Origin of the sequence: Ignatzschineria sp. RMDPL8A (assembly GCF_029815055.1) — a bacterium.
GTDB lineage: Bacteria > Pseudomonadota > Gammaproteobacteria > Cardiobacteriales > Wohlfahrtiimonadaceae > CALZBJ01.
In genome coordinates this window covers 519043-634385 of record NZ_JAPPWA010000002.1, presented here as the reverse complement: position 1 = coordinate 634385, position 115343 = coordinate 519043, and the positions used below count along the sequence as shown (strand labels likewise).

Here is a 115343-nt window from a genome sequence, read left to right as displayed (position 1 = left end):
CAACCTCACTCAGGTTCACAAGCAAACGGCGCGGTCTATTTAGCGCTTTTAAACGCTGGTGATACGGTTTTAGGCATGAGCCTTGATCACGGTGGTCACTTAACGCACGGCGCAAAAGTAAACTTCTCAGGCCGTACCTACAATGCAGTATCATACGGCATTAACGATGAAGGGTTAATCGATTACGATGAGCTTGAAGCCCTCGCACTTGAGCACAAACCTAAAATGATCGTGGCAGGCTTCTCTGCATACTCTCAAAAACTTGATTTCGCACGCTTCCGCGAGATCGCTGATAAAGTTGGCGCATACCTTTTTGTGGATATGGCACACGTTGCCGGTTTAATCGCCGCAGGCCTCTATCCAAACCCTGTTCCCTTTGCAGACGTTGTGACAACCACCACGCACAAAACCCTTCGCGGTCCACGTGGCGGTCTGATTCTTGCGAAAGCCAATCCTGAGATTGAGAAAAAACTTAACTCAGCGGTATTCCCTGGCATTCAAGGCGGTCCTTTAATGCATGTGATCGCAGCCAAAGCGGTAGCATTCTTAGAAGCGCTTCAGCCTGAATTTAAAACCTATCAAGAACAAGTGATCAAAAACGCTAAAACGATGGCCACCGTATTCCAATCACGCGGTTATAAAATCGTTTCAAGCGGCACTGAAAATCACCTCATGCTCGTTGATCTCATCGATCGCGGTTTAACCGGTAAAGAAGCGGACGCAGCCCTTGGTCGCGCGCACATTACTGTGAACAAAAACAGCGTACCTAACGATCCACAATCTCCATTTGTGACCTCAGGCATTCGCGTTGGAACGCCAGCTATCACTACTCGCGGATTTAAAGAGCAAGAAACCGAACTCTTAACCAACTGGATCTGTGACGTATTAGACAATGTGAACGACGACGAAGTGATCGAACACATCGCGAAAAATGTACAGGGTCTTTGCCGTAAATTCCCCGTATACGAAAACTAATTAATCATTAGCATTTTTCTTAATACGAAAAGCAAAAACCTCGGTCATAACGATCGAGGTTTTTTAATGCCCGTAATTAATATTTAATGAAACTCTCCCGAACGCTACGTTCGATATGCTTCAATAATATCGGGGATCTGCATTAAGCGCTCCAAGAGTCGGCTTAGCTGATCTAAATGACTAATCTCAAGGGTAAAATCAAGTAATAGACTATCATTTTGGTCGCTCTTCATCGTCATGCCGGTAATTTTAAGCCCCTCGTTTGACGCAAGCACACTCACCTCTTTTAATACATCCGATGAGGGCGCAGCAGTCACGTGGAGATTCGCGAGCACGGTTTGCTCACTCTCAAGTCCCCAATCAACATCAATGCGGCGCTCTGGATTTTGCTCAAGCATATTTTGATAGTTCGAACAGTTAATTCGGTGAATACTCACCCCGCGGTTGAGCGTGATATAGCCCCCGATCAAATCCGGCGGCGCAGGACGGCAACAGGTCGCCATATTGATGAGCAGACTCCCCACGCCTCGCACTTGAACACCCTTTTGGGTATCCATATCTTTCGATTTCGGACGAACAATGGAATCCGGTGTCACTTCCTCTTTTTTCTGTTTATCAAAGGAAGGAAGACGCGTTAACACCTGATTGAGTGTCACATCGCCAGAGCCAATATTGGAATAGAGTTCATTCACTCCACCAAAATGAAGTCGGCTCGCAAGGCGCTGCAACTCTTCAGGCGCGAGATGAATATTGAGTTTCGTGAGCTCTTTTTCAAGCATCTGTTTTCCGGCTTGAAGATTATTCTCTTGGTGCTGTGCTTTAAACCACGCGCGTACTTTTGCCCGCGTACGATTGGAAAAGGTATAGCCCAAATAAGGCGACATCCAATCGCGACTTGGCTGAAGCTGTTTCCCCGCTAAAATCTCCACCTTGTCTTGATTATTGAGCACATAGGTAAGCGGCACAATCTTGCCATTGACCTTCGCCCCACGGCAACGATGCCCAAGATCGGTATGGATTTTATAAGCAAAATCAAGTGGCGTTGACCCGCGCATCAATTCGATCGGTTCACCCGCTGGCGTCATCACATAGACATAATCGTCAAATACACCCTCTTCAAGCTCATCTTCATTAATCTCCTCGTGCTCTTCGAGCTCTTTATGGAGAAAATCGCGGAACCAATTGAGATGTTTTTGATCGATCGACGCACCACTACCCTCTTTATAGCGCCAATGAGCCGCCACCCCTAATTCAGCATTTTCATGCATTTGATAGGTCCGAATCTGGATCTCAAGGGTTTTATTTTCAGGCCCCAAAACGGCCGTATGCAGAGATTGATATCCATTGGGTTTAGGGTTAGCGATATAGTCATCAAACTCTTTGGGAATCGGCGTCCACAATTCATGCACAAGCCCCAAAACAGCGTAACAGGTGGCCACATCGTCCACCATAATTCTCACCGCACGCACATCAAACAGCTCATCAAAATCGATGTTCTTTTTCGTCATCTTTTTCCAGATGCTGTAGATATGTTTTACCCGCCCGGATACCGAGCCTTCGATGCCATTTTCACCTAGGAGCGATTTAAGTCGTTCGATAATTTTCTCGATATAGGCTTCCCGATCTTTCCGCTTACCGTCGAGTTTTGACGCAAGTTGCTTATAGGTATCGGGCTCTAAAAAACGCAGGCTAAAATCCTCAAGCTCCCACTTTAAGCGAGCAAGGCCCAGACGATTAGCAAGCGGCGCAAAAATTGCGGCGGTATTTTTTGCAATGAGGCGCTGGGTTTCAGGATCAAAATCCCGCGCATTTCGCATTAAGATCACCTGATAGGCGATCATCACCACAATGGCCCGAACATCATCGGCCAGCGCGAGCAACATCTTACGCAACGTCTCTTGAGATTTTGAGCGCTCTTGAAGCGTTGAAAATGAACTCAATTTATTTAACGTAAAGAGATTATCAATAAATTTGCGCAGATCCTCCGGCTGTTCCTCTTGAGGAATCCCTAAAACGAAAAAAATCGCAGAGGCCTGCGGAACCGTGGTGACATGCATTCGATCAAGCAAATACGCCGTCTCCAGCGCGCGCTTATAGAGCGGGTGCTCAGCGTAGGTGATAATCGAATCGTAATGTTCTGGTTTCCACTCTGTTTTCTGCTCTGCCAACCAGCTTTGTAGGTCAGCTAGTGTAATCGTTTTAGACACGGCAAATTCCTAAATATCCTCAAAATAGATCTCGTTATTTACGCCATAACGATCCGGCGTAATCGGCTTTACATGGCAGTATAGCAAGGTTCAACACGCAACTTCACCTAATTTCCTGATTATTTTCAGAAGAACGGCGCTAAATTGATCTATTTCAGATTGCGCTCAATGGAAAGGACTAAAAATCCGTCCATCTCATCTAAAGGATCGCGCTTAAAGCGAATATTAAACTCATAAAGTAACACGCCATAAATCCGCTCCGGATCTTTATGGAATTTAGGCGTTGGGTCTTGCGCAACCACCCCTTCAATTAAAGGTTTTAACTGAGGATAGCGCCCCGCTAAAATCGTGAGCGTTTTTTCCGCCTCATCGCTAAAGCGCACATTAAATTTAGGCGGCGCCTCTTCAGCAAAATCGCTCGTGGCATCTAAAATTGAATCGCTATAGGGAATATAGGGTTTAATGCAGTAGATCGGCGTACCATTGACAAGATCATGGCCTGAAATAACAATCTCCACGCGCTCATAATCAACCCGTTTAATCTTTACCGCTGATAGCCCTAATCCATTCGGGCGAAAGGAGCTGCGCGTTGCAAAGACCCCCATCTTTTTATTCCCGCCAAGCCGCTGTGGGCGCACCATCGCCTGCCCTTCATGCCAAGTGTTTTTATGAAAACCAAAGGTGAGCCACAGATGGGAATGCGCCTCAATGCCGCGGATAAAATTTTCATGACGATACGGCTTTTCAAAAATAATGGTCGCTTCCGCCTCCGGCACTAAACTTGGCTGACGAGGAATGCCAAACTTTTCCGGATAACAACCTTTAATGTGGGCAATGGGATCAATCTCCACCTGATTACTCCTTCTCGTTTTCCGGCTCTTCCAATTCTGGCTGTTCTGCTTCGGACTCTTCCGCTTCCCTCTCTGGCGCTTTTGGTGCATTGAGATTCACCGAGAGATATTCAAAGGGGTTCCAACCTTGCACGCCTTTCACCTCTTTTAAGTAATAGCTGTAATTGGCCATCGCTGAGAAGAAAAAGGGCACCAAAATCAGGAGCCAATAACCGTTAATGCCAAACATGCGTAACGGCATATCAAAGACTAAAACCGTGATAATCGTCGCAACAAGGAGCGTTAACGCTTTTTTCCACAGCCCCAGCATTAAAAAGTGAATCACCGGCAAGAAAAACGACCCCAAATTAAAGAGAATTAGAAAACGCTCTTTTTCAGGACGCTCCATAATTGCTTGCTTCGCTTCACTTCGCATCGGCCCGCCATGCTGATCAAAAAACTGAAAACGTGTCTGCCAGCGCTCACTTACGTTGTTTGTGGATTTCGTTACTTTCATCGTCTCTCTCCTCTTTTCAATTTGATTCGAATCGATTCGACTCAATTTAATCAGCGTCCTATCGCTTCCCATGAGTTTTTAATAACTCAATAAATTCCGCTTCCGATTTCACCGGTACGCCCAGTTTCTCCGCTTGCGTGAGTTTACTGCCGGCCTTTTCACCGGCGAGCAGAAAACTCGTATTACTCGACACACTGCCCGTCACTTTTGCGCCCAGCTCAAGAAGTAATTCTTTCGCATCGCTTCGCCCAAATTCTGCAAGCGTTCCGGTAATGACCCAAGTTTCACCTTCAAGGGGCGCTTCGCTTACTTCACCGGCCTCTTTTTTCTCTTCATATTGAATCGTAACGCCGTAACTTAAGAGGCGCTCAATCATCTCACGATGATCACTAAGGGCAAAAAAGGTGACGATATGTTTGGCCACAATGGGGCCGATATCATCCAAGGTTTGGAGCTCCTCAAGGCTTGCCAACATTAGCTCATCGAGGGTTTTGTAATGATCGGATAGCGTTCTTGAGGTTGCTTCCCCAACCTCGCGAATCCCGAGCGCATAGATAAAATTGGCAAACTTAGGCGTTTTACTTTTTTCAATGCTCGCTAAAATATTGCTCGCCGATTTTTCACCCATGCGAGGGAGCTCGAGCAAGCGCTCTTTACTCATCACAAAGAGATCTTCAATACGTTCGATCACTTTTTCTTGGAGGAAAATCTCAAGCCAGCGTTCGCCAAGTCCATCAATGTCCATCGCTTTTCGGGAGACAAAATGTTTTAAACCCTCTAACTTTTGCGCTTCACAGATAAAACCGCCGCTACAACGGGCAATCGCTTCCCCTTCAATACGCACAATCGGCGAGTGGCAGATCGGGCACTCTGTGGGAAATTTGATCGCTCGAACAGCGTCCGGATCACGATTTTCCACGACCGCACGCACCACTTTCGGAATCACATCACCGGCACGGTGAACAATGACCTCATCTCCAATCATCACCCCTAAACGCTCAATTTCATCGGCGTTATGAAGCGTTGCATTTGAAACCGTTACCCCGCCTACTTCCACCGGTTCTAATTTTGCTACTGGTGTAATCGCACCCGTGCGCCCGACTTGGAATTCCACATCGCGCAGAATGGTGCGCTCTTCCATCGCCGGATATTTATGGGCAATGGCAAAGCGTGGTGAGCGGGCAATATAGCCAAGCGTCTCTTGTTGCGATAGTGCATCGACTTTATAGACAACGCCATCGATCTCAAAGGCTAGACCATCACGTTTTTCACCCATATCACGATAATAATCGAGAAGCCCTTTCACATTAGTGACCTTTTTATTTAAGGTACAGACCGGAACGCCCCAAGATTTCACCGCTTCGAGCCACTCTGAATGGGCCTGAATCTCCCGCTGATTACCCTCATTAACCCCAACGCTATAGCAATAAAAACTTAAATTACGTTTTGCTGCGATGCGCGAGTCGAGCTGTCTTAAACTCCCAGCAGCGGCATTTCGTGGATTGGCAAAGGGTTTTAACCCCTGCTTTAATTGGCTTTGATTGAGTTTTTCGAGCACCGCTTTACGCATAAAGACCTCGCCCCGCACCTCTAAACGCGCCGGATAATCTCCTTGCAATTGATGAGGCAGGCTCTTAATGGTTTTAATGTTTTCGGTAATGTCTTCGCCGGTAATTCCATCCCCGCGAGTTGCGGCAAATTGAAGGCGACCCGCTTCATACATAATGCTCACCGCTAATCCGTCGAGCTTTGGTTCGGCGTAATAGATGATATTTGATGTTCCAAGACGCTCCGCAATGCGCTCATCAAATTTACGCACATCCTCATTATTAAAGGCGTTACTTAACGAGAGCATCGGCTTTTCATGAGTGATCTCATTAAAACCCTCAAGCACGCGCCCGCCGACTTTACGCGAAGGAGAATTCTCTAAAATAAGATCGGGATACGCCGCTTCAAGGGTTTGGAGCTCATGGAAAAGCGCATCAAACTCATGGTCGGGAATTAAACTCTCATCGAGCACATGATAATGATAGTTGAGCTTGTTTAAGTACTCGGTCAGCTCCGCAATTTTGCGCGCTGCTTGATCCTGTGATAATTGCATATCCGTCATCTTCTTATCTCGTTTTACTCTCAATCTCTAGGAATAAAAAAAGTGCTTTGTGAGTAAAAGCACTTTCTTTAATGTCTACTGGAATCGCTCTAATCCGCCGATTAATAGTGGTTGAGTGCGCGATCCCATTCGCGTTTATCAAGTTCTGCGATCTCTTCACGAATGGCCGCTAACCCTTCACGATCGACAGGACGTTGCGTCTCATCATAAAGTGTCCCGCCCAGCGCGTTACCAAAATGAGCCGCCGCACGAATCAGACTATCGATCGTTGAAATTTCAGGATCGGGCCCTGGAATTTGTGAAAAGAGCAAAATGCCCGGCACTTCAAGCTCAAGGTCACGAATAATCTCGCCCCCTTCACGGAAACTGCCTGGCTCTAATAGGTGGGCAACGCTATACATCGGCTCATCGCCATAGAGCGTTGTGGTTAAATAATCGAGATAACCCTCTTCGCCCACAAGAAGCTGCTGCTCGGCACCGACTTCTAAAATCTCGCGGATGGTGTAGGGCTGATCTTCCGGCGCTTTGAGTAAAAAAGCCACCGTACGAACGGCCGCTGGGCGAACGAGCGCTTCTAAATGCTCATCGGGGTGAGTAGTATACTCTTCATCTTTGTTTCGCTTAAAGAGGCTCTTAATTTTAGAAAACATATTCGAAGGCTCCTCTTCGGTAAGGCGTCTTAATGGGGTTGGCGTAGTATCAATGGCATTTCCTGCAGTGGTATCATCGGCCTCATTCTCTTCGGCAAACGGATCGGGCACGGGGCCTGTATACGAGCGCTCTTCATACTCAACGTCTATCTCAGCAGTCGGAGGATTGTCTGATCGATCTACTTTAAGATCCACCTCCGTTTTTTGAACGGTGATCTCTTCAAACATATCTTGCAGATCCGGTTCAACCCGCTCCACAAACTCTTCTTCTTTAAACTTGCGCTCAAGGAAAATCCACAATCCAATGGTTCCTGCCACTAAAAGCAGTGCAAGCACTAAAATAGCCGTTGTCATAATTACTCTGTTACCTTAAAAATATTCAAATCATTATAAACAAACTCTGTGAAAAAATCTTAAGCATTCAACAAGCTCATGATTTTAATTGACTTACATCGTCCGCAACCCGTTTTAGCATCAATTCATCGAGTACCGGATCATAACTATCGAGCCACGCCTCGTGCGCATCGCTCATAACAAAGTTCTGAGGATTAAAGATTGCCTCAAATTGAGACGCCGCATCAATCCCCTCTTTATGCTCGACAAATTGCGCCATCAGTCCGCAGACTCTGTGCGCCGCTTGAAAGCCCGTCTCTAAAGATTCCGTCCGTGTAAAAATCTCATCTAAAAAGGTTTGATAACGCTCATGATCGGTAATAAATTGGCTGCGATCGGCAAAGTCCGCCATCGACAATTCCGTTTTCCCCGACGCATGGCGCGCAAATCCCCAACTCCATTTTGAGATAAAGAGGATCTCTTCCAGCGCATCAAGCTCCGATTCTTCGACAATTGTGGCATACATCCGCGCATATTCAAGCACAATCGCGGAAAATATTTCCGTGCCTTTTTGTTCCAAAAGATCAGCTAAACAGCGAAGGGCGAGCACATGATAAGGATCTTGGCGGAGCGCTTCATAAATAAGTTTCGCCCCGAGTGCATGCCGACCTTGATATAAAAAGAGATTAAAGGCGTGTTCTGCAAGTGCATCAGCGCCAAGTTCGCGATAAACAAGCACTTTTCCAGATCCTAAATTGACAATGTCGGTCATCGATTAACGCTCTCCCACGCAAGTTCCGGCAATCCGGTCGTAAAATGTTTGGCTCAAACCGCTCTTATCAAAGCGCGCCATCCCTAAACTCGCTAGAAAAAGGAGCGAGCCGAGCATAGGAATCATAGAATCCAACAATCCTTGAAGCACCATCATCACTACCGCAAGCGTTACCGTGCGTAGCGTAATTTGATAGAGCGTTGGTACCGGCGATGCTACCGAATAGATTCGGATATTTAAAAATTGTTTTCCAAGACTATTATTGCCGCGCATCACCCCTTCTAAAATGATGAAGTAACCGCAATAAACCGCCATCATCAGCGGAATCACCGTGTAATAGATCGCGCCGAGCGCCTCTTGAATCTCCTCATCAGAGGGGCGCGCCTCTTCAAAATAGATATTGGTGATGAGCTGAATGGTCTCTTCGCTCATAAATCCCAGTGGAATAAAGACATAGGAGAGCAAAAACGAGAAGATAATACCCACCATAAACATGTCGATCACATAAGCAAAAAAACGTTTATGCAGTGGTGCGGGGCGGAAAATCATCGCATTGGGATTCTTTTCGATCGCCTCTTTTAACGCATTTAAGGAATCAGCAAGTGCCTCTTCTGCCGATTGAAGATCACGCTTAAAATCAGCAGCTTCAGGGGGAAGATTCTCATCACTCTCTCTATTTTCATTACGTGGGCGTGTCCAGATCGATTCTTCCTCGGGCTCATCTTCCTCGGGTTTTTCATCAGCCGCATCATCCACGGTTTCGTCTGCTGCTTTATCTGTCGCGCCATCGAGTTCGATCACTTCCAATACCAGACCAAAATAGCTTAAAAACTCAACGATCTCCTCTTTTTCCGCCTCGTTTGCCTCTTCACGAAGAGTGATTGCTTCGCCGGTAAACCATTTTTCGATCTCGGCCTCATCGACCTCGTACGCCGCCGCAACACGACGAATCGCTTCCGCTTCTGAAATGCCGTCGGAGAGTTTTCCGCTAAATTGAACCTGATATTTCTTTGACATGTTCCCTCTATTTCGTTGCGGGGTCTTTTTCGCCCCACTTCATCATTAAATTGTGCTCAATATCGAGCTGATCTAAAATTCGTGCCACCATAAAATCGATGATCGCATCCACCGATGTCGGTTTATGATAAAACCCTGGATTGGCCGGCATAATGAGCGCGCCCATTTGGCTTAGTTTTACCATATTTTCAAGATGAATGGTGTGAAATGGCGTCTCGCGCACCACTAAAATTAAGTTGCGCCGTTCTTTTAAAATAACGTCCGCGGCTCGCTCAATGAGATTATTCGATTGCCCGGTTGCGATCGCCGCCAAACTCCCCATACTGCACGGGCAAACCACCATATGCCGAGGGGTATTTGAGCCAGAGGCTAAGGGCGATGTCCACTCTTTTTCGCCGTAAACATTTAAAAGCGCACTCGCTTCCTCACCAAGGCCAAACAGCTCTAAAAGACGCGCCTTTTGTAACGCGGTAGTTTTCCCTAATCCAAGATCCATCTCAAGGGCCAACACCACCAGCGCCGCTTGCGAAAAGAGCACGTTCACTGCGAGCCCTTTTTTAAGCAAAACCTCAATGAGGCGTAGTCCATACTGCGCCCCAGATGCGCCGGTTAAGGCGATGGTAATGCGATCTTTCATCTTAATCATTAATCTGATGCACCGCTCTCTGATTCTTCCGATTTAAAGAGTGAGAAATCAAGGTCCGACTCTTTAAAGAGATAGCGTTTACCGCAAAATTCACAATCGACAAAAAGGGCATCTTCTTGCTCCGCTAGAATCGATTTCACCTCATCTAAATTGAGCTGATAGATCATGCTAAGGGTCCGCTCTTTTGAACAGGTACACTCAAAATGATAGGAGTCGGGCTCAAATACGCGAATATCATCTTCCGAATAGAGGCGATACAGCAGCTCTTTTGTGGGAAGCTGTAATAGTTCCTCATCTTGCATCGTCGCCGCTAAATGATTCACCCGATTAAAGGCATCTTCATCAGGCATTTCACCGGGAAGACGTTGTAACAACATCCCTGCCGCCGCTTGATCGCTTGTAGCTAAATAGAGCGTTGTTTCGAGCTGCTCGGAGGTGGCAAAATAGCGCTCAATCGCCTCTTTAATGCTGTTATCAATAAGCGGAATAATGCCTTGATAGGGCTCTTTAAAGGTCGGCGCATCGATCGTAATCACGATATGCCCTTCCCCGCAAAGTTCTTTTAAACCCTCTAGACCGGCGACGCCTTCTTTATCAAAACGCGCTACCGCTCGCACCCCTTTAAGATGGCTAATTTGCACCACTAATAGATCGAGCGCGCCTTTGGCTTGCACTTGCACGGTGAGCTTTCCTTCAATTTTGATGGTGGCACTTAAAAGTGCCGTCGTTGCCATCAATTCACCGAGCAGTTTTTTCACATTGTCAGGATAGGAACGGCGAAGCAACAATTCTTGCCAGCTATGCTCTAAAATCACGCGCTCACCGCGAATCGGGAGTTCGTCAAAAATAAATCGATCTAAATAATCGGTTTTTGGGCTTGTGCCGTTAATCATCTACAACCTCTACTTCGTCGTCACTCTCAGGAATCGGAGTGACATTGACCATTAAAATACGTTTATCGTCCACATCGGTAACGGTAAATCGATACCCTTTAGAATCTAAATAATCACCTGCGTGTGGCAGCTCATCGAGCCGATCAATGAGGAGTCCGCCGAGCGAGCTATAATCATCGTCATCATCGACAAGCCCGCGAATCCCAAGGGTTTGCTCCACAATAAGTAAGTCACATCCCGCATCGATATTCCACTCGGTATCGGAGACTTTTTCCACCGATAAGGTTTCGTCCTCATCAGGGAATTCGCCTGCGATCGCCTCAAAGACATCAAGAAGAGTAATTACCCCTTGAATCCCACCAAAATCATCGGTCACAATCACCATATGCACTTTCGATTCACGGAAAATATCCATCATCTTAAGCACACTTGTTGAGCGGTGAGAAAAGAGCGCTGGGCGCACCGAATGCTCAAGATCGATATACCCTTTTTCTAGCAAATCGGTAGCGATATCTTTCGCGCGCGCGACCCCTTTCACATCATCGAGCGTTCCATCACAGATCGGAAATTGATTATGGGGATTGGCATCGAGGCTTTCAAGAATCTGCTCTTTTGAATCGTTAATATTGATCCAAGAGATCTCATTTCGTGGTGTCATAATGGAACGAATTGTCCGATCACTTAGCGTTAAAACGCCACTCACCATGTTGCGTTCCTCTTCACCAAAAAGCTCGATCGGATCGTGCTCCTCGGGGTGCTCTTCCTCTTCATCATGTTCATGATCGTCGTAGAGTTTAGTTCCTAAAAGACGCAAAATCATGTCAGCAGTACGTTCACGGCGCGACATCTGATTTTGGAGAATCTCTTGGCGGCGATGAATCCACTGGTTCATAATCTCAATAAAGACCGAGAATCCGATCGCAGCGTAGATATAGCCCTTCGGCACTTCAAAGCCAAACCCTTCCACCACAAGGCTAAGCCCGATCATCAGAAGGAAACTTAAACAGAGCACCACGACGGTCGGATGACGATTAACAAACTCCGTCAGCGCACGCGCTGCAAAGAGCATCATCGACATCGAGATCGTTACCGCTAAGATCATCACCCAGAGGTGTTTAGCGATACTGGTTGCAGTGATCACCGCATCAAAGGAGAAGACCGCATCTAAAATGACGATCTGCAATACCACCGGCCAAAATTTAGCGTAATTCTTCGATTTTCCTTCTAAATGAGTGCTACCCTCGATTCGTTCATGGAGTTCACGCGTGGCTTTCTGGATTAAGAAAAAGCCCCCGAACACCAAGATCAAATCCCGTAACGAAAACGGATGATGGAAGATCGGATCGATAAAAACAGGATCGGTGAGCGTAATGAGCCAGCTCATCATCGCGAGCAACCCAATCCGCATTAAAAGTGCTAAAGATAGCCCCGCAAACCGCGCATGACTGCGTTGGTGAGGCGGGAGTTTATTTGATAAAATGGCGATAAATATGAGATTATCTATGCCCAAAACCACTTCTAATAGAAGTAAAATAACTAGGGAAACCCATACCGACGGCGAAAATAGGCCAATCGAGGGATCCATCAACCATTCCATAGCGCTCCTTTTGATAGCTCTTGGTCGAACACAACATCAAATGTAAACAAATTTCCCCCTATTTTATTCTGATAGTCGATAAATTACCAATAAATGACACAAACGATGACAATCAATCCTGAACACACCCCGATGATGCAGCAATATTGGAGCATCAAACAGCGTTATCCTTCGATGATTCTCTTCTACCGAATGGGTGATTTTTACGAGCTTTTCTACGATGATGCCAAAAAAGGCGCACGCCTCCTTGATATCACGCTCACAAAGCGCGGAAAATCCGCTGGCGAGCCGGTGCCGATGGCAGGGATTCCCTATCATGCCGCCGAAGGGTATTTAGCGAAACTGGTTAAAATGGGGGAATCGGTTGCGATCTGTGAACAGGTGGGCGAGGTTTCCAATAAGGGCCCCGTTGAGCGGGATGTGGTGCGCATTATTACTCCGGGAACGCTCACCGATGATTATCTCCTCGATGCGCGCTCTGAGAGCATTACCGCCGCCATTTTTAAAGCGCCTTTAGAGGATGGCAACGCGCCCTCAAATAACCCGAAAGAGGGAAAATGGGCGCTCGCGTGGCTCAATCTATCCAGCGCTGCATTTTCGCTCATGCCGCTTCTCTCGTTTGATGAGCTTCTCTCGGAACTCCTTCGCATTAAACCCTCGGAAATTATCCATCCTGAAGAGGAGGTAATTCATCCGGCGATCCGCAATATGTCAACGATTACTGCCTTTCCTGAGTGGCATTTTGATATCAATCGTAATTACGATCTGCTTTGCGATCATTTCCGCGTTCAAAGTCTGCAAGGGTTTTCCCTTCACCCCGGCGATACAATGCTAAGCGTCGCCGGCGCGCTCTTAACCTACGTTAAAGAGACCCAAAAAGATACGCTCAGCTACATCGATACGCTTACGCTAGAATCATTGAATGATGCGGTGATTTTAGATGTGACGACGCGCCGAAATTTAGAGATTGAAAAGACGCTCACCGGTGAGAAAAAGCATAGCGTTCGCGATCTTCTCGATCATACCATCACGCCGATGGGGTCACGGCTGCTGTCGCGCTGGCTCAATCGCCCGCTTCGCGATCATCGTCTCTTAAATGAGCGCCTTGATCTTGTGGAAGCCTTTCAAGGGGATCAAACATCGATTAAATCGCTGTTAAAACCGATTGGTGATCTTGAGCGATTAGTGACCCGCGTTGTGCTTAAAAGTGCCCGCCCCCGCGATCTCACCCAAATTCGCACCACCTTACAACAGATTCCGGATCTAAAAACGCTTCTATCTCAAAATGAAGCACTCGTTAAAATTAATCCGCTCTGGCTCTCATTTTTGGAAGAACTTCCCGAGCTTCGCACCCTGCTTGAAACGGCGATTATTGAAGAGCCCCCGGTGCTGATCCGAGATGGCGGCGTGCTCGCACTTGGCTATTCCGACGCACTTGATGAGCTGATTACCATGAGCACGAAAGGCGATCAATTTCTGCTCGACCTTGAAGTCCGCGAACGGGAGCGCCTCCATATCCCCACCCTTAAAGTCGGTTACAATCGCGTCCACGGCTATTATGTGGAGATTTCGAAACAATATTCGGACAAGATGCCCGCGGAATATGTGCGCCGTCAAACGCTAAAAGATGTGGAGCGTTATATCTATCCCGAGCTCAAAGAGTTTGAAAATAAGATTTTAAGCGCGAAAGAACGTGCTCTTGCCCTTGAAAAAGAGCTTTGGGATGAGCTGATTGAAAAAATTATTCCCTATCAAGCCCAATTGCGCCTCTTAAGTGATGCCCTGGCAACGCTCGATCTTTACATCAACCTTGCCGAAATCACTACGCGCCTTCGCTGGAATCGCCCGGTGTTTAAGGCCTCTATCGGGATCAATATTAAAGCCGGTCGCCACCCCATTGTGGAAAGCTCGCTTAAAACGCCCTTTATCCCCAATGATCTTACTTTAGAGCCCAGCACGAATCTTCTCGTTGTCACCGGGCCGAACATGGGCGGGAAATCCACCTACATGCGCCAAACGGCTCTCATTGTATTACTCGCGCATATCGGCTCCTTTGTGCCGGCTGAAATCGCTGAGATTGGCCCGATCGACCGGATTTTTACCCGTATCGGCGCGCAAGATGATTTAAGCTCAGGGCAATCAACCTTTATGGTGGAGATGACCGAAACCGCCACAATCCTCAATTACGCCACAAAAGAGAGCCTGGTGTTGATGGATGAAGTCGGTCGCGGAACATCAACCCTCGATGGGCTGTCCCTTGCGTGGAGTGCTGCGGTCTATCTCTCTCAAAAGGCGCGAGCGATGACAATCTTTGCCACGCACTATTTTGAGATGACCGAGCTTGAAACCCTCTACCCTGAGATTAAAAATGTGCATCTTGACGCCGTTGAACACAAAGATGAGATTATCTTTATGCATCAAGTCCGCCCGGGGGCTGCGTCAAAAAGTTATGGCCTCCAAGTTGCGGCGCTCGCCGGTGTCCCAAAAGGGGTAATCGAGATGGCGAAAACGAAACTCTCCGAGCTTGAAAAGAGTTTTGAGCATCTTTCGGTACTGCCAGAATCTACGCAAACAAGCTCTCACCAAAAAACACCCGATATTCAAACGTTTCATGAGCCGGCGGAACAATTATCGCTTTTTTCAAATGATCCCTCAGAAATTGAAGAAGCCATTAAAGAGTTAGATATCAATCAATTAACCCCCATCGAAGCGCTCAATTTAATTGCAACGTGGAAAGAAAAGATATAAAAGTCTGGATCCGCTAAAATAGTGGTTGCAGGGCATTCTAAAAACGCCTAGAATGCCCTTCTCTTTTTATCCCATTGGATTAATTTTACGCACTAATCGCCCGATTAGTTTTTAAATTCCCAAAAGCGAGTTCCTAACGACTACTCAATTTTAAATCACATTATTTGCATGCAATAGGAGGTCTCTATGCACCCTAGCCAATTACATAAACATGAACCTTGGCGTGACCCCAATTCGGTTCCCCACGTGGAACTTATCGATGTTGTAAAGGTTTTTGACGACCATATTGCGGTGAATAATATCTCGCTAGACATTTATAAAGGTGAATTTTTCTCTCTGCTTGGCCCATCGGGATGCGGTAAAACAACGCTTCTGCGGATGCTTGCCGGCTTTGAAACGCCTACCTCAGGGAAAATTCTTCTCGAAGGGGAAGATATGTCCAAAATCCCGCCCTACGAGCGCCCGGTCAATATGATGTTCCAGAGCTATGCGCTTTTTCCGCATATGACCGTTGAGGACAATATCGCCTTTGGTCTAAAACAGGATAAAATTGCGAAAGCTGAGATTCGTAAACGCGTCGATCAGATGCTTGAACTGGTGCAAATGGGTAAATACGCCAAACGTAAACCTCATCAACTTTCAGGTGGTCAGCGCCAGCGGGTTGCTCTTGCACGCAGTATCGTGAAAAAGCCAAAACTGCTCCTTCTTGATGAGCCTTTAGGGGCGCTTGATAAACGTCTCCGTGAGCAGACGCAATTTGAGCTGATGAACATTCAAGAAGAGCTCGGCATCACCTTTGTGATCGTCACTCACGACCAAGAGGAGGCGATGACCGTTTCGAGTCGAATTGCCGTAATGGATACCGGTGAGCTTGTTCAAGTGGCAACTCCGACCGAGATTTATGAGTATCCCAACTCACGCTATGTAGCCGAATTTGTTGGGGACGTGAATATCTTTGAAGGGGTTATCTCCGATATCTCACCAAAACAAACCACGATCGAAAGCTATGAAACGGAAACGCCACTCGTCTGTAATCAAGGGGTCGGTGCGGTAGTTGGCGCGCAAGCGTGGGTCGCGGTTCGTCCTGAAAAGCTCGATATTTCGCTCACCCCGCCAGAGGATATAACCATCAACTGCGTTGAGGGGGAAGTGTGGGATATTGGCTATCTTGGCGATATGTCGATCTATCACGTGAAACTCGATAACGGCAAGATGGTGACCGCATCACAGGTCAATCATAAACGCTTAACCGAACATAAGATCAACTACGAAGATCGCGTCTATATTAGCTTCGATAAAGATTCTGGCATCGCTCTAATCTCATAATTTCAAGGGGAAGAGAATGGCACACCACAAACACGAGATCGGCTTCTTAACGGGAGCCGCTGCGGAGTTGATCTCCCGCCTTAATTTTACGCATCGCAAATGTTTACGCTTCTGGCCCTATCGCTTTATTGTGAGTCTTTTTAGCAGCCGTAAACTGGTGATTGGGGTTCCTTTTATTTGGTTAACCCTCTTCTTTTTAATTCCATTTTTAATCATTTTACGCATCAGTTTTACCGAAGCGGAGATCGCATCTCCCCCCTTTACCAATCTATTAGAATGGGTGGAAACGGGGATTTTACAGATCACAGTGAACTTCCAAAACTATATGGATATTTGGGAGGATTCGATCTATGTGAACGCCTATTTAAACAGTGTGAAAGTGGCCTTTTTTGCCACCTTTTTTACGCTCTTAATTGGCTATCCAATCGCTTTGGCAATGGCGCGCGCGCCTAAACAGTGGCACCTATTTTTAGTGATGCTGATTATCCTACCGTTTTGGACCTCTTTTTTAATCCGAATTTATGCGTGGGTCACGATTCTATCGCCCTCTGGCATCTTAAATAACGTGATTAATGCCGTCGGCGGATTTTTAGGCCTGATCGATCCGGCGCATCCCGTTGATCTTGGGATTTTGCACACCGATCTTGCGGTCTATATCGGTATTATTTATGGCTATCTGCCCTTTATGATTTTACCGCTCTACGCAACGCTCAATAAGATCGATGAAACCCTTATTGAAGCCGCGCAAGATTTAGGGTGTCCGCCAATTAAAACGTTTTGGACGATGACCTTTAGACTCTCGCTTCCAGGCGTTTTAGCGGGGTCGTTCTTAGTCTTTATTCCCGCGCTTGGTGAGTTTGTCATTCCCGATCTGTTAGGCGGATCGAATGTCACCATGATTGGTAAAGTGCTCTACGATACCTATCTTAAAGGCATGGATTTACCGCTTGTATCGGCGATTTCAGTGATTTTATTGTTGCTGGTGATTATCCCGATCTATATCTTTAACCGTGTTCAAGAGAAGCAATTTACCTAAGGAGCCATCATGACGAAAAAAATGACTGTAATGAATTGGATCGCCTTAATCGGGGGCCTTCTCTTTCTCTATATTCCCATCTTTTTGGTAATCGTGTATAGTTTCAACGAATCGAAACTGGTCACCGTATGGGGCGGATTTTCCACCAAATGGTATCCCGATCTCTTTAAACAGGCGGGCATTTGGGAGGCGGCGAAAACGAGTCTACTATTGGGCTTTTTCAGTTCCACCTTTGCGGTAATCTTAGGGACCATGGCGGCATTTGCACTGGTTAAATTCCGCCGATTCCGCGGGAAAACCCTCTTTTCAGGAATTGCCTATGCGCCGATGGTAATGCCGGAAATTATTATGGGGAGCTCACTTGGACTCACCTTTGTAGCCCTCAATATTAATACTGGTTTTTTAACCATGATGATCGCACACATCACCTTTACCATGTGTTATGTGATTGTCGTCGTGCAATCGCGCTTAACCGGATTTGATCGCCACATTGAAGAGGCGGCGATGGATCTTGGCGCCGATGGGGTGCGCACCTTTTTCTACATTACGTTGCCGATGATTCTACCGGGCGTATTAGCGGCGTGGCTGCTCTCCTTTACGCTCTCGCTCGATGATCTGATTATCGCCACCTTCACCACCGGCCCTGGCGCGACAACGCTACCGATCTGGATCTATTCGAAAGCGCGTTTAGGGGTAAGCCCCAACATTAACGCCCTTTCAACCATTATGATCGGCATTATTGCCACAGGCGTTTTCTTGGTGACTATGATCAATCACCGCATTGAGAAGAATCGCTATCTCGATCGCCGTAATGCCGAGAAAGAGTAATCTACAAAAACCCTAAAATAGAAAAGCCACGTTGACCGATGATACAGGTCCGTGGCTTTTTTTGTACGCGTGTCTGATGACACTCTCGCTTATGACTTATGCGGATAGTAGAGCTTTTGTAGCCAAACCCGAGATTGAAGCGGCCGACCTTGCAACAGAGGCTCATAGAGATAGCGCATCATCGTTTTATACGCCCGCGCCTCTTCTCTGTTGAGATTAAAATTGGGCAGATCGGCTTCAATTTTCTGAATAAAGCCACCGGGAAGTAGCAACGCATCATGGCGAGGATATCGGCTAATGCCCTCATCACGGCGTAAAAAATAGGTGCGATGGGATTCAATCATTTGATCCTCATGATCGGAACTCAGATCCGGAAAAATCCCAAGATGCATCAATAATAATCGCTCAAAAAAACGCAACGCCGGCTCAATCCGATAGTTGGAATCAAGCGCTTTAAGCGCGAGCTCGTACGCTGCATATAAGCCCTCATCTTCCTGATATTCCGGGAAGAGACGAAGCAGTAATTCATTGAGATAATAGCCCGACCAAATCAATTTCCCGCCAAGACGAATGCTCTCTTCAAGATCAATCGCATCGGCAAAAAAGAAGGTACGCCCCGGTTTTAACGTCCACTCTGAACGCGAAAAGAGCTCTAAGTTCGCACTGTAGCGCTTTTGAGCTCTTCCCTGTTGTAAAAATAATTTCACCCGCCCGAGCTTTTCCGTTAGAAGATCAATCATAAAGCCGCGTTCTTTATAGGGCTGTTTACGAATGATATACCCGGGGGTGATAATGATCGAATCGACCATATTTATCCGATCTTAATCCGCCGCTGACCCGCCGGAGGTAAAGCTTGTGAGAAGCTGATTTACCAGACGCTCCATCACAAATGCCCCTTGCGAATGACGAATGCGATCGCCATCTTGCAGATCATCATACGATCCACCGGGATCAAGGGCCACGTATTGCTCGCCTACAAGTCCTGCAGTATAGATTACCGCGCTGGTATCATTGGGGATTTTATATTGTGCATCGATATCGAGCAGCACTTTCGCCTCAAAAATCTCCGTATCGAGCGCAATGCTTTTCACCTTGCCAACCCGAACGCCTGAGATCATCACCGGCGCATTAATTTTGAGCGATCCCACATTATCGAAACTCACCGAGACGGTGTATTTTTTATTAAATCGGCTACCGGTATCGCTCGCATTAAGGCCAAGCCATGCAAACGACAAAATGCCGGCAAGCACAAATAGACCGACCACAAAATCTAACCAACGTGGATTTTTCATAAACTTATTATCCCTTCATATCGTCTGTGAGAATCACACAATAGTTTACTATGATTTCTCAAAAAAGTCCTACTTCGCCAAAAGTTTGCGAATCGGCGCAAAGTCACGGCGGTGATACTCCGTTACCCCATATTTTTCTAAGGCTTCCATATGCGCTTTCGTGCCGTAACCCTTATGTTTTGCAAAGCCATATTCGGGCAAAATCTTATCAAGCGTAATCATCGCTAAATCACGCTCGGTTTTCGCTAAAATACTCGCAGCACTAATCTCCGCATGGAGCGAATCCCCTTTCACCACACATTCGGTTAGTAGAGGAATCTTAGGATTTTGATTGCCATCGACGAGCACTTTATCGGGCTGAATGGCAAGTCCTTCCACCGCACGGCGCATCGCAAGCAGCGTGGCTTGTAAAATATTGAGCGTTTCAATCTCTTCTAACGAACTCGAAGCGATGGAGTAAGCGAGCGCTTTTTCCATAATCTCTTCGCGAAGGGCAAACCGCTTCTTCTCGGTAAGTTTTTTAGAATCCATCAATCCTTCAATGGGATTATCGGGATCTAAGATCACCGCCGCCGCATAGACATCGCCGCATAACGGCCCACGCCCTGCTTCATCAACGCCGGCAATGCGCCAATCGGCAAACATTTCTGTATCAAACAGTGGGATTTCTAAATTCACTCAATAAGCTCCTTCACCGCTTGCGCAGCTTTTTGATCTGAGTTAAGACGAAGCGTGTTATGAAGCGCGTAAAACGTCTCAATTAGCGCGCTATTTTGCGAAGGGTCGAGCGCTTTTTCAGTGAGCTTAACGATTCTCTCAACCGTCACTGCCTTTTGGAAAAGCTCAGGCACAATCTCTCGGCCGGCTAAAATATTGGGTAGTGAAAAGAGGCGAATATTGACGATTTTAGGCGCAAGCCACGCAGTAAACCCACTAAATTTATAGGCCACCACCATCGGTTTTTTAAGCAGCATCGCTTCAAGCGAAGCCGTTCCTGACGCAAGTAACACCGCATCGGAGGCTTCCATCGCTTCCCGCGATTCCCTTTGACGCACCGATACCTTTAGTTGAGTGCTCGTTGGCAGACTCGATAACGCATCTTCAATCGCCGCATAGATAGGTTCATTGGCCGCCGGAATCACAAAATGAAGCTCGGGATGTTTCTCAGCTAACGCCCCAATGCTTTCAATAAAGGTTGGTAAAAGTCGAGTAATTTCACCCATTCGACTTCCCGGCAACACCGCTAAATAGGGCTTATCCGTTTTAAGATTTAATGCTTTTTTTGCCGCCGTAGGATCAGGATCAAGAGGAATTTCATCACCTAACCGATGACCCACGCAGATCGCATCTACGCGGTATTTTTGATAGAGATCCACTTCAAAAGGAAAGAGGCAGAGCACTCGATCAATATATTTTTTAATCGTTTTTGCGCGCCCTTCACGCCACACCCAAATTGAAGGGGAGACATATTGCACCGTTTTCGTAATGCGCTCTTTTGTTAGCGTTTTTGACACCCTAAGATTAAAATCTGGTGCATCGATTCCGATAAAGACGGCAGGCTTACGCGTTTTCGCTTCGGCAATGAGGCGCTTTTTAATGTTAAGGAACTTCGGGAGATGCTTAATCACCTCCACTAAGCCCATAATGGAGAGCGATTCAATGGGCTCGATCGTTTCCAAGCCCTCATCGATCATGAGCGGCCCGCCGATCCCAAAAAAGCTCGCGTTCGGATAATCCGCTTTAAGCGCTTTAATTAATCCTGCACCTAAAAGATCGCCGGATAACTCTCCGGCGACCAACATAAAAACAGGCTGTGAGGCCACCGAAGTGGCAATGGATTTAGCGGACGATTCCACGATCACTCTCTGCACGTAAAAACTCAATGAAATGATCTAAATGGGGATGCTCTTTGGCAATCGCTTCAATTTCCACAATGGCATCATCCAAACTTAAATCTTTACGATAAAGGGCGCGATAGGCATTTTTCGTGGCGCGAATCGCATCACTTGAAAAACCGCGACGACGCATTCCTTCGGCGTTAATGCCAGCAGGCGCTGCGCGATATCCGGCCGCTGTAATTAAAGGTGGCACATCGCGATGAATTCCTGATGAGAAGCCGGTAATCGCCCCTTGACCCACGCGACAACGCTGATACACCATGGTATATCCGCCTAAAATCACATCGTCTTCAATTACCGCGTGACCGGCAAGCGAAGCACCATTTGCGAAAATAGTGCGCGATCCGACGATGCAGTCGTGGGCAATGTGGCAAGTTGCCATGATCCAGTTATCATCGCCAAGCTTAGTATAGCCTTGGTCTTGGATAGTTCCACGGCTAATGCTCACATATTCACGAATCGTGTTGCGATCGCCAATCTCTAAGAAGACTTGATCGCCCTCTTTATATTTTTTATCCTGTGGCACATCACCAATGGAAGAGAATTGGAAAAAGACATTATCTTCCCCAATTGTCGTCGGTCCTTGGATTACAACGTGGGCTTTGAGCTCGGTACGCGCGCCAATTTTCACATTCGGCCCAACAATGCAGTAAGGCCCAACAATGACGCTCTCGTGGAGTTCAGCCGTTTCGTCGATAATCGCGGTGGGATGAATGTTTCCTTGTGTCATATTAATCAAACGCCTCACGTCGTGTACACATGATTTCTGCCTGGCAAACCACTTGTCCATCGACATACGCTTTGCCTTCAAAGGCCCAAATTCCGCGTTTTGCTTTGATAAATTTAACGCGAAGATCTAATTGATCGCCCGGCTCAACAGGACGGCGGAAACGCGCCTTATCAATGCCAACGAAATAGTAGATCGTGTCATCGGTTGCATCCGGATCTTCCATCGATTTAAAGCCTAAAATGCCCGTTGCTTGCGCAAGCGCTTCTAGGATTAATACCCCTGGCATAATCGGTTTAACTGGGAAGTGCCCTTGGAAAAATGGCTCGTTATACGTTACATTTTTAATCGCGTGTAACTCACCCATCGGTTCATAATCGATCACTCGGTCGATCATTAAAAACGGATAACGATGGGGAAGAAACTTCATGATTTCGTTAATATCAATCACTTTATTGTCGTTTGTAGCCATTTATTTACTTCTCTTTCTCTTTCAATTGTTTTTCTAATTGTTTTTCTAATTCTTTCACTCGATCAAATAGATCTCCAAGACGCTTAATGCGCGCCGAATTCACCAGCCAATCGCGCGTTTCCATAATGGGCGCAGGCGATGAATAGGAGTGCCCTTTTTTGAGCGAATGCGATACTTTTGTTCCACCGGTGACAATCACGCCATCTTCAATATTGATGTGGCCATTAATGCCTACACCTCCGGCGATAATTGCGTTATTACCAATCGTTGTTGATCCTGCAATGCCGGTATAGCCCGCCACAACGGTATGCTCGCCGATCACACAGTTATGCCCAATTTGAACATGGTTATCAAGTTTTGAGCCTTTACCAATCACCGTATCTTCAATCGCGCCACGATCCACAGAAGTGCCTGATCCGATATCCACATCATCATGAAGCACTACACGTCCAATTTGAGCCACTTTGATGTAGCCCTTACGCGTGCGCGCAAAACCGAAGCCTTCTGCGCCGATTACCGCATGAGGGTGAAGTACCACACGATCCCCTAACACACAGCCGTAACGAACGACCGCATGGGAAAATAGATAACAATCCTTTCCGATGGTGACATCTTGTTCAACCACGCAATGGGAATCGATATAGGTTCCCGCACCGATGGTTGTATTCGCCCCGATCACCGCATACGCGCCAATCACCGCCGTAGGATCGACCTTCGCCGTTTCATGGATGACCGCCGTTTCGTGCGTCTCTTTAAAAGATTGATAATCATGATCGAAAAGCTCAGCAATATGAGCCCACGCTTCGTGCGTTTCATCGCACACAATGGCGCTTCCTGATACCGCGTCAGCGTTTCGCTCATTGACTAAAATGGCGCTCGCATCACTCTCTTCTAAAAACTTGCGATAGCGTGGATTATTTAAAAAGGAGATGGTGCCTTTTTTACCGTGCTGAAGGGTCGAAAGACCGTTAATTTCGATGTCAGCCTCCCCTACTAATGTCGCGTCTAGGCCGGAATCAATAAGGTGCTGGAAAATTTCACTTAGTTTCATTCGTTTCTTCTTTGTTGATCAATTCTTCCAAGATTTGCCCGGTAATATTGAGCTCCTCTTTTGAATAGATTAAGCCATACTCAATGATCAAATCGTAGTTATTACGATTGGCATAATCGAGAATAGCGTTGTTAATGGTTTTCTGAATTTTGTAGAGCTCTTCATTTTTACGAAGGTTCGCTTCCTGACGGAAATCTTCACTCATCCGCTCAAGCTCACGCTGGAGATTGGTGATGGAACGCTCAAGATTGCGCTGTTCATTCTCTTCGCGATCAAAGCGGAGTTCTTCCCGCAAACGCAGTAATTCACTCTCTTTTTTGCGGAGCGATTCATAGAGCGGGAAGAGCTCTTTATCTAAAATATCGTTGACGTTTTTAATCTGTGCGTAACGCTCAAGCAGGAGATGCGTATCGACCACACCGACTTTGACAATGCCATTTTGTTCCGATCCTAGCGGATCTTTTGTAGCACTATTTCGCTTCGGAAGTGTTTTCGTCGGCTCAGGTTTTTCCGCCTTATCGCTTTTCTGGGCATTATCCGCATCATTTAAAGAGGGTACCGCCTCACCTTGATCACTCATCACCGCCTCTTCCGCGAGCGCATGGCTCCCGAGAAATAGGCTAAATAGCAATGTGATCGTGACAACTGTCAATCGATGCAAACGGTTCATACCCTCTCCTTGTGCCAAATGATAAACACCTTGATTAGAATGGGAATCCAATGGTGAATTGGAAGCGCTGTTTCTTGTCACGCTCTTTATCGTTTAGCGGCGTTGAGTAAGCAAAGTTAAGTGGCCCTAATGGTGATAACCATGAAAGGCTTAACCCTGCGGAATAGCGAAGATCGCCAAGATCATAATCGCCCGGTTTATTAAAGACCTGTCCCGCGTCAATAAAAGCGCTCCAGCGAAGATTGTTATTATCTTCTAGACCGGGCACTTTCATCACTAACTCAGCGGTTCCATTGATGCGCATTGCACCCCCGCGCGAGTCATTATTTGAAAAGCGAGGACCAAGCGAGCTGCTTCTAAATCCACGTACCGAGCCAATCCCGCCAGCGTAGAAGTTTTCATAAAATGGGAGACCATCGGTTCCGCCATATCCGTAACCGGCAGCAACGTCGGCGCTTAGCGCTAATACGAAGTTATCGTCATCGGTAAATGGGGTGAAATAGCTCTTATGGCTATACATTAATTTGTAGAATTTATCTTTCGATCCGGGAAGCGTTCCGTTGATGCCTGCGTAGTTGTAGGTCCCTGAGGTTGCAAAGACGGTACGGTCACGGGTGTCTCGGTCGATTCCAAAGCGGAAACGATAGAGATTCCGGCGATCTTTATAACGTGGCGTTAAATCACGATCACAAATCCCAGGATCTCTAGGATCACGAACACACGATTTACCACTTAGCATCTCGGTAATTTCCCACGGTGATTCAGGCGTTGTGCTTAAGCTTAAACGCTCATAACCAATCCCTCCGCTCAGTGAGGTGTATTCCGTTAATGGATAACCGAGTTTGAGCATCGCACTATATCCATCGGCGATATAGTTACCGGTATCGTCCCAGTCATGCTTACGTTTGCTGTATTGAAGCTCGATCCCAAGGCTTAGACCGTTATTGGTGAAGTATGGGTCGGTGTAGCCGATTGAGAAGGTTTGCCCACTCTTGTCGGTTTCCGCATTGACACTTAAATCGTGTCCGGTCCCCATGAAGTTTGGCTGATTAAAGCCCGCCATGATTCCGAATTTAGAATCCTGGCCATAGCTCACCCCAAATTGCACCGATCCCGCGCTACGCTCTTTCACTTTATAGGTTAAATCAACTTCATCGTTGCTCACCTGCTCGGTCTGAACGTCCACGGCTTCAATGTGTGGCAAACGCTGAATACGAACGCGCGAACGCTCGATATCATTGGTGGCAAAAGGAGAGCCTTCCATCTGGCGCATTTCACGGCGGAACACCGCATCTTGAGTACGGCTATTTCCCACAACGTTAATTCGGCGAACATAGGAGCGGTCCCCACCATCAACGGCAAAGGCAAAACTGACGGTTTTATTCTCTTCATCGATGGTTGGAATCGCGTTCACACGCGCAAGCGCATAGCCATCATTTCCAAGACGGTCGCTAATTGCTTTAACCGCATCATCCACATCAGATTTCTTATAGAGCTTACCGGACTCGATCTCAACGAGTTTCAGTAACTCTTCTTTATCGATAATGGTATTGCCCACCACATCAACGCCGGCAAAACGATAGCGCTCGCCTTCATCAACATGGATATCCACGTGCATATCTTCACGATCTTGGCTCACCGTCGCAAATGAATAACCGACGTTTACTTTTAAGAAGCCACGATTTTGATAAAACTCGTTAATTTTTTCTAAATCTTGATCGATAGTGACCGGATTATATTTATCACCACCGCTTAAAATGGTTTTGAAGCTCGAAACCTTGGTCCCCATCTGATTGCGCAGTTTGCGATCGCTAATGGAGTTATTGCCGATGAAGTTAATTTCACGGATTTTAGCGGTTTTCCCTTCCGAGATTTTGAAGATCACGCGCACACGATTACGGGGGAGTTTTTTCTCAACCACATCGACTTTGACGTGATATTTCCCGCGGGTTTCATACACTTTTAGAAGTTGGTTGCGCATCAGCTGAATTTTAGCAGGGCTATAACTGCGACCCGGCGCTAGATTCATGCTCGAAAGCACATCTTTAATCTGTTTATCTTTAAGGTCTTTATTGCCCTCAAGCACCACTTCATCGATGATCGGGAACTCTTTCACCGTCACAATGAGTTTATTGCCATTGCGGCCGATTTTGATATCTTCAAAAAGATCGGTGGCGTAGAGTCTTTGAATGAGCGCTTGCGTATTACCACGGTAGGTGCGATCAGCGGGATCTACCCCCATCGCAGCAAAAACGACGCCAGGCTCGAGTTGCTCAAGTCCATCGACGCGAACATCATTGACTTGATAATCTTGAGAGTAGCTCACTCCGGATAAGAGTAAGACCGACGAGAAGAGAATTGTATGTAATTTACGTGGAAACATGCTCGCTCAATCTGTTCAACGGGTTAAACATTAAGATCGCCCTATTTTTCGGGGATCTCAGACTATTTTTGCGTCTTCTCAATAAGAATCCTCTCCTATCGGAAGCGCTTCTTTTATTTACTTTAAACTGTTTAAGTATACTCTAAAGCGGATATTAAGGGCAAAAAGATTCCAAACTCACCGCCCTTCCCACTTAAACGCCGTCATGGCTGGCTCTTTCAATCAAGGCTTGCACGCCTATCAATCATTATAGTGCTACCTGAGATTCAAATCTTAGCAGGTGTCAGCTATTGCTCAACAATAGCTAAGGGATATATTGAAAAATATCATTTAAAATCACAAAGCCCATAAAAAAGAGAACTAGCATCGCCCCAAATTGAAGCGTCATCATCGAGAGTTTTTCTGGAATTTTACCGCGCCCGACCACCTTTTCGATCAGGAGACCAACTAAGCGTCCGCCATCTAAAACAGGAATCGGGAAGAGATTAATCACCCCTAAGTTAATGCTAAACATTGCCATCAAACTAATGAAATAGACGACGCCAATATTGAGCGTTTTCCCAGCAACTTCGGCAATCGTCACCGGCCCTGCCATATTATTGACATTGACACTCCCTTTAATCATCCGACCGATAAATTTAAAGATCATCAGTGAGTCATCTTTGGTTTTAATCGCCGCATATTTTAGTGCTTTAATGGGCCCATATTGAGGCGTCACTTCCATTCCCTTAATTTCCGCTTGCATCGATTCAGGCAGATCCTCAAGAGTAATGCCGCCAAGGCCAACCCCAAGTTTAAGCTCTTTTTGCGCGGCTTTCTGCTCTGCCGTTAAGTTCGCCGGAAGTGTGACAAATTGAGCACCACGTTTGACCACGATCTCAAATTGACTCACCGCCGGATTATTGCGAATGGCGTTGAGCCCCTTTTCAAGATCGCCCCAATGATTGACCGGAACAGTGCCAATTTGTGCAATCTCATCGCCCACTAAAATCCCACTATTGGCCGCTAAACTCTCATCGAGAATAAAGCCCACGCGCGCAGGAATATCAGCATCGGCAAGGTCTGGCTGATAGAGGCGAAGCCCAAGTACGTGATAGATGTTTTCAGAGCGATCAAGCTTAATCGGTTCAGCTAAATCAATCGAGAGCGTCTCATAACGGTTATCGCGCAGTACAGTCACATTCGCCTGCCCCGAGCCATTTAAATGATCGATCATTTTCATGGCAAAATCATCAAGTGTTACTACCTCTTTACCGTTGACGCTCGTTACAAGATCGCGGTTTTGAAAGCCCGCTTCAGCAAAGATCGAATTTTCCGTTGGCGTGCCAAGATAGGGTTTTGTCGCTGGAACGCCATACATAAAGAGCCCCCAAAGAAGCACAAATGCGAGCACAATATTGGCTGCTGGTCCTGCTGCAATCACACAAAAACGCTTCCAAATTGGCTTAGCATTAAAGGTGAGATGCATCTCATTTGCAGCCACCTCATGAGCGCGCTCATCGAGCATCTCCACATAGCCACCAAGCGGAATCAGCCCGAGCTGATAGTTTACCCCGTCCTTTCCATGACGATTCCAAACCGCTTTCCCAAAGCCAATTCTGAAGGTTAAAATTTTAAAGCCTAAGCGTTTTGCCACGTAAAAATGGCCAAATTCGTGGATGGTCACCAAGATGCCCATCAACACAATAAATCCGAAGATGGAGTTAAAAAATGATGCAATCCACTCAAACATAATTAGAGACTCTCTTTAATTAACTCGCGCGTTTTAACGCGAATATAGGAATCGTACGCCAACAGATCGTCCACACTGCCAAGCGCAGTGGATTCGACACTCTCAAGAAGCGTTTCCAAAAATTCAGGAATTTGATGATAGGCAATCATCTCATTTAAAAAAGCATTAACGATCATCTCATTCGCGCCATTTAATGCCACCAAATGGGGCGCGCCGGCACTTAATGCCTCTTTCGCTAATCTCAATGCTGGGAAACGAACAAGATCCGGCTTTTCAAAATGAAGTGTCGCAATCTCAGTTAAATCAAGACGTTTCGCTCCCGATAATACTCGCTCAGGATAGCCAAGCGCATGAGAGAGGGGAATCGCCATATCCGCTTCACCAAGTTGTGCTAAAAAGCTACCATCTTGGTATTCAACGAGCGAATGAATAATGCTCTCAGGATGCACAAGCACCTCAATTTTTTCGGCGGGCATATCAAAAAGAAAATGCGCTTCGATAAACTCGAGCCCTTTATTCATCAACGTCGAAGAATCGATCGTCACTTTCGGACCCATATCCCAGTTCGGGTGTTTTAAAGCATCTTGCAGGGTAACTTTTTTAAGATCGTCTTTAGAAAAAGTGCGAAATGGACCACCGGAGGCCGTTAAAATCAGCTGACGTACGCCCTCTAAATGAAACGCGCCCGACTCATCTTTTGGCAGACATTGAAAGAGCGCATTGTGCTCACTATCAATCGGAAGAAGCGTTGCCCCATGCTTTTTCACCGCATCCATAAAGAGCGTACCGCCGACGACGAGCGACTCTTTATTGGCAAGCAAAATACGCTTACCGGCAAGAACGGCCGCATGACTCGAAACAAGGCCTTTTGCGCCCACAATCGCCGCAACCACAAGATCAATCTCAGGCTCTTTCACAAGCGAAACAATCGCCGCTTCACCACCTAAAACTTCAGTCTTTAATCCATCGCGTGCAACGAGTTTACGCAGATCATCCGCCGCTTCTTCATCATTCATCACCGCATATTTCGGGGTAAATTCTTGGCAAATTAAAAACATCTTATCGACATTTTTATGTGCGACCACCGAATGCACAGCAAATATTTCAGGATTACTGCGAATCACTTTGAGCGTCGATCCGCCAATGGATCCTGTTGCTCCTAAAATCGAAACCTGTTTCATGAGCTCTCTTTTATTGGTTACTACTTAAAATTACTGCTTAAACGTAAAACGACTGCTAGCCTTGTTTTCTATCGATCGATTAAAGTCCCATTAAGAGCATACCACTGACGACAACGGGCGCCGCTGCGGTTAATGCATCGATTCGATCGAGGACTCCACCATGCCCAGGAAGGAGTTTACCGCTATCTTTAATCCCGCGATGACGCTTTACAACGCTCTCAAAGAGATCCCCTGAGATCGATACCGCCACCACAATGACGGTAAGGAGTAAGCCGTTCGCTAAATCCATGCCGCCGTATGACGCGCTCATCAATACGATCGTCGCATAAATAAGTGCCAGCACCATGCCGCCAAGCGCCCCTTCAACGGTTTTACCCGGACTAATCGAGGGGGCAAGTTTTGTACGGCCCAATTTACGCCCGACAAAATAGGCGCCACTATCGGCAATCGCCACAAGGAAAATCACTGCAATAAGATGCCCCGCACCGGACTCTTTCAGGTAGGTGAGCGAGAGCACAAATCCAAGAAGCGAAATCACGCTAAAGGGTATGAGAAATACCTTCGAGGTTAAAAACCCGATCGGGCGGCGCGAATGAAGCACCATTAAAAATGGCATCAGTAGCCAGATAAATGCTAGCGGCTGAAGTGCTACCCGGAGATCGTATAGATCAAAGAAAAAGAGCGACATCACGCCAATTAAGACAAGTGAGCTTACCGCTAAATAGAGCGAGCCTTGTGTGCCGGTGAGTCCGAGCATATTGCGCCATTCGCTAATGCCGATTAATCCCACAATGATCAACACGCCGCTAAAGGAGGTTAAGGGGAGATACAAAATGGCTAATAATGTCAGCGCCACTAAGATGGCACCGGTAATAATTCGTTCTTTCATTCTCTATCCTTATAGGCCCCCGTAGCGCCGTTCGCGGCAATAATATTCATCGAGAGCGGCTTTAAAATGTGTCTCTTCAAAATCAGGCCAATGCACATCGGTAAAATAAAATTCACTGTAAGCAAGTTGCCAGAGTAAAAAGTTACTCAGGCGCTGCTCGCCACTTGTGCGAATCAAAAGATCCACCTCGGGAAGCTCAGAAAGAGCGAGATGATCGTTCACCGCCGCTTCATCAATTGCATCAAGGGCCATATCACCATTTATCACCGATTGCGACAACGATTTTACCGCTTCGACAATCTCGCTTCGCCCGCCATAATTAACGGCAACCACGAGCGTTAAAGTCTCGTTATCCTGCGTTTTCTCTTTCGCTTCAAGAAGCTTTTCCCGCACGGCATTAGGTAATTTTGATAAGTCGCCAATAAACTCAAGTTTCACACCCGCATCGGCAAGCTCACTCAATTCACTATTGAGCGTTTTGATGAAAAGATCCATCAAAAATGTCACTTCATCTTTCGGGCGACGCCAATTTTCGGTTGAAAAAGCATAGACGGTGAGCACTTCGACGCCATATTTAATGGCCGCCTTCACCGTCCGTTTAACCGCCTTCGCCCCGGCTCTATGCCCGAGCGTGCGCGCTAGACTATTTTTCTTAGCCCAGCGCCCATTTCCATCCATAATAATCGCAACATGGCGACAGTGTTGCTCTGAGCTTGTCATCATCCGTTCGTTAGATTTCCATCAACTCTTCTTCTTTATTTGCAGCAACTTGATCGATCTCTGCAATGGTTTTGTCGGTGATTTTTTGAATTTCATCTTCAGAGCGGCGTAATACGTCTTCTGAGATATCACCCTCTTTTTCAAGATCTTTACAGGTGTTAATCGCATCACGGCGTACATTACGTACCGCAATTTTCGCATTTTCAACTTCACTACCAACCACGCGCACTAAATCACGGCGACGCTCTTCAGTTAATGGCGGAAGAGGAATACGAATTAAGGTACCGGTTGTCGCAGGATTTAAACCTAAATCACTCTCCATGATCGCTTTTTCAATTGGCCCAACCATGGTTTTTTCCCAAGGTGATACCCCTAAAGTGCGCGAGTCTTGAATGGTGACGTTGGCAACTTGTGAAAGAGGAGTCATTGAGCCGTAATATTCGACTTCAATGTGATCTAAAAGGCTTGTATGCGCACGTCCTGTACGGATTTTTCCAAGTGCAAGTTGAAGGCTCTCAACTGATTTACCCATGCGATCTTTAGCATCTTTAATAATATCGTTAACCATGCTTAATTAAACTCCAAAGTAAGTGATAAATAATCTTAAAATTATCTAAAAAAGTCTTAAAAATTGTCTATTTGACTGATAAAAGGATACCGGATGCATCTCTTTTTAGCTAAAAGCCGGAGCGATTCGATATCCTTTTCAAGTCGTTATATCTGTTTTTTATACCGAGAACAATGCAAATTATGCGTCAGCTGATTCCGATACAAGTGTCCCAACGGGCTCACCATTAACCACGCGAAGCAGATCCCCTTCATTAAAGATATTAAATACTTTAATCGGAAGATCGTTCTCACGGCACATCACAAGCGCAGTTGCATCCATCACGCCTAAATTTTCCGTTAATGCGCGCGTATAACTCACATGATCGTAACGGGTTGCGGTGGGATCTTTAAACGGATCGGCCGTATAAACACCATCCACTTTTGTCGCTTTTAACATCACATCGGCATTAATTTCAATGGCGCGAAGGGCCGCCGCTGAGTCCGTGGTGAAGAATGGATTACCGGTTCCGGCTGCGAAAATGGTCACACGTTTTTTCTCAAGGTGACGAATCGCACGGCGACGAAGATAATCTTCACACACTTCATTGATACGAATCGCACTCATCACGCGCACATAGACATCACGCTGTTCGAGCGCATCTTGAAGGGCCAGTGAGTTCATCACCGTTGCGAGCATACCCATATGGTCGCCCGTTACCCGGTCCATACCTTTCGATGCAAGCCCTGCTCCACGGAAAATATTTCCACCACCGATCACAACGCCTACCTCAACCCCAATGCGGTTGAGTGCTTTGATCTCATCTGCGATACGGCCAATCGTTGCCGGATCGATTCCGTAGTCGCCGTCGCCCATTAAAGCCTCACCGCTTAGCTTTAATAATATGCGTTTATATTGTGGATTATTGCTCATCGTTTCCCCTTAAAAGCTCAATATGGATAGTAACAAAAGTAAATTGCTACAATTTTAATATATTTCCCGCCGTTTTAATAGCGAGCAACACGCTTTGTGCGAAGTCGATGCAGTTATTCTTCCGTTTCGTTCTCGCTTTTCTCGTCACTTACAGTCTCAGGAAGGCGGGCTTCAAGTACCGCAACACGCTTTTCAAGCGCTTCAAGTTTTTCGCGGGTTTTCATCAAGATTTTTTGCTGCAGTTCGAAATCTTCAAGTTTGACCCATTTAAAATTAGCGAGTGCTTTTTCAATGCCCTCTTTGACGCGGTAATCGATCTCAGCACGAGCATTTTTAACGCCGTCAGGGAGATTGTCGGTTACGCTTTTTGCGAACTCGTGTAGAAAATTTTTAGGCATAGTATCGTTCCATCTAGCAAAATTGATATAATCAGGGATTTATTCAAGTATTGATTTTAACACAACACGTAGGTCTTTTATGAAAAATCCCTCCCCTTTAGATGCGGTTCGAATCGTCATGATGAACACCTCCCACTCAGGCAATATCGGATCAGCAGCGCGCGCGATGCGTGTGATGGGTATCTACAATTTAACCCTCGTGAATCCCAAAAAATTCCCCAGTCCAGAGGCTACCGCCCTTGCAAGTGGCGCTCTTGATGTTTTAGACAATGCCGTTGTCGTTGACACCATTGAAGAGGCGATCGCCGATTGCGATTATGTCTTTGGCACCTCCGCAAGAGCCCGCCATATTAGCGCCCCCCCGATTCCTCTTGATGAAGGCGCGATACGTGCAAAAGAGCGTTTAGCGCAAAACCCTGAGAGCAAAATTGCGATCGTCTTTGGGACGGAGCGCACAGGGCTTACCAACGAAGAGCTCGATCATTGCCACGATCTTATCTTTATCCCTACCGAAAATAATTACAATTCCCTCAACGTAGCCGCCGCCATTCAGTTGATATGTTATGAATTCCGCCAAAAACTGTCGATAACGGAAGCCGCGCCTCGCCCGGTAAAACCCGATAAAAAGCAAGAACTTGCCACCACTGAAACTTTGGAGGGATTTTACGAGCATCTTGAAGAGACTTTGGTTAAAATCGAGTTCTTAGATCCTGAGCATTCCACTCACTTGATGCGTAAACTGCGCCTTCTTTATAATCGCACGCATTTGACCGTGGAAGAGATCAACATTCTGCGCGGGATTTTAACGGAAACACAAAGGAAACTCTCATCATGATTAAAACGATTCGCGAAGATATTGCCAACATTAAACGGCTCGATCCTGCGGCACGCACCTCATTTGAGATTATTATGGCCTACCCCGGATTATGGGCGATCTGGATTCATCGCATTAACCATTGGCTTTGGAAAAAGAAGATTAAAACCATTGCACGCTGGCTCTCGACAGTGAACCGCTTTCTGACCGGCATTGAAATTCACCCCGGTGCGCAGATTGGTCGCCGCTTTTTTATCGATCACGGCATGGGCGTTGTGATTGGTGAAACGGCGGAAGTGGGCGATGATTGTACGCTTTACCATGGCGTCACTTTGGGCGGTACTAGCTTAGAGAAAGGCAAACGCCACCCCACCCTTGGCAATCATGTAGTCGTCGGCGCAGGCGCAAAAGTGCTTGGCCCCATCAAAATCGCAGATGGCGCAAGCATCGGTGCAAACTCAGTTGTGGTTAAACCGGTTCCGGAAAACTCAACTGCCGTCGGCATTCCTGCGCGCATCTCAAAACCGGATAAACCCAATCTTAAAAAAGAGATCGCTGCAAAACTCTTTAATGCCTACGGTATGAGCCACGACATTGAAGACCCCGAAGCGAACGCCATCAATTTTCTCCTCAATCATATTGAAAAGCTCGATGTTGCGCTTTGCCAAATGAAAGGGGAACTGAAACGCCAGGGCATCGAACTCAATCTTGAGTGGCCGACAATTCAAGAATGCACCTTCGATGAAGATGGTCTACACATTCATGATGACGCCGATGGTGACTATTCAAATGACCAATCGGACCAAACACAGGAACCTAAACGTCCCTGCGAAAAAGAGCAAAACGATTAACCTCATAAACGTCAGCCCATAAAAATCACGCCATAAAAAAATCCCTCGTTAGATAATTCATAATGACTCTAACGAGGGATTTTTATTATTAAGGCTTATTTCTAAGCTAGGACTAGAGCTGTTTAATCTCTAATCCGGTCTTTTCAAGGCTTGCGATCGGGCCGAGTACCGCCGTATGGGTATCACGATCACTAAAGTATTCGCGCGCAACGCGTTTTAAATCATCAATGGTGACATTGAGCACATTGGCACGATAGCTAAGTACTTCATCCGGCGTACGATCAAAATGCTTCATGAAATAGACATCGCCATATTCAGATGCCGGTGTTTTAGGCTTATCGATCGCACTGATCACTCCTAGAATCGCCTCTTCGAGCGCAAGCGCCTCATGCTCTGTCTCTAAAAGCCAATCGATCGATGCATCAAAATCCTTTAAGGTCTCTTCTAAACGAGGATCGCGATAGCTGAAGAAATTAAACGCACCTGAATTTGAGTTATAACTCGCACCGCCCCCATACGCACCGCCCTGCTCACGAATCGCACGATGGAGATATCCATTGCGTAAAAAGGCCGCGAGCACATTAAATACCGGCGCATCTTTATGGTCTTGGGTAACGGTTTTATAGCTTTTCGCGCAGTAATGCACCGGCGCATTGATCGCCCAACCGAGTTTCACTTTCTCACCGCTAAATTCAAACGGGATCTCGAAAGGGGTAAACTCAGCGACAATCTCATGCGCAAGCGTTTCACCAAATTGATCCGCGATCGATTTAACATTATCGGAATCATTGAGCGTCACCACTTCAAAGGGAGATTGTTGCAACTTAACTAAAAGCGCTGCCAACTTCTCACCAAAGGCAAGGCACGCCGCCTCATCTTTCACGCTCGCTTCTAAAGCGCGGAAATCTTTAATCGATTGCATACCCGATAAGCGCTGGCTTAATTGATTGATCGGCGCAATATTTTGGCTTGCAACCGCCATCGCATAGGCATGGCCATTTCCAACAATCGCTTGTTCGCGAGAGAGTTTAATCTGCGCGAGAATCTCTTGGATGCGTTTCGTTTCATCAAAACGCGCGGTGAAAAAGGTCTCTTTTAGAATCTCGGCAAGTGCTTTGTGATTATCGAGAAGCGCTTTTCCTGAGATCACCCAAAGGCCTTTCACACTATCGGAATTTTTGCGAGGTTGATACATGGTCCGCGCCCCGATTCCACCGGTGACACGCGCCGCTTTCGCTTGTTGGGTTAAGTAATCATTCTCACCGCAACCGACTTCGGTAATGAGCGCATCAAGATAAGGGAGTAACGTCATCTCCTCTTCGGTTAGCGCTGGAAGCTCCACCACTAAACTTTGATAGGTCATTCCGTTTGTGGTCGGTTTTGCATAGACCTTATTGCCCTCATAAGAGACCTCTGGGAATTCGAGCGTTTTCGGAATATCTTCACGTTCTACCATCGGTAAAATCGAGGCATCATCAACGCGCGCTTGACGCTCTTGAAGGGCTACTGCATCGTCAATAATTTTTTGTTTTTCATCGGTGGTTAAACTGGTTTCAAGCTCACGCAGACGGGCATTTTCCTTCTCAACGAGCTCATCGGCTAAGGTATGACTTGGGTTTAACGTTAAGGTCAGTTTATGCGGATTACTTAACAGCAGACGATCGATTAAATTTGGAATAAATTGCGGATCTTGGATCTCTTCGCGCATCTGTTTTAACGTATCATCAAACGACAACACATCGAGGGCTTCCCCGCCATGCAATACCGGCGTTAAGCAATCGACAATGAGGCGAAGTCCATAGGGATATCGGTCACCCGTAATTTCACGCGAACTCAATTCAAGCTGATGAAGTACCGCTTCAATATCTTCTTGTGGCACGCCATTTGCTTTCACATCTTCAAGAGTTTTTGTGATGAGCGCATCAATTGCGTCAACCTTATCGCTCGAAGCGCCTTCTAAACCGCAGGCAAAAAAGGCTTCACGGGTTCCATCTTCAAGCCCACAAAACATTGAGGGAGCTGCGCCTAAGTCAGTCGTCTCAAGGACTTTCTGCAGTGGCGAGCTTGAGTTATCGAGTAAAACCCCCTCTAAAATACGCGCGCGCATTAGCTCTTTTGCATCAGTAATCGGGTTTAATAACCACGCATTAATCACGTGCGATTGATTCTCTAAAGGCTCTTCTTTTGGAAGCGGATAGACCCCTTCATAACGAATCGGCGCTGTGAAACGCTTCTCATCTGGCACACTAAAATCAAAGTCTTGATGATCAAAACGATTTAAGGCTCGCTCCTCAAACACCGCTTGGTGGTCGGCCGGATCCATATTTCCGTAAGTGATGAAAACACTATTGGATGGATGGTAATGTTTCTTGTGGAACGCCACTAACGCCTCATGGGTGAGGTTCGGAATATCGCTCGGCTCACCGCCTGAATTGTTGTGATAGGTAATCGTTGGGAAGAGATGCTTGGTAATTTCGTGGTAAAGCACTGATCCAATCGAGCTCATCGCCCCTTTCATCTCATTAAAGACCACGCCTTTATAGGTCAGTGGACTTTCAGGATTGGTCATCTCTTCAAATTCTAAACGATGCCCTTCTTGACGAAAATCAAGATAATCTAATTTAGGGAAAAAGGCCGCATCTAGATAGATATTGAGCAAATTGTAGAAGTCTTTTTTGTTTTGACTTGCAAAGGGATACGCCGTCCAATCCGATGCAGTGAAAGCGTTCATAAAGGTGTTAAGAGAGCGTCTTATCATCATAAAGAAAGGATCGCGCACGGGGTATTTTTCAGACCCACAAAGCGCTGTATGCTCCAAAATATGAGCGACGCCCGTCGAATCTTCAGGCACCGTTAAGAATCCCACTAAAAAGACATTATTGGTATCGTCACAGGCAAGATGGATGTGCTTTGCTTTCGTTTTTTCATGCACAAACTCTTGAAGTGTAATATTAAGTGACGGAATATAGTTTTCTTTAATAAGTGAAAATGATTGAGTCATCTCTACCTTCGTATTTGGTTATCTAATTGGATTCAACAATGCCACAGTTATGTTTTATCGCCGTTAAAATGCTATACTTACCACAGCGATTTTGTACCGAGGCATAATAATAATCGATAGATTATCGTACCACACCCGACGTACAAATTTTAAGCTTATTGTGAACCATTCTTTACATGTCAGTTAATTTTAAAGGCATTCCGCGCGATGAAATATAGGGTTGTTTTTTTAGGCGATCTAACCGAAGACAAGCCACGACACGAAATCATCAAAGACCTCAGCTCACTGCTTGATTTGAGCACAAAAGAGGTGATCGATCAATTTATCCGTGGCGAAAAAAAAACGCTAATATCGGGCATAAGCAAAATTGATGCCAGCGAGTATTGTGATGCAATTCGTCGCGCTGGTGCAAACTGCTTAGTCGATCTTGATATTGATTACGAAGTCAACTATGAATCAAAATCATCTAACTTAAATGTCGTTGAAAAATCAAAAAATTCCACTCCCATCACTGATGCCACTAAATCGGCCAATACGTTACAAAAAATCAAAGACTCTGCAAAAAAAACAGGCAGTGATGGTAAAATCATCTCGGATTCCAAAGTGTCTACTACACTTCCGACGAAATCAACCGACAAACCCTCAACACAATTAGATAACGAGACCCAACGCATGGACCGCGACCCGAGTCATTCTAAGGCTTCTATGAAGCCAACCCAATCGTCACCAAAGGCGGAGATTCCTTCCCTTGAAGATCTTGAAAAACTGCTTGATGCATCGATCGAAAAAGATCACTCCCATCAAAAGCCTCCTGTAGAAACTAAAAGCCCTTCCGTGTCTCGCGCAGCCGTTGATCACAGTGCTGATCGAAATGCTCACGCCACAACGCCTGTCCCAAGCGCTCAAGAAGTGCTTGCTTCATTTAAAGAAAATGGCAGTGAAAGTAGTCGTAAAAAAAACGGCGACACTCAAATACCCGGCATCGATGACGATTTCCTCTCTATGGATTTAGAGACCCTAAAAGCCACGGTAGCCAAAGAAAAAGAAGCCAAAGAGGCGGAAAAAGCACCTGAAGAGGTAGAAAAAGAAACCCCCTCCAAAAAACAGGTGGGTGCCACCGTCTTGAAAACTTCTAACATTGATCTTTCTGATCTAGAACTCTTAGCGATGCCTGAAAGTAACGAATCAGAACCTACGAAAGAGAAGGTATCACTCCATTCACCAAAGATGGCAGCCGCATTCTCAGGTGTCTCTGATTTAGAATTAGTCAGTTACCCCTCCGAAGAGGCGCAGCGCCCGAAAACGCGCACCCGAAAAGCCGATAACGTTATCTATAAAGATGAAACCCGCTCTGGCTTTCCAGGATTTTACGCGTTTTTTAACTCATCAAAACGTGCCTCACGCCTCTCATTTTTTATCCGCATGATGTGCGTGCTGGTGATGGTCTTTTTTACCGACCGCGTCTTAAATGTTGTACTCAATAGTGCCGGGAAAAGCATTGGTCTTCCTACAGGATTAACCATTATTGTGTCCGCGCTCGTCCTCTTTTTCCTCTCAAGCGCCTTTGTTACCTTTGTAATCCAGCGCCTACGCGACCTTAACCGCTCACCATCACTTGCATTTTTACTGATAATTCCCCTATTAGTCTTTGGGGCGGCGGAATTTTCCCATCGTTATGATGATCTGCGCCAGAAAAACTTAAACTATATCGAAAAAGCAGCATACAGCATTCAGTTGATGCATCCAAAATTTGCACAACAAACCCGGTATACCCTCAATTCTCTCAATCAAAAAATGGCGGAAGCCCCCAATTTCCAAACCTTTTATAAAAATTATCGCATCGTCTTTTATTTAAGTTATTTAACCAATATTTTACTGCTTGGAGCGCTCCTTGCTCTTCCAGGAACGCCAGTGGAAAACCCATCAGGCACCCCGCCGAGGGATTCCGATAAGGACCTTGTCTATGGCGGTGGTTTTATCTTAGTAGTAATGCTTTTATCGCTCTTAACTCCGTCGATCATTCGCGATTACGATCTGAAATCGAAAGAATTTGATCTTGACCTTTTCCAGAGCATTTCACTCATTAAAAAGCTCGATCCTGCGGAGCGCGATCACGCCTTAAAAGCGATTACTGAGTAAGAAATAACGTCGCTCACTTTTAAAAACCGCTCCTTGAGTTTTCAAGCGTGCGGTTTTTTATCATCTGTTTCGATATAATGCTATAATTACCGATCGATTCTCGCCTATGCACGTTGTTAATATCGAGAGATTATTAATTTATTAACTTTTTTATTTCTATAGAATAATTACATGAAGAACATCCGAAATTTTTCAATTATTGCCCACATCGACCATGGAAAATCCTCCCTCGCCGATCAGTTCATCACGATCTGTGAAGGGCTTTCTGCACGGGAAATGGAGGATCGCGTCTTAGACTCAATGGATCTTGAAAAAGAGCGCGGCATTACCATTAAAGCGCAATGTGTCTCTCTTGACTACAAAGCAGATAATGGCGAAACCTATCACTTAAACTTTATCGATACCCCCGGCCACGTCGACTTCTCTTATGAAGTATCGCGCTCGCTCTACGCTTGTGAAGGGGCACTACTTGTTGTTGATGCTGCTCAAGGGGTGGAAGCGCAATCGGTTGCGAACTGCTATACCGCCATTGATTTGGGGCTCGAGGTGATTCCAGTTCTCAATAAAATTGACCTTCCCGCCGCTGATCCTGATCGCGTTGCAACAGAAATTGAAGATATTATCGCCATTGAAGCCCTTGACGCGGTACGCTGTTCAGCGAAATCAGGCCTTGGGGTACGTGATGTTCTTGAAGATATGATCAAAAAAATTCCGGCACCGAAAGGCGATCCGGATGCACCATTAAAAGCGCTTATTATCGACTCATGGTATGACCAATATGTTGGCGTTATTTCGCTTGTGCGAATTTTTGATGGGACGCTCAAAGCCGGCGACCGCATCCGCGTTATGAGCACGAAAGATACCCACGATGTGGATCACGTTGGTGTTTTTACCCCTGTGCGTAAAAATCTTCCGCAACTCTCCGCGGGTCAAGTAGGCTTTGTGATCGCGGGAATTAAAGATATCGATGGCGCGCCGGTTGGGGATACGTTAACCCTTGACCGAAATCCTGCCGATAAAGCCGTTCCCGGATTCCAAACTGTACAACCACGTGTTTTCTCAGGGCTCTTCCCTGTGGATTCTGAAGATTATGAAGATCTGCGTGAAGCGCTAAAACGCCTTCGCCTCAATGACGCATCGCTCCACTTTGAACCTGAAACCTCGCAAGCGTTAGGCTTTGGTTTCCGCTGCGGCTTCCTTGGAATGCTCCATATGGAGATCATCCAAGAGCGTCTCGAGCGTGAATACGATCTTGATCTCATTACCACAGCACCAACGGTGATTTATGAAGTGCTCCGTACCGACGGTGAAGTAGTCTATGTTGATAATCCGGATGGCCTGCCTGAGCAGACCCATATTGATGAAATTCGTGAGCCGATTATCCTCGCGAACATCTTAACCCCGCAAGAGTTTATCGGAAACATCATGAAACTCTGTATGGAAAAACGCGGCGTACAACTCGATATGGTCTATGCCGGAAATCAAGTTCAACTTAAATTTGAGCTCCCCATGAGCGAAGTGGTGCTAGACTTCTTCGATAGACTTAAATCAGTCTCGCGCGGATACGCTTCCTTTGATTATGAATTTATCCGTTATCAGGCGGCGAATCTTGTGAAGGTGGATGTCTTAATTAACGGCGAAAAAGTCGATGCCCTTGCGCTGATTACTCACCGTGATAATGCGGCGTATCAAGGCCGTAAATTGGTTGAAAAAATGCGTGAACTGATTCCAAGACAGCAGTTTGAAATTGCGGTACAAGCGGCAATCGGCTCGCAAATTATCGCCCGTACCAACGTTCGCGCGCTCCGTAAAGACGTGACCGCGAAATGTTACGGAGGGGACGTGAGCCGTAAACGCAAACTGCTTGAGAAACAGAAAGAGGGTAAAAAACGCATGAAGCAAGTGGGCAGCGTTGAGATCCCACAAGAGGCGTTCTTAGCGGTTCTCAAGGTGGACGAATAGTCCGCCCTTATTGGACACGACGTAAATAATCCAGAGGATTTAAGAGGAAAATACATTCATTATGGCCAATCTGACCTACTTTATTTCAATTGCGATCATTATCGCAACGCCGATTACCGGAATTATTCTGCTACTCGATCGCTTTTTTTGGCAGAAAAATCGTACCGATCAAGATAAACTTCCGGCGCTGGTGGATTGGTCGAAATTCCTCTTTCCTGTGGTCTTATTTGTGAGTGTGCTCCGCTCATTTATCGCCGAACCCTACATTATTCCGAGCGGATCGATGCAACCGACCCTCTATGAGGGCGATATGATTGTGGCGAACAAATGGTCCTTTGGCCTACGTTATCCCATCACCAACAAACGCATCTTTAGCGAGCGCGGTGAAGGGATTGAGCGTGGTGATGTGGCGATCTTTAAATACCCAAAAGATGAGCGCATCAACTACGTTAAGCGCATCGTCGGCGTACCGGGCGATAAGATCGATTACCGCAATAAGCGCCTTACCATTAATGGTATCCCGTTAGAGTATGAAAAACTTGGCCCTGCCCGCGACCCGGAGGAGGACCTTTTTATCCGTGAAACCATGCCATCGAAAGAAGGTACGATCGATTATACGATCCAAAATTCACGTTATCTCACCGATGCAGACTTTTTTGTAGCGGCTCAATTTCCCATTATCATTCCAGAAGGCAAATATTTAGCCATGGGCGACAATCGCGATAACAGCGCGGATAGCCGTTTCTGGGGCTTTGTCGATGATGATCAAATGCTCGCAAAAGCGAACTTCATCTGGATGAACTATAAATGTCTCTTTAAATTTAAAGATTGCGATCGAATCTTTACAACGATTAAATAAGTTATGGATTTATTACTTACAAAGTTAAATTACACCTTTCAAAATATAAAACTTTTAAAACAAGCGCTCATTCACCGGTCCTATTCAGAAACGAACAACGAGCGCCTTGAGTTTTTAGGTGATGGTTGTCTTAACTTTATCGTGGCTGAAGCGTTATTTAGACGCCTCCCCGACGCAAAAGAAGGCGAACTTTCTAACCTCCGCTCCCACCTTGTAAAAGAGGAAACATTGGCGGAAATTGCACTACAATTAGGGCTTAATCACTATATTATTCTAAGCCACGGCGAGAAGAAAAATGACGGTGCAATGCGCCCGAGCACCCTTGCCGACACCTTAGAAGCGATCTTGGGAGCCATCTTTTTAGACTCCTGCTTTGGCACCGTTCGCCGCGTTATTTTGGAGCTCTACGAGCCCTATTTCGCTCGCATCAAAAACCAAGGCATCAAAGATCTTAACGAACACTTTAAAGATCCGAAAAGCCGCCTGCAAGAGAAATTACAAGCGCTCAACAAAGAGATTCCTGTCTATGAAATTATCGAGATTTCAGGCAAAGATCACGAGCAGTTATTTAAAGTCGCTTGCCGCTTTGAAGGTCACATCTCCACCGCTGAAGGAACAAGTAAAAAACGCGCGGAACAGAAAGCCGCACGCTTAATGTTGGATAAATTATCATGAAAAAATCAGGTTTCGTCTCCATCGTCGGTCGCCCTAATGTTGGGAAATCGACCTTGATGAATCACATCATCAAACAGAAAATTAGTATCACCTCCAATAAGCCGCAAACAACGCGCCACGCCATTACCGGCATCTATACCGATGACTCAACGCAGATCGTCTTTTTAGATACCCCGGGCATTCACACCAATTTGCAATCCGCCCTTAACCGCCAATTAAACCGTACCGCGATGAGCTCGCTAACGATGGCAAACGCGGTGATTTTCATGGTGGAAGCGATGCGCTTTAATGACGATGACAATAAAGTTCTGCAAAAGCTCAAAGATCTTGAAATTCCTATTATTCTCCTTATTAACAAGGTGGATAATATCGAAAATAAAGAGGCGTTATTGCCGTTTCTTCAAGAGATGATGGCCAAACACGACTTTGCGGAGATCGTCCCCATTTCAGCGAATCAAGATCGCTCGTGTGATCTTGTGGTCTCAACCCTTGAAAAATATCTGCCTGAACAAGAATTTATGTATGGCGAAGATGAGATCACCACGGTCACAAGCTCATTTTTAGCCTCTGAAGTGCTGCGCGAAAAACTGACCCGTCGCCTCAATCAAGAGCTTCCCTATGCGATCACTGTTGAAGTGGAATCCTTTAAAATTGAGGGCAATCTCTACCGCATTCACGCCGTGATTTGGGTAGAAAAAGAGAGCCAAAAAGGAATTGTGATCGGCAAACAAGGTCGCGCCCTTCGCGATGCGAGCACTCAAGCCCGTGAAGCATTGGAAAAACTCTTTGATGCAAAAGTCTTCTTAAAAGCACATGTTAAAGTGCGTGAAGGCTGGTCAAATGATGCTGATGCGCTTCATTCGCTCGGCTATAAAGAGCTTCAATAAGATGGATACCGAGAGGGTTGCTTGCAATCCTCTTTTTCGTTGCAACGTTGCATGCCATGCATTCAACCCCGTTTAGATTGAGTTGAGGTTTTGTGAATCGTTCCTCTACGTTAAAAAATGTGACCTCCCTTCACCCCTTATCAGGCGCGATGTGGATGGTCATTGCCGGGATGGCTTTTGCGGCCATCAATGTGATGACGCCAGCGCTCAGTACGACATACCCCGATTTTAGCTCCGGCTGGATCGCTTTTTATCAATATCTCTTTGCGCTCATCTTAATTTTGCCCTACATCGCTCAGTTTGGACTGAAAAAAGTTCTCACAACGCGCCACTTTATGACGCATTTTTGGCGCATTATCGCCGCCGTGGTGGGCATACAATTTTGGATTAAGGCGCTTACACTCCAATTTCCCATTGGTGAAGGAGTCGCCCTTTTGATGACCTCGCCTCTTTTTGCAAGTTTAGGGGCTTTTCTACTCTTAAAAGAGCGATTTACCCCAGTACGCGCCCTAGCCACCATTACCGGTTTTATCGGCGCAATCATCATCTTAAATCCCAATACCAATAACTTTAATATCGCGGCCATTTTCCCGCTGCTTGCCGCATTTTTCTGGGCGCTCCATTCACTGATGATTAAATATCTGTCCGATAAAGATCATCCGCTGACGATGGTGACCTATATGTATCTTTTGATGATTCCGATCAATCTCATTGTGGCGATGACGATGAATTTTAGCACCACCGAGCTTCATATTGAGATCCCAGGAACATCCCTACTGTTTAGCTTAATTGCGCTCGGATTTTTCACCGCAATTGCCCAATATGCCATTGCTAAAGCTTACGCCGCGGCTGATGCGATCTTTATCCAGCCCTTTGATTATCTAAAACTGCCGCTTAATGTGTTGCTCGGTTACCTAATTTTTGATTGGGGTGTATCGCTTCAATTTTGGATCGGCGCGATTATTATGGTGGCGTCCTTGTTAACCATCAGTTATTTTGAGCGCGCTCGTCCTCTTGCAAAGTCATAATTTTCGGCCCTAATTTTAGATCAATTTTTACATTTTTTAACCACCCAAATGCCTCCGATGAAACGAGTTTCTGAACACGATACCATTCAAACCATGAACGAGCTCGGTGCCACTCGCACCCCATTTCTCTTTATTATTGCCTACGACAAATCGAGTAATTATGTGATTCCGCTCAAAGATGCCGATCCTGAAAAAATCCGCTATACTATTAACGGGTTAAGTAATGTAAACTCACCCAATCAAGAGAAGCAAAATCCCGCTGAAGCCCCGCTTCATTGGACGCGATATCCGCTCTCTTTTGAGCAATATGAAGCACAATTTAATCCGCTGATGCATGCACTCAAATCGGGCGAGATTCATCTGGCGAATTTAACCTTTCAAACGGAGGTGGCGTGTAATTTATCCCTAAAAACGATCTATGAGCGAACGCAGGCAAAATATCGGCTTTGGGTGAACGATCCGGATAATGATTTCGAGTGTGTTTGTTTTTCGCCGGAAACCTTCGTCAAAATTGATGGAAAAACCGGTTCAATCTCTAGCTTTCCGATGAAAGGAACGATTGATGCAACGCTTGAAAATGCGGAAAAACAGCTCCTTGATAACCCGAAAGAGCAAAAAGAGCATGAAACAATCGTCGCGGAAACCGAAAAAGATCTTGCCCTAGTCTCGAGCGATATTGATGTAGCGCGCTACCGATTTATCGATCGAGTGGAGACCCATAATGGACCGATTTTACAATCGAGCTCAGAAATTTCTGGGAAACTTCCTAAAAATTTCCACGCCGAGATTGGCACGCTCCTTTCTGCATTACTGCCCGCAGGCTCAATCACCGGCGCCCCGCGAGCACGCGCAACAGAGATCATCAACGCAATTGAGCGTTACGATCGCGGATTTTACTCCGGCATTGCCGGCCTCTTTGATGGAGAAAATATTGAGAGTTTTGTGCTCATTCGTTTTCTCGAAAAGATCAAAGATAAACTATACTTTAAGAGTGGCGGCGGCATAACCGCTGACAGCCAACCATTCACCGAATACGAAGAGATGAAACAGAAGATTTATGTTCCAATTTATTGAAACCATTAAAATAGATAAAGGCCAAATTTATCGAATTGCCTACCATCAAGCACGTTTCGAGGCGACGCGTGATGCCTTTTTTCAAAATGAAATTATGCCATCGATCGACCTTGAATCTCGCATCGTGCCACCGGATAACGAGAACTGTTATCGCTGCCGCATCACCTATGGTAAGTTTATCGATAAAATTGAATACTTCCCTTATGAGCCAAAACCGATCGAAACGCTTAAAGTAATAGAAGCGGACGAGCTCTTTTATTACTATAAATTTGCCGATCGCGCGAAGATTGATGCGTTAACGGAACAAAAAGGCACTGCGGACGATATCCTCATGGTGCGTAATGGCCTCTTTACCGACACCTCCATCGCAAACGTCGCATTTTTAAAGGATGATGTGTGGCACACGCCCCAATTCCCTCTTCTTGCGGGAACTCAGCGTGAAGAACTGCTCCATCTGCAAAAAGTGGTGATTAAAAAAGTCGCGCTCAAAGATCTCTTTGATTACTCTCATATCGCGATTTTTAACGCAATGATCGAATTTGGCGATCTTGTTCTGCCGATTAACAAAGAGACGATTATTCTTCCTGAAGAATAACTAGAGCCTCTCGTTTACAGCTTTAAATCAAAACAAACAAACGCAAAAATGCCCACGGATACAGAGAAATATCGGTGGGCATTTTTATGGATGCTTTAATACGGTTTTTAATAGGATTTTATTATTCTAGTCCTTAAAATACGACGGTGTGATTACCATGAACCAGCACTCGATCTTCAAGGTGATAACGTAAACCGCGCGCAAGTACCACCTTCTCAATATCGCGCCCTAAACGCACCATATCGGTCACGGTATCGGCGTGAGTAATGCGAGCGACGTCTTGCTCAATAATAGGGCCTGCATCGAGATCTTCGGTAACGTAGTGGCATGTCGCTCCAATCAATTTTACCCCACGTTTTGCTGCCTGATGATAGGGTTTTGCGCCCACAAACGAGGGTAGGAAACTGTGGTGAATGTTGATGATTTTATGTTTATATTTTTGGCAAAGCTCCGGCGGAATAATCTGCATATAGCGCGCGAGCACAATCGTATCGGAATCAGCCTCCTCAATGAGCTGATTGACCTTAGTAAAGCTCTCGGTCTTGTCATTTGGATCAACCGGAACGTGATGAAACGGCACGTTATACCACTCCACCATACTACGAAGATCGTCATGATTTGAGATCACTCCAACAATGTCACAATCGAGCTCACCACTGTGCCAGCGATAAAGGAGATCAATAAGACAATGCGCTTCTTTACTCGCCATCAGCATCACGCGTTTTTTCTTTGAAGTATCAAATACCTGCCATTTAATGGAGAATCTCTCCGCAACCGGTGCAAAACGCACCTTAAATTCCTCAATCCCAAAGGGAAGGCTCTCCGCCTTAATCACGTGGCGCATGAAGAAATACCCGCTCTCAAAATCCGAATGGTGATTTGCTTCCATAATCCAGCCCCCATGTTCGGCGAGAAAGCCACTCACACCCGCAACAATACCCACTCCATCAGGACAAGACATCACCAAACGATACGTTTTCATTTTTTCTCCATTTATCTGATTAAATTAGGCAGATCACACGGGGTTTGCCCGCGTTTTCCTCAATACGTTATCGATCATACTACCTAATTTTTAAATTATCAAAATAATTAATACTCGTTATCTCTATCTGAGATACCTGAGATTCCAGCGATCCTTTTTAACAATAACAGCAATGATACATCGCTCGAAAATCGATCGATTAACTACAAATCAGCACAATCATATCAGTAAGTTATAAAGGATTTACGTCAAACATCATAAAAAATGGACTTTTTAATCTATTTTTATTTCAGGTTGATCAATTATTAGCCAATTCAAAAATCCGTTTCTAAACCCTCAAATAAACTCACGCGCTAAAAAAAGGAAAAATGATATAATTGAGACCTTTGTTTTTTATCCCATTCACGGAGTCACTTCATGCGTTTAATCAATGATGCCATTTCCGGAATGCAGATCCTCTTTGTCGCCTTTGGCGCGATGGTTCTCGTTCCGCTATTAACTGGCTTAAATCCATCTATGGCGCTTCTCGGCGCAGGGATCGGTACCCTTCTTTTCCAACTCGTTACGAAAAGAAAAGTACCGATTTTTTTAGGCTCGTCGTTTGCGTTTATCGCACCGATCATCTTCTCATTACAAACCTGGGGCATGGGCGCAACCATGTTCGGCCTTTTTGCCGCTGGGTTTATGTATTTTGTCTTTGCGGTGATCATTCGCTGGCGCGGCATTTCGATGGTGAATCACCTCATTCCTCCCGTTGTAATCGGCCCTGTGATCATGGTGATCGGGCTCTCAGTTGCAGCAACAGCAACGCAAATGGCGATGGGAATTAGCGGCGGCGAGCACATCGTTGGCGACACGCTTTCGATTTTACTCTCTGTTTCAACCTTTGCGGTGACCGTTTTAATCACCATCTTCGGTAAAGGGCTCTTCCGTCTAATTCCTATTTTAGGCGGGATTTTAGCCGGCTATATTATTGCCCTAATCTTTGATATGACTGGCGTTTCAGCAGCGCTCAATAATGGTCAAGAAATCTTAAATTTCAGCAATCTCTCTTCTGCGGCGTGGTTTGCAACCCCTGAATTTCATAAACCTGAAGTGAACTGGATGGCCGCGCTCTTTATGCTTCCTGTGGCGATTGCACCGGCCATTGAGCATATCGGCGGGATTATGGCGATCGGAAAAGTGACTGGAAAAGATTACACCAAAGATCCCGGTCTTGATAAAACGCTCGCGGGCGACGGCCTTGGCGTCTGTGTCGCGGGCTTAATCGGCGGTCCTCCGGTAACCACTTACGGCGAGGTAACCGGCGCTGTGATGATCACAAAAAATGATAACCCCAAAATTATGACTTATGCCGCCATTTTTGCGATCGCGATGGCATTTTTCGGTAAATTTAACGCCTTTTTAAACTCGATTCCCCTTCCTGTGATGGGCGGTATCATGATTTTACTCTTCGGTACCATTGCGAGCATCGGACTTAAAACGCTGATCGATGCGAAAGTGGATATTATGATCCCAAGAAACCTTGTGATTATCAGTGCAACACTAATTGCGGGCGTTGGTGGATATACCGTTAATATCGGCAATTTCCCCTTCTCAGGCGTTGGATTAGCGGCAGTTTTAGCGATTGTGTTAAATCTCATTTTACCGCACCCAGCTCCTGAAACGCTGACCGGAAGTGACAAGGAAAGCCAATCATAATGCTGCATTTTGATACACTTGATCAGCATTTTCATGAAAAGATCTACCGCTCCTTTAAGGGGCGGTTGCGTCTTAATGTATTGGCGCGAGATTTTAATGCGCTCAATCTCAATGATCGTCCGAAAAAGGTGCTCGATATTGGCGGCGGAAGCGGGATTTTCTCCCTCTCTCTTGCCGAAAAAGGCCACGACATTACTCTAATCGAACCCTCAACCATGATTGAAAAGGCCGAGCTTAACTTTAGTAATGCAAAATATCCTGCTACCTTTTTTAAGGTTCGCGCTGAAGAGATTGATACGCTCAATCTTCCTAACACCTTTGATCTAATTCTCCTCCATGCGGTTCTTGAATGGACCGAATCGCCGAAAGTAATTTTAGAAAAAGTCCTGCCCTATCTTAAAAAAGGGGGCGTGCTCTCGCTGCTTTTTTATAATAAACAGGGGCTCATCTTTCACAATCTTATTCGTGGGAATTTCCGTGTGATTGAGCATGAAACGGAAGATGAAGGCACCTTTAAACGCCATCCAGGGAGCTTAACCCCGATCAATCCGCTCTCACCGGTAACAATGAAAAAAACGCTTTCAGAGCTTGGGCTTTCACCGCTTAAACAGAGTGGGGTTCGTGTCTTTCACGATTATATGACCAAGAAAAATCAAGAGAAAATCGAGGAGACAGAACGAATTGAGATGGAACTTCACTATGGTGAACTGCCTGAATATTGCCACACGGCGCGCTATCTACATTGGGTCTATCAAAAATGAGTGAGCACTTTTTAGCGCCCTTTCATAGTGATCATTACGCCATTTTTACGGAAAAACTCCTTACGTGGTTTGATGAAAATGGCCGCCATCATCTGCCGTGGAAACCCTCTGACGCGTTCGATCTTAAGACCAATCTCTATCGTGTTTGGGTATCGGAAATCATGTTGCAACAGACGCAAGTGGCCACCGTCATTCCCTATTTTGAGAATTTTATGGCGCAATTTCCAAGCGTTGAAGCGCTTGCCCTTGCCCCAATTGATGAGGTATTAAAAGCGTGGGAAGGGCTAGGTTATTACAGCCGCGCACGCAACCTCCATCACACCGCGATTGCCTTATGTGAAAATTATGGCGGACTTATTCCTGATCAATTTAACGCGCTAATTGAGCTCAAAGGGATTGGAAAGACCACTGCGGCCGCCATTTTGTCGCAAGGCTATAATCTCCCCTATGCCATTTTAGATGGTAATGTGCGCCGTGTGCTCGCCCGCATTTTAGGCTGTACCGCCCCGCGCAATCAGCTCGATAAAATCTTGCAACCTTTCGCTGACACCTTCGCCTCTAAAGAGCGCCCCGCTGATTATACTCAAGCGATTATGGATTTTGGCGCGACACTCTGCAGTAAAAAGCCAGCCTGTGAACGCTGTTTTTTCCAAGCTCACTGTTTGGGATATCAACACGATGAAGTGGCTCAATTACCGCGCCCAAATCCTAAAAAGGTGAAACCCACTCACACGCGCCATCTGCTTATCTTTGAAAGTCCTTCTGATTATGCAAATCACACCGAGCAAACGTCTGACGAACCCTGTTACTTTTTTGAAGAACGCCCCGATAAAGGCATTTGGGGTGGGCTCTACTCCTTTCCTGAACTGTTAGAACAGGACGACCCTATCAATTGGTGTAAAGAAAATAGAGTTACGCCCGAAAATCATTTCGAAATTGATGCCTTTCGTCATCAATTTTCGCATTATACCTTAATCGGAAAACCACTCCTTATTGTGCTCAAACCAGCGAAAAAACGCCTCTTAAACGAACTTTACCCAAGCGGAATTTGGGTAAAAAAATCAGAACTTTCCCGCTATCCAGTACCGAAACCAATCGCAGATCTGCTACAATTACTCAAGGTTTCCATTCCATTACAACAACCGATTAGGTAGATATGAGGCAGAGTAGTTATAGGCTTGAGAGGTCAATGTATCGCAATTGTCTTCGCATGCTCGCAATCGTCGGGCTTGCGCTCTTCTCAATTATCTATAATTATGCCACAGCCTCCCCTTTTAAAGCCGGCAAAGAGTCGGTAAAAGAGTGGATTAAACAGTATGGATTTCTCACCTTTGAGACCAAAACATTCCTCGATCAGCGCAATAAAAAAGGCGCAGTGGAAGCGATGCTCGGTTATATTAAGGAGCGTAAAGATCGTTCCGATGAGAGCAATTTAGCCTACGCCGATACCCTCTTTTTAATGGCTGAATTTAATGAAGACCGCTTTTTTGCACGCTATCTCTATCAAAAAGCCAAAGAAATCTACGCGGAATATCCCGATCAATCACTACGCGTTGCCGATAGCTATGAGGGGTTAATTTGGACCTATGATTATCTTGAGGCGGATCGTTTAAAAGTGATCGAGCTCCTTGAAAAGTCCGTTGAAATTCGCAAAAAAGCGCCCTATTCACCGCAATATAGCGCCTCTTTACGGATTTTAGCGTGGTTTAATGAGCTTGAAAGTAACATTGATGTCGCCGGCGAGCTCTACCATTTAGCCCTAGAGAAGGATCTTGCGAACTTAGGCTTTAACGACATTCGTACCATTTTAGCCTTTGAAAATTATGCACTTTTTTATATCGATTATGAGGATTTTTTACAGGCAGAAGCAGTCTTAAAAGAGAAGAAGAAATTGCATGAATCGATCACCAATCAAGACCTTTATAATTTAGGCCGCACCGAATCGATGCTCGGCTGGGTGACCATGCGCTTAGGCAAAGAGAGCGAGGCGGAAAATTACTATTTAGAGGCGCTTAAAAATACTAATATAAGCCTGACGGGCGATGCTAAAGAGACGCACTATTACTCCATTACCGCGCTTTTTGATCTCGTTTATTTTTATACCGAGACCAAGCGCCCTGAACGTGCCGTTCCCTACTATAATCGGGCAACCCAGCTCCTCTCGTATACCGGCGAAGAGGATATTTTTCAGTTTATTCAGGAAGTGGAACCTGAAAAAATCGATGAGGAATTTTCCGGTACATTCCCTTGGTCGAACCGCGCACACCTCAAAGGGGTTCGTACTCTACTCACCTATTTAGACAAAAGGAGATAACACCATGGCAACCTATGTGATTGGCGATATTCACGGGTGTTTCGATGAGTTTATTGATCTTCTCGAAACGATCGAATTTGATCCGCAACAGGATACGATTTATCTCGTCGGCGACCTTGTCAATCGAGGGCCAAAATCGCTGGAAACGATCGAATATATTATGCAAAATCGCGACTCGATCTTCCCTATTTTAGGCAATCATGATCTCTCTTATCTTGTCTATGCTGAAGGGCATATCGGGCTTCGTCCACGCGATACCTATGAAAGCCTTCTCAACGCGCCAAATCGCGATGAGATTATCGAATATCTGCGCCATTTACCGCTCATGATCTATCGTCAAGATCTTGATATTGCCATTGTCCACGCGGGGATTCCACCGATGTGGTCGATCGAGGAAGCGCTTGGGTATGCGAAAGAGGCTGAAGCGTATCTGCGTACCTTTAATAAAGAGGACTATCACGAATTTACCCGCACCATGTTTGGCAATACGCCAAGTGCGTGGTCGCCTGATCTAACCGGGATCGATCGCATTCGCTATATCATCAATGCCTTTACCCGCATGCGCCTTCTCCATGAAGATTTCGCCCTTGATTTTGAAACCAAAGAGCAGGCATTTGATGCCGAAGGATTAACCCCTTGGTTCTCGATCCTGCGGAAATCATCACCCACTCAGATCATTTTCGGGCACTGGGCAAGTCTTGGCTTTCATGAAGAAAATGCAACGCTCTGTATCGATAGCGGTTGCGTGTGGCAAGGGGAGATGACCGCCGTTGAGATCAGCAGTTATCCCTTTAAAGTCGCGCAGGTGAAAAGCAATGCCGGCATCGATATCACCCACAAAAAAGATACCCTTCTTTTTTAGGATTCTTCAATTAAATATTGACGTAAAAAAGCCGAGTTCTTATGGAAACTCGGCTTCTGTTTTGTGTGATGATTCATGATTAAATCACATTAAATCATCTTATTCTCGTACTTTAACCAGTTAACCATTGGGGTTACTGCCCACATCATAATCTGAATTCATCTCATAATGCTGGATAAAGTAGAGGTGGCTTGTGTACTGATCGACAATGTCATTGCTGATATTATCTTTGGTATAGCCCATAATATCGTAGCCTTTACTTCCATCATCGAGGTATACCTCGGCGCGGAAATATTTTTGATCATCGGCGAGATCATCGCCTCCTTCGGTGGTACTTGCCCCTTCATGCCCAAAGTCCGGTTTGAGATAGTGGCGCGCTTTAACGCGATACATAAAGTTCGCATTTTCACCATGCTCCACCTCAAAACGCACATCGCAATCATCGACCTGAGTAATAGTGGCTTTAATGCCCTGCTTTGCAAATTCGGCTTTTACCTCTTCAAAGGCGGGCAAAATCACGGCTTCAATAAATTTCACCACATGGCCACGACGAGGATAGACCACTAAATTACGCAAGCGCTTCTGCCAACCGCCCGAATCGATCGTGCTCGGCTGAACATACATCTGTGCTTTATTACGAATATCGATCTTACCGTAATCCATGCGGAGCGCTTTAAAGAGCCCGAAGATTGAGAGCAAGATGATAATGCTAAAGGGGAATGCTGACATAGTCGAAACCGTTTGCAGCGCTTCAAGCCCCCCGTTAATAAGGAGCACAACGGCGATTATACCAGTAATCGAGCCCCAGAAAATCCGTTGCCAAAGCGGGGTATCGGTTAGCCCTTGTTTAGATGCAAGCATATCCATCACAAGCGCACCAGAGTCGGCACTTGTCACAAAGAAAACTGCAACCATCACAACGGCTACAAAGGAGATAATGCCCCGGACGGTCTCCGCAGAGATAAAGGTTTGCACCCCTTCAGATACCGGGAAATGGCTAATAAAGGCAAAGAGCGCTTTGGAGCTACCATCTTGCCCGAGGAGTACCTCTTTAAGCTCCATAATGCCGTCGTTCGCGATCATATCGATGGCTGAGTTACCAAAAGTGGTCATCCAGAAGAAGGTAAAGCCCGCTGGAATTAAGAGCACTCCGCCAACAAAATTACGAATGGTACGGCCGCGAGAGATACGCGCAATGAACATCCCCACAAACGGAGACCAAGCAATCCACCAGCCCCAATATGCAATCGTCCAACCGCCGAGCCAGCCTTCAGTAATCTTTTTCACCTCAGGGGAAGCCGCGGCTTCATAACTATATAGGTTAAAAGTTTTGTTGATAATGTCGGAGAAATACGCCCCGATATTTTGCATCAACGCCTGCATTAAATAGACCACTTTACCGCCAAATAGGAAGATAAAGAGCACCAGCACAAACGCTAGCACAAGGTTCGCTTCTGAGAGGATTTTAATCCCGCGATCAAGCCCCATACTCACTGAAAGGGTGGCACATGCCGTCGTGACGATAATTAAAATCACCTGCACACCAGGGGTTACTTGAATGTGATCTGGGAAGATATAGCTCAATCCCGTATTGATCTGCATGACTCCAAATCCAAGCGTTGTAGCCACACCAAAAACCGTACCAACCACGGCAAAGGTATCGATCGTATCGCCCCAGCGGCCATAAATTCGATCGCCAATCATCGGGAAAAGCGCTGAACGAAGTGCAAGCGGCAAATTCATTCTAAAGCTAAAGTAAGCGAGCACAAGACCAACAATTCCATAAATCGCCCACGCGTGTAAGCCCCAATGGAAAAAGGTGATATTCATGGCTTCTTTCGCCGTTCTCACCGTTTCCGCATCCCCAACGGGCGGCATTAAATAGTGTAAAAGCGGTTCGGCAACCCCAAAGAACATGATCCCGATCCCCATTCCGGTTGAAAAAAGCATCGCGAACCAACTGCCGTCACTGTAAGCCGGTTCTGAATGGTCAGGCCCGAGTTTGATCGTACCGTAGCGACTGAGCGCCACAACGACAAATGAGATAAGAATCACCCCTACCGCAAGGAGATAGTACCAACTTAAATTTTCGGTGATCCATGCGAGGATATCGGCAAAAAATGACTTCGCATCAGGGTGAAAGAGCGCCAGTGCAATGATCGAGAAGATGATAAGATTTGCACTGATAAATACAGGGAGATGCAGCGCAGAATAGAATCGTTTTTGCGTCTCCTTTTCTGGCATTATTCCTTTTTGATCGGTTACCGCCATATTATTACTTTTCCTTCCTCCAAAATTAAGCTCTGGAGATAATTAACAAAGATCTGTTTTAATCGGTGAAAAATTGCTATAGAATTCATCAGCTAAGTTAAAACAAGTTTATAAGCCTACCATAGTGACATAACAATTTCATGTCGAAAACCGTTTTTATTGTCGACTTTTACCTAAGATTACCCTATTTTCCTCCCAAAGTGCTACATGTTTTATCTAATTTTACTCATCCCACTCTTCCTGATTTTGGGCTTTTACGCCATCGTGATTCTGTTTGGTCTCTTTGGGACGCTCGTTGCTCTACTGCGCCCTAAAAGGGTGAAACAGAATAATGACAACGAAGATCAAGCGGATGAATAATTATTCCCCCTAAGTGCTTAGCAAAAGTGGCTATTTTTGGTAAACTGTACCGTTTTAGTAGTCACCTATTTCGCTTGGCAAAGGGAGCTCTTTATGACCCGTCGCATTCTCGCAATCACCTTCATTTCACTTATGGGAAGTGCTCTTTCACACGCACAAATTTCCTTTAATGTGACCGAAAAAATGGCGCAAGATTACGATTTTATGACCCGCTCCATTATGCTTAAAATGCATACCCTGCAAGATTCCAAAATTAAAGAAGGCTTACTAACCGAATTTGAGTCGCGCTGCATTGCCATTAATACCGTCGATCTGATGGGTAACAGTGCCGCAAATGAGCTCAATCGCATCACCGAGCAATCGATGCAAGGCGTTAAACCAAGCTTAAAAGATGAGGCGTTTATTGACGAGGTTCAAAAGCGCTACCTACCCTTTATGCAGCTCATTGCTGCCGAGTGCAGTCTTGAGCAAGAACGACTCAACCAAACCGAGAAGGAGGCCAATCATGACCCTCTCAACTAAAGATGTACAAAAAATGCTGCAACGCACCGAATTTGCCACGAGTGCCAATGATTTAAAGCAGCTCCCTGAGAGCCGTTCTGAGATCGCGTTTGCCGGCCGCTCGAATGCGGGCAAATCGAGCGCGCTCAATCTCATTACTTCCAAACGCAACCTTGCGCGCACGAGTAAAACGCCCGGGCGTACGCAATTGATCAACTATTTCACCGTTAAAGATGATCTCTATTTAGTCGATCTTCCCGGATACGGCTATGCAAAAGTGCCAGAACGAATCCGTCTGCACTGGCAAAATATTTTACAAAACTACTTTGAGAGTCGCGAAACCCTCGACATGCTCATTATGCTCGTCGATTCGCGTCATCCGCTCACTGAGCTTGATCTTCAAATGCTTCACTGGTGTGAATTTCGTGAATTGCCGACGCACGTCCTCTTAACTAAAGCGGATAAATTAAGCCGTAATGAGGCCTTTAAAAACCTCCAACGCGCGAAAAAACAGCTTGCCGAATTTGAGATGCCGCTCACCGTGCAACTCTTTTCATCGACAAAACCAGACATTGGCCTCGATGAGCTCTACGGCTATTTAGGCGAATGGCTCGATTTTTACGGCAATCCTGATAATTTCATCGAGGATGACGGGGATGAGTTTGATGACGCAGCTGAGTTCGACGAGTTCGATACAGATGAATTTGACGCAGACGACTCTGACGACGTTTTAGAGGAGCCTTCTTCTAAATGATGCAGAACCTCTCCTTAATCGCAGATTTTGGCGCTACCTTTTCTCGGCTAGCGCTCTACGCAGATGGAGAGATTTTTTCTCAAATAACCCTCGAGTCACGACGCTTTCAGTCGCCGCTTGAGGTGATTGAGCATTATTTAGAATTAACAGCCCAAAACGCGCCTCATGCGCCGGATCATTACCTTATCGCGATCGCCTCTCCCCTTGTGGAAGACGCGGTACAGCTCACTAATAATCATTGGGAATTTTCCCAAAAAGCGCTCCGAGAAGCCCTTAAAAAACGGGGCGGAACACTGACGCTCATTAATGATTTCAAGGCGCTCGCTTATAGTCTATTAAAGCTCGAAAAGACCGATATTCGGGTTATTGGAACAAGCGAAGCCAATTTAGCGGAATCCGATTCGACTAAGGCTCAATCGTCTAATTCAAACCAAAACGCGCCGATCATCAAAGCACTGATTGGCCCCGGATCTGGCTTTGGAACGGCCACCTTAGTGGTGCCCGCTTCCTCGATTCCCACTCATTCTGAACCGATCATCATTGCGTCAGAAGGCGGGCATTCGGTCTTTGCACCCTTTGATCAAGAAGAGATTGCGCTGTTATCACTTTTAAGTAACACCCCCTCCCTTCTAAAGGGGAAACTCGCGCCCTATCCGATCATTTTGGAAGATCTACTTTCCGGCACCCATGGGGTTAAGCGATTAATTGATGCGATGGCGCTTTTATACGATAAAAATCCAACCTTTAATTCGCCGGAAACCTTACTCCATTCGGCGTTAACGGAAAAAGAGCCCTTTGCGAGAGCCGTCTTAACGCGTTACAGCTTACTGCTTGCGACGATAGCGAGCAATATCGCGCTCACAACGGGTGCACGGGACGGGATCTACATTGGAGGAGGTCTTGTTCCCCGCTTTGCTGACTTTTTGGCAAACAGCCCATTTCGGAAGCGGTTTGAGGAAAATCTTACCGTCAATAATTATCTAAAAACAATACCCACCTATCTAATTGAGCATGCCGATCCAACCTTAATTGGCTTGCAATATCTGGCTGATCGACTCAATCAGCCATCACAATAAGGAGATGATATATGTTATCCCATATTCAAAACCACTATAACGAATTACGTAAATCGGAAGCGAAAGTGGCCGATTGGGTGCTCGATCACCCCAATGAAACGATCGAGCTTTCCATCAGCGCCCTTGCGGAAAAAGCCGGCGTTTCTGAGCCGACGATTATGCGTTTTTGCCACGCGCTCGGATATGATGGATTTCACACCTTTAAGCGTCTTTTAACCGAGAGCTTAAACTCCGGCGTTCCCTTTGTGCACGGCAGCATCTCGCCCCACGATTCAACGGCCAATATCATCACGAAATTGATCGATCAATCAAGTGCCGCCCTATTAAAAACCAAACGCCATCTTGATCCGAAAGAGCTCGATAGCGCCATTGAGATTTTAGAGAAAGCCAATCAAGTGATGTGCATTGGGCACGGGGTATCGGGCGTTGTTGCGCAAGATATTCAGCAAAAACTGCTTCGCGTTGGGATTCCCGTTTCCGCCTATACCGACCATCACGTCCACAGTTTAGCGGCTAGTTTATTGACGCCAAAAGATGCCTTAATCGCCGTCTCGCACACCGGTAAAAGTGAAGATGTGGTGGATTCTGCCCAATTTGCGCTTAAAAATGGGGCAAAAGTGATTTCACTTACGCAGAAAGATTCCCCCTTAGGAGAAATCTCCAATGTCGTCTTAGAATCGGGCACCATTGAAGATACCTCAGAATATATGCCGATGATTTCGCGCCTTGCCGACCTTGCGATTGTGGATGTTCTCCTTGTGACGCTGGCGCTTAAAAAAGGGCCTGAATTTAGAATTGCGATGGAAAAATCGCTCAAAATCATCGATGCAAAACGCGTTAAAGGCGAATAAAACGGATGCAAAAGTATGCTTTGCTCATCGAATATGATGGCACTCATTTTAAAGGTTGGCAGAAACAAGCAACGCCGCCGGTGCGTTCCATTGAGGAAGAATTAACTCGCGCGGTCAGCTTTGTGGCAAACCATGAGGTGGAGATTGTGGGCGCAGGCCGTACTGATGCGGGCGTTCATGCGTTTAACCAAATTGCACACTTTGAAACGGATGCGAAACGCTCTGCCTTTGCGTGGAAAATGGGCATCAATTCCAATCTGCCGGAAGACATTGTGGTGAAAGGTATTTTTGAGGTGCCCGATGATTTTCACGCACGCTTTAAAGCGGTGGCGCGAACCTACAAATACTTTATCCGCGCCTCTGAACACCGAAGTGCGCTCACGCGATTTCATCATACTTGGATTCACTATCCGCTCTCGCCTGAAAAGATGCAGAAAGCGGCCAATTACCTCTTGGGCGAGCAAGATTTTTCCGCCTTTCGCTCAAGTGAGTGTCAATCAAAATCAACCCATCGCAACGTCCATTACATCAAGATCATTCCTCATTCAACCGAGGTGATTGAGATTGAGATTAAAGCGAACGCTTTTTTGCATCATATGGTGCGCAACATCGCCGGTAATTTGATTGAGATCGGCCGTGGGAAATTTCCGCCGATATTTATGAAAGAGGTGCTCGATAGCCGTGATCGCACTAAAGGCGCGATGACCGCTCCACCACAAGGACTCTATCTCTATGAGGTTGAGTATCCAAACCTTCAATTTATCGTATAATAGGAACGATTCACTGCAAAGGAGTGTCGATGGAATTTAATCTATTTAGCTTTTTACTCATGCTATTCCCGCTCATTATGGCGATCTGTTTTCACGAAGCGGCACACGCATGGAGCGCTCATAAACTCGGGGATAACACCGCCTACGCGCAAGGCCGCGTCACGCTCAATCCGCTCTCCCATATCGATCCTGTCGGCACCATTGCAGTGCCTGTTTTGCTCTGGTTTTTAACGGGCGGATCATTTTTATTTGGCTGGGCACGCCCCGTTCCAGTCAATCTGCGTAATTTTAAAAACATCAAGCGCGACGATACGATCGTCTCTGCCGCGGGGCCTCTTTCAAATCTATTGATGGCGCTCATCTGGGGGCTGATCTTTGTGATTGCTCTTAAAGTTTCAATGAATGATTCAGGGGAGTCCATCTCTACCGCATCAGCGCTCTCTCAGATGGCATTTTTCGGGATCTATATCAATGTGCTCCTGGCCGTCTTTAATCTTATTCCGCTTCCACCCCTTGATGGAAGCCACATTTTGCGTAACTGGCTCTCGTACGAGGCTGAACAAGTCTATCGGAAAATTGAGCCCTACGGCATCTATATTTTAATGGCACTGGTATTCTTTAATATCCTCCCGATCGGAATGATTTCAGCGGGAATCACCAACGTCATTATCTCTTTCTTTTCACTTCTTTTTTAAGGAACATTATGCAACATAAAACGGTTCTGACCGGAATTACAACCACTGGGATTCCTCATCTGGGTAACTACGCCGGAGCGATTCGTCCTGCAATCGAGATGAGCCAAACGCATGATCATTCTTATTTCTTCTTAGCGGATCTTCATGCCCTCATTAAATGCCAAGACCCTGAGCGCGTCTTTGAGTCCCGTAATGCGATCGCTGCAACGTGGCTTGCCCTTGGACTTGATACCGATAAAGCGGTGTTTTATCGCCAATCGGACATTCCGGAGATCCCTCAAATTATGTGGCTGCTCAATTGCGTCACCGCAAAAGGGTTGATGAATCGTGCGCACGCCTATAAAGCGTCGGTCGATGAAAATACCGAAAGCGGTCAAGACCCTGATAAAGGCGTCACCATGGGGCTTTTCTCCTATCCGGTTTTAATGGCGGCGGATATTATCACCTTTAATGCGCACTATGTTCCGGTTGGCCGTGACCAGATTCAACACGTTGAGATGGCGCGCGATATCGCCCAACGTTTTAATCATATCTATGGCAATGAATATTTTGTGCTGCCGGAAGCGAAAGTAGAAGAGAATACCGCGATTCTTCCCGGCCTTGATGGGCGTAAAATGAGTAAGAGTTACAACAATACCATTCCGCTCTTCCTCCCTGAGAAAAAGCTGCGTAAATCCATTATGCGTATCGTCACCAACTCCCTTGAGCCCGGTGAGCCGAAAGACCCGGATACATCGCATCTGTTTGAGATCTATAAAGCCTTTGCAACGCCGGAGCAAACCGCTGAGATTCGTCAAGCGTATGCTGATGGAATTGCTTGGGGCGAGATGAAACAAACCCTTTTTGAGCTCTTAAATAATGAATTAAAAGAGCCTCGTGAGCGTTATGAGGAACTTCTTGCAAATCCTGCAGAAGTAGAAAAAATCCTCCAAAATGGTGCCGAGCGCGCCCGCGAGCGAGCGTCTAAAGTATTAGCCGATCTGAAAGCGATGGTGGGGTTACGCAACTTTGTCTAATCTGACTCATAGCACCGATTCCAACGAGGCACTTGAGGATAATCAGGCCATATTTAAGGGCGAGCCGGTTGAAAAGCCGCTCGACCTTTTTATTCCGCCCGATGCCCTTGAAGTTTGGCTTGATGAATTTGCCGGCCCGTTAGATCTCCTCCTTCATCTGATTCGGAAAAATAATTTCGATATTCTCGATATTCCCATTGCAGAAATCACCACGCAATATATGGAGTATATCGAATATATTGAGAAAAATCGTTTCGAGCTTGCCACCGAATATTTGGTAATGGCGGCGTGGCTTGCGGAGATTAAATCCCGTATTTTACTGCCAAAACCGCCCTCCGCTGAAGACGATGAGATTGAAGAAGATCCCCGTTTAGAGCTGATTAAACGGCTGCAAATCTATGCGCGCTATAAACAGGTGGCCCATGAGCTTCACGAGATGCCCCGCCTTGATCGCGATATTCATCTCGTTGAGCCAGAGCTTCCGCCACTTAACCTCTCAACGCCGCCGCCGACAGTTGCGCTGCACGATCTTGTCTATGCACTCGAAAAGCTGCTTAAACGTGCCGAGCTTAAAAAAAGCCACACGGTAACCCGCGAGCGGATCTCCGTTCATGAACGCATGTCTGCCATTGTTGAGCGCATCACAAGCGCACGCGAATGCACCTTTGAGGCACTTTTTGATCCTGAAGAGGGGCGTTACGGCATTACCATTTCGTTTTTAGCGATTTTGGAACTGACGCGAAAACAGATCATCGCGCTCGAGCAAAATGATGCCTACGATACGATCCATATTCGTCCCTACGAGCGTAAAAAGAGCGCCGCAAATGAAGCGCCTCTCTTTGCCGCAGAGGTATCATAAAGCACAATTTAAGACATGATTAGATTAATAACTGTATGATTTTATTGATTTATTTAATTTTTGTGTTACGATGTTTTTCATATTGATTCGCTCGTATAGCATTCAATATAAATCCATCAAATAACAATCCAAACGCCCTCTCTTTTGATAGGGCGTTTTCTTTCATAGGATTTATTACAACACAGCAATTAAATTATTAAGGAGTCTATTATGGTTCGTCTTTTTGCCCGTCTTTCACTACTGATTGCGCTCTCTTTGCAAGTTATCTTTGCCCACCCCATCGATCTTAATCGAGCCACCAAAGCAGAATTAACCCTTCTCAAAGGCATTGGCGATACCCGTGCGGAAGCGATTATTGACTATCGCAATGAGTCGCCCTTTAAATCCGTTGATGAGCTTCTTAAGGTTAAAGGCATTGGCCCTGCTATTTTTGCAGATATCAAAGATGAGGTTGTCATTAAGTCAAATGAAACGGATACCCCGAAAGATACCAAAAAATCGGTTAAAAAAGAATCCTCTAAAACGAATCTTGACGCACAATCTGGTGCCTAATCTTCCCTTACGCAGATGATACCACTCCTCCCTCATAGCGAGCATCATCGGCGTTTTGAGCAATCTCACCCTTGTATGACTTCAAACATTCCTGTCGGCGCAACCTTGCTTGAAGTCACGGTGGGATTGCTCATCTTTTCCATTCTTCTCACCTTTTCAATCCCCTCCTATTATCAAGCGCTCGAACGTAATCGCTTTAAACGCACAGCACATACGCTCTTTGACGATCTCAATCACGCCAAGCAGCTTGCCAATCACCACAAGCGTTCGATCTCCATCTGCCCTACGATTAATCAAACCCACTGTAGCGATAATCCGCAGAGTTGGGCGTACGGCTGGCTCCTCTTTTTTGATGATGATGCCACATGGTCACCCGATGAGCCCTCAATTATTCGCGTAACTGAGCTGATTAAACCGCCCAAAAATCTCATCATTAACCCCAATCGCAATATCGCGCAGGGATTATCGATTGCTCCACTAAGACGCATGGGAAAAACGCAAGGAACGGGCCTTCCCAACGGGCGCTTTACCCTTTGCGCACACGCTCAAAAAAAGATGACGATCTATATTAATGTCTTTGGGATGGCACGCTTAGAAGCGAGTGATCAATCATGTCATCCATAAAATTCTACAACAATAAAAAACCGCCCTTTCGATTATTACAATCTTAAAAGAGCGGTTTCTAACTAAATTAAACCTTACTAAATTAACGCGTCAAACTTATGATGCTGTTGAGTCTGAAAACGTATAGCTTGGTGCTTTCGCATCATTGTTTTTCTTGATTTTAAACGGCGCAATGATCAAGATCGCGATTAAAAGTAGACCTAAATAACCAATTAATGGGTAGAAATAAGCAACTAACTTCGTGAATCCTGCAAAGCTTGCCACAAATCCTACCAGGCCTGTGATCGCAGCGAAGATGTAAGAACGCTTGGTCTGCATCTGCGTGAAACGCGCTACAAATGCGTAGTACATCGCAACGCCTGTGTTATAGATCATGCCGAAAAGTACCACAGTCATTAAAATGCCTAACACTGGTGACAAGTCTTGGATAATTTTAAGAAGCGGTAATCCCACATCTTTCACATCTTCGATTTTAAGGAAGATCGCGTAGTGCGCAACAATGATCAATACCCCGATAGCAAGACCACCTAACAGGCCGCCCCACGTGGCGATTTTTTCATTTTTCTCGCTACCCCCCATTACTAGTGCCATGCCAGCGCCTACTGCTGTATTAAACGAGACGTAGTTCACTGCTGAAATAAACCAGTTCGGAAGTGAGCTCTCCACAGAGGTTGCAATTGGCTCAAGCTCAGAAAGCGGTGCATGATTGCTAAATAAACTATACGCACTGATGATCGCTAATGCCAGGATTAAAAATGGCGTGATCGCACCAATTAATGTAATCACACGATTGATCGGAAGCAAAACTGTCGACACGACAAGAAGCGTCATAATTAAGCTGCCCACCCAACCTGGAACGCCATATTGCTGATTGAGCATACTGCCCGCGCCCGCCACCATGACAACGCCCACCCCAAAGAGGGTGAAGATAATAATGTAGTCCACGGCAACGCCCATAAACTTGCCGCTTAAACGGTAAATCGCATCATCGTGCGAGGTTGCGCGAAGACGGCTTCCCATCTTCATTAACATCATCCCAAGATAGGCAAATAGCCCGGTTGCGACAATTGCGCCCAAGGTTCCCATTGTGCCGAAACTGGTGAAATATTGTAAAATCTCTTGTCCCGAGGCAAAGCCTGCCCCAACGATTACGCCGACAAAGGCGAACGCCATTTGAATGATCTTAAACACAGAAATATCCCCCTATTTTTGTGATTATTATAAGTTTTTATAATTTTTATAATTCTGTTTTTGGTTTGAAACGTTGTATTTATTTTGTAGTTTATTTTTGTTACGCCTCTATATAAACCATATTCTATTTAATAAAACAAATTTTTTACCTCTCTTTGCATGATTTTCACTCAATTTTTTGAACGGTTTTCTACGGAAAATCCTATTTTTAAACCCTCTTTTCGTTAAACTACCTACATGCAACTCTATGAAGTGTCACAAAAAAGCACTCACGCTCGGAGTGCTTTATTAAGATTCACTATTATTCCACGTCCGGTTTGTGCTCTAAGCGTTTCCCAAGATAGAAATCACTTCGAGTATAACGCTGATAGAGTTTTCGAAGGGCCACCATTAAAACCGCGCACGCAGGCAGCGCTAACAAAATACCAAAAAAGCCAAAGAGCGATCCGCCAACCATCAGCGCAAAGACCACCGCAATCGGGTGCATGCCGAGCTTATCGCCAATTAAGACCGGCGTTAAAAAGAAGCTTTCAAGGGCTTGCCCAATCCCAAAAACAACCCCTACAAAGACTAAATTAAGCCACGCGCCATCGAACTGAAACCACGCCACTAAGAGCGCAATCACAATGCCGGTACTCGCCCCAAGATAGGGAATAAAGCTAATCAGCCCCGCCGTTACCCCGATTAACACGCCATATTCAAGTCCAACGATGGAGAGCCCAATACTATAAACTGCCGCGAGCGCCAGCATTACCGAGAATTGCCCCCGCAGAAAACTGCTGAGCATCTCGTTTGATTCCTCTAAAAAGTTAAGCACCATCGGCGAATAGCGACGCGGAATGAGCGATTCGAAGGATTTTGAGATCGGCTCCCAATCGCGCATAATGTAAAAGCTCAGCATCGGAATTAGCACGATGCTCGCAATAAACCCAACTACCGCTAGCGTTGATGAACCGAGCGTACTCATCAATTGAGTACTTAAATTTTTAAGAAAGGGGACGCTACTGCCAAAGGCCTCTTTGATCGACGCTTGATTTTCCATAAAAAGATCGGTGGCAAAGAGCGCCTCAATTTTCGGAAAGAGATTCTCCTGAAGCCACGCATAGTAGCGCGGAATGTCCTGAATGAGGCTCACTACCTGATTAATTAAGACCGGAATGGCGATCAATAAAATAATTAAGATCGCGAGCACAATGAGCGCAAATACGATCGATACCGCAAGCGTACGTGAAATCCGTTTTGATTGAATCTTATTAATTAGAGGATTTGCCAAATAGGCAAGTCCAAACGAGATCAGAAATGGAGTGAGCACGGAGGAGAGGCGATACACGAGGTATACCGCGACAATAATTCCAAGCCAAATCACGATTTGACGATTGAGCGCTTTAAAATCCATACAGGTCTCCAAAAGCATTTGATTAATATAAAAAAGTATTTCGATTATACCAAACTCACCCAGTAAAAAGCCTCTCTTTTCTTGATCTTAAAACACCTATATCCCCCAATAGGCAAGATTTTTTTTGCAAAATCGCTTAGAATAGACCCTCTATTTATTTTTCATTATCGACGGATCATTTCGCTATGCGTCATCTATTTATGATAAGTTTATTGCTGTTGGGACTCGAAACTTCTGCGCTCGCCGATGAGCTCGATCAGTTTTCCATTCCGCTACAGAAAAAAGAGCATGAATATGGGCGCTGGATTATGCTCGGCGCGCCGGTTAAAGAGTATCCCGTCTGCTATCAGGTCTGGAAGTGCGATAAATCGCATCTTGACAATCAAGCCATACAGCGCGATAAATTGCCGGTGGGAAAATGGGGCGTGTGTGAAAATTATCTCGACCCCAATCCGCAAAATCCGAACTTTTGTAGCCGGTGCGATGTCGCTCCGCCGAGCCAACCTTGTTACTAATTTAGTCCAACATTTATCAATAAAGATTTCATGGTGCAAAGAGAATTATCAGCCACTTCGCTGATTGAAAAAATCGATGCCGAATTGCCACAAACTCAATGTGAGCAGTGCGGATTTCAGGGCTGTTATGCCTATGCCACAGCGGTTGCAAGCGGTGAAGCAGAGTATAATCGCTGTCCTCCCGGAGGCGAGCCTGTATTAAAAGCGCTCGCAAAAGTGCTCGATCGTGAGCTGATTCCGCTTGATCTAACGTGTGGGGAATATAAAACGCCTCAAGTTGCGTACGTTGATGAGAGTCTTTGTATTGGGTGCGCGAAATGCCTGATCGCCTGCCCCGTTGATGCCATTGTCGGCACGCGCCGAATGATGCATCAAATTATCGAGTCTGAATGTACCGGGTGCGAGCTCTGCATTCCGCCCTGCCCGCTCGATTGCATTGAGATTAAAAAACTGCCCAATAAGATTGATCTATCTGAACAGATTGGGCTCACGGAAGCGCAGCGTAAACGCGCCGATTATTCTCGCGAACGCTTTAATGCGCGTAAAGCTCGAGAAGCAAAACGCGAAACCATTACCGAAACGACGCCCCCTGCGGAAGAGCTTGAGCTTGCCGATCCGGTTAGCAGTCACGAGATGCTTTCGCTGATCGATATGGCCCGCCAAAAATTTAACGATAAATAATTTTAAAACGCTATGACCACCCCGAAAAAAGAGTATCAACGTTTAATGAATAAAGAGGAGATCATCTCCTTTTTTACCCGTCTTCGCGACGAAAACCCCAAACCCACCACCGAGCTTAATTTCAATTCCACCTTTGAGCTTCTTGTTGCTGTTCTACTTTCGGCGCAAGCGACCGATGTCGGCGTTAATAAAGCAACCGGCCCTTTTTTTAAAGTCGCTAATACGCCAGAAGCGATGGTAGCGCTCGGTGAAGATGGGATTCGTGAATACATTAAAACGATCGGTCTTTTTAATACCAAAGCAAAAAATCTCTATAAAACCTGCCAAATTTTGGTAGAAAAACATAACAGCGTCGTCCCCGATACCCGTAAAGAGCTCGAAGCGCTTCCCGGCGTTGGACGTAAAACGGCCAATGTAGTATTAAATACCGCGTTTGGAAAACCGACCATGGCCGTGGATACCCATATTTTCCGTCTTTCCAATCGCACCGGACTTGCACCGGGGAAAAACGTCCGTGAAGTGGAAGATAAACTCGTCAAACGCATTCCAAAAGAATTTATTTTAGATGCGCACCATTGGCTCATTCTCCATGGGCGCTATACCTGCGTCGCGCGTAAACCCCGCTGTGCAAGTTGCGTCGTTTATAACGAGTGTCAGTTTAAAGAGAAAACCGACGAATAAACTGTTTTAAGATCATTAAAATCATTAAAATGGGATCAATAAAAAACCTTCGCTCTTATTAAGTCGAAGGTTTTTTTGTTGCCTATTATAAAACTCGTAAATCTCGATTTTTGGTTTACGAATACTCAACACCAAGGAGCTGCGTCATCAATTGACGAACCGGCAAACGCTCGGCAAAAGGGGCATTTACATTGGCCCAAAGTGCGCGAAATTGCGCGCGATCTTCCGGCGCTTTATCTTCCATCATCGGATGGGTTAAAAAGTATTGTGCTGGGAAACGAGCGGGCTCGCCCTCTAACGCTTGGAGCTGACGCAGTCCCCAATTGACCACAACGCGCGCGGGATACCCGCTCCATTCACGGGTGATCTTAATATCAAATTCATTGGCATACGAAAGCGCATTTTTATAGAGTTCATCGGCGCCGGATTCATGACTCATTAAAAAGGCTGTGGCAAGCCCAACTGCCGGCGCGCCAAGTGCAAACGCGGTATCAATATGCGTTTTATTCACCAATCCGCCCCCGATAATATAGGGTACAGTTAAATTATCATTGGCCTGTGCGATGAGCGTTAAGGCTGGTTGCGCGACGTCCATAGGATCGCCTAGAAACGTATCGCGTATACCACTGGCTTCCAATCCTTGAAGATAAATAATGTCTGCGCCCTTCTCTTCCCAGAAAAGCGCCTCAAGCATGTGCGTTGCGTGACCAATAATTGCAATGCCGCGCTCTTTGATGCGCGATAAAATCTCATCGCTCGGCACGCCCAATGAAAAACTCACTGCGCTGACGTTATATTCAAACAGCACATCAAGCATGGTATCGAGATCGGTTAAACGACCTTCGCGCGAAAGGAGCGTTGTGAGCGCAATATCACTCCCTTCAAATACCGGAGAGATGCGATTGAGCGCGCGGGTCATCCCTTCAGAATCTTCATCTTTTTGGACATTGGCAAAGAGATTCACGGCAAACGATCGATCGGTCAAAGCACTAATCTCATCGAGGCGATCGCGCAATTCTGCTGCTGATAAAAATCCTGCCGCAAGCGTGCCTAATCCGCCATGATTGGCCACTTCCGCAATCAATTCTGCTGAATCCGCATCGTGAAGCGGTAGCTGAATAATCGGATAGTCGATGGATAACTGATCTAAAAGCTTGGCTTGATTGTCGCTCGTCATAATCTCTCCAGTTGAAATAATTGTTGCGTCGTTTCGGTCGTTTCCGCCGCGACTTTTTCTAAACTACTCTCACGTATTGTAGCGATCTCTTGCGCAATCGTATAGAGATCTTTTGGCGTATGGATCGCCCCTTTGGGTAAAAATGCATTGGGCATCGAGGGTGCATCGGTCTCAAGAAGGTAACTATCCTTTGGAAGTGCTTTTAAAATAGCGCGCAATCGCATTGCCCGCGGATAGGTAACCGCGCCGCCAAACCCTAGTTTAAAGCCTAATTCAATGCACTGCTCCGCTTGTTGTAAACTGCCGGAAAATGCATGAATCACACCGCGTAAACCACGCTCCTTACGGAGCTCTCTTAAAATAAGATCCAAGGATTTTCGGCTATGAATAATCAGCGGTAGATCAAATTCTCGCGCAAGACGCACATGGGCTTTAAAAAGCTGCTCTTGCCGCTCAAATTGAGGATTTTCAATCATCAGATCAAGCCCGCACTCCCCGATCGCTACCAATTTTCCCGCATGCATTTTAAGCGCAGTTTCTAACTGTTTTAAATCGTGATCGGTGTGAGTCTCCATAAAATAGGGATGAAGCCCAAGCGCCGGATAGACTGAAGTGTCCGCCGCTGCAATCGCAAGTACATCGCTAAAGGAGGCCGCGGTTGTGCTCGGCAGTACCCACGCTGTAATCCCAAAAGCCCGCGCCTCTTTAAGATGCTCGGGATAATCGGGTATTAAGCGCGGATCATCAAGATGAATGTGGGAGTCAATAAGTGAAATCGCTCTGCTCATATCGGGCTCTTTATTATTCATTTTCTCTCCCCCTTTAACATTACCCTCAATATTAACCGATATTTAATGCACCGTTTCCGCTTCTCGGAAATGATAAAAAATCAATAACGAGCTCATGCGGACAAATTCCACTAGCTCTTCGAGCGCTAAGCCCTCATCTTCACTCTCAATCTCTTCACGCAGACTCTCAGGATCAAGGTTCGCAAACGCTGCTAAATGCTCTAAAAACGCCGCGCCATCTTCGTCCAAATCCGCCATTCCGATCCCGCTAATGCCAAGCCCGTAGAGGAATCCTTGGCACCAATCCACAAAGCCTTCTAGACGCTTAAAGGCATCATCTTCGTCGGGAATTAAGAGCGAGAGCGCAAAATCTTTGGACAGCAGCTCATCCATGGTCTTATCAAATAAGATCTTTAAAATCTCGGTGTTGAGTTCTTGGGAGTGATCGGCAAGCGCCTCAACCTCCGCTAACCAATCTTGATAGACATCCATACGATTCACGCACGCTAACGCCACTAAAATGCCGTGTGCTTCAGCGATTTCAAACCCGGTAAATTGCGATTGAATTAGCTGATAGGTGATCGATGGAGTGTTCTGCTCATTTGCCATAGTGTTTCCTTTTATTGCGCAATTTCGCGCGTGTTAAAGCCGCTCATACCATGCAGTATAGTAACAAATCGCTCTAAAAAGAAAAACCCCAATGCGTCTGCATTGAGGCCTCTAGATCTCATCTTTAACTGAAGCCGAAGCTCCACTTAAAAATAATTATTTTTTAGCTGTGTTAACCGCTTCTCTTAAGCCTTTACCAGCTTTGAATGCAGGTACTTTTGAAGCAGGAATTGGAATCTCTTTCTTAGGATCGCGAGGATCACGGCCCATACGAGCAGCACGTTCTCTCACAGTGAAAGTACCAAAACCGATTAACGTCACATTATCACCTTTCGCAAGAGTTTCTGTGATTGTATCCATAACTGCTTCAACTACTTTTGCAGAAGCAACTTTGGTCATATCAGTTTTTTCGGCAACCGCAGCGACAAGTTCAGTTTTATTCATAATTATATTTCCTACTGTCTGTAAAAAGTTAAAATAAGAACCACGTTGACTAAAGTCGTTAAAGCTAAAAGTAACAGACTTTAATAACACTGTATAGTTTTATACGTTTGTAATAGACCTAAGTCAAGTGTTTCAGTGGGTTTTCTGCGGTTTTTTCTTCTCCGAAGAGGTGACCGGAAGCTCATAAAAACCACTAAATCGCTCAAATTCCCCTGTAGATTCGGGCATTTGAGCAAAAGCCGCCTCAAAAACTTCGTCTATCGTTGATACAGGCACGATTTCGAGCGAATCCTTGATAACATCGGGGATCTCCTCAAGATCTTTGGCGTTCTCTTTCGGGATTAAAACACGCTTAATACCGGCTCGCGCGGCCGCTAATAACTTCTCTTTAAGCCCGCCGATCATTAAGATTTTCCCACGGAGCGTCACCTCGCCCGTCATCGCAACATCGGAGCGTACCGGTTTATTAAGAAGCGCTGATAAGATCGCAAGCGTCATCGCCGCCCCTGCACTTGGCCCATCTTTAGGCACCGCCCCTTCTGGCGCGTGAACGTGAATGTCCCATTTTTCATAAAAATCATGCGGCAGTCCAAAGACATTTGAGCGAGCACGAATCACCGTTAATGCAGTACGAATCGACTCTTTCATCACATCGCCAAGACTCCCTGTGGTAATGAGTTGCCCTTTCCCAGGAATGAGTTCTACCTCAATCCCTAAGAGATCACCGCCCACTTGCGTCCACGCAAGCCCGTTGACGTAGCCCACTTCATCGGCTTTCTCTTTCATACCGTAATGATATTTCGGCGCACCTAAATAGTCGCGAATTTTCTCGATATCAAGGGTGAGTTCTAACTCTTTTTTATCTTTATCCGAGAGGCGTTCACGAATGAATTTACGGCATACACTCGCAAGCATACGGCTTAAATTTCGCACCCCCGCCTCTTTGGTATAACTTTGAATAATCTCGAGCAATACCTCATCAGGGAAAATGAGCTCTTTCTCGGTGAGCTTATGCTCTTTTAATTGCTCTGGCACTAAATGCTCTTTCGCGATCGCTAACTTTTCAAGCTCGGTGTAGCTGGTGAGTTCGATAATATCCATACGATCCCGCAGTGGCGCAGGAATGTTATAACTATTGGCCGTTGCGATAAACATCACCTCAGAAAGATCCACATCGACATCGAGATAGTGATCGTTAAAGGTAGAGTTTTGCTCAGGATCGAGCACTTCAAGCAGCGCATCTGCCGGATCACCACGATGATCCGCCCCGGTTTTATCAAGCTCATCAAGGAGAATTAACGGATTTTTAGTTTTCGCTTTGGCAAGGAGTTGCACCATTTTCCCTGGCATTGCACCAATATAGGTACGGCGATGGCCGCGAATTTCCGATTCATCATGCACGCCGCCTAAACTCATGCGCACAAACTCACGCCCTGTCGCTTCAGCAATGGAACGCGCAAGCGAGGTTTTACCCACACCCGGAGGGCCGATAAAGCAGAGTATATTGCCCTTTTTCGTACGAGTATGGCTGATCACTGCAAGATGTTCTAAAATGCGTTCTTTAATCTTTTCAAGGCCTGAATGGTCTTTCTCAAGCACCTCTTCGGCACGTTTTACCCCATAACGAAGGCGCGAACGCTCATTCCACGGCATTTTAAGGAGCCAATCCACATAAGTACGCGCAACGGTTCCTTCCGATGACATCGCCGGCATCGATTTAAGACGTTTCACTTCGTTAAGTGCTTTCTCTTCCGCCTCTTTCGGCATCTTCGCTTTGAGCACATCTTCTTCGAGCTGATCGAGCTCAGAAAGGCCCGTATCATTGAGATCATCGAGCTCTTTATGAATCGCTTTGATCTGCTCATTTAAATAGTATTCGCGCTGATTTTTCGAAACTTGCTGCTGAACCATCGCCTGAATGCGTTTTTGCGTTTCGATCACATCCATCTCATAAGTGAGAATTTTAATGACCTCTTTCGCCGCCTCTTTAAGCGAAGCTTCCTCAAGCACCGCCTGTTTTTTCTCAAGATCAATAGGGAGATTGACGAGCACGGTCACAATGAGGCGATCGAGCTCTTTTTCACGCTCAATGGCGTTTACCCCATCTTTATTGGGCTTGATAATTTTAGCAATATCGGCAAAGAGCTTTTTGATAACGTTGACATAGACCTGCTCTAAATTCTCAGAAAGGTCGGCATCATCGGGGCGCTCTTTATATTCACCGAGCATCAAATTAAATTTACCCTCATCATTTTCATAGGCAATCTCTTTGAGCGCGGTTAATGAAATTTTCTCAAGGCAATCGACTAAAATCTTATGATTTCCATCTTCAAGGGGGAGATGTTGCACGATTTTCGCACGGACACCGACGGTATAAACAGACTCCATATCGACCTGTTCATCGTTGGGATCTTTATGCGTAACCAGCACCACATGACCATCATATTCTTTGGCCATTTGGAGCGCACCCACCGATAGATGGCGACCAATCAGTAACGGAATCGTGGTTGATGGGAAAACGACTAAATCCCTCAACGCCAATACCGGTAATTCCTGCCTTTTTTCTAACTTTTGAGTCATATAATTTTACTCTCCAACCCTATTATATTGATCGATTGCTAAGACGCTACACTATAGCATAGCGGAGCAATGACAAATGATACGCTATGATATAGTATTTCTTCCATATTCTTAAATAAACTGCATACTTCTCGATAATGATGACAGACGCCACGAATTTCAAGCTTAGTACACATTACACTCCTTCGGGCGATCAGCCGACGGCGATTAAAGCGCTCACGGAAGGATTAAATGATGGACTCGCCTATCAGACACTTTTAGGGGTAACCGGCTCGGGGAAAACCTTCACCATGGCGAACATTATTCAAAATACGCAGCGCCCCGCGATTATTTTGGCGCCCAATAAAACCCTCGCCGCGCAGCTTTATGGCGAAATGAAGGAGTTTTTCCCCAATAATGCGGTGGAATATTTTGTCTCTTACTACGATTATTATCAGCCGGAAGCCTATGTGGCCGCGTCCGATACCTTTATTGAGAAAGATGCATCTATTAACGATCATATCGAGCAGATGCGGCTTTCAGCCACCAAGGCCATTTTAGAACGCCGTGATACCATTATTGTCGCTACTGTGTCGGCCATTTACGGGCTTGGGGATCGCGATCACTATATGAGTATGATTCTTCATGTCTCAAAAGGGGAACGCATCGATCAGCGTGATATTTTAAATCGGCTGGTAGCGATGCAATATGAGCGAAACGATGTGGTGCTTGAACGCGGGACATTTCGCGTCCGCGGTGAGGTGATTGATATCTTCCCCGCCGATAGTGAACGCGACGCCGTTCGCATTGAGCTTTTTGATGATGAGGTCGATAATCTCTCCTTTTTTGATCCATTAACCGGCTCGGTGAGTCGATCGGTGCCCCGTTTAACGGTCTATCCCTCAAGCCATTATGTGACCCCGCGGGCAACGCTCTTAAACGCCGTTGAAGAGATTAAAGTGGAACTCAAAGAGCGTCTTGAGTCCCTGCGCGAAAATGGGAAATTACTGGAAGCCCAGCGCCTTGAACAGCGAACAAAATTTGATATCGAGATGATTTTAGAGCTCGGATATTGCCAAGGGATTGAAAACTATTCGCGCTATCTATCGGGCCGCTTAGCCGGTGAAGCGCCGCCGACACTCTTTGATTATCTTCCCGACGATGCCATTCTATTTATCGACGAATCCCACGTCGCCGTCCCGCAAGTTGGAGCAATGTATAAAGGGGATCGCTCCCGTAAAGAAAATCTCGTGACCTACGGATTTCGCCTGCCCTCTGCCCTTGATAACCGCCCGCTTCGCTTTGATGAATTTGAAGCGCTGATGCCACAAACGATCTTTGTATCGGCAACGCCGAGCACCTACGAAGATGAACATTCGGATCAAGTGGTCGAACAGGTGGTACGCCCAACAGGGCTTCTCGATCCAATTGTGGAAGTACGCCCCGTTGCAACGCAAGTGGACGATGTGTTGTCTGAAATAAACGTTCGCGCCGCCAAAAATGAGCGGGTATTAATTACGACGCTCACCAAGCGCATGTCGGAAGATTTAACCGAATTTTTAATGGAGCACGGCGTGAAAGTGCGCTATCTCCACTCCGATATTGATACCGTTGAACGGGTGGAAATTATCCGCGATCTACGGCTTGGCACCTTCGATGTGCTCGTTGGGATCAACCTATTGCGTGAAGGTCTCGATATTCCCGAGGTATCACTCGTGGCGATTTTAGATGCCGATAAAGAGGGGTTTTTACGCTCGGAGCGTTCACTCATTCAAACCATTGGTCGCGCCGCTCGAAATGCGGAAGGAAAAGCGATTCTCTACGCCGATAAAATCACTGGCGCAATGAAGAGTGCCATGGATGAAACCAAACGCCGCCGCACCCTCCAAGAGGCCTACAACAAAGCCCATAACATCACCCCGCAAACCATCATTAAAGCGGTAAAAGATATTATGTACGATGCGAAAGATAACACGCCTAAACAGCGTTATCTTGAGGAGTATCGCGGCAAGCTTACGATCAATGAAAAAGCCCTCGATAATGAGATCGATTTTAGCAATCCCAAAGCGGTCGCGAAATTGATCGCCAAAAAAGAGAAAGCGATGCTCGATCACGCGCAAAATCTTGAATTTGAAGAAGCGGCAAAACTCCGTGATGAGATTGAAAATTTACGCAAAGAGATGCTCCTAAATGGTTAATTTTTAACAATTCCGCTATTATAAATAGAGGTGTCCCGCATCTCTTTTTTTCAATTAAGGAGCCTTTATGATCACTCGCATTCCCACTCGAACCGCTGAAATTATGCCGGGGCAACCAGTGAAACGCGCCCTCCCGAATCGTAATTGCCCGCGGATTGGCGCATGGTGTTTTCTCGATTATCTCCACATAAAATCCGTTAATCCCGAAAATCTCGATGATCCGAGCAAAAAGATCAATGTCGCGCCCCACCCACATATTGGTCTGCAAACCTTTACTTGGATGCTGCAGGGGGAAATTGTCCACCGCGATAGCCTTGGCAATCACTCCATCATTCGCCCGTATGAGGTCAATCTTATGACGGCGGGAAATGGCATTGTCCACACCGAAGTGAGTGAACCAAATTATCACGGCCCGCTGAAAACACTGCAATTTTGGATCGCGCTTCCTAAAGAGCAAAGCTCAAACCCGTCAAGTTTCAAGCATTATGATGATCTCCCAATGTTTTCGCACGAGGGACTTATCATCCATCTCTTTATGGGGAGGTTTCTAGGATATCGCGCGCCGACTCAATCCTACTCACCGCTAATGGGTGCCGATATCATGGCGCATGAAGCGCAAACCTGCACCCTTCCCCTCGACCCTGAATTTGAATATGGCATTTTTATCACCGAAGGCGCGGTCGAAATCGATGGTGAGCATTATAATGATGATGAATTTATCGCGATTGAAACCGGACAAACTTCACTCACACTGACCCTTGAAAAGGGCACGCACATCGCGCTAATTGGTGGCACGCCATTAACAGAGCCGCTCATTATCTGGTGGAACTTTGTCGCGCACGACCCAGCACAAATTGAAGCCGCAACCCGCGACTGGGGCAATTATCCTAATAAACGTTTTAATCAAGTCAAACACCCCGATCCGCCACTTAACGCGCCTGCGCTAAACACCCGCCTTAAAGCGCGGTGATTTCGGCAAATTCACTAAAGCCTAATGGCATAAAATAGATTTAAAAAAGGGAGCCAATTATCTGCTCCCTTTAAGTCGATTACATCAAGTTTTCTAACTTATTCTAATCATATGATGTCGCCGCCGTCATCAACTCTTCTTCATAATTAAAAATCTCATCTAATGAGTCGATCGGAACGCGTGTTTCATTTTTATCAACATCAAACACCCCTAAATATTTCTGCGTGCGATTAAAATGCAACCGGCAAATGGGTTTACGATTGTTATCATCAAGTAAAACGCCAAAGTAACTCTTCGTATCACGGGCTGTCACTCTTTCAACGCTCACCACTTTTCGGACAATTGCTTTAACAATGTTGTACCCCTCAATCTCTTCCATCGTGGTCACAATGCCATTATCGTCTTCTTTCTCCATCTCTTCATCGCCCACAGTCTCTTCAGCCTCAGATGAAGCACCATATGAAGAGCTTTTTGAAAGCGCCTTTTTCAGACGGTCATTAACACGATCTTCTACAAACTGATTGCCCGCTTTTAAGATTAACGGCGTAAACTGTTCCCGCACTTTTTGTGTAATGATGCCATCGTACACATTTGCGATACAAAAACGAATAAAGTCCTCGTGTGGTTCCACAAGTTGATGAGCTAGTAGGCGTTTAATTTGGCTTAAATACTTCAGCTCACCTGCAGCATTAATGATCGATTCAACATCAAAGTTCTTTTTAGTCAGTTTTTTAAGTTCTGGAATGACATGATCTTCCACATCGAGCAAGTCCACCTCTAAAAATGGCTTCTCATCCATCTTATTAGGCGACTCTAAATCAGTATAAAACTTATAATATTGACCATTCGTCAAAATGGCTATTTTTGCTGTCGTTGTAGCGAAATATCGAAACAATTGAGACTCATGTTGCGAGCTGAGAGACTCCCCAATCTTTTTTGCCTCAATTAAAATTTGTACCTCATTATCATGAATAATAGCGTAGTCCACTTTTTCGCCCTTTTTTACACCAACATCAGCCGTAAATTCAGGCACTACTTCAAGTGGATTGAACACATCATAGCCAAGCACTTGCTGAATGAATGGCATAATAAATGCCGTTTTTGTTGCTTCCTCAGTTGTAATATGTTCCGCTTGTTGTTCGATCCTATGACTAATTGATGCTAACCGCTCATTAAAATCCATACCCAGCCACCTATAAATTAAAACAACCTATTATAAGACTTACCAATATTTTATACAATCTACCTTATAATTACATATAGGCAAGCCCCTTTAGACAGCTAATTGATTTGACAAGGAAAAGAATATGACTCATTTTCGTTTTATCCTATTTTCACTCATCTTCAATTTTTCATTTCCTATATTTGCAAACGCACAAGTCATCCACACCGATACACGCGAAACGCACTGTACTGACTGGAATTTTTGTTCTGAATATTTAGTGAATAAATTTGGTGGGGTGATTTTATCCCATCCCGATCAGCTCGGGCCGCGAATTAATCGAGGTGATCATTTTTATGCAGCTTTTGCCGGAGATCCTCGCTCGGGGCGCTTTGGCATTGGCGAGACGCGCGATAATGATCGCATCCAATTTATTAATGGCCCGAATGAATATAAAGGGTTTGTCGGTGCGTATCGTGCAGAAGCGCAGGCAATGCAAAATTGTGCGCCGTGTGAGGTAGTTTTATCCTTCCGAAATGGCTGTGGCGCAATTGCCTATTCCGCCAAAAATAACCGTTTTTATACCAAACTGCAGGAGTATCAACGCGGATTTCGCGGAGCGCGCACCTCGGGCGATGATCCCAATCTAGCTAAGATCAAAGCAAAACTCTATGACGAATGCAGCGATGCGAGCTGCGTTGTGCTCGATGCGGTCTGTACCCGCGATCCTTGGAATTAAGCTTTTACATGCCGTAAGCGTGAAAAAATGCTAAGATAGCCCGTGAAATAATCGTTTATTTTTACGACTCAGCGAGGTGTTTATGCAAGCAAAAATCGGATTTATTGGGGGCGGTCATATGGCGACCGCTATTTTAGAAGGCCTTGTGGAACATTACCCAAAGAGCCTGCTCTATGTCGCCGATCGTAATGCGCCTAAACGCGAATATTTTTCTGAAACCTTGGGGATTAATACCGCCTCACATTTTAGTGAATTTATTGATGAGATGGACGCAATTGTCCTTGCCATTAAACCGCAAGGCTTTCCGGAACTGTTACCGGAACTCAAGCCCCATTTAAAGGAAGAGACCCTTGTGATCTCTGTTGCAGCGGGCATCTCAAGCGAAGCGATTTTACGCGCGCTTGGCCGGGAGACTCAGCCCCTTGTGCGCACGATGCCCAATATTCCAGCGGCGGTAGGCCTTGGCGCAACGGCGCTCTTTTCACCCAATACACTAACCGATTCCCACGCGGCGTTAACGGAAACGATTTTTAATGCCTGCGGCATCACGACCTGGGTTGAAAAAGAGGCGCTTCTTTCAGCGGTAATCTCTGTATCAGGCTCAAGCCCTGCTTACTTTTTCTATCTCTTAGAAATTATGATCGATGCCGGCGTAAAACTCGGTCTTAGCCGTGAAAGCAGTGAGATTTTAGCGAAACAGACCATGCTCGGCTCTGCGCAAATTGCTCTTGATTCGGATAAATCGGTAAAAGCATTAAAAGAGAGCGTGATGTCTCCTGAGGGCACCACAGAACAGGCGATCTTCAGCTTTGAGCGCGACGATCTACAGCAGATTATTGAGCGTGGCATGCAAGCAGCGTTCGATCGGGATCAAGTCCTTTCAAGCGAGATCTCGAAAAAGTTATAATCGTCCCCATAGATCAACCTTAACCCTCGTTACAACGCTCAATAAAAAGGATTTCGATTGTGCTCGGTTTACTCCAATTAATACTCCGTTTTACCATTGAGGTGGGCTTTGGGCTCTTCTCAACGCTGATTTTACTGCGCTTTTTTCTCCAATGTGTGAAGGCGAATTTTTATCACCCCTTAATTCAGGCGCTGGTAAAAGTGACCAATCCAATTTTAATGCCGATCCGCCGCATTACGCCAACCTTTAGCCGGTATGATTGGTCCTGCTTTGTCCTCCTTCTCATCATGGGGATTATCAAATATGCACTCTTTATCGCGCTCTCGATCATCACCTCTTATAAACCGCTGATCGTGCTTGGGTTTATCCTGCTAGATATCGCCTCGGGAATTCTCTATCTCTATCTATTTCTCTTTATTATTCAGGCGATCACCAGCTGGCTTGGCTCCTCTCCGCAAATGGGACTGGTGTTAGCGCTCCTTCATCAGCTCACCGCACCGGTGTTAAAACGCGTTAGACCGCGGGTTGTCTATGCCAATATCGATTTCCGTCCGATGATTGCGATGTTTCTCATCTTCCTTGGGCTCTCGATTTTAAGCTATTTCCGCTATCAGCTGATCTAACGCTCTATGACCGAGATTATCAACACAGAAACGCCGAGTTTAACGGTGCCCCCTGAGCTAAAACGGCACGAGTTTTTCATGCAGGAAGCGTTAAATGAGGCGAGAAAGGCGTATGCTTTGGGTGAGGTGCCCATTGGCGCGGTGATTGTGGCTAATGATGAGATTCTCGCGCGGGGGCATAATCTTTCGATCACCAGCCATGATCCGACGGCCCACGCCGAAATTGTTGCAATTCGCAACGCATGTCAAAAAATCGAGAATTACCGTTTACTTAATGTGGATTTATACGTAACATTAGAGCCTTGCATGATGTGTGCGGGGAGCTTTGTTCACGCGCGCATCAAACGGGTCATTTATGGAGCGGGGGATTCACGGAACGGCGCAATGACAACCAATATTAAACTCAACGAGATCGAAAGTTTTAATCATAAGGTTGAAATAATCCCGCATATTCTGCATGATGAATGTCGAGGATTATTGAAACAATTCTTCCGAGAAAGACGATTAAATCAAGCTAATAAGAGAAAATAATAAGTTATGACCATCAAAGACGCCTATTATAAATTAATCGAAGAAAAAGGGTTTAACGTCGACAAAATACAGCTCTCTGTTGTTGACGCGTATGATCAATTAAAAGCTCAAATCAAAACCGATGAGCCGGTGGTCAATGCCGATAAACTCTCCCTTTTACAGAAAGTATTTAAGCCGTTTACCAATACTGAACACGCCGTTGAGTATAACGATCCACGCGGACTCTATATTTATGGGCGCGTTGGCCGGGGTAAAACATTCTTGATGGATCTTTTCTACGACAATATCGATGTCCCGAAAATCCGCGAACATTACTACCATTTTATGCAAGATGTGCATAAGAAAATGCGCCAATTTCAAGGGCAAGAAGATCCCTTAAAGATGGTGGCAAAAGAGTACGCAAAAGAGTGTAAAGTGCTCTGCGTTGACGAGTTCCACGTCATCGATATTACCGATGCGATGATTCTTTATCGTCTTCTTGATGCCCTTCTCCAAGAGGGGATCTTCTTTGTTACCACCTCAAACCGCCTCCCCGATGATCTCTATAAAAATGGGCTTCAGCGTGAGCAATTTTTACCGGCAATTAAAATCATCAAAGAGCGCCTGCGTAATATTCCGCTCGATAGCGACCAAGATTACCGCATGCGCCATCTTGAAACCGCCGATGTCTGGTTTACCGGATCGATCGATGAGCAAATTGCCAATTTTGAAGACAAATTTGAAGAGCTGATCGGCAAAGTACAAGGCCCTGTGGTGATGGATGTGAATGGCCATAAATTTGAGATGCTCAAACGCACCGAAAGTGCCACCTGGTTTACCTTTGAAGAAGCCTGCTGTAAAGCCCGCTCTTCAAGCGATTTTATCCGCCTTGCGGAATGTTTTGAAACCGTCTTTTTCCACGGTTTACCCAAATTAACCCGAGATCTTGAGAATGAGGCGCGCCGATTTGTCATCATGGTTGATGAATTTTACGACCAAGGCGTTAAACTCATTATCGGCTCCGAGGTCGATATGCAAAATCTTTATGCTGCTAAAGGTGAAAAAGCACTCGACTTTGAGTTCGATCGGACGATTAGCCGTTTAATCGAAATGCAGTCTCAAGAGTATTTAGACCAACCAAAACGCAGCAATAATCAGTGTCAATGTAATGAAATCAAAGAATGATCTACCCGATGTAGTTAAAACGTTTCTTCAAGAACTCTCTTCTCAAAATTTCCGCGGCGATATCGAGACACGCTTAAGTGAACGGCTTGTCTCCGCTACGGACAACTCGATCTACCAAATCCTGCCTCAAGCGGTGCTTCACCCTCGCGATCAAAGCGATGTGGAGCTCATCTTGAGGCTTTTAGCGCGTGAAGCGTATAAATCCATTAAAGTGACCCCGCGCGGTGGCGGTACGGGAACGAATGGTCAATCCTTAACGGATGGGATTGTCATCGACCTGTCGCGCCATATGAATCAGATCTTGGAATTTGATGAAAAGACGCGCACTGTTCGCGTTCAAACCGGCGTTGTCAAAGATCAGCTCAATGCCTATCTTCGCCCACTTGGTTACTTTTTTGCCCCCGAGCTTTCCACCTCAAACCGCGCAACCATCGGAGGCATGATCAATACCGACGCCTCAGGACAAGGTAGCTGTGCTTACGGAAAAACGAGCGGCCACGTCAATGGCATTACCGCCATTTTACGCGGCGGTGCGGTGATTGAATCTGAATCGATTACCCTCGATGATCTCACCTCTTTGCCAGACAGTTCGGTTAAAAAAGCACTGCTGAATGACCTTCGTGAGATCACCCTTCCTCACAAAGAGGCCATTGACCAATGCTTTCCAAAGCTTAATCGCTATGTCACCGGATACGATCTCGATCATTTTGTCCATGACGAGCAAGCGAATTTAACCCACATTTTATGCGGCTCAGAAGGCACGCTCGGAATCTTTACCGAAGCGCGTCTCAATGTCCTTCCCATTCCGAAAAAAACGGCGCTCGCTTTAGTCACCTTTGATGACTTTATTAAGGCGCTCGAAGATGGCCCGTACCTTATGCAGGCCAATGCGACCTCCATTGAAGTGATCGATGATATCGTCCTTGAGATGGCGAAAAACGACTTTGTTTGGAGCACTACCGAAGAGTACTTTGAGGGCGTTGATTATGAAAAACTCAAAGCGATCTTTTTAGTTGAATTTAACGCCGACACCGATGAGGAATTGCAACAGGCGCTCGATCAATTTGTTGAGCATGCCAACCAAAAACCCAATCCTCACCGTTTAAGCATTCGTCCACTCCTTGGGAAAAAAGCGGTGAAAGATGTCTATGGCCTGCGTAAACGGGCGGTCGGTCTATTAGGCGCGATACCCGGGGATCGTCGTCCGATTCCGTTTGTGGAAGACACCGCCGTTCCGCCTGAAAATTTAGCACCCTACATTGCCGAGTTTAAAGCCATTTTAGAAGCCCACGGCCTACGTTATGGGATGTTTGGCCATGCTGATGCGGGAGTGATTCACGTGCGCCCGGCACTTGATATGCGCGATCTTAATGATCAACCCCTCATTCGTGAAATCTCCGATCAAATCTTTGCGCTGTGTGAAAAATATGGCGGCGCGCTGTGGGGCGAGCACGGAAAAGGGGTGCGTTCTGAATATTCCAAACCCTTCTTTGGCGAGCTCTATCCTGTGGTGCAAGCGGTCAAACGGCTTTTTGACCCATACAATCAATTTAATCCCGGGAAAATTGCAACGCCCAATGATGAGATTCTCTTAAAAATTGATGAGCTTCCGCTTCGCGGCGATTTCAACCGTGAGATCCTTCCCGAGCACGTCATTCAATATCACAATACGCTCCACTGTAACGGAAATGGTGCATGCTATAACTACGATACCGATGCGGCGATGTGCCCGAGTTACAAGGCAACGCGCGAACGTGTTCATTCGCCAAAAGGCCGTGCGGAGATGATCAAAGAGTGGTTACGTCAGCGTGCGGTTGGCGAGGTCGATCGTGATTTCGAAGAAGAGATTTACGACTCCCTTTCAATCTGTTTAAGCTGTAAATCCTGTACCGGTGAGTGCCCTGCGAAAGTGCATATTCCCGATGCGAAATCAGAATTTTTAGCGGAATATCACAAAACCCGCCCGCGCCCGATGCTCGATAAAATGTTAGCCGAATCAGAAGATTTAGCGCCCTTTGCCTATAAAATGCGTCACCTAAGCAATAATGCCATCGCGCGGTTTACCATGGAAAAAATGGGGTTAGTGGATCTTCCAAATCCCAAAACCAATCATCTTAATCGCTTTGAGCGTGAGAAAAAAGTGGTCGAACTCACCCACGGAACGCTCGATCAATTGGCTCATGTAAAAAATCCGGAAAAAGCGCTCATTATCGTGCCCGATGCCTTTTTCCTCTACTACGATCCCGATACGCTGAAAGCGGCGATTGAACTTCTCAATAAACTCGATGTCACCGTCTTTATTGCACCCTATCAGGCGTCAGGAAAAGTCCATCATGTCTTTGGATTTTCAGAAGAGCTCCAAGATCGCGCGAGTAAACAAAATGCACTCTTAACCAAGCTTGCTCGTTACAACATTCCGATGGTGGGAATTGAGCCGCCGATTACGCTCTTTTATCAGCAGGAATATCGTAAGAAATTTAAGTTTGAAACGCCCGAGGTGATGCTCTTCCAAACTTGGCTAGAGCACTATTTAAACGATCATTTAGACACGCTCAATCTCACCATTCGCCCATCGAATAAAACCTATAAATTGATGAGCCATTGTACTGAGAAAACGAACGCAACGAGCGCCCCTAAAGCGTGGGAGAGCATCTTTAAATCGCTCGATCATAAGCTTGAAATGACGCAAGTGGGATGCTGCGGTATGAGTGGCTCGTTTGGCCATCTCAAAGATAAAAAACCGCTGTCGAAAAAGATCTACGATCTCTCATGGAAAAAAGTGATCGATGCCAATGATGCGGATGTCCTACTTGCGACTGGATTTTCATGCCGATCACAGGTAGAGCGCTTCGGCAAAAAGACGATTGTTCACCCCATTGTAAAACTCAATGAGATGATTCGTTAAGCACTGAAATGCAATGAATAATGCCCTCTTTGAGCGATCATCGAGGGCTTTTTTATGGGTAAAAACTTTATCACTCCGATTGATCATTTCCGCTAAAACCGCTACTATACGCCCCATCAAAATAGGTTTAATTCGTGGTTCGCAATCCTCCCACATTAAAAAACTAAGGAACTTTTATGAGCACAAAAATGGCAGACCTGACGCTACTTGGTAATCAAGCGACTGTCTATAAAGATACCTACGATCCTTCAATTTTAGAGTGTTTTGAGAACTCGCATCCCGATCGAAATACTTTTGTAAAATTCAATTGTCCGGAGTTTACCGCGCTCTGCCCGATGACCGGCCAACCGGATTTTGCCACGATCTATCTAAGCTACATTCCCGACCAAAAAATGGTGGAGAGTAAATCGCTTAAACTCTATCTCTTTAGCTTCCGCAATCACGGCAGCTTCCATGAAGATTGCATCATGCAGATGCTCATTGACCTTGTGGAACTGATGGATCCGCGCTATCTCGAGATCTGGGGAAAATTCACGCCACGCGGCGGTATCTCCATCAATCCTTACATCAATTACGGAAAACCCGGCACCAAGTGGGAAGCCTTCGCTGAAACGCGCCTATTGCATCACGATCTCTACCCTGAGAAAGTCGATAACCGCTAAGCACGCGCCGAATCGTTTCATTTTTTACCGCTTACACGCCGACATGCTTAGAGCCTGCAAAATAGCTCTTAATGCATGCTTTTATGCCGCTTACCAGAGGTTTCCATGCCCACATTAGTCACGCAAAAACAACAGCAAATTGCGCTTTTACTCGCTTTTTTGCATGTTACGATTATCGCCTCAAGCAACTTTTTAGTTCAGATTCCGATCTCGATCTTTGGGTTTCACTCCACTTGGGGCGCCTTTACTTTTCCCTTTATTTTTCTCGCCACCGACTTAACGGTGCGCCTCTTTGGGGCGGCGCTTGCACGCCGAATTATCTTCTACGCGATGCTTCCGGCACTCCTTATTTCCTACGCGATTTCGATCGTATTTCGCGATGGTGCCTGGATGGGCATTGGCGGACTCTTTAAGTTTGATCTATTTGTCGCACGCATTGCGCTTGCGAGCTTTTCCGCCTATGTGATCGGACAAATTATGGATATTTTTGTCTTTAACAGACTCCGCCAACGCCCCCAATGGTGGCTCGCTCCCGCTGCGGCCGCCGTCGTCGGGAATCTTGTGGACACCATCGCCTTTTTCAGCATCGCCTTCTACAAAACCACCGATCCCTATCTCTCCGAGCATCTCGTTGAGGTCGCCTCTGTCGATTACGCCTTTAAAGTCGTGATCAGCGCGCTCTTCTTTTTACCGCTCTATAAAGTGATTTTAGACCGCGTCACCGCCCGCCTTAAAGGCGCTCCACTTCCCCATCAAGCGTAATCAATCAACCTATTTAAAGAAAAAGGATGCTTAAATTTAGCATCCTTTTTTATTGTTCTAAAATTTTAAACAAACCACCTATTCGGCGGGTAACTTGGCAAGTCAAGAAGTGCGCAACGTGGCAAATTTCTAAGCCGCCTATTCGGCGGGTAACTCTCCAGACTTAGAAAATTGGTTGCGGGTTGATTTCTAAGCCGCCTATTCGGCGGGTAACTTGGGGTCGGGCAGACTTCGCCAGATTCTTTTTTTCTAAGCCGCCTATTCGGCGGGTAACGAAAGTCTTTTCGCGCTCTAATTGTTCTATGATTTCTAAGCCGCCTATTCGGCGGGTAACTTCACCACAAAAAATTGATCTTCTTGATCTAATTTCTAAGCCGCCTATTCGGCGGGTAACTGCAAAGCGTTTAATAACGTATTGAATTTTAATTTCTAAGCCGCCTATTCGGCGGGTAACAATGTAACTAACGGTAAAGTTGTGTTTGAAGCTTTCTAAGCCGCCTATTCGGCGGGTAACCGACAATGTTGACCTTTCTGTTACGTATCCAATTTCTAAGCCGCCTATTCGGCGGGTAACGGCAAAATCCTTCCATTGATTTTTGGCCTCTTTTTCTAAGCCGCCTATTCGGCGGGTAACAACACCGGCGTAACTCGATTAGTCATTGATGATTTCTAAGCCGCCTATTCGGCGGGTAACAGCATGTTGTTATGTAATGAGGATGCCGATTTTTTCTAAGCCGCCTATTCGGCGGGTAACTAAAATCCTGCGCAACGCATCGAGCTCTTTTATTTCTAAGCCGCCTATTCGGCGGGTAACGGTTCACCAGATGCCGGCGCTTTTGCTTAAAATTTCTAAGCCGCCTATTCGGCGGGTAACGCACCCAGCCAAACCCTGAGTAAGATGCTCCTTTTCTAAGCCGCCTATTCGGCGGGTAACGCACCCAGCCAAACCCTGAGTAAGATGCTCCTTTTCTAAGCCGCCTATTCGGCGGGTAACTCATCTCGCCAGTATGCAAACATCTAACAACATTTCTAAGCCGCCTATTCGGCGGGTAACGATATCGCTCGCCTTGAACATCAGCCCCATATTTTCTAAGCCGCCTATTCGGCGGGTAACTTTTAGGTTCAATTAATACCAATATTGGCGCATTTCTAAGCCGCCTATTCGGCGGGTAACTTATGGAAGTATGGCTTCGTCGGTAAACTTGGTTTCTAAGCCGCCTATTCGGCGGGTAACATTTAGAGTCGTTAACCAATTTAATCGCTAACTTTCTAAGCCGCCTATTCGGCGGGTAACAGTTGACTTTTGAGATACGATATACGGAATACTTTCTAAGCCGCCTATTCGGCGGGTAACTAATCCTAATTATTTTATGTGCTACGGGCCAATTTCTAAGCCGCCTATTCGGCGGGTAACAGAACTAATTGCACTTGCAGATACACCCAAATTTTCTAAGCCGCCTATTCGGCGGGTAACAGTTCTTTTTCTTGATTTGCTTGCCTCTGGGCTTTCTAAGCCGCCTATTCGGCGGGTAACAAAAATATTAATGCTAAGCGTAATAAGCTTGATTTCTAAGCCGCCTATTCGGCGGGTAACTCACCCGCCATTGCGATTAATGATGCCGCTGATTTCTAAGCCGCCTATTCGGCGGGTAACAATTTTCAATGCGATTACACTGGATAGACCAATTTCTAAGCCGCCTATTCGGCGGGTAACCGTTTATTTCGTCCGTCAGACTCTCAAGTAAATTTCTAAGCCGCCTATTCGGCGGGTAACACCAAGTAAGCTGTAATTTAGGCGCTTATCAATTTCTAAGCCGCCTATTCGGCGGGTAACTAGAGTCCAATTTGTTAAAGAGCTGATCTTTTGCGGAGTTTAATGCATTGAATGCTTAAAACCCTAATTTTCAATGGTAGCAGAGATCTCTTGAAAATCAATGAGTTTGATAAAGAGAAAAAATTAGGGGCTCGTCTCTTTATCCTCGTCATAAAACTGTCATATTGAGAGCGCACACTACTGCGTAAAAATGAAAAGCTACGAAAAGTTGATACAATACTAAAAATGATAAAAAAGGAACGAAATAATATGACACAACTCACCATTGGCCTTGTAGCTCATGATGCGAAAAAACAGGATCTTGTGGAATGGATTGGCGGTTTTCACGACTACTTTTTAAAACACAAACTCTACGCAACGGGAACCACGGGAAAACGCATTTTAGAGGCCTATCCGGACTTTGATCTCACGCCCTTAAAATCAGGCCCGCTCGGTGGCGATCAGCAGTTAGGCGCGATGATTAGTGAGCAAAATCTCGATGCGCTCATCTTCTTTACCGACCCCTTAACCCCAATGCCCCACGACGTTGACGTTAAAGCGCTGATCCGTCTCTCAACGCTCTACAATATCCCGATCGCCTGTAATAGTGCGACGGCAAATCTTATTTTACGCGGGATTCTCTCCTGTAAAAATGAGTCGCTCTACTAAAAATAAGCGATCAACATTACCGGAACTCGCCTGCTTTGGCGACTTTGCACCAGCGCAGATAGCCAAAAAACGAGATGATAAAATAGACCCCATGCAACAAAAGGGTGTAATAGAGCGCCGTTTGCCAGAATAGAACGATCGAAATGGCGTTCACAATGATGAGCAAAATCCACTGCTCCACCCATTTTTGCGTCAGCATCCCCATCGCCACAAGGCTCATTCCGCCAATGATTGAATCAAAAGGATTTGGCGCTTCTCCGGAGATCGCTCCGACGCTGTAATAAAATCCAACGCTCATCAAGAGCGATAATGCAATCACCCATATCCAATAGTTTTTTGGCATAAAATAGAGCCGATTCTCCCCTTCAGCCGTGACAATCTCATCCTCTGATAGCGGGGTTAATTCCCGTTTTTGCAGACGTTTCCAGCGATACGCGCCATACAGACTCATCCCAAAATAGAGCCCATAAATCGTCATATAGGCAAAGAGCCCTGTTTTAAAATAGACGACGATATAGACAAGCGCCATCACCATGCTCACAAACCACATGCTTTGATGGGCGCGGTATTCCAAAAAGAGATAGATAAATCCCAGTAATACCCCAAAAATCTCAATGATCGCCATCCTTTTTCCTCTTTTATCTATGATCGACGCGCCTTTATGAGCCCATTATTCACAATGATTAAAAAATGTAAAGTTCCGCGCCCGAACAAAATGTAGGCCGTAAAAGATGATATGATAATTCCATCAGTGCCCGCCCGATATGCGAGGCCGTTATCCCGCTAAAATCAGCGTGCTGGCACCCGATCAAATGATAATAAAAGGAGAGCCTATATGATGAAAGCAATCGTCATGACCGAATTTGGAGACCCTTCCGTTTTAACCTTAAAAGAGTACGCAAAACCCGTTGCAGGCGAGCATGAAGTACTGGTTAAAATCCATGCAGCTGGCGTTAATCGCCCCGATATTATTCAGCGTAAAGGCTATTATCCTGCGCCTGAAGGTGAGCCGCAAGATGTGCTCGGACTTGAAGTTGCGGGCGTTGTGGAAGCCGTTGGGAGCGCGGTAACAAAATGGCGTGTGGGCGATGAAATTTTTGCCCTCATCGGGGGCGGCGGATATGCCGAATATATCACCATTCACGAAGCGTACTGCATGCCTAAACCCAAACACTTAAGCTTTATTGAAGCGGCAAGTTTACCGGAAACGCTTCTTACCGTATGGAACAATTTAATCGAGCGCGGTGAACTTAAAAAGGGTGAAAATGTGCTAATTCACGGAGGCAGTAGCGGAATTGGCATCACCGCCATTCAGCTCGCAACGATTTTAGGCGCGAATGTCTTTGTCACTGTCGGCAACGCTGAAAAACAACAAGCGTGTCTTGAGTTGGGCGCGCAAAAAGCGATCAATTATCGTGAAGATGATTTCTTTGAAGTGTTAAAAGAAGATAAGATCGATGTGGTATTAGATATGATCGGTGGCGATTATTTTAATAAAAACTTTGAACTGATGAATCCCGATGGGCGCATGGTCTACATCAATTCCATGGGCGGTGCGAAAGTTGAATTAAATCTTCTTAAAATGATGCAGCGCCGTATTAAAATCACTGGTAGCACGCTTCGCGCACGCGAATTTGAGTTTAAAGCAGCGCTCACTTCTCGCGTCGTTGAAAAGGCGCTTCCGCTTATTGAAGCGGGACATTTCAAACCTGTGATCTATCAAGTCTTCCCTCTCGCTCAAGCCAAAGAAGCTCATGAACTGATGGAGTCGAGCGAACATATCGGCAAGATTATTTTAGAAGTTTCACCAGATTAATGAACTTTGATTAACAAGTTTCGAGTAACTCAATTCAATTAATCGAATCTTACGAAGATCTTACTCACAAACACCACTGCCGATCTTAATGATTTGCAGTGGTTTTTTATGCCCTCTTCACAATTTTTAACAAATAGATCCCGCGATCTTGCTCGCCCTTTGTTACAATTATTCTCTCATTTCCCATATTTAACCTGTTTTATTCCGAGGAGTCTCCCCGTTCATGAAACATAGACGAGTCTTTGTCCGTAACGTTATTTTTGCACTCTATATGTCGCTTATTATGTCATTTTGCATGTCTGGCGTTGTCACCTTTATGAATTTTGAGGTGCTGCAAAACGGCTTTTCCAGTGCGTTTTTCGCCGCTTGGTGGAAGCGTGCATTCCCCGTTTCCTACATGATCGCACTCCCGATTTCTCTCTTTGTGGTGCCCTATATCGGCAAACTCACCAATCTAACGCTTAACAAACTCTATTCATCTAACGAGGGGTAAATTCCTCATGGTTCAAACGCTCATTTTATACATTCCCGGCCTTGTACTCGCGCTCAGTGTCGCCCTTTTAGCCAAAGGATTTGCACTCTTTATTCCCTATTTAGGCGCGCCCGCAATCGCGATTTTTTTAGGGATTTTCCTTGGCAATACATTTTTAAAACAATCGATCTGGGGAAAGGGAACGCGTTTTTCAGAGAGCCGACTGCTTGAGTATTCCATCGTGTTACTCGGTGGCCTCATCACCTTTAATACGATCTTTAAACTCGGAATCTCAGGGCTACTCTTCATTATGATTCAGATGGGCATTACCCTGATCGCGGCCTACTATATCGGCAAGCGTCTGCGATTTAACCAATCGATTTCGCTAATGATGGCCTCTGGAAATGCGGTGTGCGGTTCTTCGGCCATTGCAGCAACGGCGCCTGTCATTGGCGCGACGAGCGAAGAGCGTGGCCTTGTGATTACCATCGTCAATCTCATGGGGACGGTATTGATGTTTGTGATGCCGATCTTAGGCTATTTTCTCTATCAACACGATACGCTCCACACCTCCGCGCTCATTGGCGGGACACTGCAATCGGTGGGGCAAGTAGTCGCGTCCGCGAGCATGGTCAATAGCGATGTCAATGAGCAGGCGATCATCTTTAAAATTATCCGCGTGGTCTTTATTGTGGCGGTGGTGCTCATTTTTAGCCAGATTGTTAAAAACAATCCTGACAATAGCGCTAATCAAGTGGCGGATACGCAAAAACCCACACGGAAAAAATCGATTATTCCATGGTATGTCTATGGATTTTTAGTGATGTGCATTTTAAGCAGCCTGCACATTGTGCCGGAAGCGTTGCGTCACCCCATCGGGATTGTGAGTGGTTGGTTTGAGATTACCGCTCTAGCGGCGATCGGGCTTCGCCTCAATTTCGGCGCGCTTAAATCAAGTGGCAAAGCCTTTTCCATCTACGCGCTTTTGCTAACGATTGTGCAAATTTCCGCTGCAGTGATTTTAGTGGGCGTTCTATTTGATCCGCTTTAACGGCTATGAATCCCGGCGACGCCCCATCATCTGTAGGCTCCAGAGCGATTCATAAAGTCCTTTTGCATCAATCAATTCATCGTGCGTGCCGGTTTCAACCACCTTGCCATGATCGATCACCACAAGGCGATCCATCTTCGCAATGGTGGATAATCGGTGCGCAATCGCAATCACGGTCTTCCCTTCCATCAGCGTTTCAAGATGCTCTTGAATCACCGCTTCCGACTCAGAATCAAGCGCGGAAGTGGCTTCATCTAAGATCAAAATGGGCGCATTTTTAAGCAGTACCCGAGCGATCGCAATTCGCTGACGTTGCCCGCCTGACAATTTCACCCCATTCTCCCCAACGAGCGCATCGAGCCCGGTTCGGCCATGTTGATCAATCAGATCATAGACAAATTGATCGGCTTTGGTGCGTTTAAGCGCCGCCTCAATCATCGCATCGGTCGCCTCAGGGTTGCCATAGAGCAGATTATCCCGCACCGAACGGTGCAGCAGCGCCGTATCTTGCGTCACTACCCCAATATTACTGCGGAGGCTATCTTGCGTCACCTCGGTAATCGGCATGCCATCGATCTCAATCGTTCCCGCTTTCACATCATAAAGGCGCAAAAGAAGATTAATAAGCGTCGTTTTTCCCGCGCCCGAAGGCCCCACAAGCGCCACTTTTTCACCCGGTTTAATATGCAGATCGAGCTGTTGATAGATCGGTTTTCCTTCATGATAGTGAAAATCGATGCGGTTAAAATCGATCTCTCCCTCGGTCACTTCAAGAGGTTTAGCCTCGGGAGAATCCATAATTTCCCGAGGATGAGTCATCACTTTAATCCCATCTTGCACACTGCCCACATCTTCAAAAATATGGCTCACCACGCGCATAATCCAAGATGACATCGTGTTAATGCGAATCACTAAACTTAAGGTAAAGGCGATCGCGCCGGCGGTAATGAGCGCATTTTTCCACAAAACGAGCGAAAGGAGCACCGTGCTTGCTATTAAGATGCTATTTAAAATTGTAAGCGAAAAATCGAGCCCGGTAATCAGTCTTGTAGAATTGAGCGCCATGCGAGTTTGATGAGCCATCACCTCGCGAGACTGATCCTCTTCACGGCTTGAGTGAGAAAAGAGTTTGAGCGTTGCGATATTGCTATAACTATCGACCACATAGCCCATTAGTTTCGAACGGGCCCGCGCCGATTGATGGGAGCGTTCCCGGGTTTTAGGCAGAAAATAACGCATCAGCATAATGTACGCCCCAATCCACACCACAATCGGGAGCGCAAGCCAAGGATTGAGCTTCATAAAAAGGACCACGGTCGTGCCCGCATAGATAATCACGCGCCACATCGAATCGGTGAGCATCAACACAGAGCTACGGATCGATTGCCCGGTATTCATAATCCGGCTGGCAATGCCCCCGGCGAAACTGCTGTGAAAGAAATTGACGCTCTGCTTTAACAGATACCGGTGCTGTTGCCAGCGAATCATCGAGGTGAAATTGGTGGTGAGCGCCTGATTCATCACTAAATTATGGCAAAGAGAGACAAAAGGACGCGCGACCACAATCACAAAGAGCATCCAAAGAAGCGTACCTTTATATTCACTAAAGAGCTCCGAGGGGGAGTTGACCAACTCGATCATATCGACGATCTGCCCAATAAAACTAAAGAGCGCGATCTCCAAAATCGCCACAAAAAAACCAACCGTTAACAGCACTAAAAAGAGCGGTTTAATCTGGCGCATATAGAACCAGTAGAATTGAAACAGCGTCGTCGGAGGCGCAACATCATCGGTGTTTTTAAAGGGCTGAATAAGGGCTTCAAAATAATCGAGTAACTTCATAGATATGGCGCCGAGGAATCAGGGAAAAAATATAAAAAGGTCTCAATAGCTTACTTTAAATGATAATGACTATCAAATGATATTATCTCTACAGAGGGCTGTATGGGCATAAAAAAACCGACGTTTAACGCCGGTTTTATCAGGTGTTTTTATCATAGTTCAAGTGATGGCTTAAAACGTGTTTTTAGCATCAAACCACTCTTTGGAAAAAGCGACGCGCTCTTTGACGCTCTCTTTCTCTATGCCCGCGGCTTTAAGCTCTTCAAGATGCTTCTCTACCCGATAGGTACGAGCCGCTAACCCTGCATTATTGGCGATCTGGATATTAAGACCTGGGCGCGCATTAATCTCTAAAATGAGCGGCCCTTTCTCTTCATCGAGCACCATATCCACACCGATATAGCCAAGCTTTGAGATCTCATAACAGCCCGTTGCGAGCTCTAAAAAGCCGTCCCAGTCGGGAAGCGCAACGCCGCTTACATCATTATTGGTATCAGGATGACGGGTAATAATCTCATTGAGCCACGTGCCTTTAAGCGTTGTGCCTGTCGCAATATCAACGCCCACACCGATCGCCCCTTGGTGAAGATTCGCTTTCCCACCTGATTGACGGGTCGGAAGGCGCAACATCGCCATCACGGGATATCCCATCAAGACAATGATGCGAATGTCCGGCACGCCCTCATAACTGATGCTTTTAAAGATTGGATCGGAGGTGACTTTATACTCAATCAGCGCCCGATCGCGCATGCCGCCGAGCGAATAGAGCCCGGTTAAAATCGATGAGATCTGATACTCAATTTCATCAATGGTAATTAAGCGCCCCGAAACCGTTTTATAACGATAATCATCGAACTTATCGGCAATCACTAAAATTCCATCACCCCCCGCGCCTTGCGCTGGTTTAATGACAAATTCCGTACGATCGCCAATGATTTTTGGCAGATATTTAATCTCACTTTCGCTTGAGATCACGCCATACATCTCAGGCACATTGACCTCATAGATGAGCGCGCGCTCTTTGGTGACGATTTTATCATCAACATAGGGATAGTAGCGGCGGTTATTGTACTGAAGCACATATTCCGCATTTCGCTGATTAATCCCCATGACACCCCGCGCTTTAAGCGCTCGCCACGTTTTAATCATCGAAAACATTACGCTTTCTCCTCATGCTCTTTCTCCGCTTCAAGGCGTTTTGCTTCCGCCTCTTTCTCTTGACGAATCATCGCGCTAAAGCGCCCTAATTCCGTTAAGCGATAACCGCGATAACGTCCCATCGCCAGCATAAAGGCCACAAGGACAAGCAAGATACCAGGGAAAGTGAAGACAAAGTAAATAAGCGGACGATAGCCCATCAATGCAAAGGCCATTGAGGCTGAAATTAAAGTGCCGATCGCAATTTTAAAGGCATTCCCGCCACCGCGCTCTTCCCATGTAATTGAAAGGCGTTCGATCGTCATGGTTAAAATCACCATCGGGAAGAGACTGATCGCAAGCCCGCTCTCAATTCCCATTTTGTAACTAAAGATGGTTAAGACGCCGATTAAAATCACCACAAAGGTGAGCACCACCGAGAGCCTCGAGAGCATCTGTAATTTGAGATGTTCAAGATAGGACCTTAGCGACAGCCCGAGCGTCACAATCACGGTAAAGAGAATAATCCCGTAGGAGAGCCCCGTTTCTCTAAAAGCAAGCGCGATTAAGACCGGGGTAAAGGTTCCGAGCGTTTGGAAACCGATAATATTGCGTACCAGTAACACCACCAATACACCAAACGGAATCATAATCATCACCTCATAATCGTGATGCATTTTGACCGGCAGGCTGTAAAGTGAGTTGGCTAAATAGCCCTCTTTATCGGCGGTACTGCTGGCTAAAGTGATCGCTGAGAGCGCTTTATTATCGACGTTAAATTCAAGTTTCACTTTGGTGCCATTGGCGACACTTAAGAGTGGCTCATCACCAATTGACCAGATAATGCGGTCGTGTGGCAGGCCAATTTTCCCGCTAGTTAAATCAAAGTAGACCCATTTGCCTTGCGTCACTACTTTTTTGCTCGCTTCATCGCGCTTACTCGATTCGATATAGCTGCGTACCCAAATTTCGGGCTTTTGATTGGTACTATCGATCAATTGAATGGTGTTGACGCGCTGCACCGGAATGTGCGCTTGAGAGAGCAAGACTTTTAACACTTTTGCCCGATTCGCTGGCGAGTCATCCCCTTTTAGGAGCGCTTTCACCTGATCATTATCAGTCTGTGTGAGCGCGACAATTGCCTCACTAATAAAGGTTGCGGTATTGGATGATCGGCTACGAATCGCTTCAACTAACGCCGTTGCCGCGAGCTTATCCGCCCCTTCGAGCGCAATTTTATCTTGATAGACTTTCCCCGCACGCGCATCATATTTAAAAGGCGTTTCATCAACCCCCATTTTAGACGCAAGCGAGAGACGATAGTAGAGCGTTTCCGTCCCTTCCGCACGGCGCACGGAATAGTGAGCGATCTTATTGCCCAAATCATCCTCCTCGATGACGCGGCCATACTCTTTCGAGCTCACTAAACTATCGGTATAGAGTTCATAATTTTTAAAGGTATCAGGCACATAAAAACGCGCGGTCACGCCGACGTTTCCAGGCACTTGATAGGAGAGCTTCGCATCGATGGTCCAAAGCTCAGATTCGGTATCTTCCGTCATCGGAATTTCAAGCACTTTATGCTCATAATAGATGGTTCCTAGCCCCACAATTAAAAGGAGTGTGATTAGGATTTTTAAGTGTCGCGTTAAAGATTTCATAAGGGGTCTCGTTTATTCGTTACACTGAAGCGGATGAGTATATTTCTCGGAAACGTCCACAATCGCCTTAAAGGAGCGGAGCGCTTTCGAACCGATTAAGAGGGGATAGTTTAAATTTGAGCGATTGGCCAAATTTACCTCCACCTCTTTTTGTTGATTGCCAAGGCAGAGCGTGAGTAGAATCACTGGGCGTTTTGCCGATTTTACTTTGCTTGGACTTTTCTCTTCTTGGCGCCGTTTGACTCGACTCACTTTATGGAGTGGGAATTCATAAGGCCCAAGCTCCATCTCATTAATGCGAGTGGTAAAACGCACCCAGTCGTCGTTATTTTTGGTGAAAAATTCGATATTTTCGGCATGGAGTGATGCGGTGAGCGCGCCGGTATCCATCTTTGCCGATACATTCACGCCGTTAAAATCCACAATGCTCATGGTTTCATAGCGTCCGTAGATCTCTTTTTCCACCGTTTTTGCCTCCAGACTGCTCGCCGTAACGCTTAAAAACAGCAGCGTCCACAGCAACGTTATTTTCCGGTTAAGTCTTGGTGTTAATCGCATTATTTCCTCGTTTTTTGGGTTTATTATGATGTGGAACAGGCCACTTTTTGTGCGTCAACAGGCTATAATTTTAGCACAGCCACAGCAAAATGAATCCCATTTCGTATAAAAAGACCGCGAAATGGCCCCGGAAAAACCGATCTGATGCCCTTAAATATGGACCACTTTTAAGCGCTCAAGCTCCCGCATTAAACGGTATCCCACAGCGCTTCGATCGGGAATTGCCTCAAGCGGAAATTCATCGATTAATAATTGATAGCGGTACCCCTCTTGATACTCAAATCCCTCAATCTGACTGTAGAAAAAGCTCCATTCATCGCTGTCTCCGCGTTTCACCCGCAGGCATTTTTGCGGCCCAACGCCAACGCAATCATAGAGTTTTGAATCCACCTCATAGCGCACGAGCTCCCCTTTCGGGACAGTAAACTCATCCTTTTTCGAGGGCTCAACCGATACGCACCCCGCAAGTAACAGGCTCGCCATCAGCGTTAATCCCACACGTTTTTTAAAGATCTTTTTCATCATCGTATCGCTCCTTATAAAGGCATGAATGATTGATTAAATATCCCCCTTTCCCATAAAAAAAGCTACCCGAAGGCAGCTTTAATTTTCATAAGTATACGGAGATTTACATCAGAGTTCAATCCGTCTGATTCGACCAAACCTCCACAGACTCTAACTTTTATCCATGCGGATTATAGAGGTACGCCCCTTCAATTCCGAGCGGCATGCCCGATAACCACCAGATCATTAAGAAAACGATCCACGATAGAAGGAAACTGATCGAATAAGGAATCATCATCGAAATGAGCGTTCCAATGCCCGTCGATTTCACATAGCGCTGACAATAGACCACCACCAGGGCAAAGTAGGTCATGAGCGGTGAAATAATATTCGTGGTTGAATCCCCAACGCGATAAGCCGCTTGCGTTAATTCAGGCGCGATACCGAGCTGCATTAACATTGGCACTAAGATCGGTGATAATAAAATCCATTTTGCCGAGGCCGATCCAACAAAGAGGTTGATAAAGGCGATAAAGAGGATCGCACAGATGATCGTCACATAGGAATTAAGATTGATGCTTTGGAGGAATTCAGCTCCAGACAGCGCAATAATTTTCCCTAAATTGGACTGATTAAAGGCTTCCAAGAAGAAGGCGCAGAAGAACATCATCACGATGAAACTGCTCATGCCTTTCGTTGTTTCGCTCATTGCATCCACCACATCGCTCAATTTTTTAAAGCGTTTTGTGATCATTCCAAAGACAATCCCGGGGATGATAAACCCTAAGAAGATAATCGCTACAATCGAACGCATTAATGGCGCACCGGCACTCGTTAATGAGCCGCGCGTTGTGCTGATAATTCCCTCGTTATAGAGATAATTCACCAGCTCCGCACTTGATGTACCTGACGCTAATCCAAAGTGTTCCACTAAAATCGGCCACTCTTTTCCGCGAGGAAGTTGGAGATTGTCAGGCAAGGATAATTGACGAATCAACTCGCCCGCATCGGCGGCTAAATCGGCACGTAAAAGAGAATCCGCTGGCCATGCCCAAAGGGTGAAAACCGCCAATACACCCACCATAAAGAGCGATGAAATCCAAAACGCACGGCTCTCGATCGGGGTGATCTCTTTACTATCATCAATATCGATCTCATCATTTAACGGCACGCGCGATAGACGAGGCTCGACAATTTTATCGGTAACAAACCAGCCCACAATCACTAAGAAAAAGACCGACGCACTTCCAAAAGCCCAGTTTGACAGAACGTTCACCGTATAGTTTGGATCTAAAATACGCGCCGCATCTTGGGTAATTCCTTGGAGTAAAATATCGTTCGTTGAGGGAATTAAGTTTGCTGAAAACCCTGCCGATACCCCCGCAAAAGCCGCTGCAATCCCCGCAATCGGATGACGGCCCGCGGCGTAAAATAAAATCCCGCCAATGGGAATCACCACCACATAACCCGCATCGGCCGCAAAGTGACTTAACATCGCCACAAAGAGCACCATCGGCGTTAGGAATTTTTTAGGCGTAATGCGAAGCAGCTTTTTAAGGCCCACATCCACATAGCCCGCACGTTCTGCAACGCCAATCCCGAGCATCGCCACAACGACAACCCCTAAAGGCGCAAAATTAATGAAAATACGAACAAAATTCTCAAGAAAGTAGATCAGTTTTTCACCGGATAAGAGGTTACTAACATGCTCCACTTGCGTCACCGATTCGCCGGTGATGGTTTTGGTGGTAAAGCTAAAGTCCACTGCGGAAAGAGGCCACGACAGCACCATAATTCCCAGCATTGAATAGAAGAAAAGTAACGCAGGGGCAGGTAATTTATTCCCAACCCATTCAATTCCATTTAAAAATTTATTTATAAGTCCCTTTGAAGGCTCTTGCTTACTTTCAGCCATTGTGCTTCCTTATCTGAAATAAAAAAAACGCCTTTTTCTGCCCTTGGTAATCACGACATGCCCGTACGTTACCAAGCGAAAACGGCGCGCATGCCATCTTTTATAATTTATCTTGATAAAAAACTCAAATTTCATTGATAAATGGACGACTTGAGCCAATTTAAGGGCAATTTTTTGATGGAAATTTCCCGCCAATTAGCCAAAAAATAAGCAAGATAAAGCGTAATACAACTCACAAACGCCAAAAAGCAAAAATAGCCAATAAAAATGGTTATAATGGGGGGCTGAATATAATACTATAAATGAAGAGAGGAACCTTTTCGATATGGCGAACATCCCTACTATTGCCTCCATTATTGCTCGTGAAATTAACGCAAATGTCACCCAAGTGAGCGCTGCCGTCACCCTGCTTGATGAGGGGGCGACCGTTCCGTTTATTGCGCGCTATCGTAAAGAGGTAACCGGCGGACTTGATGATGCGCAGCTTCGCGAACTTGAGACGCGCCTTGTCTATCTTCGCGAGCTTGAAGATCGCCGTAGTACCATTATCGAATCGATCGACTCTCAAGAAAAACTCACCGATGAGCTTCGCGGTAAACTTGAAGCGGCGACCACAAAAACCGAGCTCGAAGACCTCTATCTTCCCTATCGTCCGCGCCGACGAACACGCGCTCAGATCGCCATTGAAGCCGGCATTCTTCCGCTTGCAGAAACGCTCTTTCAAAATACTCTACAAGAGGATTTAGAGACGCTCGCGGCACCCTATATTGATGAAGAGAAAGGCTTTGCCGATACAAAAGCAGTGCTCGATGGCGCACGCTTTATCTTAATTGATCGCATTTCGGAAGAGGCGGAGCTTCTCGGAAAGCTCCGTAATTATCTCTGGGACAATGGCGTTATTAGCGCATCGGTCAAAGATGGAAAAGCCGATGAGGGCAGCAATTATAAAGATTACTTTGAATTTAGTGAGGCCATTAAAACCATTCCCTCACATAGGGCCTTAGCGCTCCTTCGGGGACGCAATGAAGATATCTTATCGCTCGACCTTGTTTTACCCGAACCGATCGAAGAGACGCCGCAAACCTTTATTAAAGATCACTTTGGCCTTAGCAATCCGCACGATTGGCTGAACGATACCATTCGTCTTAGCTGGCGCGCGAAACTCAATCTCTCGCTCTCCCTTGAGCTTATTAATCGCATGCGTGAAGAGGCGGAAGCGGAAGCGATTAAAGTCTTTGCTCGCAATTTAAAAGATCTTCTGCTTGCCTCCCCTGCGGGAAATCGCGTAATTTTAGGGATCGACCCCGGCATTCGAACCGGCTGTAAAGTCGCCGTTGTTGACGATACCGGAAAACTTCTCGATACCACAACGATCTATCCCCATCCGCCCCGTAATGACTGGAATGGCTCACTGACTGCCCTTGCAGCGCTCTGCCAAAAACACTCACCGAGCCTCATTGCGATCGGGAATGGAACTGCCTCACGGGAAACCGATAAACTCGCAGGCGAACTCTGTAAAGTGGTAAAAGGTTTAAGCCGGATCGTCGTTAGTGAAGCGGGAGCGTCTGTCTATTCCGCCTCTGAACTTGCCTCAAAAGAATTCCCCGAGCTTGATGTCTCGTTACGAGGCGCGATCTCCATTGCTCGCCGTCTGCAAGATCCGCTTGCTGAACTGGTTAAGATCGATCCAAAATCGATCGGCGTTGGGCAATATCAGCACGATGTAAATCAAACCGAGCTCAACCGATCACTTGCCTCGGTGGTGGAAGACTGTGTAAATGCGGTGGGAGTCGATGTTAATACAGCCTCAAGCCCGCTACTTGCACAAGTCTCTGGCTTAAACAATACAACGGCTGAAAATATTGTCAAATATCGCGATGAAAATGGCGCCTTTACCAATCGTAAAGAGCTATTAAAAGTTCCGCGCCTTGGGCCAAAAACCTTCGAACTGGCTGCGGGATTCCTACGCATTCGTGGCAATAATCCGCTCGACCGCTCTGCCGTTCACCCTGAAGCTTACCCGGTTGTGGAAACAATCGCGAAAAAAACCGCCAAATCAATCGATGAACTAATTGGCAATACCTCACTTTTGCGTAGCCTTAATCCCAAAGAATTTACCTCCGAGAAATTTGGGATTCCTACCGTTAAAGATATCATTGATGAGCTAGACAAACCCGGCCGTGACCCGCGCCCTGAGTTTGTCACTGCCACCTTTAAAGAGGGCATTGAATCGATCAAAGACCTTAAAGAAGGCATGCGTTTAGAAGGTGTCGTAACCAACGTTGCAAACTTTGGCGCCTTTGTCGATATCGGCGTGCATCAAGATGGATTAGTCCATATCAGCGCCCTTGCCGACCGCTTTGTCAAAGATCCGCATGAGATTGTTAAAGTTGGTGACGTGGTAACGGTTAAAGTATTGGAAGTCGATATTCCCCGCAATCGGATTCAACTCACCATGCGCATGAACGATGATGCAAGTGCATCCGATAAAGGGCAAAAAAGCTACGTTCCCGCTAAAGGGAAACAAGCAAAACGTCATAGCGAAAAGCCCTCTAATAATCCTTTTGCCGATGCTTTAAAAGGATTAAAGCGTTAAGCCTTAATCTTGTAAATTACTCTTAAGAGAAATCTTAAAATACACACAATAAAAAAGCCTCGGGAGCGAGCGTCTTACAATAACGCCACCGAGGCTTGTTAAATTAGCAAGTGAAATTACAATAAACTGTTTTGTAATAAACTGTAGTACTTTTTAGCCGTTTCCATTTTATGTTTTTGCAAACTTAAACTATAGCTTTCAATGCCTACGACCATTTTATTAAAAATACCTATAATTTTAGAAAAGTTATCACCCACTTTGATAAGTTCTGCACAAAATCCTTGCACAGTATCAGAACGATTATCATGAGCAATCATCATGCCAGGAATCCCCATCGATGCCGATATGCCAATACCATGAACTCGACAGCCAATAACTAAATCAAATTGATTATAGATATCTAAATAATCTTTTGAATCATATGAATAATGCAAGCGAGAATCTGGAAAATCTTTTTTAAACTCTGAAAGCTCATCTATATAATGAGCAATAAATTCAAATTCATAATGTTCGCCAAATTTTTCTAATAATTGCTGATACATTTTCATCATATAATGATATGTATCTGTGCTAATCTTATTTCCATTGGCAGCTTTATTTGTGCTATAAATTAAACCAACTTTTTTTACCTGTTTAACCGTTTTTTCCTGAGTGCTTGAAAAGAGCGCAGGACATGGTAAATGATAAACAGGTAAAGGCTGTAAGTTTTCACGGGCATATCGATCTCTAGCCGTTATAAGCTTCGCATTATTGAACACATACTGCTCATCTTTTGAAAAATACTGGTCTGTAAATGAAAACTGACCACCCGCGCCTAATCCTATCCCCAAAAAGAAGGTCGGTATTTGATACTCAACAATTGATCGATACAATTTTATTGTTCTTTTTCCACGCCACTCAGGTGAACCGGCAAAGACAACTAAATCAGCATAATCCATGGGATTATACTCTTTTACAGAATTATCTAGGAATTTTTCTAACACATTTTTTCCTAGTAATCCATCAACCATCTTTATAAAATCAAAATGTCTACTACGTCTTATTTGAGGGTTTCGATTATATAAAATAGGGTTAAAATCCGATATATGTTTTTTTAAGAGGTTAATCGCACCCATTAAAATAAACTCATCACCCGGATTCCACTGCCTTGTAGCAGAAAACACTATATTCATATATACTCACCCATTTTATTTTTTCGGTTTCCCGTAACGCACTTTACCCGCACGTTTGATCTCTTTTTTCGTTGGGCTTGGCGCTTTTCCGGCATAAGGATTATCGCCCCCGCGGAAATTGATGCGCACCGGCGTTCCGTAAAGTCCCAACGTTTCGCGATAGGTTTTACTTAAATAACGCACGTACGAATCTTTCACATATTGGGTACGGTTACCGTGAATAATAATGCGCGGAGGATTCTTACCCCCTTGGTGCGCAAAGCGTAATTTCGGTGCAAACCCTTTTTCCATCGGCGGTTGATGCGCGCGAACGGCATCTTCCAAAATGTCAGACAGTTCGCTCGTAGAAAACTCCTGCATCGATGAATCGTACGCCTTAATCGCCTCTTGGAGCACACGGCTCACACCGGTTCCGCGTAGCGCTGAGATAAAGATCGGTTTGGTGAAATCCACAAACGCGAAACGGCGGTCAAACTCCTGCTTGAGCCACTCTTTATCATCATTTTCTAAGGTATCCCACTTATTGACCGCGAGCACCAATGCTTTACCTGAATCGAGCACATAGCCAAGCAGCGTTGCATCTTGCTCCGATAGACCTTCTTCAGCATCAAAGACAAAGACCACTACATTGGCTTTTTCAATGGCATCTAAGCTTTTCAGTACGCTAAATTTTTCGATCTTATCCGACACACGAGCACGGCGACGCACCCCAGCGGTATCGATCAAGATAAAGTCGCGATCTTCCATGGTAAAGGGAATTTCGATACTGTCACGGGTTGTTCCCGCAACGTCAGAGGCGAGCACGCGCTCTTCCCCTAAAATACGGTTAATGAGCGTTGATTTCCCTGCATTCGGGCGACCAAATACCGCAAGACGAATAATATCATCCTCTTCGTCGATCGCTTCAACAAAATCTTCTTCATTAATATGGCTAAACGCTTCATCAACAAGCTCGATAAACCCTTGGTTGTGGCTCGCAGAAACTGGCACAATATCACCTAAACCGAGCGCATAGAAATCGCTCATAATCAGCTCAGGATCTTGCCCTTCCGCTTTATTGACTACCACAATGCAAGGCTTATCTGAACGGCGTAAACGATTGGCGATATCTTCATCAAATGCGGTTAGCCCTTCACGGCCATCAACCACAAACAAAATCACATCCGCCTCATCAACCGCTTTCCAAACTTGCGATTCAATGAGCTGATCCATACGATTTTCATCGCCGGATAATCCGCCGGTATCTAAAATCATATAGGGATTATCACCGACAACGCCGTGACCATATTGACGATCGCGCGTAAGCCCGGGCTGGTCGGCCACAAGCGCATCACGCGTTCGCGTTAAAATATTAAAAATGGTGGATTTCCCGACATTCGGGCGCCCCACTAGAGCAAAAATCGGTAACATACTTATATACTTCTAATGTAATTCGTGAAAGATAAAAAGGGGCGATTATAGCACTACTTTAATTAAGCGCCCTGCTTTTTCTTGGAGGAATACTGCATTTCCGATCACCGTTAAATCAGGTAAAAATGCACCGTTTCCTACTTTAGTTGAACTTAAAAGACGGCCGGTTTGTGGATCAAGTGCATGCACATACCCTTCAAAGTCAGCCACAACGAGTTTTCCACCTGCGATCACAGGACGACTCACACCGCGTCCTAAAAGATCGGTATTGGCCCATTTTTCATCCCCATTTTGGGTTGAGAGTGCAACGATGCGTCCTTCATCTTCAACGGATAAAATATTCCCGCCGTGGTGGGCAATCCCCGCATAAACACCATTGCCTTTTGTCCAAAGGAGGCGACCTTGTGCAGTAATTTTACTAATGCCTTGGCGAATCGATGCAACGTAGAGATCATTTCCGACCACAAGCGGTGCGGAATCGATATCGAGCATGCTACCAACAAGACCTGAATCGCTTACGCGTGAAGTTTTAACGCCCCATTTAACCGCGCCCGTTTGCACATCAAAACGAATCACTTGGCCAGCATCATTACTCACAATGAGATCATTTTGGAAAACGATCGGTTCAGCAGATCCGCGCATTGAAAAGCGAGTCGGCGCCATCATATAGGCCCATTTCACCTCTCCGGTTGCGCTATCAAATGCTTCGACTGCGCCCCCTTGGGTGACTGTAACAACAACGCCATTGTGTGCTTTGGGTGTCACAATGCTTGCGCCATATAAGCCTTTACGCCAGAGTTCTTTACCATCAACGGCTGAGAGTGCCACTAATTCGCCCTGTTTGGTGCCGACGAAGACTTTATCGCCTTCAACGCCAACGCCGGTATAAAGTGGATCGGTTTTTGCATTCCAAAGAACGCCACCGCCTTCAGAGACTGCGCTGACCATGCCGTTATCACCCGCCACAAAATAGCGTCCATTTTGAACGCCGAGGGTAAAACGATTGCCCGACGTTGCTTCAACTTTCGCTGACACTGAGCTACTCCACGCGGTTTGCGCTAAGTGGCTAGGGACTTCTTGATTGAGTGGGGTCGGTTGAATGCGGTTTGATTTTCCTGAAATCAAGCCACTGCACCCTGTTAGCGTGACTACTGCAAATGTGGCTAATGCCATGGATCGTTTCATCGACATCAATCGCTCCTTTTCTCGTTCCTGTAGCGCTTTCGCGACATGATCGTGTGAGTATTAATAATTAGTATTTATTACGATGCTACTGCATCAATTTTTGATTCTGTTTCTGGCTCAACCGCATTTACAGGGGTATTATCCACTGGCGCTTCGCCTGCCTCACTACCTGCTAGTTGCGCAAGTTTTAATAATACGCCATCACGCGGGGCATTCGGTGAAGTCAACGCCGCTTCATATGAAGCAATCGCGCGTTTTTCATCGCCTTTTGCGAGATGAATATCACCGGATAACGCTTGCGCAAGCCCTCTAAATGAGATTGAATCCATGCCATCTAAAACCTTTAACGAGGCATCGTATTCCTTTAATTCAAATAACACTTTCGCTAAACGAAAATCAACGAGTGCTTTTAAGCTTGGATCAAATTTTTGCGTATCAAGGCCAGTTAAAAGGGCTTTCGCTTCTTGATATTCACCGCGATTTGCAAGCTCACCGGCAACGGTCATCACGCCTAATGCCTGATGATCTTGGTTGTTGTTTTTATCTAAAAACTCGGTTAATTGCGCTTTAGAGAGATTCCCCTCAGTGCCCTTTTCCATCGCAAGCGTATCAAGCGCCGCAATATTATTCACGGTTTTCCCCGCTTTATGGGATTGATAATAGTTCTGACCGACAATCGTTCCTACAATCACTACCGCTAAAAGCAAGATAAAATTACTGTTTTGTTTCAGCCAATCAACAAGTGCTTCGGCACGTTGTTCATCGGTTTCAAATTCTTTAAGGCTCATCCCGATCTCCTAATTTGCGTTTTTTAACCATGCGACGAGCTCTGATTGTAAAATGGTCTCTTGCGAGCCATCTTCACGCAGATCTTTCACCACAATCGATCCATTTTGAAGCTCATCTTCACCCATAATTAATGCCCAGCGCGCGCCTGACTTATCGGCTTTACGCATTTGTGAACGGACGCTGCCGCCACCTAAATTAAGCATAATTTTCTCACCAGGCATCGCATCACGGATCGATTCAACCAGCGTTAAGCCAACACGTTCCGCCTCTTTTCCAAGAAATACAGTGGTCACAAGCGGCGCAATCTCTTTTGCTTCCACTTCGCACGCTTGGCAAAGCAGGATCAGACGCTCCATGCCCATACCAAAACCGATCGCAGGGGTGGCTCGTCCACCAAGCTCTTCCACCATTTTATCGTAACGTCCACCACCGCATACCGTGCCTTGCGAGCCGAGTTTATCGGTGGTCCACTCAAATACGGTACGTGTGTAGTAATCCATTCCGCGCACGATGCGAGGATTGATAATATACTCGATGCCAAGCGCATCAAGATAGGCACAAAGATCATCAAAATGAGCTTTTGATTCCTCATCAAGGTAATCAATGAGCTGAGGCGCATCTTTAATAATGCCGTCAAGTTCAGGATTTTTCGAATCCAAAATACGGAGCGGATTGCGATAGAGACGGCGCTGACTGTCTTCGTCAAGTTTATCTTGGTATTGCTCAAAATAAGCGATGAGCGCTTCACGATATACCTTACGGCATGGTGCGGTACCCATCGAGTTAATCTCAAGTTTTACCTCTTGATCAATGCCTAAACGCTTCCATAAACGGTGAAGCATCGCAAGCATTTCCGCATCGGCATCGGGAGTTTCAATGCCGAAAATCTCAATATCCGCTTGATGGAATTGGCGATAGCGCCCTTTTTGAGGACGCTCATAACGAAAAGCAGGTCCAATTTGCCATACTTTTTGGGTTTGATTATAGAAAAGCCCATGCTCAATACCCGCACGCACGATTCCCGCCGTCATTTCAGGACGAAGCGTTAAGCTTAAATTCTCATTTTGATCGGGGAAAGTATACATCTCTTTTTCAACGATATCGGTCACTTCACCGAGTGAACGCGTGAAAAGGCGAGTCTCTTCAAGGAGCGGAGTACGCAACTCAAGATAGCCATATTCAGTGAAAAGATTTTTCAGTTCCGCCTCAATCGTTTGCCAATAGTGGCTTTCAGAGGGGAGCCAGTCGTGCATCCCACGAATTGCAGTAATTTTTTTGCTCATAGTTTTCTATTTTTATTGATAATCTTCAGGATTTAAGTTGAAGGTAATAATATTACGTTTGCCTTGAGGTGTATAGAGCTCGGGATCGACGGTTTTACCATTGACGCGAAGTTCCGTCACCGCGCGACCATTGCCAAATTTAAGGCGCATCGATTTTTCACCATTTTTGGTAATAAAATGACGATCTTCCAGAGTTAAACGGAACGGCTCACCGGGTTTAACAATCGCTTGTACCGGCGTATTGCCACTTCCATCATAAAGGCCGATCCAGCAATCATCATTGGTCTCAATGTAGAGAAGATTTTCCTCTTCCGCGATCACGCTCTCTTGATTGCTCCCCATCCCTTTTGTCGGCACGCCAAGCTTGGCCAAGGATTTAATATTTTCAATCTCCGCTAAAATTTCAGGACTTGGTTCATCCGCATCATTTAGATTATTTGTTTCCGCTTCAACGGTTTCATCGATCGGACGGGTAAATCCGTAATCCCCCACTGTCTCGTTTGAATCATCGGCCATTTTTCCGCGATTCATCTCAATCAGCGGATCAACGGCGCTCGGTTCTGTGAAAACGGATGGGCCTTGACGGCGCGGTTCGGTTAAGGGTGGAGGCACGTCGCTCTCGTCGATAATCGCTTCATCTTGAGGCGTTGGCGCGATGCCATTTTTAAAGAAATCGCCATGTTTATCGAGAGTAAAATAGAGATAAACTGAAGCTAAAATCAGAATCACCACAAAGAAATAGAGGCGTAAAATGAAGCTCTTTTTACGACGATTCTCTTTATTTTTAATCTCTGTGTTGAGTTTTAAATGTTGATAGCTCTTATCTTCGACTGGAATGCTCTCGATCATCGCTTCGATCTCATCGGGCGTGAATCCCAAATAGCCGGCGTAGCGTTTTAAGTAATTTTTGGTATAGAGGAGCGCATCGATTTTCGAGTAATCGCCTCGCTCAAGCTCTTCAATAATGGAGCTGCGTAATGAGATTGCACGGGACACCTGCTCGATCGTGAAGCTCTTCTCTTCCCGACGGGCCCGTAATGTATCACCTAACTCTTCAATTTGCATCGACTAAACTTCTTATCTGTTCGTTATTATTTAAACTGCGTTTCGATCACATATGTGAACTTTTGGATTTCCGCTTTATCGTTAACTTTCTTCGCCATTTCGAGCCCTAAACGAGCGCCTGGCGCAGTATAGCCTTTAATATCATGGAATTTTGCTAACGATTGTAACCCATCGCGGTATTGGCGTTTATGATAGAGCGCAATTGCACGGTTAAAATAGGCAAGACCGTAGTTCGGATCGGCATTAATGGCTTGGTTCGCATTTTTAAGGGCGACATCATAGGATTTTTTCCCAAGTGCACACTCAGCGACGCCGGTGTAGATTCCTGCACGTAATACAGGATGTTGCGCTTGATAGGCGATCATCTCAAGCGAATCCGTTCCGTTCTCGCGGCATTGGAGACGGGTATAGTTTTGCATGGCAATATCTAAATTGGGATTGAGTTCGATCGCTTTAAAAAAGAGAGTTAGCGCATTGGTAAAGCGTCCGCGACGTTCACTCAATACGCCAAGCGCGTTATAGACCTCTGGGAAATTAGGGGCGCTGGTGACTACCTTCATCAGCTTATCTTCTGCCACATCATAGTTGGCATTTTCGATATAGCTTTTACCGAGCTGATAATTGATGCGGTCGATCTCTTCGAGCTCTTCGTAGGTGACGTATTTTCCACGGCTCCCACTTGCGCCGGAGCTACCACCGTTGGTTGTAACACATGCCGATAACATGATCGCAATTAACCCAGTAATAATGACTCTCACAGATCTATTCCTCTCTTGAATTTTGACGTTGGACTTACTCTTTTCCGGCGGTACGTTTGGTTTTATCTAATACTCGACCAGCTAATTGCCCACATGCGGCATCAATATCTTCCCCACGAGTTTTACGGGTAACGACTACTATACCATAACCTTTTAGCGTGTTTCTAAAATGATTAATCTGCTTTTCGCTCGATGTTTTGTAGTCTGATCCGTCAAATGGATTGAAGGGAATTAAGTTGACTTTACCGGGGATATGACGAATTAGGCGCGCAAGTGCATGAGCATCTTCTTCACGGTCATTAATGCCTTTCAGCATTACATATTCCCAAGTGATTTTCTTACTCGGCGTTCCCTCGATATAAGCTTGGCACGCTTCAAGTAACTCTTCGATCGGATATTTTTGATTGATCGGAACGAGCTCATCACGCAGCGTGTTATACGGCGCATGAAGGGAAATGGCGAGCGCTAAATCAAGATCCTCTTTCAGACGATAGATCGCAGGTACCACGCCCGAGGTACTTAAGGTCACCCGACGTTTTGATAACCCTAATCCATAATCATCTAAGAAGATTTTCCCCGCAGCCACCACATTACGGTAATTAAGGAGCGGTTCCCCCATCCCCATAAATACGATGTTGGTGAGTTTACGCGGCGTGAAATTATCGATCTCTTCAAAATCATTTAAGAGCTTTTTCGCAAGCACCACTTGGCCGACAATCTCAGCTACGCTTAAATTGCGGTTAAAGCCCTGCTTACCCGTTGCACAAAAACTGCAATCGAGCGCACAGCCTACCTGTGATGAGATACAAAGTGTCCCGCGGCCATCTTCTGGAATATAGACCATCTCGATCGAGTTTCCAGAATCCATGCGCACGAGCCATTTTCGCGTACCATCGTTTGACGGCAAATCGCGAATCACCTCAGGCAATCCCAATGTCGCTACATTATTGAGCTTCTCACGCGTTTTTTTCGAGATATCGGTCATCTCATCGATGCTTGATACGCCCTTATGATAGAGCCACTTCATAATTTGAGTGGCCCTATATGGCTTTTCACCAAGCTCTTCGCAAAACGCTTGCATCCCGTCAAGCGGTAAACTGTATAAGTTTACTTTTTCAGTAACGGGAGCAACACGATCTATTTTTATCTCTTGCATACGAACTTATTTTGAACAAACGCCTACTTTACCAACAGCGTTTTCGCCAAAGAAATATTCGATTTCAACTTTCGCTGTTTCAGGCGCATCTGAACCGTGAACTGCGTTTGCGTCGATTGAGTCAGCAAAGTCATGACGAATCGTACCCGCTAATGCTTCTTTAGGGTTGGTTGCTCCCATGATGTCGCGGTGTTTAGCGATAACATTTTCGCCTTCTAACACAGAGATCATTACGGGGCCAGAGATCATGAATTCAACTAAATCGTTGAAGAAAGGACGCTCTTTATGCACTGCGTAGAAACCTTCTGCTTCTTCGCGAGTTAATTGAGCCATTTTCGCCGCTACAATTTTGAAACCTGCAGTTTCGAAACGTGAATAGATTGCACCAATTGCGTTTTTTGCAACTGCATCGGGCTTGATAATTGAAAGGGTTTGCTCTGTCATACAATCTCCTATAAAAACATCGCTATATAAAACATTGATTTTCCGCAAACGAAGACCGTTTACGGGAAATGGTAAACGATCAATTTTAGCATACTCTACACTCATTCATATAGTTTTAAATTTAAAAGGCGAATCCGCTTGTTAAAACAGATTCGCCTTCAAATTATTTTCACGCCAAATTGTGATTTGGTGCGTTAAAAAGGATTAACGGTACTCATCAAAGAGCGCCGTTGAGAGATAACGTTCACCAAACGAGGGCACGATCGCCACAATGCGTTTGCCACGATTTTCCTCTTTTTTTGCTTCTAAAAGCGCCGCGTAGATCGCCGCTCCTGAGGAGATACCCACTAAAAGCCCCTCTTTACGCGCCGCTGCTTTCGCCGTTTCAATGGCGCTATCGCTCGGCACCTTCACAATTTTATCGTAGATATCGGTATCTAATACGCTTGGGACAAATCCCGCACCGATCCCTTGGATTTTATGAGGGCCTGATGGCTCGCCCGATAAAACCGCCGATTCCGCAGGTTCAACCGCAATAATTTCAACATTCGGATTATGGGCTTTTAACACCTCGCCAATTCCGGTAATCGTACCGCCCGTACCGACGCCCGCAATAAAAATATCCACTTTACCATCGGTATCGTTTAAGATCTCGATCGCGGTGGTTTCTCGGTGAATCTCAGGATTTGCAAGGTTATCAAATTGCTGAGGAATAAAGATATTGGGGTTTTCTTCCGCCATCTCTTTCGCCTTGGCAATCGCGCCGCTCATGCCGGCTTTTCCATCGGTCAGCACAAGATTTGCGCCGTAACCTTTTAAGAGCATTTGACGCTCTTTACTCATGGTTTCTGGCATGGTGAGCGTTAATGGATAGCCCTTTGCCGCACAGACCATCGCAAGCCCGATTCCGGTATTTCCCGAGGTGGGCTCCACAATTTCAGAGTCTTTGGTTAAAAGCCCCTCTTTTTCTGCACGCGCAATCATCGCTACCGCAATGCGGTCTTTAATGGAGTGAGATGGATTGAAATACTCAAGTTTTACCACCACTTCCGCCGGCATGCCTTCAGTTAGGCGATTAAGGCGAACAAGCGGCGTATGCCCTACGAGTTCAGTCACATTATTTGCAATTTTCATTGTATATTTTCCTTCTGTTTATCAATAGAATTTGGCGACTCTGATTGATCTAAAACGGTTATCACCTGTTCCGCAATGGACTCCATCGCTCGGGGCGTTGGCATCATGCTCCAATACCCTTTTAATTCGTAAACCTGTCCGTTTTTCACGGCATTCATTCCCTCAAGACACGGCCATTTCACCTCAATGTTACGCACCGTTAATTGCTCGAGTGTGTCATAGTTTGCCGCCGAATCGCTATTTAAAATAATGATCCAATCGGGGTTGAGCGCAAAGAGCGCTTCGCTATTTATCGTCGGCGCATTGAGCGGCCCATCGTATAAAAGCGTTAATCCTAAATAATTGAAAAGATCTCGATGAAAGCTCTTTCCCACCGCAAGCGTCGGCACGTCTAATTCATACGCTCGTCCATCGCCATAAAACACGAGTCCGTTTCCTTGATCGGCTAATCGGTTTTGTTGCGCAGATAAATCGGTCTTTACCAGCGCTTTCTCGCCCGTCAAATCATCATTAGTAAACCCGCACGCCACTCTAATATTCGCGTAACTTGCTTCAATCTCATCGAGCGTATTGAGTAAAATGGTTTGAGCCGGCAGCCCAAGTTTTTTCATCTTCGCTACCATCTTCCCTGCATCACTTTGCTCAAGAAAAATCATCGTCGGTTTGAGGCGATAGAGCTGTTCTAAGTTGAGATTAAAATAACTACCCACCTCAACGCTTCTAAGCCCTTTTGGAATGAGCGAATATTCACTGTGGCCGACTAAATTTTCAGCTAGTCCCATCTCATCGATAATGGTGGTAAGCGCGGGAGAAAGCGTCACAATCCGTTCACAGCGATGCGCAAAACTGATCTGCATAATGAACGTCAGCAACAGCACAACAAGACTCTGCCTGATTCGCATCACGCGCCCCTCCTCACGGTCTATTTAGATCTCTTTTTAGTATTGAATTATCATACCACCCTTTTAAAGTCCTGTTAATTACAGCTTTTTGTAACTATTCAAGTATTCAATTGCACGGCATAAAAAAAGCGAATGAATCATTTCCAATTCACTCGCTTTCTGATTTTAAAGAGGAATTTATACCCGCTTAGAATTTAATATTGACGCCAACAAACCCTTCAATCCCGGGCTCGCGATAGCCTTTTGCATACTCATGTTTTTTATCAAATAGATTATTGATCTTCGCGGTAATTTCCACACTCTCATTGATTTGATACGTGGCCGCTACATCAAGCGTTGTGAATCCGCCGAGAGTTACCTCATCTTTATCTAATCGGCTACTGTAATACGTTGCACCCGCATTTAAATTAAAACGCTCAGTCGGTGCATAATTAAGTCCTGCACTTACTTGATGGCGTGGGCGACGCAGCATGCGCTCATACTCTTTTTCAGGCGCTTTCGATTTTGCATCGAGATAGGTATACGCAAAGGTCGCTCCAAGCATCTCATTGAGCTGCCATACACCCGCAACTTCAAGCCCCTTCATTTTTGCACGATCCACGTTTTCATATTTCCCTGTCCACGCACCAGGATAATCCGCGACATAATCGATCATGTTTTTATAGCGCGTATTAAAGTAAGTCACTTCAATTTCACTCGCTGTTGTTGGATTAAAGACAATTCCTAAATCAAAACCGCGGCTCGTTTCCGCTTTAAGTTCTTTATTGCCAACCCAATCACCGTACATTTGATAAACATTCGGCGCATTAAACCCTGTTCCGTAGGAGGCTTTTAGCGCGACTTGATCATTCACATTAAAGCGTGTGGTAGCACGGAATGTGGTTTTGCTGCCAAATTCAGAATGATCGTCATAACGCACACCGATCGTATTAAAGAGGCGATCGTTATAATCAAAATGCTGATCTAGATAAAGACTCTTCATGTTAGTGGTTTTAGATTGATCCCAATCGTCTTGAGATCCTTTTTCATGCGTATAAGTTGCACCAAACGCCGTTTTAAAATTTGGATTCAGCGTTAATACATTATTTAAATCAAATGACTGTATCTTTCCTTTAAAACCATATTCTGACTTTTC

At 45.8% G+C, this 115343-nt stretch carries 105 protein-coding genes, 1 CRISPR repeat array and 1 riboswitch (2 of these 107 only partly in view); of the genes, 49 read left to right on the top strand and 56 right to left on the bottom strand.

Annotated elements, in window-relative coordinates; translation table 11 throughout:
* A protein-coding gene (glyA, locus tag OXI21_RS04490) for a serine hydroxymethyltransferase (RefSeq protein WP_279619401.1) crosses the window boundary here: on the top strand, positions 1-975 show its 3' portion. Its footprint begins 276 nt before the window's first position; 975 of the gene's 1251 nt are visible here — the last part of the coding sequence; its start codon lies beyond the left edge, outside the window; it ends in the stop codon at positions 973-975.
* Between the two features lie 104 nt (positions 976-1079).
* Here glyA and OXI21_RS04485 read toward each other — a convergent pair whose 3' ends face one another.
* The 10 genes from OXI21_RS04485 to OXI21_RS04440 form a co-directional block, all read right to left on the bottom strand.
* Positions 1080-3182, bottom strand: a complete 2103-nt coding sequence (locus tag OXI21_RS04485; RefSeq protein WP_279618366.1) for a bifunctional (p)ppGpp synthetase/guanosine-3',5'-bis(diphosphate) 3'-pyrophosphohydrolase — start codon at positions 3180-3182, stop codon at positions 1080-1082.
* Between the two features lie 149 nt (positions 3183-3331).
* Positions 3332-4033: a tRNA (N6-threonylcarbamoyladenosine(37)-N6)-methyltransferase TrmO gene (gene tsaA, locus OXI21_RS04480; RefSeq protein WP_279618365.1), complete on the bottom strand. Its 702-nt coding sequence runs from the start codon at positions 4031-4033 to the stop codon at positions 3332-3334.
* 4 nt (positions 4034-4037) lie between these two features.
* The gene (locus OXI21_RS04475) at positions 4038-4529 is read right to left on the bottom strand and encodes a DUF2628 domain-containing protein (RefSeq protein WP_279618364.1); all 492 of its coding nucleotides are present in this window, start codon (positions 4527-4529) and stop codon (positions 4038-4040) included.
* Positions 4530-4587: 58 nt separating this feature from the next.
* Positions 4588-6639 carry an NAD-dependent DNA ligase LigA gene (ligA, locus tag OXI21_RS04470; protein WP_279618363.1) on the bottom strand — a complete coding sequence of 684 codons (2052 nt, stop codon included), beginning with the start codon at positions 6637-6639 and terminating at the stop codon, positions 4588-4590.
* Between the two features lie 101 nt (positions 6640-6740).
* Complete coding sequence (locus OXI21_RS04465) at positions 6741-7643, bottom strand: cell division protein ZipA C-terminal FtsZ-binding domain-containing protein (RefSeq protein WP_279618362.1); 903 nt, start codon at positions 7641-7643, stop codon at positions 6741-6743.
* Positions 7644-7719: 76 nt separating this feature from the next.
* A complete protein-coding gene (locus tag OXI21_RS04460) occupies positions 7720-8394 on the bottom strand; it encodes a hypothetical protein (protein ID WP_279618361.1) in 675 nt (224 codons plus the stop codon).
* 3 nt (positions 8395-8397) lie between these two features.
* Positions 8398-9411: an RDD family protein gene (locus tag OXI21_RS04455; RefSeq protein ID WP_279618360.1), complete on the bottom strand. Its 1014-nt coding sequence runs from the start codon at positions 9409-9411 to the stop codon at positions 8398-8400.
* A 7-nt stretch (positions 9412-9418) separates the two neighbouring features.
* Positions 9419-10057, bottom strand: a complete 639-nt coding sequence (locus tag OXI21_RS04450) for a flavin prenyltransferase UbiX (RefSeq protein WP_347815488.1) — start codon at positions 10055-10057, stop codon at positions 9419-9421.
* Positions 10057-10950: an Hsp33 family molecular chaperone HslO gene (hslO, locus tag OXI21_RS04445; protein WP_279618358.1), complete on the bottom strand. Its 894-nt coding sequence runs from the start codon at positions 10948-10950 to the stop codon at positions 10057-10059. Before hslO ends, OXI21_RS04450 begins: the two co-directional genes overlap by 1 nt.
* Positions 10943-12547: a TerC family protein gene (locus tag OXI21_RS04440; protein WP_279618357.1), complete on the bottom strand. Its 1605-nt coding sequence runs from the start codon at positions 12545-12547 to the stop codon at positions 10943-10945. The genes hslO and OXI21_RS04440 overlap by 8 nt, the downstream gene beginning before the upstream one ends.
* A gap of 105 nt (positions 12548-12652) precedes the next feature.
* On the opposite strand from OXI21_RS04440, the gene mutS reads away from it, so the two are divergent.
* The 4 genes from mutS (at position 12653) to OXI21_RS04420 (ending at position 18485) form a co-directional block, all read left to right on the top strand.
* Positions 12653-15295 carry a DNA mismatch repair protein MutS gene (gene mutS, locus OXI21_RS04435; RefSeq protein WP_279618356.1) on the top strand — a complete coding sequence of 881 codons (2643 nt, stop codon included), beginning with the start codon at positions 12653-12655 and terminating at the stop codon, positions 15293-15295.
* A 186-nt stretch (positions 15296-15481) separates the two neighbouring features.
* Positions 15482-16621 (top strand): polyamine ABC transporter ATP-binding protein, encoded by a 1140-nt coding sequence (potA, locus tag OXI21_RS04430; RefSeq protein WP_279618355.1) that lies wholly within the window; start codon positions 15482-15484, stop codon positions 16619-16621.
* Between the two features lie 16 nt (positions 16622-16637).
* The gene (locus OXI21_RS04425) at positions 16638-17657 is read left to right on the top strand and encodes an ABC transporter permease subunit (protein ID WP_279618354.1); all 1020 of its coding nucleotides are present in this window, start codon (positions 16638-16640) and stop codon (positions 17655-17657) included.
* 9 nt (positions 17658-17666) lie between these two features.
* The gene (locus OXI21_RS04420; protein WP_279618353.1) at positions 17667-18485 is read left to right on the top strand and encodes an ABC transporter permease; all 819 of its coding nucleotides are present in this window, start codon (positions 17667-17669) and stop codon (positions 18483-18485) included.
* 89 nt (positions 18486-18574) lie between these two features.
* On the opposite strand, the gene recO is transcribed toward OXI21_RS04420, so the two are convergent.
* The 16 genes from recO to OXI21_RS04340 form a co-directional block, all read right to left on the bottom strand.
* Entirely contained in the window at positions 18575-19294 is a 720-nt protein-coding gene (gene recO, locus OXI21_RS04415) for a DNA repair protein RecO (RefSeq protein WP_279618352.1), read from the bottom strand.
* Between the two features lie 12 nt (positions 19295-19306).
* Entirely contained in the window at positions 19307-19777 is a 471-nt protein-coding gene (gene mlaD / locus OXI21_RS04410; protein ID WP_279618351.1) for an outer membrane lipid asymmetry maintenance protein MlaD, read from the bottom strand.
* A 69-nt stretch (positions 19778-19846) separates the two neighbouring features.
* Positions 19847-20422: a ribonuclease HII gene (gene rnhB, locus OXI21_RS04405; protein ID WP_347815509.1), complete on the bottom strand. Its 576-nt coding sequence runs from the start codon at positions 20420-20422 to the stop codon at positions 19847-19849.
* Positions 20423-20451: 29 nt separating this feature from the next.
* Positions 20452-21648 (bottom strand): lipid-A-disaccharide synthase, encoded by a 1197-nt coding sequence (gene lpxB / locus OXI21_RS04400; protein ID WP_279618349.1) that lies wholly within the window; start codon positions 21646-21648, stop codon positions 20452-20454.
* Positions 21617-22405 (bottom strand): acyl-ACP--UDP-N-acetylglucosamine O-acyltransferase, encoded by a 789-nt coding sequence (lpxA, locus tag OXI21_RS04395; protein ID WP_279618348.1) that lies wholly within the window; start codon positions 22403-22405, stop codon positions 21617-21619. Before lpxA ends, lpxB begins: the two co-directional genes overlap by 32 nt.
* A gap of 1 nt (position 22406) precedes the next feature.
* On the bottom strand, positions 22407-22874 hold the full coding sequence (gene fabZ, locus OXI21_RS04390; protein ID WP_347815487.1) for a 3-hydroxyacyl-ACP dehydratase FabZ: 468 nt from the start codon (positions 22872-22874) through the stop codon (positions 22407-22409).
* A 4-nt stretch (positions 22875-22878) separates the two neighbouring features.
* Complete coding sequence (lpxD, locus tag OXI21_RS04385) at positions 22879-23925, bottom strand: UDP-3-O-(3-hydroxymyristoyl)glucosamine N-acyltransferase (RefSeq protein ID WP_279618347.1); 1047 nt, start codon at positions 23923-23925, stop codon at positions 22879-22881.
* Entirely contained in the window at positions 23912-24595 is a 684-nt protein-coding gene (locus OXI21_RS04380) for an OmpH family outer membrane protein (RefSeq protein WP_279618346.1), read from the bottom strand. The genes lpxD and OXI21_RS04380 overlap by 14 nt, the downstream gene beginning before the upstream one ends.
* Before the next feature lie 34 nt (positions 24596-24629).
* The gene (bamA, locus tag OXI21_RS04375; protein WP_279618345.1) at positions 24630-26978 is read right to left on the bottom strand and encodes an outer membrane protein assembly factor BamA; all 2349 of its coding nucleotides are present in this window, start codon (positions 26976-26978) and stop codon (positions 24630-24632) included.
* Positions 26979-27282: 304 nt separating this feature from the next.
* Positions 27283-28710, bottom strand: a complete 1428-nt coding sequence (rseP, locus tag OXI21_RS04370) for an RIP metalloprotease RseP (RefSeq protein ID WP_279618344.1) — start codon at positions 28708-28710, stop codon at positions 27283-27285.
* A 2-nt stretch (positions 28711-28712) separates the two neighbouring features.
* On the bottom strand, positions 28713-29891 hold the full coding sequence (gene dxr / locus OXI21_RS04365; protein WP_279618343.1) for a 1-deoxy-D-xylulose-5-phosphate reductoisomerase: 1179 nt from the start codon (positions 29889-29891) through the stop codon (positions 28713-28715).
* A gap of 79 nt (positions 29892-29970) precedes the next feature.
* Positions 29971-30780 (bottom strand): phosphatidate cytidylyltransferase, encoded by an 810-nt coding sequence (locus tag OXI21_RS04360; RefSeq protein ID WP_279618342.1) that lies wholly within the window; start codon positions 30778-30780, stop codon positions 29971-29973.
* Positions 30781-30789: 9 nt separating this feature from the next.
* Complete coding sequence (locus OXI21_RS04355; protein WP_279618341.1) at positions 30790-31503, bottom strand: isoprenyl transferase; 714 nt, start codon at positions 31501-31503, stop codon at positions 30790-30792.
* Positions 31504-31510: 7 nt separating this feature from the next.
* Positions 31511-32068 carry a ribosome recycling factor gene (gene frr / locus OXI21_RS04350; RefSeq protein WP_279618340.1) on the bottom strand — a complete coding sequence of 186 codons (558 nt, stop codon included), beginning with the start codon at positions 32066-32068 and terminating at the stop codon, positions 31511-31513.
* Positions 32069-32248: 180 nt separating this feature from the next.
* Complete coding sequence (gene pyrH / locus OXI21_RS04345; protein WP_279618339.1) at positions 32249-32980, bottom strand: UMP kinase; 732 nt, start codon at positions 32978-32980, stop codon at positions 32249-32251.
* 113 nt (positions 32981-33093) lie between these two features.
* A complete protein-coding gene (locus tag OXI21_RS04340; protein ID WP_279618338.1) occupies positions 33094-33378 on the bottom strand; it encodes an accessory factor UbiK family protein in 285 nt (94 codons plus the stop codon).
* A gap of 79 nt (positions 33379-33457) precedes the next feature.
* Between OXI21_RS04340 and OXI21_RS04335 the strand changes: the two genes are divergently transcribed.
* Together OXI21_RS04335 and cysE are read left to right on the top strand one after the other, a co-directional pair.
* On the top strand, positions 33458-34213 hold the full coding sequence (locus tag OXI21_RS04335) for an RNA methyltransferase (protein ID WP_279618337.1): 756 nt from the start codon (positions 33458-33460) through the stop codon (positions 34211-34213).
* A complete protein-coding gene (gene cysE, locus OXI21_RS04330; RefSeq protein WP_279618336.1) occupies positions 34210-35043 on the top strand; it encodes a serine O-acetyltransferase in 834 nt (277 codons plus the stop codon). Before OXI21_RS04335 ends, cysE begins: the two co-directional genes overlap by 4 nt.
* A gap of 112 nt (positions 35044-35155) precedes the next feature.
* Here cysE and OXI21_RS04325 read toward each other — a convergent pair whose 3' ends face one another.
* A complete protein-coding gene (locus tag OXI21_RS04325; protein WP_279618335.1) occupies positions 35156-38044 on the bottom strand; it encodes an insulinase family protein in 2889 nt (962 codons plus the stop codon).
* Positions 38045-38251: 207 nt separating this feature from the next.
* On the opposite strand from OXI21_RS04325, the gene OXI21_RS04320 reads away from it, so the two are divergent.
* From OXI21_RS04320 to OXI21_RS04285, 8 genes are all read left to right on the top strand, one after another.
* Positions 38252-40183 (top strand): DUF805 domain-containing protein, encoded by a 1932-nt coding sequence (locus OXI21_RS04320; protein WP_279618334.1) that lies wholly within the window; start codon positions 38252-38254, stop codon positions 40181-40183.
* A gap of 171 nt (positions 40184-40354) precedes the next feature.
* Positions 40355-42145 carry a translation elongation factor 4 gene (lepA, locus tag OXI21_RS04315; RefSeq protein ID WP_279618333.1) on the top strand — a complete coding sequence of 597 codons (1791 nt, stop codon included), beginning with the start codon at positions 40355-40357 and terminating at the stop codon, positions 42143-42145.
* Positions 42146-42206: 61 nt separating this feature from the next.
* Positions 42207-43004 (top strand): signal peptidase I, encoded by a 798-nt coding sequence (gene lepB / locus OXI21_RS04310; RefSeq protein ID WP_279618332.1) that lies wholly within the window; start codon positions 42207-42209, stop codon positions 43002-43004.
* Between the two features lie 3 nt (positions 43005-43007).
* The gene (rnc, locus tag OXI21_RS04305) at positions 43008-43679 is read left to right on the top strand and encodes a ribonuclease III (protein WP_279618331.1); all 672 of its coding nucleotides are present in this window, start codon (positions 43008-43010) and stop codon (positions 43677-43679) included.
* The gene (gene era, locus OXI21_RS04300; protein ID WP_279618330.1) at positions 43676-44566 is read left to right on the top strand and encodes a GTPase Era; all 891 of its coding nucleotides are present in this window, start codon (positions 43676-43678) and stop codon (positions 44564-44566) included. Before rnc ends, era begins: the two co-directional genes overlap by 4 nt.
* Before the next feature lie 92 nt (positions 44567-44658).
* Entirely contained in the window at positions 44659-45594 is a 936-nt protein-coding gene (locus tag OXI21_RS04295; protein ID WP_279618329.1) for a DMT family transporter, read from the top strand.
* 57 nt (positions 45595-45651) lie between these two features.
* The gene (locus OXI21_RS04290) at positions 45652-46668 is read left to right on the top strand and encodes an aminodeoxychorismate synthase component I (RefSeq protein WP_279618328.1); all 1017 of its coding nucleotides are present in this window, start codon (positions 45652-45654) and stop codon (positions 46666-46668) included.
* On the top strand, positions 46652-47263 hold the full coding sequence (locus tag OXI21_RS04285) for an aminotransferase class IV (protein ID WP_279618327.1): 612 nt from the start codon (positions 46652-46654) through the stop codon (positions 47261-47263). The genes OXI21_RS04290 and OXI21_RS04285 overlap by 17 nt, the downstream gene beginning before the upstream one ends.
* 133 nt (positions 47264-47396) lie before the next feature.
* Here the strand turns inward: OXI21_RS04285 and purU are convergent, their stop codons facing one another.
* Positions 47397-48245: a formyltetrahydrofolate deformylase gene (gene purU / locus OXI21_RS04280; protein WP_279618326.1), complete on the bottom strand. Its 849-nt coding sequence runs from the start codon at positions 48243-48245 to the stop codon at positions 47397-47399.
* Between the two features lie 417 nt (positions 48246-48662).
* Between purU and OXI21_RS04275 the strand changes: the two genes are divergently transcribed.
* The 5 genes from OXI21_RS04275 to OXI21_RS04255 are packed head-to-tail and all read left to right on the top strand — an operon-like array spanning position 48663 to position 53883.
* On the top strand, positions 48663-49946 hold the full coding sequence (locus tag OXI21_RS04275; protein WP_279618325.1) for a uracil-xanthine permease family protein: 1284 nt from the start codon (positions 48663-48665) through the stop codon (positions 49944-49946).
* On the top strand, positions 49946-50707 hold the full coding sequence (locus tag OXI21_RS04270) for a methyltransferase domain-containing protein (protein WP_279618324.1): 762 nt from the start codon (positions 49946-49948) through the stop codon (positions 50705-50707). Before OXI21_RS04275 ends, OXI21_RS04270 begins: the two co-directional genes overlap by 1 nt.
* Positions 50689-51861 (top strand): A/G-specific adenine glycosylase, encoded by a 1173-nt coding sequence (gene mutY, locus OXI21_RS04265; protein ID WP_279618323.1) that lies wholly within the window; start codon positions 50689-50691, stop codon positions 51859-51861. The genes OXI21_RS04270 and mutY overlap by 19 nt, the downstream gene beginning before the upstream one ends.
* A gap of 35 nt (positions 51862-51896) precedes the next feature.
* The gene (locus OXI21_RS04260) at positions 51897-53021 is read left to right on the top strand and encodes a hypothetical protein (RefSeq protein WP_279618322.1); all 1125 of its coding nucleotides are present in this window, start codon (positions 51897-51899) and stop codon (positions 53019-53021) included.
* A gap of 4 nt (positions 53022-53025) precedes the next feature.
* Entirely contained in the window at positions 53026-53883 is an 858-nt protein-coding gene (locus OXI21_RS04255) for a symmetrical bis(5'-nucleosyl)-tetraphosphatase (protein ID WP_279618321.1), read from the top strand.
* Positions 53884-54003: 120 nt separating this feature from the next.
* On the opposite strand, the gene OXI21_RS04250 is transcribed toward OXI21_RS04255, so the two are convergent.
* Positions 54004-56127 (bottom strand): BCCT family transporter, encoded by a 2124-nt coding sequence (locus OXI21_RS04250; RefSeq protein WP_347815508.1) that lies wholly within the window; start codon positions 56125-56127, stop codon positions 54004-54006.
* A 234-nt stretch (positions 56128-56361) separates the two neighbouring features.
* Here OXI21_RS04250 and OXI21_RS04245 point away from each other — a divergent pair, with 234 nt between their 5' ends.
* The 11 genes from OXI21_RS04245 to OXI21_RS04195 all read left to right on the top strand — a co-directional run bounded on the left by OXI21_RS04245 (position 56362) and on the right by OXI21_RS04195 (position 64212).
* Positions 56362-56514, top strand: coding sequence for a hypothetical protein (locus OXI21_RS04245; RefSeq protein ID WP_279618319.1), 153 nt, complete (start codon positions 56362-56364; stop codon positions 56512-56514).
* A 93-nt stretch (positions 56515-56607) separates the two neighbouring features.
* The gene (locus tag OXI21_RS04240) at positions 56608-57036 is read left to right on the top strand and encodes a hypothetical protein (protein WP_279618318.1); all 429 of its coding nucleotides are present in this window, start codon (positions 56608-56610) and stop codon (positions 57034-57036) included.
* Entirely contained in the window at positions 57020-57769 is a 750-nt protein-coding gene (gene yihA / locus OXI21_RS04235; protein ID WP_279618317.1) for a ribosome biogenesis GTP-binding protein YihA/YsxC, read from the top strand. Before OXI21_RS04240 ends, yihA begins: the two co-directional genes overlap by 17 nt.
* Complete coding sequence (locus OXI21_RS04230; RefSeq protein WP_279618316.1) at positions 57766-58845, top strand: glucokinase; 1080 nt, start codon at positions 57766-57768, stop codon at positions 58843-58845. The genes yihA and OXI21_RS04230 overlap by 4 nt, the downstream gene beginning before the upstream one ends.
* Positions 58846-58856: 11 nt before the next feature.
* Positions 58857-59696: a MurR/RpiR family transcriptional regulator gene (locus OXI21_RS04225; protein ID WP_279618315.1), complete on the top strand. Its 840-nt coding sequence runs from the start codon at positions 58857-58859 to the stop codon at positions 59694-59696.
* Between the two features lie 5 nt (positions 59697-59701).
* Positions 59702-60466: a tRNA pseudouridine(38-40) synthase TruA gene (gene truA / locus OXI21_RS04220; protein WP_279618314.1), complete on the top strand. Its 765-nt coding sequence runs from the start codon at positions 59702-59704 to the stop codon at positions 60464-60466.
* Between the two features lie 29 nt (positions 60467-60495).
* Positions 60496-61161, top strand: a complete 666-nt coding sequence (locus OXI21_RS04215) for a site-2 protease family protein (protein WP_279618313.1) — start codon at positions 60496-60498, stop codon at positions 61159-61161.
* 8 nt (positions 61162-61169) lie between these two features.
* Positions 61170-62177, top strand: a complete 1008-nt coding sequence (locus OXI21_RS04210; RefSeq protein ID WP_279618312.1) for a tryptophan--tRNA ligase — start codon at positions 61170-61172, stop codon at positions 62175-62177.
* A complete protein-coding gene (locus OXI21_RS04205) occupies positions 62170-63036 on the top strand; it encodes a segregation/condensation protein A (protein WP_279618311.1) in 867 nt (288 codons plus the stop codon). The genes OXI21_RS04210 and OXI21_RS04205 overlap by 8 nt, the downstream gene beginning before the upstream one ends.
* A 210-nt stretch (positions 63037-63246) precedes the next feature.
* Positions 63247-63588, top strand: coding sequence for a helix-hairpin-helix domain-containing protein (locus OXI21_RS04200; RefSeq protein WP_279618310.1), 342 nt, complete (start codon positions 63247-63249; stop codon positions 63586-63588).
* Positions 63589-63663: 75 nt separating this feature from the next.
* Positions 63664-64212: a hypothetical protein gene (locus OXI21_RS04195; RefSeq protein ID WP_279618309.1), complete on the top strand. Its 549-nt coding sequence runs from the start codon at positions 63664-63666 to the stop codon at positions 64210-64212.
* Positions 64213-64308: 96 nt separating this feature from the next.
* Here OXI21_RS04195 and OXI21_RS04190 read toward each other — a convergent pair whose 3' ends face one another.
* Positions 64309-65403 (bottom strand): hypothetical protein, encoded by a 1095-nt coding sequence (locus OXI21_RS04190; RefSeq protein WP_279618308.1) that lies wholly within the window; start codon positions 65401-65403, stop codon positions 64309-64311.
* A gap of 301 nt (positions 65404-65704) precedes the next feature.
* Positions 65705-66799 carry an AI-2E family transporter gene (locus OXI21_RS04185; protein WP_279618307.1) on the bottom strand — a complete coding sequence of 365 codons (1095 nt, stop codon included), beginning with the start codon at positions 66797-66799 and terminating at the stop codon, positions 65705-65707.
* A gap of 185 nt (positions 66800-66984) precedes the next feature.
* Between OXI21_RS04185 and OXI21_RS04180 the strand changes: the two genes are divergently transcribed.
* The 3 genes from OXI21_RS04180 to nth are packed head-to-tail and all read left to right on the top strand — an operon-like array spanning position 66985 to position 68676.
* Positions 66985-67314, top strand: a complete 330-nt coding sequence (locus OXI21_RS04180; RefSeq protein ID WP_279618306.1) for a hypothetical protein — start codon at positions 66985-66987, stop codon at positions 67312-67314.
* Positions 67315-67344: 30 nt separating this feature from the next.
* Positions 67345-67995, top strand: a complete 651-nt coding sequence (locus OXI21_RS04175; protein ID WP_279618305.1) for an RnfABCDGE type electron transport complex subunit B — start codon at positions 67345-67347, stop codon at positions 67993-67995.
* Between the two features lie 45 nt (positions 67996-68040).
* The gene (nth, locus tag OXI21_RS04170; protein WP_347815507.1) at positions 68041-68676 is read left to right on the top strand and encodes an endonuclease III; all 636 of its coding nucleotides are present in this window, start codon (positions 68041-68043) and stop codon (positions 68674-68676) included.
* Positions 68677-68791: 115 nt separating this feature from the next.
* On the opposite strand, the gene OXI21_RS04165 is transcribed toward nth, so the two are convergent.
* The 5 genes from OXI21_RS04165 to lon all read right to left on the bottom strand — a co-directional run bounded on the left by OXI21_RS04165 (position 68792) and on the right by lon (position 74274).
* On the bottom strand, positions 68792-69853 hold the full coding sequence (locus OXI21_RS04165; protein WP_279618303.1) for a nitronate monooxygenase: 1062 nt from the start codon (positions 69851-69853) through the stop codon (positions 68792-68794).
* Positions 69850-70662 carry a TatD family hydrolase gene (locus OXI21_RS04160; RefSeq protein ID WP_279618302.1) on the bottom strand — a complete coding sequence of 271 codons (813 nt, stop codon included), beginning with the start codon at positions 70660-70662 and terminating at the stop codon, positions 69850-69852. Before OXI21_RS04160 ends, OXI21_RS04165 begins: the two co-directional genes overlap by 4 nt.
* 42 nt (positions 70663-70704) lie before the next feature.
* A complete protein-coding gene (locus OXI21_RS04155) occupies positions 70705-71250 on the bottom strand; it encodes a UPF0149 family protein (RefSeq protein ID WP_279618301.1) in 546 nt (181 codons plus the stop codon).
* Positions 71251-71406: 156 nt separating this feature from the next.
* Positions 71407-71694 carry an HU family DNA-binding protein gene (locus tag OXI21_RS04150; RefSeq protein ID WP_279618300.1) on the bottom strand — a complete coding sequence of 96 codons (288 nt, stop codon included), beginning with the start codon at positions 71692-71694 and terminating at the stop codon, positions 71407-71409.
* Between the two features lie 132 nt (positions 71695-71826).
* A complete protein-coding gene (gene lon / locus OXI21_RS04145; RefSeq protein ID WP_279618299.1) occupies positions 71827-74274 on the bottom strand; it encodes an endopeptidase La in 2448 nt (815 codons plus the stop codon).
* A gap of 140 nt (positions 74275-74414) precedes the next feature.
* Between lon and uvrB the strand changes: the two genes are divergently transcribed.
* Complete coding sequence (gene uvrB, locus OXI21_RS04140; protein ID WP_279619399.1) at positions 74415-76451, top strand: excinuclease ABC subunit UvrB; 2037 nt, start codon at positions 74415-74417, stop codon at positions 76449-76451.
* Between the two features lie 67 nt (positions 76452-76518).
* Positions 76519-77421 (top strand): pirin family protein, encoded by a 903-nt coding sequence (locus OXI21_RS04135; RefSeq protein ID WP_279618298.1) that lies wholly within the window; start codon positions 76519-76521, stop codon positions 77419-77421.
* Between the two features lie 103 nt (positions 77422-77524).
* On the opposite strand, the gene OXI21_RS04130 is transcribed toward OXI21_RS04135, so the two are convergent.
* Positions 77525-78604: a type I restriction endonuclease gene (locus OXI21_RS04130; protein WP_279618297.1), complete on the bottom strand. Its 1080-nt coding sequence runs from the start codon at positions 78602-78604 to the stop codon at positions 77525-77527.
* A gap of 124 nt (positions 78605-78728) precedes the next feature.
* Here OXI21_RS04130 and OXI21_RS04125 point away from each other — a divergent pair, with 124 nt between their 5' ends.
* The 9 genes from OXI21_RS04125 (at position 78729) to OXI21_RS04085 (ending at position 89358) form a co-directional block, all read left to right on the top strand.
* On the top strand, positions 78729-79322 hold the full coding sequence (locus OXI21_RS04125; protein WP_279618296.1) for a DUF4189 domain-containing protein: 594 nt from the start codon (positions 78729-78731) through the stop codon (positions 79320-79322).
* A gap of 82 nt (positions 79323-79404) precedes the next feature.
* The gene (proC, locus tag OXI21_RS04120; RefSeq protein ID WP_279618295.1) at positions 79405-80229 is read left to right on the top strand and encodes a pyrroline-5-carboxylate reductase; all 825 of its coding nucleotides are present in this window, start codon (positions 79405-79407) and stop codon (positions 80227-80229) included.
* 59 nt (positions 80230-80288) lie between these two features.
* Positions 80289-80852: a YggT family protein gene (locus tag OXI21_RS04115; RefSeq protein WP_279618294.1), complete on the top strand. Its 564-nt coding sequence runs from the start codon at positions 80289-80291 to the stop codon at positions 80850-80852.
* A 6-nt stretch (positions 80853-80858) separates the two neighbouring features.
* On the top strand, positions 80859-81383 hold the full coding sequence (gene tadA, locus OXI21_RS04110) for a tRNA adenosine(34) deaminase TadA (protein WP_279618293.1): 525 nt from the start codon (positions 80859-80861) through the stop codon (positions 81381-81383).
* 6 nt (positions 81384-81389) lie between these two features.
* Entirely contained in the window at positions 81390-82547 is a 1158-nt protein-coding gene (zapE, locus tag OXI21_RS04105) for a cell division protein ZapE (protein WP_279618292.1), read from the top strand.
* Entirely contained in the window at positions 82531-85452 is a 2922-nt protein-coding gene (locus OXI21_RS04100; RefSeq protein WP_279618291.1) for an FAD-binding and (Fe-S)-binding domain-containing protein, read from the top strand. Before zapE ends, OXI21_RS04100 begins: the two co-directional genes overlap by 17 nt.
* A gap of 128 nt (positions 85453-85580) precedes the next feature.
* A riboswitch (PreQ1 riboswitch) is annotated at positions 85581-85625 on the top strand.
* 3 nt (positions 85626-85628) lie between these two features.
* Complete coding sequence (queF, locus tag OXI21_RS04095; protein WP_279618290.1) at positions 85629-86114, top strand: preQ(1) synthase; 486 nt, start codon at positions 85629-85631, stop codon at positions 86112-86114.
* Between the two features lie 105 nt (positions 86115-86219).
* Positions 86220-86876 carry a 7-cyano-7-deazaguanine/7-aminomethyl-7-deazaguanine transporter gene (locus OXI21_RS04090; RefSeq protein WP_279618289.1) on the top strand — a complete coding sequence of 219 codons (657 nt, stop codon included), beginning with the start codon at positions 86220-86222 and terminating at the stop codon, positions 86874-86876.
* A gap of 66 nt (positions 86877-86942) precedes the next feature.
* A CRISPR array of direct repeats spans positions 86943-88710; the repeat unit is 28 nt; unit sequence TTTCTAAGCCGCCTATTCGGCGGGTAAC.
* A 249-nt stretch (positions 88711-88959) separates the two neighbouring features.
* On the top strand, positions 88960-89358 hold the full coding sequence (locus OXI21_RS04085) for a methylglyoxal synthase (protein ID WP_279618288.1): 399 nt from the start codon (positions 88960-88962) through the stop codon (positions 89356-89358).
* Between the two features lie 16 nt (positions 89359-89374).
* Here the strand turns inward: OXI21_RS04085 and pnuC are convergent, their stop codons facing one another.
* On the bottom strand, positions 89375-89983 hold the full coding sequence (pnuC, locus tag OXI21_RS04080; RefSeq protein WP_279618287.1) for a nicotinamide riboside transporter PnuC: 609 nt from the start codon (positions 89981-89983) through the stop codon (positions 89375-89377).
* Positions 89984-90193: 210 nt separating this feature from the next.
* On the opposite strand from pnuC, the gene OXI21_RS04075 reads away from it, so the two are divergent.
* From OXI21_RS04075 to OXI21_RS04065, 3 genes are all read left to right on the top strand, one after another.
* Positions 90194-91174: an NAD(P)H-quinone oxidoreductase gene (locus tag OXI21_RS04075; RefSeq protein WP_279618286.1), complete on the top strand. Its 981-nt coding sequence runs from the start codon at positions 90194-90196 to the stop codon at positions 91172-91174.
* Between the two features lie 223 nt (positions 91175-91397).
* Positions 91398-91667 carry a DUF2798 domain-containing protein gene (locus OXI21_RS04070; protein ID WP_279618285.1) on the top strand — a complete coding sequence of 90 codons (270 nt, stop codon included), beginning with the start codon at positions 91398-91400 and terminating at the stop codon, positions 91665-91667.
* 7 nt (positions 91668-91674) lie between these two features.
* Complete coding sequence (locus OXI21_RS04065) at positions 91675-92697, top strand: putative sulfate exporter family transporter (RefSeq protein ID WP_279618284.1); 1023 nt, start codon at positions 91675-91677, stop codon at positions 92695-92697.
* Between the two features lie 3 nt (positions 92698-92700).
* On the opposite strand, the gene OXI21_RS04060 is transcribed toward OXI21_RS04065, so the two are convergent.
* From OXI21_RS04060 to OXI21_RS04035, 6 genes are all read right to left on the bottom strand, one after another.
* Positions 92701-94539 carry an ABC transporter ATP-binding protein gene (locus OXI21_RS04060; protein WP_279618283.1) on the bottom strand — a complete coding sequence of 613 codons (1839 nt, stop codon included), beginning with the start codon at positions 94537-94539 and terminating at the stop codon, positions 92701-92703.
* 171 nt (positions 94540-94710) lie between these two features.
* Positions 94711-95697 (bottom strand): alpha-L-glutamate ligase-like protein, encoded by a 987-nt coding sequence (locus OXI21_RS04055; RefSeq protein WP_279618282.1) that lies wholly within the window; start codon positions 95695-95697, stop codon positions 94711-94713.
* On the bottom strand, positions 95697-97337 hold the full coding sequence (locus OXI21_RS04050) for a UUP1 family membrane protein (RefSeq protein ID WP_279618281.1): 1641 nt from the start codon (positions 97335-97337) through the stop codon (positions 95697-95699). Before OXI21_RS04050 ends, OXI21_RS04055 begins: the two co-directional genes overlap by 1 nt.
* Before the next feature lie 12 nt (positions 97338-97349).
* Entirely contained in the window at positions 97350-97895 is a 546-nt protein-coding gene (locus tag OXI21_RS04045; protein WP_279618280.1) for an ATP-dependent zinc protease, read from the bottom strand.
* Between the two features lie 150 nt (positions 97896-98045).
* Positions 98046-98420, bottom strand: a complete 375-nt coding sequence (locus OXI21_RS04040) for a DUF4377 domain-containing protein (protein WP_279618279.1) — start codon at positions 98418-98420, stop codon at positions 98046-98048.
* 157 nt (positions 98421-98577) lie between these two features.
* Positions 98578-100314 carry an AbgT family transporter gene (locus OXI21_RS04035; RefSeq protein ID WP_279618278.1) on the bottom strand — a complete coding sequence of 579 codons (1737 nt, stop codon included), beginning with the start codon at positions 100312-100314 and terminating at the stop codon, positions 98578-98580.
* Between the two features lie 325 nt (positions 100315-100639).
* On the opposite strand from OXI21_RS04035, the gene OXI21_RS04030 reads away from it, so the two are divergent.
* On the top strand, positions 100640-102910 hold the full coding sequence (locus OXI21_RS04030) for a Tex family protein (protein WP_279618277.1): 2271 nt from the start codon (positions 100640-100642) through the stop codon (positions 102908-102910).
* 116 nt (positions 102911-103026) lie between these two features.
* On the opposite strand, the gene OXI21_RS04025 is transcribed toward OXI21_RS04030, so the two are convergent.
* From OXI21_RS04025 to OXI21_RS03970, 12 genes are all read right to left on the bottom strand, one after another.
* Positions 103027-104082 carry a polysaccharide pyruvyl transferase family protein gene (locus OXI21_RS04025; protein WP_279618276.1) on the bottom strand — a complete coding sequence of 352 codons (1056 nt, stop codon included), beginning with the start codon at positions 104080-104082 and terminating at the stop codon, positions 103027-103029.
* A gap of 15 nt (positions 104083-104097) precedes the next feature.
* A complete protein-coding gene (gene der / locus OXI21_RS04020; RefSeq protein ID WP_279618275.1) occupies positions 104098-105492 on the bottom strand; it encodes a ribosome biogenesis GTPase Der in 1395 nt (464 codons plus the stop codon).
* A gap of 45 nt (positions 105493-105537) precedes the next feature.
* Complete coding sequence (locus OXI21_RS04015; protein WP_279618274.1) at positions 105538-106683, bottom strand: PQQ-binding-like beta-propeller repeat protein; 1146 nt, start codon at positions 106681-106683, stop codon at positions 105538-105540.
* 71 nt (positions 106684-106754) lie between these two features.
* Positions 106755-107465, bottom strand: a complete 711-nt coding sequence (locus OXI21_RS04010; protein WP_279618273.1) for a tetratricopeptide repeat protein — start codon at positions 107463-107465, stop codon at positions 106755-106757.
* A gap of 9 nt (positions 107466-107474) precedes the next feature.
* A complete protein-coding gene (hisS, locus tag OXI21_RS04005) occupies positions 107475-108749 on the bottom strand; it encodes a histidine--tRNA ligase (RefSeq protein ID WP_279618272.1) in 1275 nt (424 codons plus the stop codon).
* A 12-nt stretch (positions 108750-108761) separates the two neighbouring features.
* Entirely contained in the window at positions 108762-109814 is a 1053-nt protein-coding gene (locus OXI21_RS04000) for a RodZ domain-containing protein (protein WP_279618271.1), read from the bottom strand.
* Between the two features lie 26 nt (positions 109815-109840).
* Complete coding sequence (locus OXI21_RS03995) at positions 109841-110572, bottom strand: tetratricopeptide repeat protein (RefSeq protein WP_279618270.1); 732 nt, start codon at positions 110570-110572, stop codon at positions 109841-109843.
* Between the two features lie 34 nt (positions 110573-110606).
* Positions 110607-111728, bottom strand: a complete 1122-nt coding sequence (rlmN, locus tag OXI21_RS03990) for a 23S rRNA (adenine(2503)-C(2))-methyltransferase RlmN (RefSeq protein WP_279618269.1) — start codon at positions 111726-111728, stop codon at positions 110607-110609.
* 6 nt (positions 111729-111734) lie between these two features.
* Positions 111735-112172, bottom strand: a complete 438-nt coding sequence (ndk, locus tag OXI21_RS03985; RefSeq protein WP_279618268.1) for a nucleoside-diphosphate kinase — start codon at positions 112170-112172, stop codon at positions 111735-111737.
* 204 nt (positions 112173-112376) lie between these two features.
* Positions 112377-113306 carry a cysteine synthase A gene (cysK, locus tag OXI21_RS03980; protein WP_279618267.1) on the bottom strand — a complete coding sequence of 310 codons (930 nt, stop codon included), beginning with the start codon at positions 113304-113306 and terminating at the stop codon, positions 112377-112379.
* Positions 113303-114208 carry an ABC transporter substrate-binding protein gene (locus OXI21_RS03975; RefSeq protein ID WP_279618266.1) on the bottom strand — a complete coding sequence of 302 codons (906 nt, stop codon included), beginning with the start codon at positions 114206-114208 and terminating at the stop codon, positions 113303-113305. The genes cysK and OXI21_RS03975 overlap by 4 nt, the downstream gene beginning before the upstream one ends.
* Positions 114209-114395: 187 nt before the next feature.
* Positions 114396-115343 carry the 3' end of a TonB-dependent receptor gene (locus OXI21_RS03970; RefSeq protein ID WP_279618265.1) on the bottom strand. It continues 981 nt past the right edge of the window, so the window shows 948 of its 1929 coding nt (coding positions 982-1929); its start codon lies beyond the right edge, outside the window — the gene reads right to left on this strand; it ends in the stop codon at positions 114396-114398.

Bases quoted from the DNA above. Each gene is read 5' to 3' on its own strand.
- OXI21_RS04475 (WP_279618364.1), bottom strand. From the start codon at position 4,529: ATGAAAGTAACGAAATCCACAAACAACGTAAGTGAGCGCTGGCAGACA.
- ligA (WP_279618363.1), bottom strand. From the start codon at position 6,639: ATGACGGATATGCAATTATCACAGGATCAAGCAGCGCGCAAAATTGCG.
- OXI21_RS04465 (WP_279618362.1), bottom strand. From the start codon at position 7,643: ATGACAACGGCTATTTTAGTGCTTGCACTGCTTTTAGTGGCAGGAACC.
- OXI21_RS04460 (WP_279618361.1), bottom strand. From the start codon at position 8,394: ATGACCGACATTGTCAATTTAGGATCTGGAAAAGTGCTTGTTTATCGC.
- OXI21_RS04455 (WP_279618360.1), bottom strand. From the start codon at position 9,411: ATGTCAAAGAAATATCAGGTTCAATTTAGCGGAAAACTCTCCGACGGC.
- OXI21_RS04450 (WP_347815488.1), bottom strand. From the start codon at position 10,057: ATGATTAAGATGAAAGATCGCATTACCATCGCCTTAACCGGCGCATCT.
- hslO (WP_279618358.1), bottom strand. From the start codon at position 10,950: ATGATTAACGGCACAAGCCCAAAAACCGATTATTTAGATCGATTTATT.
- OXI21_RS04440 (WP_279618357.1), bottom strand. From the start codon at position 12,547: ATGGAATGGTTGATGGATCCCTCGATTGGCCTATTTTCGCCGTCGGTA.
- mutS (WP_279618356.1), top strand. From the start codon at position 12,653: ATGACAATCAATCCTGAACACACCCCGATGATGCAGCAATATTGGAGC.
- potA (WP_279618355.1), top strand. From the start codon at position 15,482: ATGCACCCTAGCCAATTACATAAACATGAACCTTGGCGTGACCCCAAT.
- OXI21_RS04425 (WP_279618354.1), top strand. From the start codon at position 16,638: ATGGCACACCACAAACACGAGATCGGCTTCTTAACGGGAGCCGCTGCG.
- OXI21_RS04420 (WP_279618353.1), top strand. From the start codon at position 17,667: ATGACGAAAAAAATGACTGTAATGAATTGGATCGCCTTAATCGGGGGC.
- recO (WP_279618352.1), bottom strand. From the start codon at position 19,294: ATGGTCGATTCGATCATTATCACCCCCGGGTATATCATTCGTAAACAG.
- mlaD (WP_279618351.1), bottom strand. From the start codon at position 19,777: ATGAAAAATCCACGTTGGTTAGATTTTGTGGTCGGTCTATTTGTGCTT.
- rnhB (WP_347815509.1), bottom strand. From the start codon at position 20,422: ATGTTTGCCGATTGGCGCATTGCCGGCGTTGATGAAGCAGGGCGTGGG.
- lpxA (WP_279618348.1), bottom strand. From the start codon at position 22,405: ATGACACAAGGAAACATTCATCCCACCGCGATTATCGACGAAACGGCT.
- fabZ (WP_347815487.1), bottom strand. From the start codon at position 22,874: ATGGCTACAAACGACAATAAAGTGATTGATATTAACGAAATCATGAAG.
- lpxD (WP_279618347.1), bottom strand. From the start codon at position 23,925: ATGAAACTAAGTGAAATTTTCCAGCACCTTATTGATTCCGGCCTAGAC.
- OXI21_RS04380 (WP_279618346.1), bottom strand. From the start codon at position 24,595: ATGAACCGTTTGCATCGATTGACAGTTGTCACGATCACATTGCTATTT.
- bamA (WP_279618345.1), bottom strand. From the start codon at position 26,978: ATGTTTCCACGTAAATTACATACAATTCTCTTCTCGTCGGTCTTACTC.
- rseP (WP_279618344.1), bottom strand. From the start codon at position 28,710: ATGTTTGAGTGGATTGCATCATTTTTTAACTCCATCTTCGGATTTATT.
- dxr (WP_279618343.1), bottom strand. From the start codon at position 29,891: ATGAAACAGGTTTCGATTTTAGGAGCAACAGGATCCATTGGCGGATCG.
- OXI21_RS04360 (WP_279618342.1), bottom strand. From the start codon at position 30,780: ATGAAAGAACGAATTATTACCGGTGCCATCTTAGTGGCGCTGACATTA.
- OXI21_RS04355 (WP_279618341.1), bottom strand. From the start codon at position 31,503: ATGATGACAAGCTCAGAGCAACACTGTCGCCATGTTGCGATTATTATG.
- frr (WP_279618340.1), bottom strand. From the start codon at position 32,068: ATGGTTAACGATATTATTAAAGATGCTAAAGATCGCATGGGTAAATCA.
- pyrH (WP_279618339.1), bottom strand. From the start codon at position 32,980: ATGAGCAATAATCCACAATATAAACGCATATTATTAAAGCTAAGCGGT.
- OXI21_RS04340 (WP_279618338.1), bottom strand. From the start codon at position 33,378: ATGCCTAAAAATTTTCTACACGAGTTCGCAAAAAGCGTAACCGACAAT.
- OXI21_RS04335 (WP_279618337.1), top strand. From the start codon at position 33,458: ATGAAAAATCCCTCCCCTTTAGATGCGGTTCGAATCGTCATGATGAAC.
- cysE (WP_279618336.1), top strand. From the start codon at position 34,210: ATGATTAAAACGATTCGCGAAGATATTGCCAACATTAAACGGCTCGAT.
- OXI21_RS04325 (WP_279618335.1), bottom strand. From the start codon at position 38,044: ATGACTCAATCATTTTCACTTATTAAAGAAAACTATATTCCGTCACTT.
- OXI21_RS04320 (WP_279618334.1), top strand. From the start codon at position 38,252: ATGAAATATAGGGTTGTTTTTTTAGGCGATCTAACCGAAGACAAGCCA.
- lepA (WP_279618333.1), top strand. From the start codon at position 40,355: ATGAAGAACATCCGAAATTTTTCAATTATTGCCCACATCGACCATGGA.
- lepB (WP_279618332.1), top strand. From the start codon at position 42,207: ATGGCCAATCTGACCTACTTTATTTCAATTGCGATCATTATCGCAACG.
- rnc (WP_279618331.1), top strand. From the start codon at position 43,008: ATGGATTTATTACTTACAAAGTTAAATTACACCTTTCAAAATATAAAA.
- era (WP_279618330.1), top strand. From the start codon at position 43,676: ATGAAAAAATCAGGTTTCGTCTCCATCGTCGGTCGCCCTAATGTTGGG.
- OXI21_RS04290 (WP_279618328.1), top strand. From the start codon at position 45,652: ATGAAACGAGTTTCTGAACACGATACCATTCAAACCATGAACGAGCTC.
- OXI21_RS04285 (WP_279618327.1), top strand. From the start codon at position 46,652: ATGTTCCAATTTATTGAAACCATTAAAATAGATAAAGGCCAAATTTAT.
- purU (WP_279618326.1), bottom strand. From the start codon at position 48,245: ATGAAAACGTATCGTTTGGTGATGTCTTGTCCTGATGGAGTGGGTATT.
- OXI21_RS04275 (WP_279618325.1), top strand. From the start codon at position 48,663: ATGCGTTTAATCAATGATGCCATTTCCGGAATGCAGATCCTCTTTGTC.
- OXI21_RS04270 (WP_279618324.1), top strand. From the start codon at position 49,946: ATGCTGCATTTTGATACACTTGATCAGCATTTTCATGAAAAGATCTAC.
- OXI21_RS04260 (WP_279618322.1), top strand. From the start codon at position 51,897: ATGTATCGCAATTGTCTTCGCATGCTCGCAATCGTCGGGCTTGCGCTC.
- OXI21_RS04255 (WP_279618321.1), top strand. From the start codon at position 53,026: ATGGCAACCTATGTGATTGGCGATATTCACGGGTGTTTCGATGAGTTT.
- OXI21_RS04250 (WP_347815508.1), bottom strand. From the start codon at position 56,127: ATGCCAGAAAAGGAGACGCAAAAACGATTCTATTCTGCGCTGCATCTC.
- OXI21_RS04245 (WP_279618319.1), top strand. From the start codon at position 56,362: ATGTTTTATCTAATTTTACTCATCCCACTCTTCCTGATTTTGGGCTTT.
- OXI21_RS04240 (WP_279618318.1), top strand. From the start codon at position 56,608: ATGACCCGTCGCATTCTCGCAATCACCTTCATTTCACTTATGGGAAGT.
- yihA (WP_279618317.1), top strand. From the start codon at position 57,020: ATGACCCTCTCAACTAAAGATGTACAAAAAATGCTGCAACGCACCGAA.
- OXI21_RS04230 (WP_279618316.1), top strand. From the start codon at position 57,766: ATGATGCAGAACCTCTCCTTAATCGCAGATTTTGGCGCTACCTTTTCT.
- OXI21_RS04225 (WP_279618315.1), top strand. From the start codon at position 58,857: ATGTTATCCCATATTCAAAACCACTATAACGAATTACGTAAATCGGAA.
- truA (WP_279618314.1), top strand. From the start codon at position 59,702: ATGCAAAAGTATGCTTTGCTCATCGAATATGATGGCACTCATTTTAAA.
- OXI21_RS04215 (WP_279618313.1), top strand. From the start codon at position 60,496: ATGGAATTTAATCTATTTAGCTTTTTACTCATGCTATTCCCGCTCATT.
- OXI21_RS04210 (WP_279618312.1), top strand. From the start codon at position 61,170: ATGCAACATAAAACGGTTCTGACCGGAATTACAACCACTGGGATTCCT.
- OXI21_RS04200 (WP_279618310.1), top strand. From the start codon at position 63,247: ATGGTTCGTCTTTTTGCCCGTCTTTCACTACTGATTGCGCTCTCTTTG.
- OXI21_RS04195 (WP_279618309.1), top strand. From the start codon at position 63,664: ATGACTTCAAACATTCCTGTCGGCGCAACCTTGCTTGAAGTCACGGTG.
- OXI21_RS04185 (WP_279618307.1), bottom strand. From the start codon at position 66,799: ATGGATTTTAAAGCGCTCAATCGTCAAATCGTGATTTGGCTTGGAATT.
- OXI21_RS04180 (WP_279618306.1), top strand. From the start codon at position 66,985: ATGCGTCATCTATTTATGATAAGTTTATTGCTGTTGGGACTCGAAACT.
- OXI21_RS04175 (WP_279618305.1), top strand. From the start codon at position 67,345: ATGGTGCAAAGAGAATTATCAGCCACTTCGCTGATTGAAAAAATCGAT.
- nth (WP_347815507.1), top strand. From the start codon at position 68,041: ATGAATAAAGAGGAGATCATCTCCTTTTTTACCCGTCTTCGCGACGAA.
- OXI21_RS04165 (WP_279618303.1), bottom strand. From the start codon at position 69,853: ATGACGAGCGACAATCAAGCCAAGCTTTTAGATCAGTTATCCATCGAC.
- OXI21_RS04160 (WP_279618302.1), bottom strand. From the start codon at position 70,662: ATGAATAATAAAGAGCCCGATATGAGCAGAGCGATTTCACTTATTGAC.
- OXI21_RS04155 (WP_279618301.1), bottom strand. From the start codon at position 71,250: ATGGCAAATGAGCAGAACACTCCATCGATCACCTATCAGCTAATTCAA.
- OXI21_RS04150 (WP_279618300.1), bottom strand. From the start codon at position 71,694: ATGAATAAAACTGAACTTGTCGCTGCGGTTGCCGAAAAAACTGATATG.
- lon (WP_279618299.1), bottom strand. From the start codon at position 74,274: ATGACTCAAAAGTTAGAAAAAAGGCAGGAATTACCGGTATTGGCGTTG.
- uvrB (WP_279619399.1), top strand. From the start codon at position 74,415: ATGACAGACGCCACGAATTTCAAGCTTAGTACACATTACACTCCTTCG.
- OXI21_RS04135 (WP_279618298.1), top strand. From the start codon at position 76,519: ATGATCACTCGCATTCCCACTCGAACCGCTGAAATTATGCCGGGGCAA.
- OXI21_RS04130 (WP_279618297.1), bottom strand. From the start codon at position 78,604: ATGGATTTTAATGAGCGGTTAGCATCAATTAGTCATAGGATCGAACAA.
- OXI21_RS04125 (WP_279618296.1), top strand. From the start codon at position 78,729: ATGACTCATTTTCGTTTTATCCTATTTTCACTCATCTTCAATTTTTCA.
- proC (WP_279618295.1), top strand. From the start codon at position 79,405: ATGCAAGCAAAAATCGGATTTATTGGGGGCGGTCATATGGCGACCGCT.
- tadA (WP_279618293.1), top strand. From the start codon at position 80,859: ATGACCGAGATTATCAACACAGAAACGCCGAGTTTAACGGTGCCCCCT.
- zapE (WP_279618292.1), top strand. From the start codon at position 81,390: ATGACCATCAAAGACGCCTATTATAAATTAATCGAAGAAAAAGGGTTT.
- OXI21_RS04100 (WP_279618291.1), top strand. From the start codon at position 82,531: ATGAAATCAAAGAATGATCTACCCGATGTAGTTAAAACGTTTCTTCAA.
- queF (WP_279618290.1), top strand. From the start codon at position 85,629: ATGAGCACAAAAATGGCAGACCTGACGCTACTTGGTAATCAAGCGACT.
- OXI21_RS04090 (WP_279618289.1), top strand. From the start codon at position 86,220: ATGCCCACATTAGTCACGCAAAAACAACAGCAAATTGCGCTTTTACTC.
- OXI21_RS04085 (WP_279618288.1), top strand. From the start codon at position 88,960: ATGACACAACTCACCATTGGCCTTGTAGCTCATGATGCGAAAAAACAG.
- pnuC (WP_279618287.1), bottom strand. From the start codon at position 89,983: ATGGCGATCATTGAGATTTTTGGGGTATTACTGGGATTTATCTATCTC.
- OXI21_RS04075 (WP_279618286.1), top strand. From the start codon at position 90,194: ATGATGAAAGCAATCGTCATGACCGAATTTGGAGACCCTTCCGTTTTA.
- OXI21_RS04070 (WP_279618285.1), top strand. From the start codon at position 91,398: ATGAAACATAGACGAGTCTTTGTCCGTAACGTTATTTTTGCACTCTAT.
- OXI21_RS04065 (WP_279618284.1), top strand. From the start codon at position 91,675: ATGGTTCAAACGCTCATTTTATACATTCCCGGCCTTGTACTCGCGCTC.
- OXI21_RS04060 (WP_279618283.1), bottom strand. From the start codon at position 94,539: ATGAAGTTACTCGATTATTTTGAAGCCCTTATTCAGCCCTTTAAAAAC.
- OXI21_RS04055 (WP_279618282.1), bottom strand. From the start codon at position 95,697: ATGTTTTCGATGATTAAAACGTGGCGAGCGCTTAAAGCGCGGGGTGTC.
- OXI21_RS04050 (WP_279618281.1), bottom strand. From the start codon at position 97,337: ATGAAATCTTTAACGCGACACTTAAAAATCCTAATCACACTCCTTTTA.
- OXI21_RS04045 (WP_279618280.1), bottom strand. From the start codon at position 97,895: ATGCGATTAACACCAAGACTTAACCGGAAAATAACGTTGCTGTGGACG.
- OXI21_RS04040 (WP_279618279.1), bottom strand. From the start codon at position 98,420: ATGATGAAAAAGATCTTTAAAAAACGTGTGGGATTAACGCTGATGGCG.
- OXI21_RS04035 (WP_279618278.1), bottom strand. From the start codon at position 100,314: ATGGCTGAAAGTAAGCAAGAGCCTTCAAAGGGACTTATAAATAAATTT.
- OXI21_RS04030 (WP_279618277.1), top strand. From the start codon at position 100,640: ATGGCGAACATCCCTACTATTGCCTCCATTATTGCTCGTGAAATTAAC.
- OXI21_RS04025 (WP_279618276.1), bottom strand. From the start codon at position 104,082: ATGAATATAGTGTTTTCTGCTACAAGGCAGTGGAATCCGGGTGATGAG.
- der (WP_279618275.1), bottom strand. From the start codon at position 105,492: ATGTTACCGATTTTTGCTCTAGTGGGGCGCCCGAATGTCGGGAAATCC.
- OXI21_RS04015 (WP_279618274.1), bottom strand. From the start codon at position 106,683: ATGTCGATGAAACGATCCATGGCATTAGCCACATTTGCAGTAGTCACG.
- OXI21_RS04010 (WP_279618273.1), bottom strand. From the start codon at position 107,465: ATGAGCCTTAAAGAATTTGAAACCGATGAACAACGTGCCGAAGCACTT.
- hisS (WP_279618272.1), bottom strand. From the start codon at position 108,749: ATGAGCAAAAAAATTACTGCAATTCGTGGGATGCACGACTGGCTCCCC.
- OXI21_RS04000 (WP_279618271.1), bottom strand. From the start codon at position 109,814: ATGCAAATTGAAGAGTTAGGTGATACATTACGGGCCCGTCGGGAAGAG.
- rlmN (WP_279618269.1), bottom strand. From the start codon at position 111,728: ATGCAAGAGATAAAAATAGATCGTGTTGCTCCCGTTACTGAAAAAGTA.
- ndk (WP_279618268.1), bottom strand. From the start codon at position 112,172: ATGACAGAGCAAACCCTTTCAATTATCAAGCCCGATGCAGTTGCAAAA.
- cysK (WP_279618267.1), bottom strand. From the start codon at position 113,306: ATGAAAATTGCAAATAATGTGACTGAACTCGTAGGGCATACGCCGCTT.
- OXI21_RS03975 (WP_279618266.1), bottom strand. From the start codon at position 114,208: ATGCGAATCAGGCAGAGTCTTGTTGTGCTGTTGCTGACGTTCATTATG.